Annotated in this window: 98 protein-coding genes, 2 pseudogenes and 1 riboswitch (2 of these 101 cut by a window edge); of the genes and pseudogenes, 39 read left to right on the forward strand and 61 right to left on the reverse strand. The window is 66.8% G+C overall.

Going from position 1 to position 113,899, the window contains the following annotated elements; translation table 11 throughout:
• The 3 genes from ACFOWB_RS08575 to ACFOWB_RS08585 form a co-directional block, all read left to right on the forward strand.
• On the forward strand, nucleotides 1-1,402 hold the 3' portion of the coding sequence (locus ACFOWB_RS08575; RefSeq protein ID WP_128778805.1) for a DUF6504 family protein. 119 nt of this gene lie to the left of the window's left edge; the window shows 1,402 of its 1,521 coding nt (coding positions 120-1,521); the start codon falls outside the window, past its left edge; it ends in the stop codon at nucleotides 1,400-1,402.
• Entirely contained in the window at nucleotides 1,399-4,668 is a 3,270-nt protein-coding gene (locus ACFOWB_RS08580) for an error-prone DNA polymerase (RefSeq protein WP_128778806.1), read from the forward strand. The genes ACFOWB_RS08575 and ACFOWB_RS08580 overlap by 4 nt, the downstream gene beginning before the upstream one ends.
• 344 nt (nucleotides 4,669-5,012) lie before the next feature.
• Entirely contained in the window at nucleotides 5,013-8,693 is a 3,681-nt protein-coding gene (locus tag ACFOWB_RS08585; RefSeq protein ID WP_128778807.1) for a hypothetical protein, read from the forward strand.
• 308 nt (nucleotides 8,694-9,001) lie between these two features.
• Here ACFOWB_RS08585 and ACFOWB_RS08590 read toward each other — a convergent pair whose 3' ends face one another.
• Complete coding sequence (locus ACFOWB_RS08590; protein WP_128778808.1) at nucleotides 9,002-9,409, reverse strand: hypothetical protein; 408 nt, start codon at nucleotides 9,407-9,409, stop codon at nucleotides 9,002-9,004.
• 652 nt (nucleotides 9,410-10,061) lie between these two features.
• Here ACFOWB_RS08590 and ACFOWB_RS08595 point away from each other — a divergent pair.
• A complete protein-coding gene (locus tag ACFOWB_RS08595; protein ID WP_128778809.1) occupies nucleotides 10,062-11,069 on the forward strand; it encodes a hypothetical protein in 1,008 nt (335 codons plus the stop codon).
• A gap of 126 nt (nucleotides 11,070-11,195) precedes the next feature.
• On the opposite strand, the gene ACFOWB_RS08600 is transcribed toward ACFOWB_RS08595, so the two are convergent.
• From ACFOWB_RS08600 to ACFOWB_RS08620, 5 genes are all read right to left on the reverse strand, one after another.
• Nucleotides 11,196-11,384, reverse strand: coding sequence for a hypothetical protein (locus ACFOWB_RS08600; protein ID WP_128778810.1), 189 nt, complete (start codon nucleotides 11,382-11,384; stop codon nucleotides 11,196-11,198).
• A 46-nt stretch (nucleotides 11,385-11,430) separates the two neighbouring features.
• Nucleotides 11,431-11,661, reverse strand: a complete 231-nt coding sequence (locus tag ACFOWB_RS08605) for a hypothetical protein (RefSeq protein WP_128778811.1) — start codon at nucleotides 11,659-11,661, stop codon at nucleotides 11,431-11,433.
• Between the two features lie 52 nt (nucleotides 11,662-11,713).
• Nucleotides 11,714-11,944, reverse strand: a complete 231-nt coding sequence (locus ACFOWB_RS08610; protein ID WP_128778812.1) for a hypothetical protein — start codon at nucleotides 11,942-11,944, stop codon at nucleotides 11,714-11,716.
• 95 nt (nucleotides 11,945-12,039) lie between these two features.
• Entirely contained in the window at nucleotides 12,040-12,225 is a 186-nt protein-coding gene (locus ACFOWB_RS08615) for a hypothetical protein (protein ID WP_378146738.1), read from the reverse strand.
• A gap of 92 nt (nucleotides 12,226-12,317) precedes the next feature.
• Nucleotides 12,318-12,728, reverse strand: coding sequence for a hypothetical protein (locus tag ACFOWB_RS08620; RefSeq protein WP_128778814.1), 411 nt, complete (start codon nucleotides 12,726-12,728; stop codon nucleotides 12,318-12,320).
• Nucleotides 12,729-12,828: 100 nt separating this feature from the next.
• Between ACFOWB_RS08620 and ACFOWB_RS08625 the strand changes: the two genes are divergently transcribed.
• Nucleotides 12,829-13,062 carry a hypothetical protein gene (locus ACFOWB_RS08625; RefSeq protein ID WP_128778815.1) on the forward strand — a complete coding sequence of 78 codons (234 nt, stop codon included), beginning with the start codon at nucleotides 12,829-12,831 and terminating at the stop codon, nucleotides 13,060-13,062.
• On the opposite strand, the gene ACFOWB_RS08630 is transcribed toward ACFOWB_RS08625, so the two are convergent.
• From ACFOWB_RS08630 to istA (ACFOWB_RS08640), 3 genes are all read right to left on the reverse strand, one after another.
• Nucleotides 13,059-13,253 (reverse strand): hypothetical protein, encoded by a 195-nt coding sequence (locus ACFOWB_RS08630; protein ID WP_128778816.1) that lies wholly within the window; start codon nucleotides 13,251-13,253, stop codon nucleotides 13,059-13,061. The genes ACFOWB_RS08625 and ACFOWB_RS08630 overlap by 4 nt on opposite strands.
• 784 nt (nucleotides 13,254-14,037) lie before the next feature.
• Entirely contained in the window at nucleotides 14,038-14,766 is a 729-nt protein-coding gene (gene istB, locus ACFOWB_RS08635; RefSeq protein WP_128779582.1) for an IS21-like element helper ATPase IstB, read from the reverse strand.
• On the reverse strand, nucleotides 14,766-16,262 hold the full coding sequence (gene istA, locus ACFOWB_RS08640) for an IS21 family transposase (protein ID WP_128779583.1): 1,497 nt from the start codon (nucleotides 16,260-16,262) through the stop codon (nucleotides 14,766-14,768). The genes istB (ACFOWB_RS08635) and istA (ACFOWB_RS08640) overlap by 1 nt, the downstream gene beginning before the upstream one ends.
• A 328-nt stretch (nucleotides 16,263-16,590) precedes the next feature.
• Between istA (ACFOWB_RS08640) and ACFOWB_RS08645 the strand changes: the two genes are divergently transcribed.
• Nucleotides 16,591-16,890, forward strand: coding sequence for a hypothetical protein (locus ACFOWB_RS08645; RefSeq protein WP_128778820.1), 300 nt, complete (start codon nucleotides 16,591-16,593; stop codon nucleotides 16,888-16,890).
• Between the two features lie 446 nt (nucleotides 16,891-17,336).
• On the opposite strand, the gene ACFOWB_RS08650 is transcribed toward ACFOWB_RS08645, so the two are convergent.
• Entirely contained in the window at nucleotides 17,337-17,516 is a 180-nt protein-coding gene (locus tag ACFOWB_RS08650; RefSeq protein WP_128778821.1) for a hypothetical protein, read from the reverse strand.
• 541 nt (nucleotides 17,517-18,057) lie between these two features.
• Here ACFOWB_RS08650 and ACFOWB_RS08655 point away from each other — a divergent pair.
• From ACFOWB_RS08655 to ACFOWB_RS08680, 6 genes are all read left to right on the forward strand, one after another.
• On the forward strand, nucleotides 18,058-19,287 hold the full coding sequence (locus ACFOWB_RS08655; RefSeq protein ID WP_245479773.1) for a tyrosine-type recombinase/integrase: 1,230 nt from the start codon (nucleotides 18,058-18,060) through the stop codon (nucleotides 19,285-19,287).
• 508 nt (nucleotides 19,288-19,795) lie between these two features.
• The gene (locus ACFOWB_RS08660) at nucleotides 19,796-21,679 is read left to right on the forward strand and encodes a KAP family P-loop NTPase fold protein (RefSeq protein WP_378146744.1); all 1,884 of its coding nucleotides are present in this window, start codon (nucleotides 19,796-19,798) and stop codon (nucleotides 21,677-21,679) included.
• Nucleotides 21,679-22,467: a Qat anti-phage system associated protein QatB gene (qatB, locus tag ACFOWB_RS08665; RefSeq protein ID WP_315855125.1), complete on the forward strand. Its 789-nt coding sequence runs from the start codon at nucleotides 21,679-21,681 to the stop codon at nucleotides 22,465-22,467. Before ACFOWB_RS08660 ends, qatB begins: the two co-directional genes overlap by 1 nt.
• Entirely contained in the window at nucleotides 22,464-23,735 is a 1,272-nt protein-coding gene (qatC, locus tag ACFOWB_RS08670) for a Qat anti-phage system QueC-like protein QatC (protein WP_378146746.1), read from the forward strand. Before qatB ends, qatC begins: the two co-directional genes overlap by 4 nt.
• Nucleotides 23,732-24,460 carry a Qat anti-phage system TatD family nuclease QatD gene (gene qatD, locus ACFOWB_RS08675; protein ID WP_261403738.1) on the forward strand — a complete coding sequence of 243 codons (729 nt, stop codon included), beginning with the start codon at nucleotides 23,732-23,734 and terminating at the stop codon, nucleotides 24,458-24,460. Before qatC ends, qatD begins: the two co-directional genes overlap by 4 nt.
• A gap of 832 nt (nucleotides 24,461-25,292) precedes the next feature.
• Nucleotides 25,293-28,493 (forward strand): hypothetical protein, encoded by a 3,201-nt coding sequence (locus tag ACFOWB_RS08680; RefSeq protein WP_378146749.1) that lies wholly within the window; start codon nucleotides 25,293-25,295, stop codon nucleotides 28,491-28,493.
• A 16-nt stretch (nucleotides 28,494-28,509) separates the two neighbouring features.
• Here ACFOWB_RS08680 and ACFOWB_RS08685 read toward each other — a convergent pair whose 3' ends face one another.
• Nucleotides 28,510-29,034, reverse strand: coding sequence for a hypothetical protein (locus ACFOWB_RS08685; protein WP_261403736.1), 525 nt, complete (start codon nucleotides 29,032-29,034; stop codon nucleotides 28,510-28,512).
• 1,013 nt (nucleotides 29,035-30,047) lie between these two features.
• Here ACFOWB_RS08685 and serA point away from each other — a divergent pair.
• On the forward strand, nucleotides 30,048-31,310 hold the full coding sequence (serA, locus tag ACFOWB_RS08690) for a phosphoglycerate dehydrogenase (protein WP_261405618.1): 1,263 nt from the start codon (nucleotides 30,048-30,050) through the stop codon (nucleotides 31,308-31,310).
• A 240-nt stretch (nucleotides 31,311-31,550) separates the two neighbouring features.
• Here the strand turns inward: serA and ACFOWB_RS08695 are convergent, their stop codons facing one another.
• From ACFOWB_RS08695 to ACFOWB_RS08720, 6 genes are all read right to left on the reverse strand, one after another.
• On the reverse strand, nucleotides 31,551-31,709 hold the full coding sequence (locus ACFOWB_RS08695) for a hypothetical protein (protein WP_261403735.1): 159 nt from the start codon (nucleotides 31,707-31,709) through the stop codon (nucleotides 31,551-31,553).
• 258 nt (nucleotides 31,710-31,967) lie between these two features.
• Nucleotides 31,968-32,237 (reverse strand): hypothetical protein, encoded by a 270-nt coding sequence (locus tag ACFOWB_RS08700; RefSeq protein ID WP_378146752.1) that lies wholly within the window; start codon nucleotides 32,235-32,237, stop codon nucleotides 31,968-31,970.
• A 118-nt stretch (nucleotides 32,238-32,355) separates the two neighbouring features.
• Nucleotides 32,356-32,547, reverse strand: a complete 192-nt coding sequence (locus ACFOWB_RS08705; RefSeq protein ID WP_261403733.1) for a hypothetical protein — start codon at nucleotides 32,545-32,547, stop codon at nucleotides 32,356-32,358.
• Nucleotides 32,548-32,838: 291 nt separating this feature from the next.
• Nucleotides 32,839-34,914, reverse strand: a complete 2,076-nt coding sequence (locus ACFOWB_RS08710) for an AAA family ATPase (RefSeq protein ID WP_378146755.1) — start codon at nucleotides 34,912-34,914, stop codon at nucleotides 32,839-32,841.
• Between the two features lie 41 nt (nucleotides 34,915-34,955).
• Complete coding sequence (locus ACFOWB_RS08715; protein ID WP_378146757.1) at nucleotides 34,956-36,140, reverse strand: GIY-YIG nuclease family protein; 1,185 nt, start codon at nucleotides 36,138-36,140, stop codon at nucleotides 34,956-34,958.
• Between the two features lie 148 nt (nucleotides 36,141-36,288).
• Complete coding sequence (locus tag ACFOWB_RS08720) at nucleotides 36,289-36,609, reverse strand: hypothetical protein (protein ID WP_261403729.1); 321 nt, start codon at nucleotides 36,607-36,609, stop codon at nucleotides 36,289-36,291.
• A gap of 208 nt (nucleotides 36,610-36,817) precedes the next feature.
• On the opposite strand from ACFOWB_RS08720, the gene ACFOWB_RS08725 reads away from it, so the two are divergent.
• Nucleotides 36,818-37,333, forward strand: a complete 516-nt coding sequence (locus tag ACFOWB_RS08725) for a hypothetical protein (RefSeq protein WP_261403728.1) — start codon at nucleotides 36,818-36,820, stop codon at nucleotides 37,331-37,333.
• A 15-nt stretch (nucleotides 37,334-37,348) separates the two neighbouring features.
• Complete coding sequence (locus ACFOWB_RS08730) at nucleotides 37,349-37,777, forward strand: hypothetical protein (protein WP_261403727.1); 429 nt, start codon at nucleotides 37,349-37,351, stop codon at nucleotides 37,775-37,777.
• A gap of 597 nt (nucleotides 37,778-38,374) precedes the next feature.
• On the opposite strand, the pseudogene ACFOWB_RS08735 reads toward ACFOWB_RS08730, so the two are convergent.
• Both ACFOWB_RS08735 and ACFOWB_RS08740 read right to left on the reverse strand, forming a co-directional pair.
• Nucleotides 38,375-38,689, reverse strand: a pseudogene (locus tag ACFOWB_RS08735) (transposase); the annotation flags it as partial.
• A gap of 180 nt (nucleotides 38,690-38,869) precedes the next feature.
• The gene (locus ACFOWB_RS08740) at nucleotides 38,870-39,769 is read right to left on the reverse strand and encodes a LysR family transcriptional regulator (RefSeq protein WP_261403726.1); all 900 of its coding nucleotides are present in this window, start codon (nucleotides 39,767-39,769) and stop codon (nucleotides 38,870-38,872) included.
• 193 nt (nucleotides 39,770-39,962) lie between these two features.
• Here ACFOWB_RS08740 and ACFOWB_RS08745 point away from each other — a divergent pair, with 193 nt between their 5' ends.
• The 3 genes from ACFOWB_RS08745 (at nucleotide 39,963) to ACFOWB_RS08755 (ending at nucleotide 43,524) form a co-directional block, all read left to right on the forward strand.
• The gene (locus ACFOWB_RS08745) at nucleotides 39,963-41,483 is read left to right on the forward strand and encodes an amidohydrolase family protein (protein WP_378146761.1); all 1,521 of its coding nucleotides are present in this window, start codon (nucleotides 39,963-39,965) and stop codon (nucleotides 41,481-41,483) included.
• Between the two features lie 227 nt (nucleotides 41,484-41,710).
• Nucleotides 41,711-43,084, forward strand: coding sequence for an alginate export family protein (locus tag ACFOWB_RS08750; protein ID WP_378146908.1), 1,374 nt, complete (start codon nucleotides 41,711-41,713; stop codon nucleotides 43,082-43,084).
• Nucleotides 43,085-43,257: 173 nt separating this feature from the next.
• Entirely contained in the window at nucleotides 43,258-43,524 is a 267-nt protein-coding gene (locus ACFOWB_RS08755; protein ID WP_378146763.1) for an MFS transporter, read from the forward strand.
• A gap of 281 nt (nucleotides 43,525-43,805) precedes the next feature.
• On the opposite strand, the gene ACFOWB_RS08760 is transcribed toward ACFOWB_RS08755, so the two are convergent.
• Nucleotides 43,806-44,270 (reverse strand): DUF411 domain-containing protein, encoded by a 465-nt coding sequence (locus ACFOWB_RS08760; protein ID WP_378146765.1) that lies wholly within the window; start codon nucleotides 44,268-44,270, stop codon nucleotides 43,806-43,808.
• A gap of 153 nt (nucleotides 44,271-44,423) precedes the next feature.
• Between ACFOWB_RS08760 and ACFOWB_RS08765 the strand changes: the two genes are divergently transcribed.
• Nucleotides 44,424-44,642, forward strand: a complete 219-nt coding sequence (locus ACFOWB_RS08765) for a hypothetical protein (protein WP_261403723.1) — start codon at nucleotides 44,424-44,426, stop codon at nucleotides 44,640-44,642.
• A gap of 79 nt (nucleotides 44,643-44,721) precedes the next feature.
• Here ACFOWB_RS08765 and ACFOWB_RS08770 read toward each other — a convergent pair whose 3' ends face one another.
• The 9 genes from ACFOWB_RS08770 to ACFOWB_RS08810 form a co-directional block, all read right to left on the reverse strand.
• On the reverse strand, nucleotides 44,722-45,387 hold the full coding sequence (locus ACFOWB_RS08770) for a Crp/Fnr family transcriptional regulator (protein WP_378146767.1): 666 nt from the start codon (nucleotides 45,385-45,387) through the stop codon (nucleotides 44,722-44,724).
• Nucleotides 45,388-45,507: 120 nt separating this feature from the next.
• Nucleotides 45,508-45,879 carry a hypothetical protein gene (locus ACFOWB_RS08775; protein WP_261403721.1) on the reverse strand — a complete coding sequence of 124 codons (372 nt, stop codon included), beginning with the start codon at nucleotides 45,877-45,879 and terminating at the stop codon, nucleotides 45,508-45,510.
• Nucleotides 45,869-46,837, reverse strand: a complete 969-nt coding sequence (locus tag ACFOWB_RS08780; protein WP_261403720.1) for a cation diffusion facilitator family transporter — start codon at nucleotides 46,835-46,837, stop codon at nucleotides 45,869-45,871. Before ACFOWB_RS08780 ends, ACFOWB_RS08775 begins: the two co-directional genes overlap by 11 nt.
• A gap of 10 nt (nucleotides 46,838-46,847) precedes the next feature.
• Entirely contained in the window at nucleotides 46,848-47,318 is a 471-nt protein-coding gene (locus ACFOWB_RS08785; protein WP_261403719.1) for a hypothetical protein, read from the reverse strand.
• Complete coding sequence (locus ACFOWB_RS08790) at nucleotides 47,315-50,533, reverse strand: efflux RND transporter permease subunit (RefSeq protein WP_378146910.1); 3,219 nt, start codon at nucleotides 50,531-50,533, stop codon at nucleotides 47,315-47,317. The genes ACFOWB_RS08785 and ACFOWB_RS08790 overlap by 4 nt, the downstream gene beginning before the upstream one ends.
• Before the next feature lie 25 nt (nucleotides 50,534-50,558).
• Entirely contained in the window at nucleotides 50,559-52,097 is a 1,539-nt protein-coding gene (gene ihpB, locus ACFOWB_RS08795; RefSeq protein WP_378146771.1) for a divalent metal ion exporter adaptor subunit IhpB, read from the reverse strand.
• On the reverse strand, nucleotides 52,094-52,471 hold the full coding sequence (locus ACFOWB_RS08800) for a hypothetical protein (RefSeq protein WP_378146773.1): 378 nt from the start codon (nucleotides 52,469-52,471) through the stop codon (nucleotides 52,094-52,096). The genes ihpB and ACFOWB_RS08800 overlap by 4 nt, the downstream gene beginning before the upstream one ends.
• The gene (locus ACFOWB_RS08805; RefSeq protein ID WP_378146775.1) at nucleotides 52,468-53,739 is read right to left on the reverse strand and encodes a TolC family protein; all 1,272 of its coding nucleotides are present in this window, start codon (nucleotides 53,737-53,739) and stop codon (nucleotides 52,468-52,470) included. The genes ACFOWB_RS08800 and ACFOWB_RS08805 overlap by 4 nt, the downstream gene beginning before the upstream one ends.
• A gap of 71 nt (nucleotides 53,740-53,810) precedes the next feature.
• The gene (locus tag ACFOWB_RS08810; RefSeq protein WP_261403718.1) at nucleotides 53,811-54,089 is read right to left on the reverse strand and encodes a hypothetical protein; all 279 of its coding nucleotides are present in this window, start codon (nucleotides 54,087-54,089) and stop codon (nucleotides 53,811-53,813) included.
• Between the two features lie 343 nt (nucleotides 54,090-54,432).
• On the opposite strand from ACFOWB_RS08810, the gene istA (ACFOWB_RS08815) reads away from it, so the two are divergent.
• The 3 genes from istA (ACFOWB_RS08815) to ACFOWB_RS08825 all read left to right on the forward strand — a co-directional run bounded on the left by istA (ACFOWB_RS08815) (nucleotide 54,433) and on the right by ACFOWB_RS08825 (nucleotide 58,122).
• The gene (gene istA / locus ACFOWB_RS08815) at nucleotides 54,433-55,929 is read left to right on the forward strand and encodes an IS21 family transposase (protein WP_378146778.1); all 1,497 of its coding nucleotides are present in this window, start codon (nucleotides 54,433-54,435) and stop codon (nucleotides 55,927-55,929) included.
• Nucleotides 55,929-56,657: an IS21-like element helper ATPase IstB gene (gene istB, locus ACFOWB_RS08820; protein ID WP_378146780.1), complete on the forward strand. Its 729-nt coding sequence runs from the start codon at nucleotides 55,929-55,931 to the stop codon at nucleotides 56,655-56,657. Before istA (ACFOWB_RS08815) ends, istB (ACFOWB_RS08820) begins: the two co-directional genes overlap by 1 nt.
• Nucleotides 56,658-56,961: 304 nt before the next feature.
• Nucleotides 56,962-58,122 carry a hypothetical protein gene (locus tag ACFOWB_RS08825; protein WP_378146782.1) on the forward strand — a complete coding sequence of 387 codons (1,161 nt, stop codon included), beginning with the start codon at nucleotides 56,962-56,964 and terminating at the stop codon, nucleotides 58,120-58,122.
• Nucleotides 58,123-58,458: 336 nt separating this feature from the next.
• On the opposite strand, the gene ACFOWB_RS08830 is transcribed toward ACFOWB_RS08825, so the two are convergent.
• Nucleotides 58,459-59,988, reverse strand: coding sequence for an ATP-dependent helicase (locus ACFOWB_RS08830; RefSeq protein ID WP_261403714.1), 1,530 nt, complete (start codon nucleotides 59,986-59,988; stop codon nucleotides 58,459-58,461).
• Entirely contained in the window at nucleotides 59,981-61,660 is a 1,680-nt protein-coding gene (locus ACFOWB_RS08835; protein ID WP_378146783.1) for an ATP-dependent nuclease, read from the reverse strand. The genes ACFOWB_RS08830 and ACFOWB_RS08835 overlap by 8 nt, the downstream gene beginning before the upstream one ends.
• A 473-nt stretch (nucleotides 61,661-62,133) precedes the next feature.
• Nucleotides 62,134-62,237, forward strand: a riboswitch (glycine riboswitch).
• A 158-nt stretch (nucleotides 62,238-62,395) separates the two neighbouring features.
• Here ACFOWB_RS08835 and gcvT point away from each other — a divergent pair.
• From gcvT to gcvP, 3 genes are read left to right on the forward strand one after another with little or no spacing between them, the layout of a single operon-like run.
• A complete protein-coding gene (gene gcvT, locus ACFOWB_RS08840; RefSeq protein WP_261403711.1) occupies nucleotides 62,396-63,565 on the forward strand; it encodes a glycine cleavage system aminomethyltransferase GcvT in 1,170 nt (389 codons plus the stop codon).
• A gap of 26 nt (nucleotides 63,566-63,591) precedes the next feature.
• On the forward strand, nucleotides 63,592-63,954 hold the full coding sequence (gcvH, locus tag ACFOWB_RS08845; protein WP_378146786.1) for a glycine cleavage system protein GcvH: 363 nt from the start codon (nucleotides 63,592-63,594) through the stop codon (nucleotides 63,952-63,954).
• Nucleotides 63,951-66,806 (forward strand): aminomethyl-transferring glycine dehydrogenase, encoded by a 2,856-nt coding sequence (gene gcvP, locus ACFOWB_RS08850; RefSeq protein ID WP_378146788.1) that lies wholly within the window; start codon nucleotides 63,951-63,953, stop codon nucleotides 66,804-66,806. Before gcvH ends, gcvP begins: the two co-directional genes overlap by 4 nt.
• A 405-nt stretch (nucleotides 66,807-67,211) precedes the next feature.
• Here gcvP and ACFOWB_RS08855 read toward each other — a convergent pair whose 3' ends face one another.
• Together ACFOWB_RS08855 and ACFOWB_RS08860 are read right to left on the reverse strand one after the other, a co-directional pair.
• The gene (locus ACFOWB_RS08855) at nucleotides 67,212-68,804 is read right to left on the reverse strand and encodes a hypothetical protein (RefSeq protein WP_378146790.1); all 1,593 of its coding nucleotides are present in this window, start codon (nucleotides 68,802-68,804) and stop codon (nucleotides 67,212-67,214) included.
• 1,215 nt (nucleotides 68,805-70,019) lie between these two features.
• The gene (locus ACFOWB_RS08860; protein WP_261403709.1) at nucleotides 70,020-70,469 is read right to left on the reverse strand and encodes an RrF2 family transcriptional regulator; all 450 of its coding nucleotides are present in this window, start codon (nucleotides 70,467-70,469) and stop codon (nucleotides 70,020-70,022) included.
• 593 nt (nucleotides 70,470-71,062) lie between these two features.
• Here ACFOWB_RS08860 and ACFOWB_RS08865 point away from each other — a divergent pair.
• Complete coding sequence (locus ACFOWB_RS08865) at nucleotides 71,063-72,553, forward strand: APC family permease (protein WP_378146792.1); 1,491 nt, start codon at nucleotides 71,063-71,065, stop codon at nucleotides 72,551-72,553.
• A gap of 70 nt (nucleotides 72,554-72,623) precedes the next feature.
• The gene (locus ACFOWB_RS08870; RefSeq protein ID WP_378146794.1) at nucleotides 72,624-73,022 is read left to right on the forward strand and encodes a hypothetical protein; all 399 of its coding nucleotides are present in this window, start codon (nucleotides 72,624-72,626) and stop codon (nucleotides 73,020-73,022) included.
• A gap of 198 nt (nucleotides 73,023-73,220) precedes the next feature.
• On the opposite strand, the gene ACFOWB_RS08875 is transcribed toward ACFOWB_RS08870, so the two are convergent.
• From ACFOWB_RS08875 to ACFOWB_RS08885, 3 genes are all read right to left on the reverse strand, one after another.
• On the reverse strand, nucleotides 73,221-75,677 hold the full coding sequence (locus ACFOWB_RS08875) for a heavy metal translocating P-type ATPase (RefSeq protein ID WP_378146796.1): 2,457 nt from the start codon (nucleotides 75,675-75,677) through the stop codon (nucleotides 73,221-73,223).
• A 153-nt stretch (nucleotides 75,678-75,830) separates the two neighbouring features.
• Nucleotides 75,831-76,163 (reverse strand): hypothetical protein, encoded by a 333-nt coding sequence (locus ACFOWB_RS08880; RefSeq protein WP_261403704.1) that lies wholly within the window; start codon nucleotides 76,161-76,163, stop codon nucleotides 75,831-75,833.
• A 62-nt stretch (nucleotides 76,164-76,225) separates the two neighbouring features.
• Nucleotides 76,226-76,648 carry a hypothetical protein gene (locus ACFOWB_RS08885; RefSeq protein ID WP_378146798.1) on the reverse strand — a complete coding sequence of 141 codons (423 nt, stop codon included), beginning with the start codon at nucleotides 76,646-76,648 and terminating at the stop codon, nucleotides 76,226-76,228.
• A gap of 415 nt (nucleotides 76,649-77,063) precedes the next feature.
• On the opposite strand from ACFOWB_RS08885, the gene ACFOWB_RS08890 reads away from it, so the two are divergent.
• Both ACFOWB_RS08890 and ACFOWB_RS08895 read left to right on the forward strand, forming a co-directional pair.
• Entirely contained in the window at nucleotides 77,064-77,966 is a 903-nt protein-coding gene (locus ACFOWB_RS08890; RefSeq protein WP_378146800.1) for an exopolysaccharide biosynthesis protein, read from the forward strand.
• Between the two features lies 1 nt (nucleotide 77,967).
• A complete protein-coding gene (locus ACFOWB_RS08895) occupies nucleotides 77,968-78,288 on the forward strand; it encodes a hypothetical protein (protein ID WP_378146802.1) in 321 nt (106 codons plus the stop codon).
• Nucleotides 78,289-78,321: 33 nt separating this feature from the next.
• On the opposite strand, the gene ACFOWB_RS08900 is transcribed toward ACFOWB_RS08895, so the two are convergent.
• From ACFOWB_RS08900 to ssuD, 9 genes are all read right to left on the reverse strand, one after another.
• The gene (locus tag ACFOWB_RS08900; protein ID WP_378146804.1) at nucleotides 78,322-80,805 is read right to left on the reverse strand and encodes a P-type ATPase; all 2,484 of its coding nucleotides are present in this window, start codon (nucleotides 80,803-80,805) and stop codon (nucleotides 78,322-78,324) included.
• A 25-nt stretch (nucleotides 80,806-80,830) separates the two neighbouring features.
• Nucleotides 80,831-81,739 (reverse strand): sulfite exporter TauE/SafE family protein, encoded by a 909-nt coding sequence (locus ACFOWB_RS08905; RefSeq protein WP_378146806.1) that lies wholly within the window; start codon nucleotides 81,737-81,739, stop codon nucleotides 80,831-80,833.
• Nucleotides 81,740-81,935: 196 nt separating this feature from the next.
• Nucleotides 81,936-82,577, reverse strand: coding sequence for a GNAT family N-acetyltransferase (locus ACFOWB_RS08910; protein ID WP_378146808.1), 642 nt, complete (start codon nucleotides 82,575-82,577; stop codon nucleotides 81,936-81,938).
• 1 nt (nucleotide 82,578) lies between these two features.
• A complete protein-coding gene (locus ACFOWB_RS08915) occupies nucleotides 82,579-83,397 on the reverse strand; it encodes an ABC transporter permease (RefSeq protein ID WP_261403694.1) in 819 nt (272 codons plus the stop codon).
• On the reverse strand, nucleotides 83,394-84,587 hold the full coding sequence (locus tag ACFOWB_RS08920; RefSeq protein ID WP_378146811.1) for an ABC transporter substrate-binding protein: 1,194 nt from the start codon (nucleotides 84,585-84,587) through the stop codon (nucleotides 83,394-83,396). The genes ACFOWB_RS08915 and ACFOWB_RS08920 overlap by 4 nt, the downstream gene beginning before the upstream one ends.
• Before the next feature lie 13 nt (nucleotides 84,588-84,600).
• Entirely contained in the window at nucleotides 84,601-85,365 is a 765-nt protein-coding gene (locus tag ACFOWB_RS08925; RefSeq protein WP_378146813.1) for an ABC transporter ATP-binding protein, read from the reverse strand.
• Complete coding sequence (locus ACFOWB_RS08930; RefSeq protein WP_378146815.1) at nucleotides 85,362-86,435, reverse strand: acyl-CoA dehydrogenase family protein; 1,074 nt, start codon at nucleotides 86,433-86,435, stop codon at nucleotides 85,362-85,364. The genes ACFOWB_RS08925 and ACFOWB_RS08930 overlap by 4 nt, the downstream gene beginning before the upstream one ends.
• Entirely contained in the window at nucleotides 86,432-86,998 is a 567-nt protein-coding gene (locus ACFOWB_RS08935; protein ID WP_378146818.1) for a carboxymuconolactone decarboxylase family protein, read from the reverse strand. Before ACFOWB_RS08935 ends, ACFOWB_RS08930 begins: the two co-directional genes overlap by 4 nt.
• A 72-nt stretch (nucleotides 86,999-87,070) precedes the next feature.
• Entirely contained in the window at nucleotides 87,071-88,201 is a 1,131-nt protein-coding gene (ssuD, locus tag ACFOWB_RS08940; RefSeq protein ID WP_261403689.1) for an FMNH2-dependent alkanesulfonate monooxygenase, read from the reverse strand.
• Nucleotides 88,202-88,364: 163 nt separating this feature from the next.
• Here ssuD and ACFOWB_RS08945 point away from each other — a divergent pair, with 163 nt between their 5' ends.
• The 8 genes from ACFOWB_RS08945 to ACFOWB_RS08980 all read left to right on the forward strand — a co-directional run bounded on the left by ACFOWB_RS08945 (nucleotide 88,365) and on the right by ACFOWB_RS08980 (nucleotide 97,243).
• Nucleotides 88,365-88,724: a hypothetical protein gene (locus ACFOWB_RS08945; protein WP_261403688.1), complete on the forward strand. Its 360-nt coding sequence runs from the start codon at nucleotides 88,365-88,367 to the stop codon at nucleotides 88,722-88,724.
• Nucleotides 88,721-89,935, forward strand: a complete 1,215-nt coding sequence (locus tag ACFOWB_RS08950) for an acyl-CoA dehydrogenase (RefSeq protein ID WP_261403687.1) — start codon at nucleotides 88,721-88,723, stop codon at nucleotides 89,933-89,935. The genes ACFOWB_RS08945 and ACFOWB_RS08950 overlap by 4 nt, the downstream gene beginning before the upstream one ends.
• Before the next feature lie 62 nt (nucleotides 89,936-89,997).
• On the forward strand, nucleotides 89,998-91,623 hold the full coding sequence (locus tag ACFOWB_RS08955; RefSeq protein ID WP_261403686.1) for an ABC transporter substrate-binding protein: 1,626 nt from the start codon (nucleotides 89,998-90,000) through the stop codon (nucleotides 91,621-91,623).
• On the forward strand, nucleotides 91,620-92,552 hold the full coding sequence (locus ACFOWB_RS08960; protein ID WP_261403685.1) for an ABC transporter permease: 933 nt from the start codon (nucleotides 91,620-91,622) through the stop codon (nucleotides 92,550-92,552). The genes ACFOWB_RS08955 and ACFOWB_RS08960 overlap by 4 nt, the downstream gene beginning before the upstream one ends.
• The gene (locus ACFOWB_RS08965) at nucleotides 92,549-93,430 is read left to right on the forward strand and encodes an ABC transporter permease (protein WP_261403684.1); all 882 of its coding nucleotides are present in this window, start codon (nucleotides 92,549-92,551) and stop codon (nucleotides 93,428-93,430) included. Before ACFOWB_RS08960 ends, ACFOWB_RS08965 begins: the two co-directional genes overlap by 4 nt.
• Nucleotides 93,427-95,112, forward strand: coding sequence for a nickel ABC transporter ATP-binding protein NikE (gene nikE / locus ACFOWB_RS08970; protein ID WP_261403683.1), 1,686 nt, complete (start codon nucleotides 93,427-93,429; stop codon nucleotides 95,110-95,112). Before ACFOWB_RS08965 ends, nikE begins: the two co-directional genes overlap by 4 nt.
• An 11-nt stretch (nucleotides 95,113-95,123) precedes the next feature.
• On the forward strand, nucleotides 95,124-96,455 hold the full coding sequence (locus tag ACFOWB_RS08975) for an LLM class flavin-dependent oxidoreductase (RefSeq protein WP_261403682.1): 1,332 nt from the start codon (nucleotides 95,124-95,126) through the stop codon (nucleotides 96,453-96,455).
• A 281-nt stretch (nucleotides 96,456-96,736) separates the two neighbouring features.
• Nucleotides 96,737-97,243: a PPC domain-containing DNA-binding protein gene (locus tag ACFOWB_RS08980; RefSeq protein ID WP_261403681.1), complete on the forward strand. Its 507-nt coding sequence runs from the start codon at nucleotides 96,737-96,739 to the stop codon at nucleotides 97,241-97,243.
• A gap of 17 nt (nucleotides 97,244-97,260) precedes the next feature.
• Here the strand turns inward: ACFOWB_RS08980 and ACFOWB_RS08985 are convergent, their stop codons facing one another.
• The 13 genes and pseudogenes from ACFOWB_RS08985 to ACFOWB_RS09045 all read right to left on the reverse strand — a co-directional run bounded on the left by ACFOWB_RS08985 (nucleotide 97,261) and on the right by ACFOWB_RS09045 (nucleotide 109,292).
• Entirely contained in the window at nucleotides 97,261-98,190 is a 930-nt protein-coding gene (locus ACFOWB_RS08985; RefSeq protein WP_261403680.1) for a DUF6882 domain-containing protein, read from the reverse strand.
• A gap of 926 nt (nucleotides 98,191-99,116) precedes the next feature.
• Nucleotides 99,117-99,425, reverse strand: coding sequence for a c-type cytochrome (locus ACFOWB_RS08990; protein ID WP_261405890.1), 309 nt, complete (start codon nucleotides 99,423-99,425; stop codon nucleotides 99,117-99,119).
• Nucleotides 99,426-99,581: 156 nt separating this feature from the next.
• Nucleotides 99,582-100,493, reverse strand: a pseudogene (gene pufM / locus ACFOWB_RS08995) (photosynthetic reaction center subunit M); the annotation flags it as partial.
• Nucleotides 100,494-100,503: 10 nt separating this feature from the next.
• Nucleotides 100,504-101,343 carry a photosynthetic reaction center subunit L gene (pufL, locus tag ACFOWB_RS09000; RefSeq protein WP_261403679.1) on the reverse strand — a complete coding sequence of 280 codons (840 nt, stop codon included), beginning with the start codon at nucleotides 101,341-101,343 and terminating at the stop codon, nucleotides 100,504-100,506.
• Nucleotides 101,344-101,464: 121 nt separating this feature from the next.
• Complete coding sequence (gene pufA / locus ACFOWB_RS09005) at nucleotides 101,465-101,653, reverse strand: light-harvesting antenna LH1, alpha subunit (RefSeq protein ID WP_261403678.1); 189 nt, start codon at nucleotides 101,651-101,653, stop codon at nucleotides 101,465-101,467.
• Between the two features lie 10 nt (nucleotides 101,654-101,663).
• Nucleotides 101,664-101,897 (reverse strand): light-harvesting antenna LH1, beta subunit, encoded by a 234-nt coding sequence (gene pufB / locus ACFOWB_RS09010; RefSeq protein WP_261403677.1) that lies wholly within the window; start codon nucleotides 101,895-101,897, stop codon nucleotides 101,664-101,666.
• 152 nt (nucleotides 101,898-102,049) lie between these two features.
• Nucleotides 102,050-102,268 (reverse strand): hypothetical protein, encoded by a 219-nt coding sequence (locus ACFOWB_RS09015; RefSeq protein WP_261403676.1) that lies wholly within the window; start codon nucleotides 102,266-102,268, stop codon nucleotides 102,050-102,052.
• A complete protein-coding gene (gene bchZ / locus ACFOWB_RS09020) occupies nucleotides 102,265-103,713 on the reverse strand; it encodes a chlorophyllide a reductase subunit Z (protein WP_261403675.1) in 1,449 nt (482 codons plus the stop codon). The genes ACFOWB_RS09015 and bchZ overlap by 4 nt, the downstream gene beginning before the upstream one ends.
• On the reverse strand, nucleotides 103,713-105,248 hold the full coding sequence (bchY, locus tag ACFOWB_RS09025) for a chlorophyllide a reductase subunit Y (RefSeq protein ID WP_261403674.1): 1,536 nt from the start codon (nucleotides 105,246-105,248) through the stop codon (nucleotides 103,713-103,715). Before bchY ends, bchZ begins: the two co-directional genes overlap by 1 nt.
• A gap of 14 nt (nucleotides 105,249-105,262) precedes the next feature.
• Entirely contained in the window at nucleotides 105,263-106,234 is a 972-nt protein-coding gene (locus ACFOWB_RS09030; RefSeq protein WP_261403673.1) for a chlorophyllide a reductase iron protein subunit X, read from the reverse strand.
• On the reverse strand, nucleotides 106,231-107,172 hold the full coding sequence (bchC, locus tag ACFOWB_RS09035; RefSeq protein WP_261403672.1) for a chlorophyll synthesis pathway protein BchC: 942 nt from the start codon (nucleotides 107,170-107,172) through the stop codon (nucleotides 106,231-106,233). Before bchC ends, ACFOWB_RS09030 begins: the two co-directional genes overlap by 4 nt.
• A gap of 78 nt (nucleotides 107,173-107,250) precedes the next feature.
• Complete coding sequence (locus tag ACFOWB_RS09040; protein WP_261403671.1) at nucleotides 107,251-108,426, reverse strand: methyltransferase; 1,176 nt, start codon at nucleotides 108,424-108,426, stop codon at nucleotides 107,251-107,253.
• Nucleotides 108,423-109,292 carry a polyprenyl synthetase family protein gene (locus tag ACFOWB_RS09045; RefSeq protein ID WP_261403670.1) on the reverse strand — a complete coding sequence of 290 codons (870 nt, stop codon included), beginning with the start codon at nucleotides 109,290-109,292 and terminating at the stop codon, nucleotides 108,423-108,425. Before ACFOWB_RS09045 ends, ACFOWB_RS09040 begins: the two co-directional genes overlap by 4 nt.
• Before the next feature lie 142 nt (nucleotides 109,293-109,434).
• On the opposite strand from ACFOWB_RS09045, the gene ACFOWB_RS09050 reads away from it, so the two are divergent.
• Nucleotides 109,435-111,153, forward strand: coding sequence for a phytoene desaturase family protein (locus ACFOWB_RS09050; protein ID WP_378146830.1), 1,719 nt, complete (start codon nucleotides 109,435-109,437; stop codon nucleotides 111,151-111,153).
• Nucleotides 111,039-111,989 carry a carotenoid 1,2-hydratase gene (locus ACFOWB_RS09055; RefSeq protein WP_261403668.1) on the forward strand — a complete coding sequence of 317 codons (951 nt, stop codon included), beginning with the start codon at nucleotides 111,039-111,041 and terminating at the stop codon, nucleotides 111,987-111,989. Before ACFOWB_RS09050 ends, ACFOWB_RS09055 begins: the two co-directional genes overlap by 115 nt.
• Before the next feature lie 152 nt (nucleotides 111,990-112,141).
• Here the strand turns inward: ACFOWB_RS09055 and ACFOWB_RS09060 are convergent, their stop codons facing one another.
• The 3 genes in view from ACFOWB_RS09060 to ACFOWB_RS09070 are tightly spaced (each overlapping or abutting the next) and all read right to left on the reverse strand, a layout consistent with a single transcriptional unit that may run on beyond the window.
• Nucleotides 112,142-112,306, reverse strand: a complete 165-nt coding sequence (locus ACFOWB_RS09060) for a hypothetical protein (protein WP_261403667.1) — start codon at nucleotides 112,304-112,306, stop codon at nucleotides 112,142-112,144.
• Nucleotides 112,303-113,337: a phytoene/squalene synthase family protein gene (locus tag ACFOWB_RS09065; RefSeq protein ID WP_378146833.1), complete on the reverse strand. Its 1,035-nt coding sequence runs from the start codon at nucleotides 113,335-113,337 to the stop codon at nucleotides 112,303-112,305. The genes ACFOWB_RS09060 and ACFOWB_RS09065 overlap by 4 nt, the downstream gene beginning before the upstream one ends.
• Nucleotides 113,315-113,899 carry the end of a phytoene desaturase gene (locus tag ACFOWB_RS09070; protein ID WP_378146835.1) on the reverse strand. Its footprint extends 930 nt past the window's final position, so 585 of the gene's 1,515 nt are visible here — the last part of the coding sequence; its start codon lies off the right edge, out of view; it ends in the stop codon at nucleotides 113,315-113,317. Before ACFOWB_RS09070 ends, ACFOWB_RS09065 begins: the two co-directional genes overlap by 23 nt.

Consider the following 113,899-nt stretch of genomic DNA (forward strand, 5'->3'; position numbering starts at 1 on the left):
CCGGCGCGTCGTCACAGCAGCGGACCTCGCGGCGCAGAGCATGGGCGTGCGGGTCGGCATGCCCGCCACGAAGGCCCAGGTGCTGGTCCAGGGCCTGCTCGTTAAGGACGCCGATCCACGAGCCGACGCCGAGGCTCTCGAACGACTGGCGGTCTGGGCGCTGCGCTTCTCGCCGATCGTGACAGTCGATCCGCCAGACGGGATCGTCATCGATACGACCGGCGCCGATCATCTCCATGGCGGCGAGACCGCGATGCTCGAAGGCCTCATCGGGCGGCTCGCCATGTCGGGCGTCACGGCGCAGGCCGCGGTCGCTGACAGCTGGGGCGCGGCGCATGCGCTGGCCCGCCACGTCGCGCGACCAGCAGCCGTGGCACCTTCGGATCACGGCGCGGCGGTCCTGCGCGACCTGCCGCTCGAAGCCCTTCGGATCGCGCCTCAGGTCACAGCCGCGCTGCGGACGCTCGGCTTCGATCGCATCGGCGAGCTCCTTGCGCAGCCCCGGGCGCCGCTGACTTTACGGTTTGGCCCGGAGCTTGGCCGCCGTATCGACCAGGCGGTTGGCGACGCGGCCGAGCTGATCGAGTCGGTGCGGCCGGCCGACCTGATCGAGGTCCGTCGCGCCTTCGCCGAGCCGATTGGCGCGCCGGAGACCATCGCCCGCTACATCAGCAAGCTAGTGGCGGAGCTTTGCGAGAGACTCGAGGCAGGTGGCCTTGGCGCCCGGCGGCTCGACCTCATCTGCCGCCGGGTCGACAACGACGTCCAAGCTGTGCGCGTCGGCATGGCGACGCCGGTCCGCGACGTGAAGCGCATGACGCGGCTGCTCTGCGACAAGATCGAGACCATCGCGCCGGGCTTCGGCATCGAGATGATGACGCTTGCCGCCACCCTCGCGGAGCCCTTCGGGCGCAGGCAGATGGCGAGCTTGCTGATCGAGGAGACGGCAGCCGACGTCTCCGATCTCGTCGACACGCTGATGAACCGGGTCGGCGAGCGCGCGATCTACCGGATGGCGCCTGTCGCGAGCGACGTTCCCGAGCGGTCAGTCTGCCGGGTGCCCGCCATGGCGGCAGACAGCGGTACAGGCTGGCCCGGTCACTGGCCTCGGCCGTCCCGATTGCTCGCTCATCCCGAGCCCGTCGAGACTGTCGCGCTACTGCCCGATCATCCGCCCGTCAGCTTCACCTGGCGCGGCGTCCGCCGGCGCGTACAGCGCGCCGACGGACCGGAACGCGTGTTCGGCGAGTGGTGGAAGCGTGACGCCGAGCTCGTGGCCGTCCGCGACTATTTTCGGGTCGAGGACGATGCCGGCGAGCGCTACTGGCTCTACCGGGCCGGCGACGGCGAGGACGCGACAACCGGATCGCACCGCTGGTTCGTCCACGGCGTGTTCGGATGAGCGGCCCGCGCTACGCCGAGCTCCAGGTCACCTCGCACTTCTCGTTTCTGCGCGGCGCCTCGTCCTGCGAAGAACTCTTCTCGCAGGCGGCGGTCTGCGGGATCGAGGCGCTCGCGGTCGTCGACCGAAACTCGCTCGCCGGGATCGTCCGCGCCCATGAGGCGGCGAAGGTCACGGGCGTGCGGCTCGTCGTCGGCTGCCGCCTCGATCTCGTCGACGGCGTGTCGGTGCTGGTCTATCCGACCGACCGGGCGGCCTACTCGCAGCTGTGCCGCCTGCTCTCGCTTGGCAAGAAGCGCGGCGGGAAGGCGAGGTGCCGGCTCCAGTGGCAGGATCTCGTCACCTATGGCGAGGGGCTACTCGCCGTTCTCGTGCCGGATCTTGCTGATGAAGACTGCGCCTTTCGTCTTCGCCGGCTACGCGACGCCTTTGGTGACCGCTCCTATCTCGCGCTGACCCTTCGACGCCGACCGAATGACCAGCTTCGGCTGCACGAGCTGTCGAATCTGGCGACCCAAATGCGCGTCGCGACCGTCGTGACCAACGACGTGCTGTTCCACGAACCCTCGCGCCGCATGCTGCAGGACGTCGTCACCTGCATCCGGCACACCGTCACGATTGATGCCTTGGGCGATCGGCGGGAGCGCCACGCCGATCGCTACGTAAAACAGCCCGAGGAGATGCATAGGCTGTTCGGCCGCTATCCGGAAGCGCTCGCCCGCACGCTGCAGATCGTCGATCGCTGCCGCTTCAGCCTGGACGAGCTCGCCTACCAGTATCCGGAGGAACGCGACGACCCGACGCTGACCCCGCAGGAGACACTAGCGAAGCTAACCTGGGAGGGCGCCGCGGAGCGCTATCCGGAAGGTCTGCCCAAAAGCGTCCGCGCGGCGCTCCAGCACGAGCTGACCCTGATCGAGAAGCTCAGCTACGCGCCGTACTTCCTGACCGTGAACGCGATCGTCCGCTTCGCCCGGTCGAGGGACATCCTCTGCCAGGGCCGCGGCTCGGCCGCAAATTCCGCCGTCTGCTTCGTGCTCGGGATCACTTCGATCGACCCGGGCCGGAACGACTTGTTGTTCGAGCGCTTCGTCTCGGAGGAGCGCCGCGAGCCGCCTGACATCGACGTCGACTTCGAGCACGAGCGGCGTGAGATCGTCATGCAGTGGGTGTTTGAAACCTACGGCCGCGACCATGCGGCCCTGTGTTCGACAGTCATCCGCTATCGCGCCAAGGGCGCGCTCCGCGACGTCGGCAAGGCGCTGGGCCTGCCCGACGACCTGATCGGCGCGCTGTCGGGGCAGCTCTGGTCCTGGTCGGAGCAAGGGGTCGAACAGCGCCATGTCGAGGAGCTGAACCTCAACCTCACCGACCGCCGGCTACGGCTGACGCTTGACCTCGCACGCCAGCTCATGGGCGCGCCGCGGCACCTGAGCCAGCATCCGGGCGGTTTCGTGTTGACCCATGATCGTCTCGACGACCTCGTGCCGATCGAGCCGGCCGCCATGGCCGATCGCCAGGTGATCGAGTGGGACAAGGACGACATCGATGCGCTGAAGTTCATGAAGGTCGACGTGCTCGCGCTCGGCATGCTGACCTGCATGAAGAAGGGGCTCGATCTTCTCGCCGAGCACAAGGGCGCGACTTACGACCTCGCGACCATCCCAGCGGAGGACCCGCGCACCTACGCGATGATCCGCAAGGCTGACACGCTCGGCACCTTCCAGATCGAGAGCCGCGCGCAGATGTCGATGCTGCCGCGGCTGAAACCGAGGACCTATTACGACCTCGTCGTGCAGGTCGCGATCGTCCGCCCCGGTCCGATCCAAGGCGACATGGTCCATCCCTATCTTCGAAGGCGGGAAGGGCTCGAGCCGGTTCACTTCCCAAAGCCTGAGCTCGAGAAGGTGCTGGGCAAGACGCTTGGCGTGCCGCTCTTCCAGGAGCAGGCGATGCGGGTCGCGATCGAATGCGCGGGGTTCACCCCAGGCGAAGCCGACATGCTCCGGAAAAGCATGGCGACGTTCAAATTCACGGGCGGCGTCTCGAAGTTCAAGGAGAAGCTGGTCGCTGGCATGGTGGCGAACGGCTACGAGGCCGAGTTCGCCGAACGCACCTTCAAGCAGCTCGAAGGCTTCGGTTCGTACGGCTTCCCGGAGAGCCACGCGGCGTCCTTCGCGCTGATCGCCTACGCCTCGGCCTGGCTGAAGTGCTGGCATCCGGATGTGTTCTGCGCCGCGCTGCTGAACTCTCAGCCGATGGGGTTCTACGCGCCTGCCCAGATCGTCCGGGACGCCAGAGATCATGGCGTCAAAATCCTGCCGGTGTGCGCCAACGCTTCAAGATGGGACTGCACGCTTGAGCCGATGGACGACGAGGCCCGGTTCGCGGTCAGGCTCGGCCTGCGAATGACCAAGGGACTCTCCAACGCTTATGCGGCTGCAATCGTCGCGGCGCGTGGCGACCGGCCGTTCGTGTCAATGGACGATCTGTGGCGTCGCTCCGGCGTGCCCGTCATGGCGCTGACTCAGATTGCCGAGGCCGACGGCTTCCGTCCGGCGTTCGGACTGGCTCGCCGAGAAGCGCTCTGGGCGATCCGGGGGCTGCGCGACGAACCGCTTCCGCTATTCGCAGCGGCCTCGGCGCGAGAGAACGAAATCGTGCCGGAGGTTGAGGAACCGGCCGTCACGCTGCGACCTATGACGGCCGGCGGCGAGGTCGTTGAGGACTACCGCCATGTCAGCCTGTCGCTGCGCGCCCATCCCGTTGCGTTCCTGCGCCAGGAACTGACGCGGCGCCGGATGGTGACGTGTCTCGAAGCCATGGAGGCGCGCGACCGGCGATGGCTGGAGATCGCGGGCGTCGTGCTGGTCCGCCAGCGTCCCGGCAGCGCCAAAGGCGTCATGTTCATCACGCTCGAGGACGAGAGCGGAGTGGCGAACCTCGTCGTCTGGCCGAGCGTGTTCGAAAAGAACCGCAGGACGATCCTGTCCGCGGGCATGATCGCGGTCTACGGGCGGGTGCAGCGCGAGGGCGAGGTGGTTCATCTCGTTGCCCAGCGCCTGACGAACCTGTCGGCGGAGCTTGCAAGCGTCGGCGAGCGGGACGGTGAGTTCCCGCTGCCGCACGGACGCGGCGACGAGGTGCATCGCGGCTCGACCCCGGATCCGAGGGGCCAACGTTCGACGGGGCTTCGGCCGCGCGACATCTACGTCCCGGACCTGCACCTCGACACGATCAAGGTGAAGACGCGGGACTTTCGCTAGAACATCACCGGGTCGCGATACGCCGACTTGTGTTGGCGGTCTCCAGTCTCTTTGACGACGGCCTGATCGGAGTCGCGGGCAGGCGCGGCGAAGCGCGATCGTTTTCGGCGGCGATCGTCAGAAGGGTGTTGTGGTTCTCCACGATTACACCGAACATCTAAAGAATAGGACGAACCCGCGCCTGGCAGCCCGGTCTAGTCCGCCCTGACCATGACGAGCGTTCCCAGATGATTTTGGACGATCGCAGAGGCGCATCCGCGCCCGCGCAAGCAGACGTGCGCTTTGACCCGAGAGGCTGGGACGCCACTCCGGAGGCTGTCGCGGCGCGTGAGCAGGCTCAGCACATGATCCGCGTCCTCACGGACGTGCAGCGCGACGTCTACGTCAGCAACCGCTGGTTCTACAAAGACGTCGGCGTCCAGATGCACAATCTCGGCTGGCCGGTGTTCCCGCAGACGCGTGACAGAGACAGCCGTCGGCCGTTCCGCGCGCAGCCGTCCGAATATCGGGACGCACTTCCGTCGCGATGGAAGGTGGAGGAGTGGACCGCCAAGGCCGGGTACGAGCACAACCTTGCGCTGGCGCTTGGCGGCTCCTCGTCGCTCAGTGCGATCGCGATCGATGTCGATATCTCGGACGCGACCTTGTCGGCCGAAGTCATGCGGATCGTGTTCAAAACGCTCGGATTCACGCCGTTCGCGCGTATTGGTTCCTCGCCCAAGGTCGCTTTGGTCTACCGCTTGGACGAGCCAACCCGCCAGGGCGACGAGGCCTTCGCGACGATCGAGCTCCCCAAGGGAGAAGAGGGCAAGCGCGAGGTCGAGTTCCTTGGATTTGGTAAGGTCTTGACGCTCTACGGCTGGCATCATCGGTGGGGTTCGAAGATCGTCTGGTGGCGTGATCTCTCTGACGCACGTCCCGAGGATCTGCCGGTCATCACCCGCTCGCAGCTCCAGCGGCTTAGGTATGAGATCCAGCGCCGCTTCACCGACCTCTCGGTCGCGAAGATCGCTGCGGCGCCTGTGGAGCTTTCCGACGTCCGGATCGACAATGTCCGCCTGCCGTCGATGCCGAAGGCGGGCGAGAAGGCGAGGGAAGGCCGCGAGAGCCTCCTCCATGGCATCGTCTGGAACCTGGTTCGCGCCAATCCCTCGTCGAACTACGAGGAGGGCGACAAGGCGAGCCTGCTCAAGGCCGCGATCGCGACGTTCGGCGAGCATGCCGAGATGAGCGGGCGCTTCGGCGGGCAAGGGCTCGTGACCGAGATCACCGAGCGCCTCAACCGTTTCTGCCCGATGATGGAGCGAGGCGAGATCAGTCCGCTGCGCGGCTCAATGCCGACGCCGACATCGCCTGCTCCCAAGGCTCCTGCGGCGCCGGTTGTGGACCGTTTCCGCGACGAGAGCGGCGCGTTCTCGCGCCTCAACTCAAAGCCGTTCGTTTCCCCGGCGTGGAAAGGCATCCAGAAGGTCTTGGCCGTCGAAAAGTCTCCCGAGCAGGTCGCGAAGGACCGCGAGGAGCGCAAGCTCCTCACCCAGGATCAGCGCGAGGCCGGATACAAGCGGATCGGCCGCGCGATCGACAAGGTCAATGGCGACTTCTGGGAGGCCGTTCGCGACGCTTCCGAGAGCAAGCAGGGGTCAGAGCACGCAGTAATTCTGCGGGTGCCGCCGGGGTCGGGGAAGACCAGCCAGTCGGCGCGCTACGCCGCCCAGGCGGTCGACGTCATGAACACGCTGTTCGCCAAGCCGCTCGAGTACGGCTTCGTCGCCTTCATGCTCCCCGACTACAATGTGCTCGAGGAGGTCGTGGAGAAGGTCGCTGCGGTGTGCCGCGAGGACGGGTCTCCGCTCGCCGCCATCATTCGTCACAACCAGCCAATGCCGGATCTCACCGACCGCGTCGCCGTCATGGTGCCCGTCGGAAAGGGCCGTACAGCCTGCATGCGCAAGGCCGAGATGGAGGCGCTCGAGGCGGCGGACATCTCAGGCTCCGGCTTGTGCGAAGCCAATGTCGAGATTCCGTCTTACCGGCGCGCCGACAATGGACCGAAGACCGAGAGGATCCAGTGCACGTTCATGCTCGATGGCTGCGAGTTCTTCGAGCAGCACCGTCGCATCAAGCATGCGCAGATCGTCTTCATGGTCAGCCAGATGGAGACCGTCGCTGGCAAGTGGCTCTGGGAACGCTGCGTCGGTCGCATCGTGGACGAGGATACGACGACGAGCCTCGCCAAGAGCTACGTCAGCTTCGATGTGGACCGGGCGAACGCCGTCCGTCACGGACGCCCGACCAAGGCGCAGGCCGATGCCGGCTACGACGACGACTTCCCGACGATGGCGCGCGAGGCGCTGCTCCCGAAGATCGTCGCGGAGATCAAGGCCGGCCGCTGCCCGTCCTATTTCGTGAAGCACTGGCATGATGGCCTGAACACCGACGGACCGACGATGCTCGGGCTGGCGTTGTCGGCAGTGCGCCGCGACGACCCAAGCCAGCTCAAGATCCACCCGAAGATCTCGGCTGCAGACCTCCAGAAGATCATCGATGCCCCGAGAAAGTCGCCCGGCGCTTCGGCCGAGCGCGAGCTCCTGAAGATCGTTGAGGATCGTCTCGAGAGCTATGACCTGAACACCCCGCGCCGCCCACTGGACGCTCGCCTACAATACGTGCTCTCCGAGTATGCCGGCTCCGAATTCCGCGGACAAAAGCTGTGGGGCGTTCGCGTCTCCAAGCGCTTGAAGTCGAAGTTCACAGGCCACCCGCTGCTCGTCCTCGACGCCAGCGCGAGCAAGCGCCGGGTGGACAAGGTGTACAACGTGAACGCGAAGGTCGTGTCCGAGACCGTCGCGCCGCACTTGCGTGTTCTGATGGACCCGACCCGCACCTATTCTGTCGCCTCGTTCAAGCCCGGTCCGGACGCGCCGCCGGAGCAGATCAGGTCCGCGCGTCTCTTGATCGACAAGGTCCGCCGCATCATCGCCCTCGAGGCCGCTGAGCGCCCTTGGAGCCGCATCCTTGTCGTCCTCCCGAAGGCAATCGAAGAGGTGATCAACAGCCCGTTCTGGAGAGCTCCGGAGAACGTTTGCTGGCTGCATTACGGCGCTGTGCGCGGCCGCGATTTCGCGAAGGGTTACGCCTCGGTGATCACCGTCGGCCGCCAACAGATGGGCATCGGCTCGAACGACGCGAGCGCATGCGCTTTCGGCTGTGACGACATCAAGCCGATCACACCCTTCGACCTGCGCGGCGATGGTCTCACCGCCGATGAGAAGCCGCTTATGCGGCCGACGGTGGTGAAGACCTGGGCCATGCGGTCCGGCGAAGACGTCCAGGCCAGCGTTCCTTCGTTTGAGCTCGGGACGTTCCACCACGAGATCGACGACGCCGCACGCGAGCAGGAGGTCTACCAGGCCGCCTTCCGCCCCCGTCCGATCTACTCCGACGCCGCGAGCGCTCCGGCCCGCTGGATCTGCCTCGGACCGTGGGTGCCCTGCGATATCGTCGTGGACGCCATCCAGTCGCTCGACGTCATGATCGCCAATGCCGACCAGGCTGAGTCCGCCCGCGGCGCGGGCCTGCTCACCTACGGCGGCCTGTTCGAGCACCGGGACTCCAGCCTCAAGGGTCGCGAGCCTCTCCCGGCGCCGGACGTCCGCGGCGAGAACGAGGCGCTGCTCAAGGCAGCGCGGGAGGCTTTTCCGGATCGCACGGACGCCAAGGCCTTGGTCCTGCTCCGTCGCCGCAGGAAGCGGGTCGAGGACTGGGGCCCGTATCTTGCCCCCTGCGAGATCGAGATCGTCGCCACGGCCGACGAGGAGCGCGATCGCGCGGCGCTCAAGGCGATCTACGCGAGCATCGTGGCCGTCTTTGGGGACGAAAACGTTGCGCCGCTCGAAGAAAACCTAGGGCCGATCGCTGAGCCCGCTCGCCCTATGAACGAGGTTGTGGCACCCGCGACACCACCGTCGCCGCTGGTCCTAACCTGCAAGGTCAGGCGCGTGATGCCGATGTCGATCACGGCTTAGTCCTTGGGGCTGCGGAGAGCTCGGCTGAGATCCTGAGGTCGGTTGTGTCGGTCGCCATGCATTTAGGACGACGGCCAGCGCGGCGAACGTCCAGAACGAAAGAGCCCCGCGCGATCCAATGGACCGGCGGGGCGATGGCGCATGGTGGCGGAGCAGCGCGCGGGGCTCCTTGCCGAATCGAGGCTCCGGCCTGCCTGCTTCGCCCTGACAGACTGAGCGCTCTCGATTCTATCTGAACCGACGCATCGCACAAGAGTCCGCCCCGCATTTCCGGCGGAATTCATGCGAATTTTGGACCGTCGCCCCCGTTACTCCCTCACTCCGGCGCACGTGTCCCGAGACGTGACGCGGTCCGCAGTCCGAACGTTTCGGCGAGACGGCACCGGGCGCATGCGGGCCAGCACCGCAAGCCGCGCCTGCTCGGGATCGGCGCGGTCGAGGCGAGCCAGATGCGCGGCCGCGCGGGCGCCGATCTCGACGGCGGAGATGGGCTTGCCCATGGCGGCCGCGCGCGCCTGGGGATCAGCCCCGGCCTGGTCGATCGAGGCCGCCCAGATTTCGCGCAACGCCATCACGATCGCCCGGTCGGCCTGGCCCGACGACGGCCGGCGCGCCGCGGAGATGCGATCGCGATAGGCCTGAGAGCGCCTGCGATCGCTTTCCAGCCGCGCGGCGAAACGGTCCTCGAAATTGGTGGTCTGTCTGATCCGGCCCATCTGCGGTCTCCCTAGGATCTCACGACCCTATCGAGAGGCCCGGAAAGTCACAAAACGTGACGCGCGCACGTGGCGCGAACCGCAGTCCGATCGAGAGACAGCGCCGGCATCGCGCGAGAAACAGCGCCGGCATCGACAGCGTCCGCAGCCGGCATCGGGGATGAAATGCGCAGGGCCTCTGTCAGCCGCTTAAGGCCTTCAGACCTCCGCTCATGCATTCATGGCGAAGCCGCCCTCTCAGCGCGCCCAGGCTGGCCCTCATGACCATCCCGCTCGCCTCCGCTCCCCTTCACCTTCTCTTCCCGACATTCTTCCTCTTAAATCTTGGCCGAAGGCCCAGTCAGGCATCGGCTTCCAAAGAGGCAAGCATCGGCTTCCATGAGGAGGGGCGAAGCCCCGACCCAGCCATCTGGATTCTGACAGCTCCATGGGGGAGGCCGCAGGCCCGGAGCGGCAGCGTAGGGCCGTAGGCCGTCAGCCGGACGCAGCCGGAATCTCGCTGTTTGGAAGCCGCTTTCAGGCCATTTATCTGCTTTCTTATAACCCCACGGCTTTCGCTTGCAGCGTTCTCCAAGACGCCTGCATAATGAGGAATTAGCAAGAACGGTATACAGTGAGACGACAAAAAGTGCACGGATTTCGTTTAAGTCGTTTGAACCCGCAGCCGAGGTCGTACGAGCCCAAGCTGGAGCCCGATGAACAGCTCGAGCGGGCGATCCGATACGCCTATGGGGATGAGGCCGTCGAGCAGGCGTTGGAGCCAACCGCGCCTACGCAGGTTCGCAGGGGACGGCGCCGGCCGATCGCGCAGGGCAAGCTGGCTTCGACCATGGACGCCGGGCGTGCGTTCAAGGTCTCGGCGGTGGTGGCGGCGAACGTTGATTTTCCAGCGCTCGAGGGGGCGGACGCGCATCGCCTCTGGACGATCCTCTCCCTCTGCACGGACGCCGTCACGCGGATCCAGCTGCTCGACCTCGAGGCGGTCTGCGGGCGGCCGTTTCGTGACCTGGACGCGTTCAGGCGGTTGATCGAGGGCTCGATCGCCTATTGCCCGTTCCTTCCGGATCTCCAGGGCGTCCAGCTGGTCGAAAACATCGTGCTGGAGGAGGGCGAGCGGAACCGGGCCTTCGTGCGCGGCAAGAGCTCCGAGATCGAGGTCACGCTCAACCAGCGGGCGATGTGGGCGCTGAAGTCCAAGCCGACCGCCGAGATCAACGCGACCGCATGGAGGCATGTCACTGGCCGGCTGGCGGTGCGGCTCCTGGTCATGGCGGCGGGCGGAACGCGGCTGCAGAGCACGGACGCTCTGAGCCTGACGCTGGACGAGGCTGACATCGACCTCTACGCGCCGAACCTGGGTCGCCGGACCATGGCGCAGTTCGTCGGCGTCTACGTCAGGACCGCGATCGACACGCTTAAGACCCTGGAGCCGCAGGAGTTCGAATGGGGCTATTGGCCGATCCGCAAGGGCGCGGCGACGACCGGCGTGACAATCTACGCCTCTTCGAGCCGGTGGAAGGGCAGGAAGCGCCCGGCGACGGTGGCGGCCGCCCAAAACAAGGCCCAGAGATCCGCGGACGCAGCGTGGCGGAAACAGCGCCAAGAGCGTCTGGCGAAGGAGCGGGCCGAGCGGATAGCGGCGCGAAAGACGGCCTCTTGACTTTTCGAATCCAGGAGGTTACTGCTAAGCGGTAGCGCAGGCAGTAAACGGTCGTTTACTTCGCCGCCAGGACAGCAAAAAGCCCGCCCCGAAATCCGGTGGCGGGCTTTGTCGTGTCTGTGGCTCTCAGGGGAGCCGGTGAGGCAGGAACGTGACCCCGGCGCGCCGGGCGTAAACCTCCCGTATTATAAGCGCGAACTCGGAATCGAACTTGCGCGAGTGCCGCCTGCGCTGCAGCTCCTGGTACCAGGCCAGGACCAGGGCCTCGGCCGGCGAGGCGTCGGGGACGTAGCGAAGGTCTTTCTTCTTCTTCATCGGTCTCATCACCAGCCCCTGGATGACGGCGGGGCGCCCGTGTCGGTCAGGCTTTCTTGCGAGCGAGCGACTTCGCGACCTTGGCGAGGGCGTGGTCGATGGCCGCGCGATCGGACGTCAGGTCGTGGGCGGCGCGGATCGCGGCGATCGCCTCGACGGAGGCGGCCGAGAGCTGCAGGGCAACGGTCTTGCCGCCATTCTCCTGGGCTTTCGAGCGAACGCGGGCCTGCTTCTCAGCGAGGGTGAGTGGGGCGTCGCCAAGGGCGGTGCGGGGCATCTGATTGGGTCCTATTCATCCCCGCACACGCAGGGAACAGAGTTCTGCTCGATCAGAGCTGGGGGCCGTCCACGATGACGGCCTCGACGATGCGATCCACTTGGGAGGCGAACCCCAGGTCGTGGTCGCCCGGCAGGCCGGCGAGCCCGCTCTCGCGGGGGCGGGACACAACCTCGACGTCGTGCTCGGCGAGCGGGGAGACGAGCGCCTTCGCGAGGCTCTCGCAGGTCCAGCCCTCGAGGTCGTTGGCGTCGGCGTTGACGATGTAGGTAGGCTTGCTCATTTTCGGTCTCGGCCCCTGGGTTTCGGCGGGGCGCCCGTCATCGCGACTGCGATATAGTTACTAGTAGCTGAACAAGTGGACCGGGTCAAGCGAGATCAGAGGCCCGGACCGCTCATGACGAGCTCTGGATCGGCCGGCTCGCCTAGGCTCTCGTCGGGCTCCAGCCCCATCGCGGCGCGAGCGGCCGCCGGCCGGTCGGTCTCGATCCAGGCGCCCTGATCACGGAGCGCGCGGAAGGATTCGGCGGTCAGCTGCTCGGAGGCGTGCTTGAACAGAAGCACCCCGGAGCGCGGAGCCCCGGGGCGTGAGTTCGTCCAGCGGAGCGAGCGCGAAGGCTCGCCCGGCGTGTGCAATCGATATCCCATGAAGCCCCTTATGCCGCGACCAGATCGTCGGCGGTTGTGTACGGCTCGTGACCCCAGATGCACTCCTCGACGAGGTAGGCCCACTTGAGATCCTTCGCGAGCTGGTTCGCGAGGCCGCGCGCGATGAACTCCGCGTCGTCCCAGCACGTGTTGTAGTCGTATTCCGCGTTGTCCGAGCAGTGCTGGCGGACCTGGCGGGCTGCGTCCGTCATGCCGAGCTCGTCGAGGGTGCGGGCAGCGGACTGGAGCTCGAGGATACGGCCGGACAGGCGATCCATCTCATTGGCGATGTCGGCGTGACCGTTGAGACGGAAGGCGTCGGCGAGGCCGATGTCGGAGAAGAGGGACTGGACGAAGCCGTCGCTGGAGATGACGAGCTTGGCGAGTTCGATCTGGTTGCGGGTGAGCTTGGTGTGCATCGTGGTGGTCTCCTGGCCCCCTTTGATCCGGCGAGGCGTCCGGTAACGATCTATTAATTAGTGACTAGTAACCTTATGTCAAGCGACCTTTGGAGGTCTCATGCTCGGCTACGAAGAAACCGGTCTCATCCTCGGCATGGGCGACCGCATGAAGCGGGATGCGGCGGCCGCCCAGGCGGTGGTCGATCAGGTGGTCTCCCAGAGGAATGATGCGATCCGGCTGGCGAACCACAACTACTTAGAGTGGGAGAAGTCGCAGGCGGTGGTCGCCGAGCAGGCCGCCTACATCGCCCGCCTTGAGGCCATCGTCAGGCGCCAGGCCGGCTGCGCCTAACGCCGAAGAATGTTGGCGACGATCTCGTCGTCGGTGAGCGCGGCCGCGCGCGGGGCAGGGGCCGGGTTGACCGCCTGACGCCGGCGCGCCGGGTCGCCCTCCGCGATCGTCCGATCCAGATCGAGCTCCGAGATCCAGATCTTCGCCCAGGCCTCGGCGTCGATCCGCCGGAGGTCGCGCTCGGACCGCATCCGGACCAGCTCTGCCGCGACATGCGGTCGCAGGCCTTCGGGCAGTCTCTGGCCCCGTCCAGCGCGCCGCTCCTGGGCCCAAAAAGCGACCTTTTGAGCCTCCGTCTGAAGGATTGGCCTTCGAGCTTCCACGCCTCCAGGGGCTGGATAAGACGTTTTGAAGGGGGTCGAGCGCCTCAACCTGAATCTGTCGATCAAACCCATTTTAGCCTCCGTACGTGGCTCCTGGTGAACCACAGGCCCCAAAGATATGCCTCTGCACTATGAAAGTAACAAGCGAAGGTCGTTTGCGCATCGTAAGTCGAGGCCGCCGGATGCGTCCTCAGGGTGGCGAAATCCGATAGATCCGGACCCAGCGTTGCGGTCGTTTTGAGGGTTTGACGGTCCGTGGAGCGCGGCGAGGGTCAAATCAAGGTTGCGGATACTTCGGACTGCGGCATTCTCTAAGCGTTGAATTTAACGCTTCTCGGATTCGTCCATGCTTCGCCGTCCGCCTGCCTATGTGCCGCCATCAGAGCCCCAGTCTATAGAGACGCCCGCGCCCGCCGCGCCGGCGGTCCAGAAGGTCTCCGAGACCCCGTGGGAACCGGCTCCGGCGTTGGAGCCCGGCCCGGTTCCGGCCCTCCCGACTGTCAATCGGCGCTGAACTTTGACCCCTTATCGGCGTCCAATGTTGACCCCCTGAAGCTGGGTGAGCGGTGTCGATCCCGCCGGCGCGGAGCTGGTCGGGGTTGCGCAGCGTCGGCGGGATCGACGTCCAGAGGGCTAGGGTCTGGGGCGGAGCTCAGGCGCGGTTCTTGAAGCGCCAGCTCTCGTTGCCGGTCTCGACGATGTCGCAATGGTGGGTGAGCCGGTCGAGCAGCGCGGTGGTCATCTTGGCGTCGCCGAACACGCTCGGCCATTCGCCGAAGGCGAGGTTGGTGGTGACGATGATCGAAGTCTGCTCGTAGAGGCGGCTGATCAGGTGGAACAGGAGCTGTCCGCCGGACTGCGCGAACGGCAGGTAGCCGAGCTCGTCGAGGACCACGAAGTCGAGGCGGCCGAGGTAGTCGGCCATCCGGCCCTGGCGGCCTGAACGGCCTTCGGCCTCGAGCTTGTTGACGAGGTCGACCACGTTGAAGAACCGGCCTCGGGCGCCGTCGCGGATGCAGGACCGGGCGATCGCGATGGCGAGGTGGGTCTTGCCGGTCCCGGTGCCGCCGACCAGCACGACGTTGCGCTGATGGGCCAGGAACTCGCCGCCGGCGAGGTCGCGGATCAGGGTCTCGTTGATTGGCGTGTCGTCGAAGGCGAAGTCCTCGACGTCGCGGGCGAGCGGCAGCTTGGCGATGGTGATCTGGTACTTGATCGAGCGCGCCTGCTTCTCGCTGATCTCGGCGGTGAGCAGGTCGCCGACGATGCGTTGAGGCTCGTGCTGGCGCTTCACCGCGGTCGCGATGATCTCGTCGAAGGCGGCCTTCATGCCGTAGAGCTTCAGCTCGCCCATGGTGGTCAGTATCGCGGAACGCTCCATCACACGGCCCTCCTGAGGCTGTCGTATCGGGCGCAGTCGGCGGTCGGCTCGACGGCGAGCCGCAACGCTTCGGGCGTCATGATCGTGACCGGCGGCGCGGGGTCCCGGCGCCGGGCGAGGATGTTCAGGACGACGTCGGCTGAGCAGACGCCCTCACGCAGAGTCTCGGCGCAGGCGGCCTCGACTGCGGACAAGCCGTCGCTCAGCACCGCGGCGAGGATCGCCACCATCTGACGGTCGCCGTCATCGACGCTCGCAAGCTTGCGCCGGACCTTCTCGAGGCTCGCCGGCAGCACCCAGTCCTTGAACGGCGCTCCGTTCCTGAGCGCGCCGGGCTTACGAGCCAGCACCGGAACGTAGTGCCAGGGATCGAACACGGTCTGGCCGCGGCCGAAGCAGCGCGGGTGGTCGCCGACGATCCGTCCGTCCTGGCGAAGCTCGATCCGGTCGGCGTACGCGCGGATCTCGACCGGGCGGCCGATCGCGCTCGCGGCGACCGAGTACTTGTTGTTGTCGAACCGCACGAGGCAGGTCTTGGACACCGACGCCGGCACGGCGTGGAAGCCGTCGAAGCGGCCGGCATAGGGAACGAGGCTCGGGCGCTCGGCCTCGAACGCCTCCCACACGGTCCGCTCGGCGAACTCGGGATGACGATGCGCCTTGGCGTAGGCGATCGCCTGGTCGAGCAGCCAGGCGTTCAGCTCGTCATAGCTCTTCGCCCGGACGCGCGGCGTGAAGAAGCGCTCGCGCACCAGCCCGACTTGGTTCTCGACCTGCCCCTTCTCCCAGCCCGAGGCCGGCGTGCAGGCCACGGGGTCGATCAGGTAGTGGCTGCACATCTGCAGGAAGCGCCGATTGTAGGCGCGCTCGCGGCCGACGAGGATCGTCTCCACCGCGGTCTTCATGTTGTCGTAGATCCCGCGCGTGCAGGTTCCCTTGAAGAAGGCGAACGCCCGGTCGTGGGCGTCGAACACCATCTCCTGGCTCTCGCGCGGGTAAGCCCGAACGAACAGCATCCGCGAGTGACAGAGCCGGACGTGTGCGACCTTCACGGTCGTGGTGACGCCGTTGATCAGGACGATCTCGTGGCTCCAGTCGAACTGGTAGGCCTCGCCCGGATCGAAGCTCAGCGGCACGAACGCCGCCGATGACGACGACCGCTCACGCTGCCGACCGCGGGCGTAGCGCCGGACCGCGTCGTAGCCGCCTTCGTAGCCCAGCGCCCGCAGCGCCTCGAAGATCCGGATCAGCGTCAGCCGCTCGCGCGCCGCCCGTCCCTCGTTCTCCGTTAGCAGCCGGTCAAGGTCGCTACGCCAGGGCCCGAGCTTCGGGAGCGGCTGGACTTCGCGCTCGTACTCGAACGCCGTCGCCCCCGACCGCAACACCTTGCGCACCGTGTTCCGCGACACGTGCAGCTCGCGGACGATCTCCTTGATCGTCTTGCCGCGCACAAAATGCTCGCGGCGGATCCGCGCGATCGTGTCCACGCCCTTCATCCCCCGGCAGCCCGTCCTCGACAAAGACAGGCAGCATGCGCAACGCGCCAATCAGGGGGTCAAAATTGGACGCCGATCCCCCGACCTACGGGGTCAAAATTCCACGCCGGATCACAGTGGAGGGCCCGGTTTTCGACTGGGTGACTGCGTCGCACGAGCTCAATCAGGCTTGGCGGGCGGCTGCGAAGGAGAAGCGCACATGACTATCACCGAACCCCGCATTCCAGTGTCTTCGACACTTACCTACCGACCCGCTCGCTCGACCAACTCCAGCGCCTGCGGATGATATTTGAGGCCGTGAGCGTCGCTTCGAGAAGCGTGCCGCCAAATGCCGAAGGGCTTCAAGATCTCGTCCCCGACGCATCGCAGGATCGTCGCTCTAAGGCGGGCAGGGCGGTCGCGCGTTCACATCGCGAAGGAGCTCGGCGTCAGCTACTCCATGGTCGTCAAGACGCTGATCGAGGCTGGCCTGGGCTCGCAGAACCGCCTGCCGGACGAGCCGGTCCTGCAGGAGTACCTCGAGGCCGGCATGAGCCAGGCCGAGATCGCGCGGACCTACGAGGTCTCCCCGGCGCTGGTCTCCAAGACCCTGAAGCGGGCGCGCGAGGCGCTTGAGCCGGCCTCCTGAGCCGCAGATCAATCTGATCCGCCCATAGGTCAGCGGCAGGTCAACGTGATCTGCGCGCGACCTATGGGTGACCTGCGCGTAACCTTCCCATAGGTTATGGGACCGAAAACTCCATGAGTAACAATCCCTTATGACGCTGATCCGGAAGCTGAGCGTGAGCGGCTCAGAGAGCTATGGCTGGCCGGCATTCGCACGGCGGCGATCGCCGAAAAAGACGGGACCAACATCCATGTCGTCCTCAGCCGGGCCGCGGCGCTGGGCCTTTCGACCCGGCGAAATCGCGGTCGAAAGGTCGTGCCAGGGTCAGCGGAGGACCGCCGTCTGCGAACGCTCGACGCCACGGTCGAACGCCTGACCCGGCTCCGAACGCCGATGGACGAGATCGCGATCAGGGCCGGCGTCAGCCAGCGGACCGTCTATAATCGGCAGCGACGCCTGGGCCTGCGTCAGCCCGGCCGGCGCCTGCCCTGATCGATCCCATCCAGGACGGCGATGTCGGCCTTGGTGTAGCCGTCGGTCGGCTCCGGAGCGGGCTCTTTGAGCAGACCGTGCTCCCTCAATTCGGCCTCTAACCGTTCAATCTCTTGGCCTGCGCCCTCTGTGGGGGAAATCGTTTTCGGGTCCATGATCGGCCTCCGAGCCCGAATTTTTGTGCACTTTAAGCCACAATTTCCGCGGTCACCCACCGATTGTATCCTAAATTGCGGGGTCGATCATCGGTTGGCGTGGTTAACCGGTAAGGATTGGCCGTTCGGAGCCCCGAACTTCCCCACGATTTTGACGAACTTCCCCAAGGTTTTCGACATAGGCATGGGGAAGTTCGTGGTGAAGTTTTCGATTTCACCCATAGCCGCAAGACTCTGCGAAACCTAGGATTTTGCCGCTTGATGCGGATGCAAAATCCGGCATGCTGAATCGCATGTACGCCGCATCTTCGATTCCTTTGCAGCAGCTCGCCGACGCGTTCGGCCCGGACCCGATCATCCCCCTCGATCGGGCGGCCGGGCTCCTGCGCATGTCGTCAAAGCAGTTGCGTGGACACTGTGCGGCGGGGAACATTCACTGGGTCAACACAGGGCTCGGGACCCAGCGGCAGAAGCGGTTCTTTCGCCTCGCCGACATCGCGGAGTTTCTCGAGCGCCAGTCACAGCAGGCGACGCACGCTCAATGTCGGTCTTCAAGCGTCCGGACAGCACGGGCTGGCACTACGAATTCGTCGTCCGTGGTGTCAGGCTTCGTGGAAAGGCGCCGTATGATGACAAGCGCCAAGCGGACGCCTGGCTGAAGGCCGAGAAGGCTCGCGTAAAGGCCGCCGCCGCCGACAAGGTCGCCGCGCCCTCCATGACGTTCGACGCCGCAGCGGACCGGTATTGGACCGAGGTCGGCCAGCACTCGAAGGAACGCGATCTCGCCGCCAACCTAGAGCGCCTCGTGCTCTGGGTCGGCCAGCGCACGCCGATCTCCGACATCAATAACGACCTCGTGGCGCGCCTCGTCGCCCGGCGCCGCGCCGACATCAAGACCAACGCGGCCGCCGGGATCGTGAAGGACGAAGAGGGCAGGCCGGTCCTCGTCTCTCCCTCGACCGTCAATCGCTCTGTCACCGCGCTCCTGCGCCGGATCATGACCCGCGCCCGCAAGGCCTGGGAGATCCCGCTCCGCGAGCCGGACTGGTCCCAGCACATGCTGAAGGAGCCCGAGGAGCGGGTGCGGGAGCTCGATTTCGCGGAAGAGGAGCGCCTGTTCGAGAGCCTGCGGCCGGACTACCGGCCGATCACGGCCTTCGTCCTGGTCGTGGGGCTCCGGCGTGAGACCGCCGTCACGCTGACCTGGAACCAGATCAAGTGGGCCGAGGGCCAGCTGCGGGTGAAGGGCAAGGGTGACAAGTGGCAGACCCTGCCGATCACGCCCGCGATCACTGAGATCCTGTGGCCGCTGTGGCAGAACCGCGACCCGTCGATCGAGCAGGTCTTCACCTACACCGCCGAGCGGACCCGCACCTGCGCGACCTCGAAGAAGCAGTTCGTGCGCGGCAAACGGTACGCCATCACTTACAGCGGCTGGGGGAACGAGCTCGCCCGCGCCTGCAAGGCGGCCGGCGTCGTCGACTTCAAGCTCCATGACACCCGGCACACGGCCGCGACCAGAACGCTCAGGGGCTCCAAAAACCTCGCCGCGGTCCAGAAGCTGCTCAACCATTCCGATGTCAAAACGACGATGAAATACGCTCACGTGCTGGTTGACGACGTCGCTGAAGCCCTGTCCACGAGCGCCCTTGACGTCGCCGCGCGCCGCGCGCGTTACGAGGAAGCGGCCGCAAAAATCCCCCACGGCACTCCCCACGGGACGAAGCGGATGCGGACTAACGGCCGAAAAAAAAAGCGTATTCGGCCGTAGAGTGACAATCTTCCAAGCTGAATACGAGGGTTCGATTCCCTTCACCCGCTCCAGCCCCAACGCCTCTTTTTTGAACGATTATATTGGACCAAGCGCTTTTAGAGCTGGATCTGCGTTCAGGCTGGCACCACATCGGCACCACCTTTCGGTAGAACTCAAGGATTTCTCCGTGGATCTCGGAAGCCTGCGGAACTCCATAGAAGCAATCCTTCGTCGGCGGGTTTCTCGAGCGAATTTCGCCGGGCTCTGAAGGAAGTTTTTCTGCTGACGACGCTGGAATCCGTGTGAGCCATTCCTTCAGCTGGTTTTAATCCATACGCGCGCGTTTGATTCGGCGATGCCTCAACGGCCATGCCGCGAAGGCTTTCGCGCCAGCGCGACGCGCACGAATCCAACATTTTGGCTTGAGGTGTGGACACACCGTGACCTTGAGGCGTGGCGTCTGGCGATTGAAGCCAAGATGCAGGTAGCATGTCCGCGAATAATTCAACTGCTGGGCGATATTGGCATGTGGTCCGACAATGAGACCGACCGCGACTTTCTGAACTTCAAGTATGTCGCCGGCGTCGCAGCCGAGATGATTGCTCAGGCGAATGGGCAGCCGCTGTCCATCGGCGTTTCGGGAAGCTGGGGCGTCGGCAAATCGTCGATGATGCGGCTGCTTGAGGCCGATCTCAAAGCGCGAGAGCGCGAAGATTTCCTGTTCGTGCCGTTCAACCCCTGGCTTTACCAGGGATATGACGACACCCGCGCCGCCTTGATGGAGGTGCTCGCCCGAGCGCTCGTGAGGCACGCCGAAGAATCGAAGACCGTCGTCGAGGGCGGCTTGGAGCGGGCGCGCGGCCTGCTCGGGCGCGTGAACTGGTTCCGTGTGGCCGCAGCTGGAGCAAAGACCGCCGCTTCACTCGCTGTGGGCTTGCCGCCGATAGGGCTGGCCGGAGACGTCTACGACGCCTGGAATGCGTTGACGGACGGCGACATCAGCCAAGCGGACATCGACAAGGCCGATAAGGTGGCTGCCGCCGGCGCCGAAGCCGGAAAGGGCGCGCTCAAAGACGCCAAGCCAAAAGCGCTTCCGACGCCGCCGAAGGCGATTCAAGACTTCAGAGACGACCTGGAACAGACGCTCGAAAAACTACAGGTCACCCTGGTCGTGCTGATCGACGACCTGGACCGCTGCCTGCCGCCGATCACCATCGCGACGCTCGAGGCGATGCGCCTGTTCCTGTTCCTCAAGCGAACGGCGTTCGTGATCGCGGCCGACGACAACATGATCCGCTCGGCAGTGAAAATCCACTTTCAAGACGTCAGCCTCGACGAGGATCTGGTCACCAACTATTTCGACAAGCTGATCCAGGTTCCACTTCGCGTGCCTCCGCTCGGCACGCAGGACGTCAGGGCCTACCTCTTCCTGTTATTTATCGAAAACAGCGCGATTGAGGTGAAAAAAAAGGAAGAATTACGGGCCACCATAAGCAAACGTCTTGGCGAAAGTTGGCAAGGCAAGCGCGTCGATCGCGCGTTTCTCAAAGAAGTTCTAAAATCATGTCCTTCTGAGCTTGAGTCGCAGCTCGATCTCGCGGATCGCATCGCCCCGCTGATGACGAGCGCGAGCAACATCGCCGGCAACCCGCGCCTCATCAAACGCTTCCTGAACACGCTTTCGATCCGGCGCTCGATCGCAAAGGCGCAGGGCATCAGTTTCGACGACGCCGCCATGGCGAAGATGCTGCTGTTCGAGCGCGCGGGGCCCCCCAAGGTCTATGCGCAGCTGCTCGCCGAGATCAACAACAGCGAACATGGCAAGCCGGCGTCGCTTGCGACGCTGGAGAAGGCGGCGCTCAAGGGCTCCGAGGAACTCAAGCTCGAGAAGGAATGGGACGTGCCGTTCGTGCGCGAGTGGCTGACGCTTGCGCCTGAGCTCGCCGATCAGGACCTGCGCGGGCTCGTCTATGTCAGCCGCGAACAGATCCCGATCGTGACGGCCGCAGACCGCCTGTCGAGCGAAGCCGTCGGACTGCTGGAAGGGCTGTCCAAACTCACGACGTCCGCCAGCGCCCAGCTCGCCGAAAGGCTGCGCGCTCTGCCCCCGCACGAACTCTCCGCCATCGTCGAGCGCCTGATCGCGCGCGCCCGCAGCGTGACGACCTGGGGCGCGCCGCCGATCCTTCATGCCTTCCTCACCATCGCCAAGGTCGACGGCGCGCACCGGGCCACGATCGCGCGCTTCCTGAAAGACGTGCCCGCGGCCCAACGCTCGACCCCGATCGTTCCGTTGCTGGGCGGCGAGGCCTGGGCGGCGGACGTGCTCAGCGCCTGGGCGGCCGACAAGGACACGAAGGAACCGGTGAAGAAGGCGATCGCCACGGCGTCGCGAAAGGCCGGCGGCTGATGGGAACATCGAGTTCGAGCAAGGGACCCGGCGCGGGAGTGGCTCTCGTGCCGGGCTGGGTCGATCCGGCGCCTGCGCCCGCGAACGCGCCCCCGCCGGCGCCACCCGCAGTCGCCCCGCCGCGCAGATTCCAGTCGGCGCGGCGCAACCTCGGCGGGTTCGCAGCAAGCGGCGACGCAGGCCGACTGAGACAGGGGCTCGGACATTACGTCCGCACAGGACTTGGCGGCTCGGCGTCCGCCACGTCGCGAATGGCGGGGACGTCACGGACTGCGGGACGGCTCTACGACACGCTCAGCTCCTTAAGCGGCGGCGGCGCGCCGCCTGCGGACGTATCGCTCGATCCCGCGTCGCTTGCGGGTCTGTCGCAGGGTGAGATCGCGGATCGGCTGGCGGACGCGATCAGGCCTGTCGACGGCGCCCAGGACAGCGAAGCGGCCCGCGACGCGCTCTCACGGGCATTGTCGGAACTGCTGAGCGAACAGCCAGACGTCGACCTCACCAATCTCGACGCCGCGCAGATGGAAAGCGTGGTCGAAGGCTATGTCGGTCACGACCTCGCCCACCGGATTGAGCTGGACGTCGGAGCGGCGGTCTACTCCAGAGCGCCGAGCATTCCCGAAGGCGTGGAACGCATGCAGGAAATGCAGGACTACGTCCGCCAGGCGGTCGCGGCGGCGTTTCGCGCCCGTCGGGAGCTCGGCGAGCGAATGACGGCCGGGACGGCGGGGCGACTGACCGCCACCGTGCTGCGCGACACCTTCGAAGTCTTCGAGTCCTATCTATGAAACGGGTTGTCTGCGCCCCAAACGGTACGCCCGGCGTCCCCATCGGCGACGTTCGTTACGTGCTCTACAACTATGGCTCGCGCCCCGGCGAAGGCGGCGTCGGCGCTCGGTTGATCGATGAGATCCGGACCATGGGTCTGTCGGCGGGCCAGAAAGCCTGGGATTTCCTGTCGATCGCTCTGGCGGTCCTGGCCGCGGACGAGGGAATCACCCGCTCCGACAGCCCGGACGGCTGGACGCGCGAGATCACGCTGACCGTCGCGGTCGCCGACGCCGGTTTCTGGGCGACGCAGGCAGCCTCGCTCGCGCAGGCCCTTCGCTTCCTGACGACTGACATCTGGGCGCTCGACTTCATTGAAGGCGGCGTCCAGCCGGCGCCGCTTCGCAACCGGGCGGCTCGGCCAGAAACGGTCGTGTCGCTCCTGTCCGGCGGCATGGACAGCCTGATTGGCGCGATCGATCTCGTCGCCCAGGGCGAGACCCCGCTGTTCGTCAGCCAGGTCGCCAAGGGCGACAAAGCCAACCAGATCGAGTTCGCAAGCCGAATTTCGCCGCGTTCGCTTCACGCCCAGCTCAACCACAAGGCGGTTCACCCCGTGATCTCCGAGCGCTCACAACGGGCTCGGTCGATCATCTTCTTTGCCTTCGGCGCGTTGGCGGCCGAAAGCCTGACTGGCCGCGCCGGCCGCGTCGACCTGATCGTGCCTGAGAATGGCTACATCAGCATCAATCCTCCGCTGACGCCGCTCAGGCTCGGGTCTCTCAGCACGCGCACGACGCATCCGTATTACCTGCAGGCGCTCCAGCGCGTCCTGGACGCGGCGGATCTGCGGGCGGTGCTGCGCAACCCGTATCAGCTCAAGACCAAGGGCGAGATGCTTACGGAGTGCCTGACTCCTGCTCTGCTGGCGGATCTGGTCGGCCGTTCGACGAGCTGCGGGCGATACGCGCGCTCCGGCTTCCGCCAATGCGGCAGATGCGTTCCCTGCCTCGTGCGACGCGCGTCGTTTCATGCGGCGGGGCAAGTTGATCCGACAGGGCGTTATCGCTACGACGACCTGTCCCTTCCGGGGCGCGCCCATCGGGATTTCGACGATGTCCGCGCTGTCGCCTACGCCTGGCGGGTGATACAGACCGACGGCTTCGACGCGTGGCTCGGCGGCGCGCTGAACTCTGCAGTCAATCCCGACGCCGATGGCTTGCGTAAGACCGTCAGACGGGGCGTAACCGAACTGGGGGAATTCATCTCCAACCGTCTCGACCCGTGATCGATTTTCATTGCCACATAGACCTCTACAGTGATCCAGCGGCCGTCCTGAACGAGGCGGAGACGCGAGGCGTCTACGTGCTCGCGGTGACGACCACACCGAAGGCTTGGGCGGGCAACCTGAAGCTGGTGGCGGGCCGTCGGCGCGTCAGGTTGGGGCTCGGCTTCCATCCCGAACTGGTTGAAACTCGTTATTCCGAGATCGCGCTGTTCGAACATCTGGTGCCGGAAGCCAGATACATCGGCGAAGTCGGTCTCGACGGAAGTCCTGAGCACTCCGCTGGATTCGATCGCCAGCGCAAGATTTTCGAACGGATACTCCGGGCCAGTTCGATGGCCGGTGGCCGGGTGCTGAGCCTCCATTCGCGGCGAGCCGCGGGCGCCGTAATGGACTGCCTGGATCGGTTTCCAGACGCCGGGACGGCGATCCTGCACTGGTTCTCCGGGGACCGCTCCGAACTCGACCGTGCGATCCGCCGCGGGTGCTGGTTCAGCGTGGGCCCGTCGATGTTAACGAGCGCGAAGGGCATGGCGTTGGCGAAAGCCATGCCGAGGGACCGTGTGCTGACCGAAACCGACGCGCCATTCGCGCGGATCAAGGGCCGTCCGCTCAATCCATGGGATGTGGACGGGGCATACGTGCTTCTGGCTGAGGCTTGGGGCTGTGACGTCGAAACGGCGAGGGGCACGATACGGGAGAACCTTCGAACACTCGGCCGGGGATGAGAGACGATCGCGGGGTAAGGTCGTCGGACGCCTGGGAAGATCGCCCGCGCGCTCGTAACGGGTAATCCTTCCAAGCCCTTCATTTTCTTGGCGTGATGGTGCCCCATCGTCTTATCAAACCTTTCGCAAATAAAGGATTCGTTCCGCCAACGACGTGTCGTGACAAGGATTATAAGTCACTGAATTAATTGAGTTTTTTTAAAAATTTGCTTGACCGGTGCCCCGGCTTGCGCTGCGATCATCAGGCTTGGCGGGAGGCCAAGCCTGATGGAGGGCGACGTGAGCATCGAGCACCCAAGATCGAGAAACCGAGGATCAAGCGTTGATAATCCGCTGTCCCCGAGGGTCGGCCATTCGCAGAATGCGCTGTCGGAGGTCTGCGCAGACGCGGAGGGGCATGGATCCCGTAAAAATGCCGTTGGCTTTAGCGTGCCTCAAGAACCAGCTCGCATCGCGACGGCTTCTGGTCACCTCGGATTCCACGAAACAATTTTTGATTGTGGTAACGACGCGAGTTATGATCGAGGCTGGGTCGTCCTTCAAGCCCGTCCGGAATGGCGATGGAATGCTGTCCCAACATTCAGGGATTTACTGTATCTTCCATTCTTGAATGAGGGATTCGGTTTCGTTTCGAAGGCTCCTACACCGACACAGTGGTCAGGTGTTGAGGCGCCGCTTCCGGAGCCCAGAAACGACTCGTCGGGCAACGGGTCCAAGACCCCCAGCGGTTCCGACCGAAACGTTAACCTCAATTTGAGGTTGTGCTTGACGGGCGTGGCCGAAGACGCCTGCAAGCCCCATTTTCTCGGTCTGACAGCCGGGGTTCACCATCATGCATGAGGCCGCCGCCGCCGGTCGCGCCGCGACCGGAAACGCCATCCTTTCGTCCACGCGTGGCGCGTCCCCGGCCGGACCGCAAGACCTCAAGCAGGTGAGGGCGGACATGTCCGCCTGGCGACGCCTGAAGCCCGGCTTGATCAAAAGCACCGGAACGGCGGCACGTCTTCGCGCGACGCTGACGGCCTGGGCGGCGACCGCGGTCATGCCTGAGCTCGCCACCGACGCCAGGACCGCCTGCGCCTATCTCGCCGCCCAGCGACTGGTGATCCACCTGCCGGAAGCCGAAGTCGCCGCGACATGCGCGGCGCTTGCAGCGCTTGCAGGCGACGCGGTCGCGCAGACGACCGTCAGGGCGCGCCTTTCGCACGCCGCGGTCCATGATCCCGTCGCGCGCGACGTGCTCGGCGCCTGGATCAGGCGCGACCGCCATGTCGCGCGCTCGAGCCGATGCGCACGCGAGGCGGCAGAGGCGGGCCAATCGCCTGACGGCGGCGCGGTCGCGCCGCCGGAGGCAAGTCGAGCAGGGCCGAACTGGACCACCGCACACCCGTCGCAAAGCCACAACCGGATCGTTCATGCGCAAAGCGCCAGCCGCGCCGAAACCTACCGGCAGGCGCTGGAACGCGGGGGGCTGACCCTTCCGCAGCGAAGCTGGGCGGCTGGAGGTCTTCGCGACGCGACGATCGACTGGCAGCAGGTTTCAGCAGAAAGCGGCATCAAGATCGGCTCTCTGCGTCCGAGGATGAAGTGGCGCGTCGTGATCGAAAGCTGGATCCCGGCGCTTGGTCTGGCCGAGCGCGAGCTGCGCCGCTACGACGGTCCAGGCGGAAACCCTGAGTGGTCAGGCGCCAATCGCACGCTGGACCGCGGCGAACGCGAAGCCAAGCTGACGGCCTATCTCCAGCGCCTGCGCGAGCAGGGTCTGCCGCTGCCGGAGCAGGTGACGCTTGGCGGCGGCATCCTGTGGAGGAAGGTGGCCGAGGAAAGCGGCCTGAGCCTAAATTGCTTCCACGCCGCCGGCGGCCGGATGCGGCGTATCGTCGAGCGGTGGGCGCCGGAGCTCGGGACTGGCCCGCGCCGGTCGGCCAGCCTTGGAGACCCGCTGTCGATCGAAGAGCTGGAAATGGTCCTCGACATCGAGCAGCCCCGGCTGCTGCGGCGACGGGGCCTGGACGACAAGGCGGTGCGCAAGGCGATGTCCAATCTGCACTGGGCGTTCCGGATCGCAAGAATTGTCGCAGGCGACTTGGTCGGCGCGCCGGCGAGGCCTGCGTTCGAAACTCTGGCGGCCGACGCCGGAACCAAGGCGACTGTCCGTACCGAAGCCCGGCGTTGTCTCAATGCGCTCGACGAGATCGAGCACGGCGACGGTCTGCCGGCGAGCTATTCGGCGGCGTTCGCTCTCGTCTGCGCTCGCTCGGGCAAGTCGACCCCCGCGATCGCTGCGATGGTTGGCCTGACCGAACGCGCGTTGAGGAACCGGATCGAAAGCGAGATCGGCAGCAATACCCTGATCGCCGAAGCGCAGAAGTTCGAGCGTCTCTTCGGCCTGCCGCCTGCCTGTCTGAGCTCGCGCCTGACGGAACGACGCCGCCGGACGCTGTATGTCGACAGGTCGATGTTCGACGCAGACATCGTCGACGAGGCGACATATCTGAAGATCCGAAAATACGTCCCGCCCGAGTTCACGATCCAGCCGGCTGAAGCCCGCCGGGCGATGCTGATCGAACTGCTGGCCGAGCTCGACCAGCAGACCTCGGCCTATTCGCGCGCGATGCGGATCTACAGACAGACGCCTTACAGGATGACGGCGTTTTCCGAGGCGCTCGCCAGCGAGTGGAACGATTTCATCGAATTCCAGAATACGCTCGCCCGTCGCCTGGACATCCATCGGCGCGGCGGAAAATGGTCCGACGCCACAGTCCTCATCAGAAAGGAGAGGCTGCATGGCTATTTCGGATCGCTCTGCATCCTGGCATCGCCCGACGACCCTGCGGCGCTCGTCCCTCACATGGCGCTCGCCCTGGCGTTGTTTCCGAAGTGCGCCCGCGCGCATCTGGAGCACATGGCGCGCCGCAAGGCGCTGGCCTGGGATGGCGACATGGAGCGGCTGACGGGCGCCGAATTCCATATTCTCGGCGATCTCCAGCGCCTGGTGGAGACCGAGACCGGCTGGCTTCGGCAAAGGCCTGATCTCGGCGATCGCCTGAGACCCGTCTACGGTCTGGTGAGCCAGGAGGAGATCGACACCGCGCTGGCCGACTGGGACGGGGCATGCGATCGCGCCGAACGAGGCTACAAGCGGGAAAAGCGTTCGCTGCGCAGCTTCGTCGAAGAACTGTGCGATCGACATGAAGCCGTGCTGCCCTTTCTCAAACAAGCCAATCCCGCCGTCGCCTTCGCGACATTGATGGAGGGCCTCGCGCAGGACATCGAAAAATGCCTGCCGGGCACGCGCGAGCGCGCGATCGCGCTGCGCAGCGGCGTGCTGGTCGGTATCCTGTCGCAGCTGGGATTGCGGCTCGGGACGCTCTGCGCACTCAATGCGCAAGGGGCCCACACGCATATCATGAAGGTCGACGGCGTCTGGACGCTGCGGATCAGCCGGCACCTATTCAAGAACAAGAACGGTCCGTATTTCGGCGACAAGGACAAGGGGTTCCACGACTATGAGGAAGAGCTCGACGACAGCGACGGCCTGGGGCTCTACGCCATGCTCGACGAGTATTTGCTGGAAGGCGGCCGGGAGGCGTTGAACCCGAAGGGTGTCGCAGACGCGCTGTTCCCGGGCATCATCGAGGGCAAACGCATGCGCAAAACGGCGATCCGCAATCTGATCATCGAGATCACGAGACGCTTTCTTGCGTACAACCCGTTGACGAAGTCCGGCGTCAAGGGCGTTCGACCGTTCGGGCCGCATCCGTTCCGGCACATCCTGGCGACGGCAGTGCTCAAGGCCACCGGCGACAAGCAGACCGCCGCCGACGCGATCCACGACGCAGTCGATACGATCGAACGCTATGTCCGCTATCTGCCAAGCGATAGACGCGACACGCTGAAGGCGGCGCGCCGGTCGATCTTCTCCAGCAGCCCCGAGCGGAAGACGTCGGCCAATGAGCGATCGGGCAAACCGGCCGCTAGCCCTTCAATTTCGCGCCTGGGCGCGCGAGGGCGCGCTCAGACCTCGCGCTGACGGCGGGGGGCGCGGCCTAGCCCCCCGCCGGCTTGGTTGTCTTCGCGCCAGCCTTGACGCCGGGGGCCGCCAACGCGCCCGGCGCCGACGTCGCCGTGGCTCCGAGCTCTCCCAGCGCCTGCTTCACGACCCGCATATGGTCTTCGGCGGTCGTGGCCTGCGCGAGGTGGGCTTTGAGCGCCTTGATCTCGGACTTCAGGCTTGCGTTGGAGGTCGCGAGGCTCAGTCTTACTGCGGAGAGCGCCTTGACCTCGGCGTCCTTCGTCTCGATCACCGCCGACAGTCGCTGGTTGGCCTCGGTCAGATCCGTGTTGGCGGCTTTCTGGCTCTGAAGCTGCGCTTCAAGAGCGCGCTCACGTTCGAGCGAATCCGCTTTGAGCAGCCGATAGCGCCGTTCGGCGGCGGTCCTGACGGTCGCGAAGAACCCCGCGATTTCCGCCCGGTGCCTCATCCACAGCCGCTGCTCCAGGAGCGCGTCGAGCTCCGACAGGTTCTCGCATTCCTCATTCAGCTTCGGCAGATTCTTGTGCGCGGTGCTCATCGAGCCGCCGATGCGCCCCCACGCGTGTATTCATCGTCGCTGACGCCGCACAGTACAGACGAATCAAGAATAGGACTTGAGTATGTTTCCGCAGGGACGTAGGTGACGTCGCCTGATGGCGACCCCACTACCATATGACGGTCGATCTAGGGCACAGAAGCTTCGACAAGCAGAACCGTGGTCTCGAAGAGCGCGGTTATGCAGGGAAACAAAAACTATCTGGACCTTGTAAGTTTCGCCGCGATCAAATCCGCTTCTTCTTTACGCAGCTTTATCATCAAAGTCCCTTCAGGATCTATCGCTATCGAGCCGCTGGGCACTCCAATTACCGCCCACCCAGACAACGACGCAGGATTCAGATTGTGAGCGATAAACCGGTCGTCCGCGGCGCGTGTCTGCTGTTCTTCAGGTGAAATACTTAGTTCGCGCAATGTAGCCACCATCGTTGCGGAAAGCTTGCCGAACCGTAATTTTTGCCGTTGTGCACTGCAAATAGACGAAAGTATAACAAGATCTGGTTGTGGAACATTCAGCTGGGAGGGGGACAATAAGGAGATACGGCCTTCCACTTGACCGCATGTCAAAGCGGCAGCTTCGTAGCTTCAGCCGCCATACTTGCATGAAATCAAATACGATCTTGGCGTTTTCACCGCTGACAGATCAAACACGTGTTCGACCTGGGCCGGCAAACAGTTCAGACAGTGTAAGCGCTAGGTGCCCCGTCCATGCTTTAGATAGACACATCAACGGCTGGCAGTGATTCCGATTGCAATCGGCGTACCTACCCACATCTGCAAACACCACCAAAGTACAAATCGCAGGGCTATCACACAGTAAATCAAATGAATTGTGTAGCATCGGACGCCTGACCAACAAATCTGCTCTATAATAATATTTGTTATATCTGCTATCTCAAGTCCACGCGCGTTTTGCATCGTGATCTATGAGCTGGTATGGACGCGATGCTGCGCTGCAATATGGCGGCTGCGATCCTTTGGCGAGCGCGACCAGACATGAGAGAGACAGGTAGTCGACACGCGTCATCCGACGTAAGCGTCGTTTTGACAGAAAATATTGCGCCTTCAGCGGCCAAAGCATTTTTGCTGGCCGGGTTCGGCGACGTCGTGCGGCTAACGGGCGCAGTCACGCCTGCAAACCAGACAGAGGCGCGCTCGGCGAACGTCCTCGGCATTCGATCTCGGACACGGATCGACATAGGCCTTCTCGACATTGCGTCAGGTCTTTTGGCGGTCGGGTGCTTCAGCGTCGGAACGAACCAGGTCGATCTGGCCGCTGCGCGGGCCCGCGGCATACCCGTCTTCAACGCGCCGTTCTCCAACACGCGCAGCGTCGCCGAACTGACAATCGGCGAGATCGTGATGCTGCTGCGCCGCATCCCGCAACGGTCGATTTCCGCTCATGGCGGAGGCTGGGACAAGTCCGCCGACGGTTCGTTCGAAGTTCGCGGGAAGACGCTGGGGATCGTGGGATACGGCAATATCGGAGCTCAGCTCTCCAACCTCGCCGAGGCCATGGGGATGCGTGTGATCTTCTTCGATCTCACCGACAAGCTCCGCCACGGCAACACCGAGCCGGCTGACAGCCTCGACGCGCTTCTTGCCGCCAGCGATGTCGTCAGCCTGCATGTGCCCGAGACCCCCGCTACGGCCGGACTGATGGACGCCGGAAGGATCGGCGCGATGAAGCCCGGCTCTTGCCTCATCAACAACAGTCGAGGCACGGTCGTAGACCTCGACGCTCTGGCGGACGCCCTACGACGGGGCCACCTGCATGGCGCCGCTGTCGACGTCTTTCCGGTCGAGCCGAAATCGAACAACGAACGCTTCAGGTCTCCGCTTCAAGGACTGGAGAACGTCATTCTCACGCCGCACATCGGCGGCTCGACCGAAGAAGCCCAGGATCGCATCGGCGCCGAAGTCGCGCGCAAGCTGATCGACTACGTGGAGACTGGATCAACACTTGGCGCGGTTAATTTTCCGCAAGTGCAAATTCCGCCGGGAAACGGCGGCGCTCGATTCGTCCATGTTCATCACAACGTTCCGGGCGTGTTGGGACGCATAAACGCCGCCTTCGCAAAGCGGAGCGTGAACGTATCATCTCAGTTTCTTCAGACAGACGGCGATCTGGGCTACGTAGTCATCGAGGCCGATGCAGAACCGGCCGACCAGACTGCGATCCTTCACGATCTTCGCACGATCGAGGGGACGGTTCGCGGGCGGCTGATACGGGATGGCGCGATCGCCAGGTCACGCTGATGTCGGTGCGCGGCGCGATCCATGGGCGTTTTGGGCAGGCTCTAATTCGACAAGGGCGTCGTTCGGCAGATTAGAGCTCAGCGACGTGGACGGAAAGTCCATGCGAACCGCGATCGGGAAAGTGTGGGCGCATCCATCACGGGCGCACCCGAACGGAAAGGGTTGTAATCGAAGAAGTCGCCTTGAGATCTGCGTCCTGATGATGAAGGGCGGCGCCAAGGCGCCGCCCTCCAGATTGCCTCATAGGGGAAGCAGGTAGATCACGCAGTTGCCGGGGGCGAGGAAGGCGCCCGGCGGAAGAAGACGCCAGTACTGGGCGTCTGACGCCAGCCAGTCACGCAGTTCCTGCTTGCCTCCGCGCTCGGCGAGAAGCGACCTCAGGTTGAACGAGAGCTTCACGCCAGGCCGTCCGAGTTCGCCTCGGCGACGAGGGTTGATCCCGGTCTCGATGCACCACAGGACGGCTTCGATGAACGCCTTGCGTGTGGCGAACGACGAGTTGGTTGCGCGACGCAGGGCGGCCGAACGACCGAGCAGTTGGAGAACTGCTCCTCGCTGAGGTTCCAGCGCCTGCCTCGAGCTGGCTGCGGGCCATCTCGAGATAGGCGTCGGAGACTCCGCCCTGGAGCCGCCAGACTTCGCGACAACGCGTGATGATCAACGGGTCGGGCGCGTCGCTTCCCCGTTCGGGCACAGCTCGACCGTCACGTCAAACATGTTGTGCCCCTGGTCGAAGCGCACCAGCACGCGGCGCCAGTTCTGCGTAAGCAGATCCTCGTGCTCCGGGGCGCCGACGAGCGATTTCACGCCATCGATCTCGGCCGCACGCAGTTCAGAGGTGTGAATGCCCGAGTGCTTGCGGACATAGACCTCGTTCTCGCAAACGAAGACCCGGTGGACCTGGTGCGTCTCGTGCCTCTGCTGCACTATGGGCAGGTCGCACGCGCAGCACCGCACCTTACGGCTCAAGTAGTCGACCGAGGCATAAGTGCGCCTGGCCGCGACCTTCCTGGTGCGAACCTCCTCGCTTTGACGCGCAATCGCGTCACGACGCGCTTGCGAGGTGGCGGACCCGAGCGATCGCAGTGTCGAAGAGCGGTTCGCTCTCGTCCCCGTCCTCCTTGCGACCGAAGACGTAGAGGCCGTTGTAGGTCGTGGTCTTGAGGATCTGCTCGATCCCGTAGCCGAGCGTCGCCACCACGATGCCGGCGTTGACGTCGTCGGTGATGCGCGCCACGCCCTTGAACGCCCCGCGGTCGTCGCTGGACCTTGACCCGGTCGCCCTCGATGATTCCGCTGGCGTCGGGCGTCGCGCTGGTTGATCAGCACGAACTGCTCGCCTTGCACGTGATGCTTGTCCGCCATGTTGGCGTAGCAGGTGTTCAGAATGTCCTGCCAGCCGTCGCTGACCCAGGGGTGGGCCGTGACGACGCGCTTGTCACCCACGATCTCGCTGAACAGATCAGGGTGCGTAGCGACCATGTCCTTGCGCCAGTCGCTCATCGCGAGGTTCGTCCCGGGCGCGCCGTCACTGAAGCGGCCCCATGTGAGGTTCGTGCTCCTCGGGCCAGTCGAAGACAGGCGTCTTGACCAGATCGCGCGTCAGCTCCTCGATGCGCTGGCGCGCCAGATAGGTCTCGCGTGCGAGAGCCTCTGCGACCCTTTCAAAGGTGCAGCTGTTCGCCGCCAAGGCGCGCGCGGCCGTCTCCTCCGCCATGCGAAGGCGAGCGCGCACTGCGGACGAGACAAGCGCGAACGCGTTACCGCCGACTACTCGGTCTGGCTCACCGAGATAAAGGGGGCCTTGCTCGCCCAGGCCAAAACTCGCCTCGATCGCGGTCGCCACGTGCGTCGCGAGCGCGATGTCGCTGTCGCGCGATCCGCCCGAACCGCTGCGGATCTCGCCATAGACGAGCCGTTCGGCGATGCGGCCGGCGAGCGCCTGTGCGATCATCGCGGTCAGCCCCTCGACCGTGTGATCGGTCAGGTCCTGTAGAATTTCGGTGTGACCGCCGTCCGAGGTGATCGCCGCGCTGCCGACACGGCACACCCCGAGCGCCAGAGTCACCACGACGTGCCCGGCTTCGTGGAACGCGACGCGACGGCGTACGCCCGGGGCGAAGTCCGGCTTGCCGTCACGGATCGCATCCAGGACGTCGTCCAACGTCACCTTTCGACGACCGACGCGACGCCCGTTGGCGTAAGCCCGCCGAATCCAGGCCGCCAAATCGGCGGGGGTGGCGCCAAGCGCCGCAACGCCCGCTTCGCGCAGACCGGCGTCGTCGAGCTCGCCCTGCAGATGATGACGGGCGACGCCCATGAGCTCGTCCAGCTCCGGCAGTCGAAGCGTCACGATTCGGTCGAGACGTCCCGAACGACGCAGAGCCGGGTCGATCCGGTCCGGATGGTTGGTGGCGCCGAGTACAAAAACGCCATCGCGGTTTTCGGCCCCGTCAAGACATTCCAGCAATGCGTTCACCACTTGGGACGAGTAGTCCCGATGATCGGCGGTGAACGTCGTCCGGTCGCCGAAACTGTCAATCTCGTCGATGAACCACACGGCGGGCGCTCTCCGCCGTGCGTCGGCGAAGCTGCGGCGCATCGCAGCGAGCGTGTGGCCCAGGTGACCTTCGCGGCTGCTTTGCCAGACCGCCAGCGATCCGGAGATCAGCGGAACATCCGCCGTCGCGGCGAATGCCTTGGCGAAAAACGTCTTTCCCGTTCCTGGCGCGCCGACGAGCAACAGACCTCGGTCGACGACGCTCCACGAGAGTTCGCCTGCGGCGAACGCCTTGAGATCTGCTGCGATCGCCATGCCGATGTCCCGCGCAGCGCCGAATCCCGACAGGCGATCCAGCGTCTCGGCGGAAGCCGGAGGCGTCGCGCGGCGACGCACCAGTTCCTCGACCCGCGCGACCATCAGATCCGCCACGCGCGACCCTCGCGCCGCGATCTGAAGGTCAATGGCGCGCACGTCTTGAACAAGGTCGCAAGCCACGTCTCGCGACGGCCCGGCGCCGCAGATCGCTTCGACGGTCGCCGCCAGGCGCGGGCCATCCATCCCGCCGAGCTCGATGCGCCAATCGGCTGCACGGACGAGATCGGGATTGAGCTGCCGTTCGGGATCGGCGGCCAGCGCGACGATCACGGCGCGGTTCTCCAACGCGTTCGTCAGCGCCTCGTCATTGGCGTCGCGGCGGACGCTGTCGCCTCCGCTACGGAAGATTACATAGGCGCGTTCGCTTGACGGCTCGATAGAGCCCGAACGCAGCCGAGCCTGACTGAGCTTGACGCAGCCGTTCAGCAGACAAGTGGAGACCGCGCGTTCGAGCGGCTCGACCAGTTCGTCGACGCCTGTCGTGATGCAGACGATCGGCGAGCCACCGCGAAACTGCCGAAGCAGCTCGGGGAAAGGCGAGATCGCGAATGCAAGATGGACGGCCGCAACGACGGTGTCGACGCGTGGCTGCGCGACCGGCTCTTTCTTCGGAACATCGACGCCGTCGACGTCGCTGGTCCCGCTCGCCTTTTCAAAAAGAAGCGCCACGAACTCGCGAGCCAGTCGACGAGGATCGACCGGCCGCTTGCGGGAGCCTGCCGTCATGATCTTACCGCCGTCTGTCGTTTTCGAAGACCGTCCAGCCGTCACGTTGCGTCACCCGTCTCGCCAGGCGAGGCGCTGCCCAGACGCGCAGCCCGGCTCGAGATCAGTCCGACGTCGCGGAGCGATCGGCAGAAATGATCGAACACGTCGGCCGCGGCGGCGTTGCCCGCCAGCGCGCAGGCCAGCAACGCGGACATCACGAGATCGAGCTTGATCGACAGCTGGCGCGCGCGCGGCGCTACGGACCATGCCATCGCGATGGCCGCCGGCGCATAGCCGCGCGCCGCGCGCGGCCAGTCGGGCTCCTTCATGATGCTGACGCTGGCGAAAGCGCGTCGGATGTCTATCGGACGAGCGCGCCGCAGGACGTGCACGTCATGGCTGCGCCAGAAGTCCAGGGGCAGGGCTAACTGCGATCGAGCCCCCCGCAGCGGCGGGCGATCCCAAAGCTGGAGCTGACCGCGCGTCGAGCCCAGCACGAAAGCGGTCATCATCGAAGCTGACCGAAAGACGAGGTCGCTGGTCAGTCTGCCCGTGTCGGGCGAGAGCTCTTCTATCAGCCCGGCGAAGCGCGCCTCGAACCGAGCCATCAGCGCGCCGGATGGCATCGACTGCGTCGCCTTGAGCAAAATCTCGCTCCCGGCCTTGAGGATCGCCGGCTGCGGAACGACGCCAAGTTCTTCGTCCATGACGCTCGCAAACTGCACTGACCGTGCCCGAACCGGCCGATCGAGCCGTTTTTCCACCCCGCCAGAGGTCGGCACGAGCGCGGCGTAGACGCCATGCTCGACCGGCATCGATGGCCCGGCCGCAAGCGCCTGAAGAGACAGCAGTCGCAACGCCGGCTCGGACCGCGCGATCAGCATCGCCGCGGCGCCGGCGAAGGCGCGCCAGCCGACATAGCGTTCGAACGACGCGCATCGACCGCTGGGCAGTTGACGGTTGAGCTGGGGCAGGGCGCTGAACTGCGCGATCAGCAAGCGCTCGACGAGCCGCGCCTCGTCGGGACTGACATCGCCCCCTCCAGTCACGGCGTAGGCCCTGACGTTCGATGCGAACTCGTGAAGCCGAGGGTGCGCCTTGAGTCGCCGTCGCAAATCGCTGGCGCTGCCGACGTAAAGCTCGGAATTGGTCCCAAGAGCGTCGCAGATCAGCACATAGACGCCGATCGCGGATCCCTCAAGGCTCGAGAGCTTGAAGGGGCGGCTGCATAGCGCTTCGACCACCGGCTGACCGACCTGAAGCGTGAGCGTTTGGGCGGTCGTGCCGCCAGGAGTAGCTTTCATCGTCGCGTCCGTTCGATCCCGGTCATGCAGATGCGTCGCCGCGCGGCCGCGGCCGCGTCGAACGATCAGCGCTCTTGGTCAAGAGTCGTCAGGGTTCGAACGAGCGAAGAACGACGTGCGCGTCCGGGCTGAAGTCCTGACCGGACACGAAGGAGGCAAGGCCCTCGTCGATCAGGGCGACGACGGCCGACAGCGGGCGGGGATGGACGGGAATCGCGGCGATGAGCGCCTCAAGGGTGGCGAAGCCGTCGTGCTGGAGAATTTCGAGCAGCAGTCGGCGCGTGACGGGCGTGAGCCATGCGCTGCCGTTGGGCGCAACTCCATCGCTGCCATGGACGGAGTGGTGCAGGAAAGTCAGAGATTCGGGATTGCAAGCGAGCGCGGGCTCGCCGAAAAGGCCAGCAGCCATGACGGTCGGATCCTGTCCAAGCAGGTTTCGCCATCATGGTCAGGGCGTCGGCGGCTGCTTCCAACAGCTGCCGGCGTCCGCTTGTTATGCGGACGGCCCGTTCCCAAAAGCGAAAACCGTAGTCGCGGCATGATCGCCGCCGTCGAAAACTGTAATTAGGCCCCCAACCCGTCAAGCACGCAGCCGCCCGTAAATGCGATCACGGTTAATGCCGTGCCTGCCGGTCGTTCAGGATCGCGGGAGGCATTTGGGATCGTATAATGGCGAAAAGGGCGTCGTCGAAAAGGCTCTTGCCGGATCGAGCGTGAAGGCGGGCGATCGGGTCGTCGGCCTGAAATTCGAAGGGGCGTGGGCGGAGCGTGTCGCGGTTCCCGAAAGCTTCATTGCGTCGATGCCGGATCAGGTCAGTTTCGAGCATGCATCGACGCTGCCGGTCGCCGGACTGACGGCTGCGATCGCTCTCGCCACGAAGCCGTTGAAGCCGGGCGACGGGGCGCTCATCACCGCCGCGACAGGCGGTGTCGGCACGTTCGCAATTCAGCTCGCCGCCAAAGCTCAAGCTCACGTCGTTGCGTTCGCGCGTTGCGAAAGCGACGCTCCACGTCTCGTTGCTCTCGGCGCGCATGAGGTGGCAGCCAGCATCAACGACGCCAAGCGGCTGGGTCCCTATGACCTGATCCTTGAAGGCGTCGGAGGCGCGCTGCTCGGACATGCGCTGTCATAGCTTGCGGCGCGCGGCATGTGCGTTCAGTCCGGCGCCGCTGACGGCGATGACCTGACAGCGTTCGACGCCAAACAGTTTCGCTTGGGCTCCGGCGGGCTATTGGGTGGCGCGTCGCTCTACGGCTTCTTTCTTGCCGAAGAGCTCACGAGGCCAGGCGCGTCACGCGCCGGTCCTCATCTCGGTGAGCTTGCCAGGCAGCTGGTTGGCGGGGGCTTGGATCCAGGCGTCGAACGGATGGCATTGTGGCAAGACATCGACGAGGCGGCGCGATCGCTGCTTTTGCGCCGGTTTACGAAAAAGGGCGTCCTGATTGTCGATTTAAACGATCAGGATGCTTGCGCCGTCGAGGCGTCATTCGCGGGCATTCGAGGATACGTGGACAACGGGCGTTTGGCGCGGTCAAATCTACTTCGCTTCCATTCCATTGCACTCTCCCCGGCCTGATCGGACAAATTTTTCATTAACCGACCTTGCGGACTGAATTGCGCAGGCAGGACCGAAGACGCTGCCGTCCGCCTTTGGGCGAATAGCTGACGGAAGCGTAAAGCGAGTTGGGCCGAACCGCTTTCTGGCGCAGCGCGATGATGGCGACCCCCGCCTCGCAGACCGCCGCCGGCGTCGTCGGGTGCGCCACAGCCATGCCTAACGCCTCGCTCCGACGGACGACCGGAAGCGCGCGCCGTTACAGACTGCATCCGAGCCGCGCGAGCGCCCGCGCGGCTCGGCACCGCGGTCGACATGCACGATGCGGACTTGGCCCATCGCGGCGAGATTTTCGACCAAGACGACCGATGTTCCAGATCCGGCCTGGCGTCCGCGACATGCACTCGTCACGCTGGCGGCTCGGCCACGGCGCTGAAACCGCTCTTAGACCGCGAAACGCCGGCCGTCTTTATAGAAAGCGGCAGAGCAACGTCGGCTTTCGTCAGATCTTTTCGCGGGCGGCATAGGCGGGCTCGGCCGCGCGGATCAGGCTTTTGGCCTCGGCAGCGCGGCCGATGATCTCGGCGAGACAGCGCGCAGTCGCGTTGAGGCGGTCGGGCGCTCGGAGGCGTCGAGCTTGCCCATCACTCGATCGACGCAGGCGCTACGGCGGGCGAGGCTGGTCGGTTTCCCGCCCAGCCTCGGCCTGGATCATCTAATCCAGAGTCCAGTCCGACGCTGCGCGTCGAAGATGTGCGTTCTCAGCCTCGAGCTTTGTCAGCCGTTTCACCTGGTCGCCCTGCAGCCCGCCATGCTCGGTCAGCCAGCGAGAGAACTGACTTCAGTCACCCCGATCGACCTGGTCGCCTCCGTGACCGTCCGACCCTGCAGGGTCACAACCTGCACCTGCCGCAACTTCGCGACGATCTCCAGGCACGTGCCTTCTTCTCCGCATCAGACAGTCCTCCTAATGGCCAGAAGCCATACACAATGGAGGACAACTTCTCAGGGGGCAGACCAGCGCCAACGCGCAAACAAAGCGTTCGAGCAAGGAAGCCACCTTCATATAGCAAAACGAGAATTTGGCTAAGTTCTTATCGCAAGTGTCTTGGGTTAACAGGCAAGACGTTTCGGCAGATGATAAGCGAGATGCTCCAGGACCGCCGAAACGCGCGCCGGACGCGGTCCGGACGAAGGCGTGACGAGATAGAGCGCTGAAGTCGCCATCGTCCAATCGGGCAGAAGCTTCACCAGACGGCCCGTTCGGAGATCGTCCTGCACCATGAATTCTGGCATGTGAGCGATCGCCTGGCCTGCATGAAGCATCGGCAGCATGGCGTCGCCGCTGTTGGTGGTCAGGATCGCAGGCGCGTCGACGCGGACCTCGACTCCGGACGGGCCGACCAGTCTCCACCGTTCTGCAGCTGAAAGGGGCGTGTAGGACAGGCAGGCATGACCGGCGATATCTTGCGGAGCCGCAGGCGCGCCTCGGCGGGCGAGATAGTCGGGCGCGGCAACCAGAAAGCTCCGCATGTCGACCAGTTTTCGCGCGCGAAGCGTGGAATCGCGTGGCCAGCCGATGCGCACCCCTATGTCGACGCCCGAAGCGACGAGATCCGTCGGACCGTCGTCGAGCTGAAGCTCGACGGTCACATCGGGGAGCAGTCCAAATAGGCTCGGCAGAAGCGGCGCGATATGGAGCACGCCGAACGACACCGGTCCTGAAACCCGGACCAGTCCGCGCGGTTGCGTCGATCCGCTGCGCGCGACGTCGTCCAGAGCTTCCGCCGCGTTGAGCAGCGAAGCCGCCTGCTCTACGAGCTCCAGCCCGACCGGCGTGAGCGAGAGCGTCCTCGTGCTGCGGTGGATCAGCGCTGCGCCAAGGCTGTTTTCCAGCCGGCTGAGCGCTTTCGAGACCGTGGCCGGAGACATGTTGAGCTCGGCGGCTGCCGCTGAGAACGACCGCAGATGGGCGACGCGGGAAAAAACCGCCCAGCCTTCGAAGTCAGGCATTCTGCTCATTTTTGAAATTCAGTTTTCCTCTTCTTTCGATTGTTGAAGAGATTGGGGTCCTTATCCTCTCGCGCAAGACCAGACCCCGACAGTTCAGATCGTTCCGGGGGTGCTGCAAACGCGCTTGACCGGAACGGCCGCGACACGTCTCGCACGGCTTCCAATCGAGGGTTCGGCCATTGGAGATGATGCAGTGACCCGATTTTGCTTATGCGGCCGGCCTCTTTCGCTGTCGGTCGCGCATAGGCCGTCGCGCCGCGGTTTTCTATGCCGCGCTCTGGCTTCGGTCGCCGCAGCCAGCCTGCTTCCGAGCTTTCTGACCCTGCCCACGGTTGCGCAGGAGGCGGCGCCGCCTCTTGGCATCGGGGACGCCGGGCGAAGAACGCTGATTAGGGGCGGGCATATCCTCAGCCTGGATAGGGGCATCGGCGATCTGACCGGCGACGTGCTAATCGAAGGGAAAAAGATCCTGGAGGTCGCCGCGTCGATTGATGCGCCGGAGGCCGTCGTAATCGACGCGGCCGGCCGGGTGGTGATGCCAGGCTTCATCGACACACACCACCACCAGTTCGAGACGGCGCTGCGTTCATTTCTGCCGAACGGCATCCTGTTCCACGATCCGACCCGCGAGGGCGAGCCGACCTATGAGAGCGACATTCTCGGCAAGTTCTCGAAGGTCTACCGTCCCGAAGACGTCCACATTGCACAGCTGTTCGGCGGCCTTAGCCAGCTCGACGCAGGCGTCACGACGGTCCTTGACGTCTCGCAAGTCCACCATTCGCCAAGACATTCCGAGGCGCTGATCGACGGTCTGAGGGAAGCCGGCCGCCGCGCCGTCTTCGGCTACTTCGAGGCCTATGGCGACAAGGTGGACTATCCGAAGGACGCGCGCCGTCTGCGCGAGACGTTCTTCGCGTCCGACGATCAGTTGCTGACCATGTTGATGGGCGGCGAGGTCTACGTGCCGGGCGTCGACCCGCTGCTGCTTTGGAACATGGCCAAGGAGCTCGATCTCCCCATCGGCCTGCACGTCGTGGGCGGCCCCATCATACGGGAGATAATGGAGAAGCTGATCCCGCATTACACCGACAAGCACCTGTTCATCCACATGACGGAGATGTCGGACGCCGTCTGGGATCGCGCGAGTGAGACCGGCGCTCATGTCTCCCTGTCGGTACCGATCGAGATGCAGATGCGTCACGGAATGCCGCCGATCCAGAAGGCGATCGACATGGGCATGAACCCCTCGCTGTCATCGGACGTCGAAGTGACAATGACGGCCGACTTCTTCACCCAGATGCGCTCTACCATCACGCTGCAGCGCGCATTGGCAAACCAGAGAGCGCTGGACGCCGGCATGGAGAAGGCGCCGGCTCTGCTCGATGCAAGGAAGGTGCTTGAGTTCGCCACGATCAACGGCGCCAAGGGCCTGAAGCTCGATCACAAAACTGGCTCGCTGACCCCCGGCAAGGAAGCCGACATCATCATTCTTGATGCGACTGCCCTGAACGTCGCCCCGCTAAACAACGCCGCCGGCGCGGTCGTTACGCTGATGGAGCGCTCGAACGTCGAGACCGTATTGGTCGCAGGCCATATCAGGAAATGGAAGGGAACGCTGATTGGCCACGACATCGCCGCGCTGCGCGACAGGATCACAGCATCGCGGGACTATCTGTTCGAGGCGACCAAAACGGCGATCCCCCTTTACCGCTAGTCTATAGCCGGGAACCCGGAGATCGCTCCGGCGTGACGATCATGCTTCATCACCGGCGACGAAGACGACGAGCCGCGCCTGCCATGCAGGCGACGCTTGATGTCGGCCAAAAGAGTTGCATCGGCCGCGGCGGCGGGCGCCCGTTCCGTGCCGGTCAAGACCAACTGTCGCCGCGTCCGACACGATTAGGGCAGATTCGGCTCTTCTCGGTCGCGGCGGTGGTCCTGATGCTTTATCTCGACGCCCGGCCTGCCGTGGCGGACGACGGCGCTTCCCCGGCCGCAGAAAGACCCGCGATCCTTGCAGACCGATGGCGGGAGGACTGGTCGCGCCTCGCCGACCCGCGCTTGCGGACTCAGCCGTTCGACGAGCTTAAATTCATCCCGCTCGGCGCGCATGCCCCCGACAGCTACCTGTCGTTGGGGCTGACGTTGCGCGAGAGTTTTGAAAGGAGCGACGCGCCTGCGTTCGGAACTTCTGAGGACCAGCCCAGCGATACCTACGGGCTTCAGCGCCTTCAATTTCATGTTGACCTGCGCCTCAACAAAAACTTGCAGATCTTTACCCAGTTTGAAGACGTCCGAACGTTCGACAAGAAGACGATAAGCTCCACCGAGGCCAACAGGCTCGATCTCAGGCTCGCCTTCCTGGGCTACACGGTGCCGCTGGACGCCGGAACGTTCAGGGCGAGAATCGGCCGGCAGGATTTCGAGTTCGACCTTGAGCGCTTTCTGTCGTCACGGGACGGACCCAACGTCCGTCAGTCCTTCGATGCGGTTTGGGCCGGTTGGGAGTCGGACGAATGGCGTTTTTATGGGCTCGTCAGCCAGCCGGTCGAATACCTGGACGGCCACCCGTTCGACGACAGGTCGACGCGCGACATCCGGTTTTCCGGCGTGCGCGCGGAACGGCAGCTGTCGGACTGGATGCAACTCACTGGTTACTACGCGCTCTATCAGCGCAGAAACGCGCTCTACCTTCATGCGTCCGGCGAAGAAGACCGGCACATCCTCGACATGCGCCTGGCCGGCGCCCATTCGGGTTTCGATTGGGACGTCGAAGCAATGGGGCAACTTGGACATGTCGGCCGGGCGGACGTTCGGGCCTGGGCGTTCGGCGCGAGAACCGGCTACACGATCCGTGACGTGGTCTGGTCGCCGCGGATTGGCCTGCAGTTCGATGCGGCCTCCGGCGATCGTCGTGCCGACGATGGCAATCTCGGCACGTTCAATCCGCTGTTTCCAAACGGTTATTATTTTTCCCTGGGCGGTCACACTGGTTACACCAATCTTGTGCACCTCAAGCCTTCGCTGACAGTCGCCCCAATCAAGAATTTGACCCTGTTGGCCGGAATTGGGCTGCTTTGGCGCCAGACGACCAAGGATGCGGTCTATGTTCTGCCAAGCGTTCCCGTCCTTGGAACGGCCGGCCGGGGAACGTCGTGGACCGGCGCGTATGCACAATTAAGGGCCGATTATAGGTTTGCATCCAACCTCACCGGATCCGTAGAGGCCGTACGATATGATGTTGGCTCAGACCTCCAATTCGCCGGCGGAAAGGACAGTATATTTTTTCGTTCGGAACTGAAATTCAGTTGGTAAGAACCGGTGATAATTCCCAATTCGGTTTGCGCATTCTATATTTCGTTGGTCTGGCAACCCGAAACAATTTTGCTAAAAGCGCGGTTGAAAACTAGGCGACAACAGTACCGATAGCTCAGTTCAGTATCAGCCAAAAAATCAGTCTCGTTGGCGTCCGGGACGGAGATGAAGTTTTGGGAAGCCTCGCCGTCAGGTCGCTCGTCGCGCTCACCTTCATGGGCGGGGTCGGCGCGGCGTTGATGTGCCCGACCTGGCAGTCAATCGTTCTCGAGCTTGTGCCGCGTAGAGAGTTTCGCAATGCCGTCGCGATCAACCCGCTCGGCATCAACATCGCGCGTTCGATCGGCTCCGCAGCCTGCGACATCCTGCTCGGCGCAGTCGGAGCCGCCGCCTCCTATGGGGTCGACGTCGCTCCTGCCTGCTCGTCATTGCGGCGTTGATCTGATGGCCGGGCCGAAGGCGGCCGACGATGTCTGGGCCGAGCGCTCCACCGGCGCGTTCCGCGTGGGGTTGGGTAGGGCCATACATGCTTGTACGCCTACGCCGCGAGGTCACTCAGCGATGAACTCATCCGCCGTTCCATGGATGACACCGCAAGTGCGGACCTTCTTAACCGCGGCTCCGGGTCAGGCCAGGCTAAGCGTTTCCATCGCGGACGCGCCAACAGCAACATGGCTTGGTCGCCGATAAACGGACTTGATGTCTCCCTCCCGACGAAGAACTAGGTCGCGACGCTTCCCCGGAACCTCATAATCACCCGAGGCTCGCCCTCGCCAAATGCCATCACGTCATATGCCTCCGGATCGCGTCCTTCGACCTCCATGCCGGGCGATCCGATCGGCATCCCGGGCACGGCGAGACCCCGCGCCTTTGGGCGCTCAGCGAGCAGCCTGCCGATCGCCGCCGCGGGCACGTGGCCCTCGAGCACGTAGCCGTCGATCTCGGCCGTGTGGCAGGATCGCAGGTCCGGGGGCACGCCGAGCTTCGCCTTGACGGCGTTGATGGCCGCGACTTCGACGACCCGCGCCTCGTAGCCGGCCGCGCGGACGTGATCGACCCAGGCATCGCAGCAGCCGCAGGTCGGATCCTTGTGAACGATCATCGCCGGAGCGGCGCGGACCCCGCCCGGGAGAAGCAGCGCCGCCCCTGCGATCACCAGCGTGAATGTCCTGCGGTCCATCGTCATGGGCGTCGCCCTCCTTCCTTTCCGGCCACCTTCGCACACGCCCGGCTCACGTCCAGTTGTCCGCTGATGTGGGACTTTCCACCCGGCGAATCCGGGCCTCCCGGCATCGTGGTCCCAAGCTCAAGACGAGCTTCCACAAGGGAGTGACTTACGATGAAGACCATGATCGCCGCCGCCCTCGTCCTGATGTCCTCGGTCGCGGCCGCGACCGCCGGGACCGGGCCCGCCAACTCGACGAACCAGCACCTGCGCGACAGCGCCGACTTCTACGACAGTGTGCCGGACTTCAGCGTCCTGTCCGGCGAGCGGACGGGCAGCGTTAACCGTGAGGCGAGCAACCGCAATGACCCCAGCCGCGTGATCGCGCGCTGATCCGAACCGGCGCCGTCATTGGTCTCCAACCCTGACGGCGGCGCAGGGCCAGCCCTTCCCGGGGCTGGCCCGCCCAAACTCAGGGGTTCCAGCTAGGTCCGACGAGCCTCAGGCCATGGCGTTCCTTGCGGATGGCGCCCTGCCGCTCGAGACGGCTCAGCTCCTTGGTCACCGCCTCCCGCTGCGTCGCGATGCGCGAGGCGATCTGCCGATGCGTCGGCAGCCGCCCGATCGTCCGGCCCGACGGGTCGCAGGCCGCCAGCCGCAGCAGCTCGGCCTCCAGCCTGCCCGCCATTGGCAGCGTCATGACTTCCGACATCCTCTGAAGCGTCCGGCACTGCCGACGGCACATCGCCCGCACCACCGCCTTGGCGAAGGCGGGGTGGCGCTCGAACGCGGCCGCGAAGTCGCGCGCCTCGAAACACCAGGCCTCGGAGGCCTCGTCGGCCACCACCTCGAACGGCGTGTCGCAGCGCTCGAACGCGAAGGCCTCGCCGATCACGTCGCCCGGCTCGACGTCGGCCGCGAAGGCCTCGTGCCCGTCGGACGTGATCGTCTCGGCCGAGAGCCTTCCCGAGGCCAAGACCAGCGTGGAGCCGTGCCGACCCGGCAGGTCGAGCTTCGTCCCGCGGGGAAGCCGGCTCCGACGGGCGAGCAGCTCGATCTGGTGGCCCTCGATGGTCGCGAGCAGTTCGACGTCGTCCGCATTGTGCGCGGGGTGCGCGCAGGATGAGTGGGTGATCATGTCTTCGTTCCCGGAGTCGGTCCTTGCGTCCCCGAGGACGGCGTCGGCCGTCGCGTCAGGGACGCGTCGCTGAAAGCAAGGTCGGCGGAACGGCGTCGCCGCATCCGCCGGACGGCGCGATCAGGCGATCCGGGGCGGCGGGGTGGCGAAGCCGACGTGGACGCCGTCGAGGCCGAGGCACGGGGACCGGACCGACGGGGACCACTGGGCGATCGCCCCCCATGAACCGAGGGCGGCCGGAAGCGGCGCGGCGCACGGCGCGGAGCACTCGGCGGCGCCCGATCCAGCATGCCCGAGCGCGGCGGACGAACAGGGCGCGGAGGTCACGAGCACGGCCTGCTGGCCGGAGGCCACCGCAAGGCGGGAGGCATGATCGATCTCGACATGGGACACGGCGAGCAGCAGCACGGCGACGAGCGTCGCAAGCGCCGCCGCCTTGCCCGCGAGCGCGTGGAGCAAACCTGCCGCGCGTGTCCCGGCCTCAGACCGCATGGGCGGACGCCAGCGGACAGGAGCCCGTCGCGAGCTCGATCTGGATCGTCGGGTGGGCGATGCCGAAGCGCTCCTCGAGCTCCTGGGCGATCGAGCGCATGGCCGCGTCGCCCGGATGGCCCGAGGGCATGACCAGATGCGCGGTGAGCGCCGTCTCGGTCGTGCTCATCGGCCAAACGTGGAGGTCGTGGACCTCCACGACCCCGGGACGCTCTTCAAGGAAGGCGGCGACGGCCGCGGGGTCGATGCCCGGCGGGGTCGCGTCGAGCGACATGGTCACGCTGTCGCGCAGCAGTCCCCACGTCCCGATCGTGATCACCGCGGCGATCATCAGGCTCACGACGGGGTCGAGCCATTCCCATCCGGTCACGATCACCAGCAGCCCGGCGACGATCACGGCGACCGAGACCCCGGCGTCGGCGACCATGTGGAGGTAGGCGCCCTTGATGTTGATGTCGCCCTTGCGCCCGGACATGAACAGGAACGCGGTGAAACCGTTGATCAGCACGCCGATGGCGGCGACGACCATGACGGTCACGCCGGCGACGGGCTGGGGGTCGAAGAAGCGCTGGATCGCTTCCCAGGTGATCATCCCGACCGCGATCAGCAGGAAGATCGCGTTGAACAGCGCCGCCATGATCGAGGACGAGCGCAAGCCGTAGGAGAAGCGCGGCGACGGCGGTCGGCTCGCCAAGGTCGCGGCGATCCAGGCGACCACGAGGCCGAGCACGTCGGACAGGTTGTGGCCCGCGTCCGCCACGAGGGCGAGCGAGTTGCTGGCGTAGCCGTAGCCCGCCTCGATGACGACGAAGACGGTGTTGAGCCCGATGCCGATCGCGAACGCCTTGCCGAAGCTCGCGGGCGCATGGGCGTGCCCGCCCGGTCCGTGGGAGTGGCCGGACTCGACCTTCCCGCCATGGTCGTGGTCGTGCCCGGCGTGGTCGTCACCTGCCGTCATCGTCCCGTCCTCAGCCGCGGCCCTGGCGTGCGTCCTTGAGCATCTGCTCGAAGAACTCGTGCCGCTCGTCGTGGTTCTCGACGACGCCTTTCACCAGCGGCTTCGCCGTCCCCTCGCAGAGCGCCCTGACCCTGTCGGTCTGCTCCTCGACCGATCCGCCGGAGAGCGAGCGGATCATGCCGAGGCCGACGGCGCGGGCCGCGCCTGCGGCGCTGACGACGATCTGCGCGGCCTCGTCGCGCGTCATCGTCGCGATGATCTCGTCCTTCATGTGGGCGATGACCTTTGAGGCGTCGCCATCCTTGCCGCCCGTCTCGCGAGCGAAGTCGGGGTCGACCTTCACGCAGACGGCCGTGAAGTTCTGGGCGAGGAACACCGAGGACAGGACGTTGCGCATCACGTCCTCGTTGAGCCCCCGCGCTGGGGACGAAATCTCCAGCGCGAGAGCGAGCGCAGCCGCGCCGACGGCCGCGGCCCTCATGACGCTGCCGCCACGACTGCGTCCGGCCCCGGTTCCGGAACCGGGTCAGGCTTACGCCGCCTCGTGAACAGAACGTAGAGCGCCGGGAGCACGAGCAGGGTCAGGATCGTCGACGACACGATCCCGCCGATCACTACGGTCGCGAGCGGCCGCTGCACCTCGGCGCCCGGCCCGGTCGCGATCGCCATCGGCACGAAGCCGAGCGACGCCACCATCGCGGTCATGAGCACCGGGCGAAGCCTCGTCAGCGCGCCCTCCTTCACGGCCTCCATCAGGTCCTTGCCCTGCGCGCGGAGCTTCTGGATGAACGCAATGATGACGAGGCCGTTCAGCACCGCCACGCCCGAAAGTGCGATGAACCCGATGCCCGCGCTGATCGAGAGCGGGATGTCGCGGATCAACAGCGCCGCAACGCCACCCGTGAGCGCGAGCGGCACGCCCGAGAACACGAGCGCCGCGTCCTTGAACGAGCCGAGGCTCATGAACAGCAGCACGAAGATCAGCCCGAGCGCGATCGGAACGACAATGGTCAGGCGCTGTGTGGCGGAGACGAGCTGCTCGAACTGACCGCCCCAGCCGATCCAGTAGCCCGACGGCAGCTTGACCTGTTCTCCGATCGCCCGCTGCGCGTCGCCGACGAAGGAGCCGAGGTCGCGGTCGCGGACGTTCGCCGAGACCACGATGCGCCGCTTGCCGTTCTCGCGGCTGATCTGGTTCGGTCCGGGAGCCACCTCCAGCGAGGCGAGCGAGGAGAGCGGCACGTAACGCGTGCGGGAAGACGGCGGACCTCCCAGAACCGCAGGACTGGCCTGCGCCTCGTTACCGTCCGGGGTCGGCAGCGGGACCGGGATGTTCTTCAGCGCCTCGATGTCGGTGCGCAGCCGCTCGGGTAGCCGCACCACGATGTCGAAGCGACGGTCGCCCTCGAAGATCTGGCCGGCTTTCTTTCCGCCGACCGCGATCTCGACGATCTCCTGTACGTCACCGACGCTGACCCCGTAGCGGGAGAGAGCGGTGCGGTTGAGTTTCACCGTGAGGATCGGCAGGCCGGTGACCTGCTCTGTTTTCACGTCCGCGGCTCCGGGCACCTTCTGAAGGACCGTCTGGACCTCGCCCGCGACCTTGAGCAGCGTGTCGAGATCGTCGCCGAAGATCTTCACGCCGACATCCGAACGCACGCCCGAGATCAGCTCGTTGAAGCGGAGCTGGATCGGCTGCGAGAGCTCGTAGTTCGAGCCGGGAATCTCCTCCGCGGCCTTCTCCACGTCCTCCATTAGCTCGGCCTTGGTCTTCTTGGGGTTTGGCCACTCCGACCTAGGCTTCAGCATGATGTAGCCGTCCGAGATCGAGGGCGGCATGGCGTCGGTCGCGACCTCTGCGACGCCCGTGCGGGCGAACACCTCCTTCACCTCGGGAAGCTGCATGAGGCGTTTTTCGAGCGCTCCCTGCATCTCCAGCGACTGGGTGAGGCTGGTGCCCGGCACGCGCAGCGCCTGAATCGCTGCGTCGCCCTCGTCGAGGCTCGGGATGAACTCGCCGCCCATGCGCGACGCCGCAATCCCCGTCACGACGACGAGCGCGACCGCGGCCGGGGCCACGACCCAGCGGAGCTTGATCATGAGGCCAAGCAGGGGTTCGTAGGTCACGCGGGCGCCCCGCATGAACCAGTTCTCCTTCTCCGACACCTTGCCGGAGACGAAGATCGCGATCGCCGCGGGGACGAAGGTCATCGAGAAGATCGACGCGCCGAGCAACGCCATCAGCACGGTGAGCGCCATCGGCGTGAACATCTTGCCCTCGACCCCCGTGAGGGTGAGCACTGGCAGGTAGACCACCGCGATGATCATGGTGCCGAAGAGGCTCGGCCGGATGACCTCGCTCGATCCCGCCAGGATCGTCGAGAACCGCTCCTGCATGGTCAGCAGGCGGCCGCGACGTTCCTGCTCATGCGCGAGCAGCCTCAGGCAGTTCTCGACGATGATCACGGCGCCGTCGATGATGATGCCGAAGTCGATCGCCCCGAGGCTCATCAGGTTCGCCGAGACTTTGTTCTCGACCATGCCCGTGATGGTGAAGAGCATGGAGAGCGGGATCACGAAGGCCGTGACGATGGCGGCGCGGATGTTGCCGAGCAGCAGGAACAGCACCGCGATGACGAACAGCGCGCCCTCGACGAGGTTCTTCTCCACCGTCGTGATCGTGGCCTCGACCAGCGTCGAGCGGTCGTAGACGGAGCGAGCCTCGATCCCCTCGGGCAGCGACTTCTGGATTTCATCGAGCTTTTTCGCGACGCGCTCGGCGACGGTGCGGCTGTTCTCGCCGATCAGCAGCATGGTGGTGCCGAGCACGACCTCGTGGCCGTTGAGCGTCGCGGCGCCGTTGCGCAGCTCCCGCCCGTCCTTGACCTCGGCGACGTCCGAGACACGGACCGGAGTTCCGGCGTGGGAGTTCACGACGATGCCGCCGACGTCTTCCGCCGTCAGCGCCTGGCCGGGCGTGCGGACGAGATACTGCTCGCCGTTCCGCTCGATGTAGCCGGCCCCGACATTGGCGTTGTTGGTGGCGAGCGCCGTCATCACGTCGCGGAACGTCAGCCCATAGGCCATTAGCCGCGCCGGGTTCGGCAGGACGTGGAGCTGGCGCTCGTAGCCCCCGATGGTGTTGACCTCGACCACCCCCGGCACCGTGCGGAGCTGCGGGGTGATGATCCAGTCTTGGATCGTCCTGAGGTCCGCCGGGCTGTAGTCCGAGCCGTCCGGCTTCTTCGCGCCGGGCTTGGCGTCGACGACGTAGTTGTAGATCTCGCCGAGGCCCGTGGAGATCGGCCCCATGGCGGTCTCGATCCTGGCGGGCAACTGGTCCTTGGCCTGCTGCAGCCGCTCGTTCACGAGCTGGCGGGCGAAATAGATGTCGGTCCCGTCCTTGAACACGACCGTGACCTGGGAGAGGCCGTAGCGCGACAGCGAGCGGGTGTAGTCGAGGTCCGGCAGGCCGCCGAGGCTGGTCTCGAGCGGGAAGGTGATGCGCTGCTCGACCTCGAGCGGGGAGAAACCGGGGGCGGTGGTGTTGATCTGGACCTGGACGTTGGTGATGTCCGGCACCGCGTCGATCGGCAGGCGCAGGAAGTTGAAGACGCCGAAGCCCGCGACGGCCAGGCACGCGAACACCACCATCCACCGCTGCGCGATGGAGAACGCCAGGATCCGTTCGATCAGGCCGTTGGGCTTGTAGTCGCCCGCGTCAGTGCTCATGGCTCGCGCTTCCCTTTGCGAGCTCTGCCTTCACGACGAAGCTGTTCCTCGAGGCGTAGGCCTCGCCTCCCTTGAGACCCGTCACGACCTCGACGGACCGTCCGTCCCGGCGGCCGAGCGTCACGTCGCGGGCGGCGAAGCGGTCGCCCTCGCGGACGAACACGACGTCGCGGCCCTCGAGCGACTGCACGGCGTCGATCGACACGGCGAGCGGCACGGACTGCTCGGCGGTCGCGACCGCACCCGTCGCGAACAGGCCCGGCCTGAAGCGGCCGTCGTTCGGGATCACGGCGCGCGCCACCGCGCTTTGGGTGTCCGCGGCCCCGATCGGCGACAGGTAGGAGATCTGCGCCTCAATCGGCTCTCCGCCGTCCTCGGGGTCGATCCGCACCGTCTCGCCGACCGCGACCTTCGCGAGATCGCGGCGGTAGACCGAGAAGTCGACCCAGAGCGTCGAGAGGTCGGTGATGACGAAGGCGGGCTTCTGCTCGGAGACGTACTCGCCGAGCGAGGCCTGCCGCTCGGTGACCACGCCCGCCATCGGGGCCTTCAGCTCGTAGGTGGTGAGGCTCTGGTTGCTCTCGACGACCGCGAGCAGCTCGCCTTTCTTCACCTGGTCGCCGAGGCGCTTCGACAGCGTGCGGACCACGCCGGGGAAGCGCGGCGTGACCTGCACGACCGCTTCCTGGTTCGCCTGCACGATGCCGTTGAGCTGGAGTTCCTCGCGCAGCGTCGAGGCGCCCGCCTTGCCAAGAGCGATGCCCGCGGCCTTCACCTTGGCCTCGCCCAGCTCGACGACGCCCTCGGGGAGCTCGGCCCCATGGCCGTGGCCGTCGTCCTCCTTCTCGGCGCCGTGGCCGTGCCCGTCGTCCTTGGCGTCGACGGCCGCGACCTTCAGGGGCGCTTCGCCCCCGGCGTCGGCCTTCGGCTTCGGCTTCGGCTTGTCGTGGCCGTGGCCGTCATCCGCGCCATGCCCGTGCCCGTCGTCCTTGCCCGACCCGTGTCCGTGGCCGTCGTCCTTGGAATGGGCGTCGTCCTTCCCATGGCCGTGCCCGTCATCCTTGGAGTGAGCGTCCTCCTTGCCGTGACCGTGGCCGTCGCCCTCCTTGTGGTCGTCGGCGGCCGCGACCTGGATCGGCGCGCCTGCGTCGGCCTTGGGCTTCGGCTTGTCGTGGCCGTGACCGTCGTCCTTGCCATGGCCATGCCCATCGTCCTTGCCGGAACCATGGCCGTGGCCATCGTCCTTGGAGTGGTCGTCCTCCTTGCCGTGACCGTGGCCATCGTCCTTCGAATGGGCGCCGTCCTTGCCGTGGGCATGGCCGTCGCCTTCCTTGTGACCGTCCGCGGCGGCAAGCGCCTTCGGGGCCTCGGCGTGCGCATGGCCGTCCCCGCCCATAAGGCCGGAGTAGAGCGAGAGCGCCTGGGTTGCGACCGCGGACGGTCCAACTTGAGCGGCGTAGAGGCCGCCGGCCCCGATGAGACCCCCGACCACGAGGACGGCGGCGTCGCGTGCGAAGGAGCGGCTCATGACAGGTCTCCGGACAGGGCGTTGCGGGTCGCGGCGGTCGCGAGGTCGGCAGGGGTTTCTGGTTGGGTGGAAGCGCGGCGCGCGTAGCAGGGCGGCTTCGTGGGGTAGCCCTTGAAGTTCCGCTTCGACCACTTGTGGCCGTGGCCGAGGTGCGCGTGTTCGGCGGCGTCGCTGGAGTGGCCGTCGCCCGCGAAGTGGCGGACGCGGACGTCGCGGGCGTTGCAGGTCGGCGGCGTGCGGCCGTCATAGACCCAGGCGCCGTCGTAGCCGGGCAGCGGGACGACGCGGGGCGTCGATGCGGGCGCCGCCAGCGACACGGTGGCGGAGGCGAGCAGGAGCGCGGCCGCCGCGGAGGCGGTCTTAAGGAAGGTCATTTGTCTCTCCGGGACAGAACGAGGGCGGATCCCGTCAGGCCTTCGAGACTGGCGAGCGATGAGTGGAAGGAGACGAGGGCGTCGATCTCCTTGAGCGAGGCTTCCGAGAGCGCGGCGCGCGCATCGAGCAGCTCGAGCAGCGAGTAACGGCCCTCGCCGTAGCCGGAGCGGATGCTGTCCCAGGCCTCGCGGGCGACGGGCAGCACGTTGGCTCGGGTGAGCCGGGCCTCGTCATAGGAGCCCCTCAACGCCTCGTAGGCGTTGCCGACGAGCACCGTCAGGGCCCGCTGGGCCGCGGCCTTCTCGGCCTCGGTCTTGGCGAGCGTCTCGTTCGCCTCGATCACGCCGCCCTGGTTCCGGTCGAACACCGGGAGCGGCACGCTGAGCGAAGCCATCGCGGCGTTCGAGCGGTCCTCACGGTAGTGCCGCCAGCCCACGCCCGCCGTGATGTCCGGCACGGCCTTGGCTTGAGCTGCGGCGAGCAGCGCCCGGCGCTGGGCCCTCACGGTAGAGAAGCGCGTGAGCTGAGGGGTCTGCAGCGCCCGAGACATCAAGCTGTCGAACGAGGGCGGCGCGCCGATGCGCGAGAGGTCGCCGCCGACCGAGGCGAAGGACGGCGCCTTCTCCCCGATCAGCACCGACAGCTCGCGCCGCGCCGCCTGGAACGAGGCCTTCGCTTTGGCGAGCTCGACGCGCGTCGTCTCGGTGGCGAGACGGCCGCGCGAGATCTCCGCGCTCGAGGACGCGCCCGCCTCGACCCGCCGCTGAAGCAACGGGGTCAGACGGTCGAGGTCGTCGACCTGTTCCTCGAGCTCCGCCACGCGGGCTTGCGCGCCGAGCGTCCTTGCGAACGCCTCGGCCGTCTCGGCGAGAACCTGGAGCCGGGTCGCTGCCCGGTCCCAGCGCGCGGCGTCGATGTCGGCGGCCGCGATCGCCATCCGGGCCTCGCGCTTGCCGCCGAGCTCGAAGAGCTGGCTGATCTGCAGCGTCGTCTCGGCGGTCTCGAGATTGCGCTTGAGCTTGGAGCCGAAGGCGTTGTCGAGCTCTGCGGAGAGCTCGGGGTTGGGGAAGACGCCGGACTGGAGGCTCCGTCCGCCCGCCGCCCCGATCTCCCGTTCCGCCGCGGCAAGACCAGGGGAGGAGGCGACGGCGCGCGACAGCGCCTGAGACAGCGTGAGCGATCGCGACGACGGCGCGGCGTGCGTCGCCGGCGCGGGAAGCAGCGCGATCGCCACCCCCAGCGCAAGCGCGCGGGTTCTGAAAAGCATGACCTGACCTGATGAACTGACGAGCGGGGGCGAGCGCGTCTCAGGCGCGCGCCGACACGGATTCCGTCAGATCAGGCTCGAGGCGGAGGAAGGTCGACGAGGGGTTCGCGCCCGGCGGTCGAGGGCACGGAGGCCCATGCCGGGGACGAGCTGAGCGCGCTCGGCGCGGCGGCGACCTGCAGCATCGGCTCGGGGATGGCCGCGCAGCCATGGCAGCCGTGCCCGACGATCTTTCCGCTCATGTCCAAGTCGCCGGACTGGCCGTCGACGTGGATGCCGGAATGGTCCGTCGTGACGCTGGCCATGGTGTCGGCCGAGACCGCGTGGGTGAGCGCAGAATCAAGGCCCACGTGGCCCGCGAAGCTGCGCTCGACGGCGTCACCGACGCCGAAGACGACCAGGCAAAGGGCGAACGCAACCCGGACGCAGAAGCGCCAGGCACGCGTTGATCTCGCCTTCGACAGAACGTCCATACTGCAACGCATCCGGGGAAACGGGGGGCGGTGTCAAGTTCCGTGGCCGCCACGACTCCGCGATCCAATGGTGGCCGGAAGCCATCAACAAGTCCCTAATTAGGTGTGATCCGGCGTGGAATTTTGACCCCGTTATGAGGGGGATCGGCGTCCAATTTTGACCCCCTGAGGCGCGCGTTGCGCATGCTGCCTGTCTTTGTCGAGGACGGGCGGTCGGGGGATGAAGTGCGTGGACACGATCGCGCGGATCCGCCGCGAGCATTTTGTGCGCGGCAAGACGATCAAGGAGATCGTCCGCGAACTGCACGTGTCTCGGAACACGGTGCGGAAGGTGCTGCGGTCGGGGGCGACAGCGTTCGAGTACGAGCGCGAAGTTCAGCCGCTTCCCAAGCTCGGGCCATGGCGTAACGACCTTGATCGGCTGCTGACGGAGAACGAGGGACGGGCGGCGCGCGAGCGGCTGACGTTGATCCGGATCTTCGAGGCGCTGCGGGCGCTGGGCTACGAGGGCGGCTACGACGCGGTCCGGCGCTACGCCCGCGGTCGGCAGCGTGAGCGGTCGTCGTCATCGGCGGCGTTCGTGCCGCTGAGCTTCGATCCGGGCGAGGCCTACCAGTTCGACTGGAGCCACGAGATCGTCCTGATCAACGGCGTCACCACGACCGTGAAGGTCGCGCACGTCCGGCTCTGCCACTCGCGGATGCTGTTCGTGCGGGCTTACCCGCGGGAGAGCCAGGAGATGGTGTTCGACGCCCATGACCGGGCGTTCGCCTTCTTCAAGGGGACCTGCACGCGCGGGATCTACGACAACATGAAGACCGCGGTGGAGACGATCCTCGTCGGCCGCGAGCGCGCCTACAATCGGCGCTTCCTGCAGATGTGCAGCCACTACCTGATCGACCCTGTGGCCTGCACGCCGGCCTCGGGCTGGGAGAAGGGGCAGGTCGAGAACCAGGTCGGGCTGGTGCGCGAGCGCTTCTTCACGCCGCGCGTCCGGGCGAAGAGCTATGACGAGCTGAACGCCTGGCTGCTCGACCAGGCGATCGCCTACGCCAAGGCGCATCGTCATCCCGAGCTCGCGGATCGGACCGTGTGGGAGGCGTTCGAGGCGGAGCGCCCGAGCTTCGTTCCCTATGCCGGGCGGTTCGACGGCTTCCACGCCGTCCCGGCCTCGGTGTCCAAGACCTGCCTCGTGCGGTTCGACAACAACAAGTACTCGGTCGCCGCGAGCGCGATCGGCCGCCCGGTCGAGATCCGCGCCTACGCCGACCGGATCGAGCTGCGCCAGGACGGACGGATCGTCGGCGATCACCCGCGCTGCTTCGGCCGCGGCCAGACCGTGTTCGATCCCTGGCACTACGTTCCGGTACTGGCTCGCAAGCCCGGCGCTCTCAGGAACGGAGCGCCGTTCAAGGACTGGGTGTTGCCGGCGAGCCTCGAGAAGGTCCGGCGCAAGCTTGCGAGCGTCGATGACGGCGACCGTCAGATGGTGGCGATCCTGGCCGCAGTGCTGAGCGACGGCTTGTCCGCAGTCGAGGCCGCCTGCGCCGAGACGCTGCGTGAGGGCGTCTGCTCGGCCGACGTCGTGCTGAACATCCTCGCCCGGCGCCGGGACCCCGCGCCGCTGGTCACGATCATGACGCCCGAAGCGTTGCGGCTCGCCGTCGAGCCGACCGCCGACTGCGCCCGATACGACACCCTCAGGAGAGCCGTGTGATGGAGCGTTCCGCGATACTGACCACCATGGGCGAGCTCAAGCTCTACGGCATGAAGGCCGCCTTCGACGAGATCATCGCGACCGCGGTCAAGCGCCAGCATGAGCCTCAACGCATCGTCGGCGACCTTCTCACCGCAGAGATCAGCGAGAAGCAGGCACGCTCGATCAAATACCAGATCACGATCGCCAAGCTGCCGCTCGCCCGCGACGTCGAGGACTTCGCCTTCGACGACACGCCAATCAACGAGACCCTGATCCGCGACCTCGCCGGAGGCGAGTTCCTAGCCCATCAGCGCAACGTCGTGCTGGTCGGAGGCACCGGGACCGGCAAGACCCACCTCGCCATCGCGATCGCCCGGGCCTGCATCCGCGACGGCGCGCGCGGCCGGTTCTTCAACGTGGTCGACCTCGTCAACAAGCTCGAGGCCGAAGGCCGTTCAGGCCGTCAGGGCCGCATGGCCGACTACCTCGGCCGCCTCGACTTCGTGGTCCTCGACGAGCTCGGCTACCTGCCGTTCGCGCAGTCCGGCGGCCAGCTCTTGTTCCATCTGATCAGCCGCCTCTACGAGCAGACCTCGATCATCGTCACCACCAACCTCGCCTTCGGCGAATGGCCAAGCGTGTTCGGCGACGCAAAGATGACCACCGCGCTGCTCGACCGGCTTACCCACCACTGCGACATCGTCGAGACCGGCAACGAGAGCTGGCGCTTCAAAAACCGCGCCTGAGCGCCGCCCGAGGCCGCGCCTTCTGGACGTTGATCCCGCCGACGCTGCGCAACCCCGACCAGCTCCGCGCCGGCGGGATCAACACCGCTCACCCAGCTTCAGGGGGTCAACATTGGACGCCGATAGAGGGTCAAAGTTCAGCGCCGATTGACACTATAATCACCTCTACTTCAGCGACCTGCCGGACGCCTATCGAGACGAACTTCTCCGGAAGGACTTCTACCTTCGCATCGTCAAGCATGAGAAGTTCAACCCGCGCTTGATTGAGTGGCTCTCTTCCTATCGTCGCCTGAGGCATGTCCCGGTGGAGAGCTATCGCCGCTTCATCGAAGATCTGCTGCGTGATCCGTCGGAGATCTGGCGACATGCCTATGAGCAGGAGATCACCGAGGCTGGCCGGTCGGTTCTGCTCGCCGTTCGTGCGCTCGGCGGGGAATGCGGCGGCCCGGTCTTGGAGCGGGCGTTCGGGGCGCTGCACGCCTATCGGGCCACACGCTACAATTTTTCGACGCGACCGGACGATCTACGCACGGGCGTCCGAGAAGTCGTCAACAGCTTCGTCAAACCGTGGGGCGCGCAGGGTTTTCAAGTCATCGACCCTTCGGTTCTCGATCTGCTGAACGCCGTGGCGCGAAACGCGCCCGACAATGCGGTGGACCTGATCGCTGGCGCGGCAAGCTTTCATCAGATTGACCAGGTATGGACGCTCGCGAAAGCGGACCAAGGCGGGGCCATCATTAGCGCGCTCAGGCGCGAGGCGGGGCGAATTGCCCCAACGATCGGCCGGTTAGCGAAAGCGAGACGGCGTGTGGCGTCGGACAGTGGGGGAGTGGGCTATTACGGACCGACCTACGAGCGGCGGCTTGCGACGATCATTGAGATGGTTCAGCGGCTCGAAGCGCCTGCCATCGCAGAGCTGATCGCGCCGGCCTTTGAGCGCCTACTCGAGGAATGGCGGACAGAACGTCCACAGATCAACGACGCGGTCGAATGGATCCGAGCGATCGATGGCGCACCGCCGTTGATGATGACTAACGTGGACGGCATACGCGGGGCTGTGCTTGACGCAGTCTTAGAAGAGGCACGGACAGGATGTCGCGCGGACGAGCTGCGCGAGCTTCTGGGCGTCGTCGACACCGAACAAGCCAGGCGCGAGGTTGCCGTCGCCCGGGAGAGCTTCGCGAGGTACCAGCAGGACCACTTCTTGCAAGATCTAAGTGAATGTCGGTCGCGCGAGCAGTTTTCTGGCCTTATCGAAGATCTTGAATTGTTCCGAGACCAGCTCGACGTCGACGTTCGTGCCATGATCGAACGGGTGGAGGAGGCCAACGCCGAGTTCGCGGAACAAGAGGACACGTACGCCGATCACATGCATGACGAGTGGCAGGAGCGCTATCGGGACGAACGGGCAGGCGATCGCAGCATCGCAGACATGTTCGGATCGTTGAGAGGCAACCGCTCATAGCGAGAGGCAAGCGTTGATGCAGGTTGTTTATTGAGGCCGCCCAGCCGCCGCCACGCCTTTTGACCATTGGGTCAGGGGATCGGTTAGATGCAGGCTAGAAGCGCGTGCCGCAGGTCGATCTCGCTGCCGCTTGAGCGTCGGTGACGCGTCTCGAACCGCATGCGGCCCAAGCGGCGGGCGCGAGGTCGGGCCGCGCGTCACACCGAGCGGCGCATGCGCGCGACGATGGCCCTGTGGCGATAGATGCGCAAGTTGCTGCAAATCCCGCCGCGCAAAGCGTTGTGCCGCCCAGGTGGGAGAGTTTGCCGGATGCGATCTGGAGCAAGTTCGCTTTCCTTAGGCCAAGCGAAATAGCGGGCTAGGTTTGTCGCGCGACACCACTAGGGTCAGCCGACGCTTCGCCCGGCTGAGGGCAACGTAGAGCTTGCATCGCGCGTAGTCTGTGTCGCCGAACTGGTCGTGATCGCCGGCGATCAGGATGGCGTTGTCGCATTCCAAGCCCTTGGCTTTGTGGATCGTGCTGAGTGAGCGGCTGGGCGGAGCCGGCGAGGCCTGCGAGCGCCGACGCGCGATCTCGGCATAGCCCTCGTCCGGGCAGGCAAAGGCCTTCAGCCGTATGGCGTCCCGCAGCTCTGTGCGATGGACGATCTTAACGACATCGAAGCCCTCGGCCTTGGCCTCGATCAGGTCGTGAAGCTCACCCAGGGCGTTTGCAACACCATGGTGGTTGGGCGCCTCAAGAATATACCGAGCGAGGCGTTGAATATTCCCTGGCTTGCCGCGGGCCGGACGCGCGCAGCCCTCGTGAACCTCCTTCACCAACCGATCGCCGTAGCCGCTCGGCGAGAAGCCCACCGCGATGGCCCCGGCGAAGCTTAGCACTCCTTGTGCGATCCCCACAGGATGCCCGGACTGCTCGCGGACGGTGCGCACCAGATCGGCAAGCGCGGACCGAGTATGGCCTTCCCAGATCGAAATTCGGCGGTCCCAAAAAGCGCTCAATCCGCGGACCCGGTCGTTACTGGCGGCCAGGATCATCACGTCTTTCGCCGCCGCAGCATCAATGGGGCGGCGCTCGTCTCGACTGACCTGATAGCCGGTGCGCACCTGGGCGCGATTGCTGGCGCGAAGCACGCTAAGGCCGGCGACAGGCGGTCCGAGCAGAGAGATCGGGCGCCGCGCCCTCAGTTCTGAGCGCGCAGCCAAGACCCAGCGACCTAGCTCCGGAGAGCCGTCGTCCCAGCGATGGGGATGATCGAGATCGTCGAAGGCACTGGCGGCTTTCAGCGCCTCCCAGCGAACGAGCGCGGCGGCCATGGCCTTGTTGGACTTCGAGCCGCTCGCGAAGATCGCCTGGAGTGGGTCGCCGAAGATTCGTAGCCGGGCACCGCCAACGCGCAGCGCCATTATGACACGATGCTGAGCTTCGCTGGCGTCCTGATGCTCGTCGCAGATCACCAGCGGATAGCGGCGCGCCAGAGCCTCACGAACAATCGGATGACGCTCCATGTAGCCGGCGACCTTGGTTGCCATGATGTCGAAACCTTCGCCGTCGTTCCGATAAGCCCAGGTCGACAGGTCGTCCGGCAAGCCTAGCGCCCGGCGATAAACAGTGGCGACCTGACTGATCAGGGAGTCGATGGTTCGGATGTCGACGCGGGACGACAAGCCCCGCGTGCGGTTGGCGAAGACCCCGCAGGCTCCATGGGTGTGGGTGAGGATCAACACCCGGCCTTGCGGCAGCGCCTGCGAGGCCTCGCGCGCGTATGCCGCGCCCTGGAAGGTCTTCCCGCAGCCGGCCGGCGCCTCGATCACCACCAGCGGCTCGGCGGATCGCAGCAGGGCGGCGACGGAGGCGTCAGACACGATCAAGGCGCTCAATAGCGGCGCGGTCGACCGACGCCAGAATCGCGTTGAGCAGCGGCAGGATGCTGCCCGAAAGCTTCGGCCAGACGTCGTTCGCCAGCGCGTAGCCGGCAAGTTCGTCGCCGCCGACGATTGACTTGAACCACGCTCGTCCGTGCGCCTTCCACTCGTTCCGCTTTCCCTCGGGCGCGCCATCTGGTTTGCCGGTGGCGGCCTCGATGATCACGGCCCGGAGGGAGCGCTTCTGAGCGACGAGCGCCGCCTTGATGGCCGCTAGGGATTTGTCCGCAAGGCCCAGCCGATCCGCCAGGGTGCGCAACCGCTCGCCGTTCCAGCCTCCCTCTTCCTCCTTCAAGAGCTGCGGCAACCGTGCCTCCGGCAGATGTCCGAGCACCGCCTCCTCGGTGCAGCCGCCCTCCCACCGTAGCAGGCGCGCGCCCATGGCGGCCTTCACCTCGCTCCAACGGCCGTCGTGCGTGCCTTCGTCATCGGCAAGGGCCGCGAACTTTAGTCCGGTGACGCCGATCGCCTCGAGAAGGGCGAGGGTCTGAGCGTTGCCTTGGCCGTTGCAGACGCGGACGCCCGAGTCGAGCGGATTGCCCTTGAACGCCAACCGTAGAAGCCGTCTCAGGAAGCCGATCTCCGTGGGGCCCTCGGCTATGACCGCGAGTTTGGCCAAGAAAGTCTCCGGATCGCGCTGCTGCTGAGGGGCGATCTTCTCGTGATCAAGCGCGCCGATGGCACCAGCTGCGTCGAGATACCAGAGGTTGGCGTGAGTCGAACATTGAATGGCGACGGGGCTGTGTGTGGTGACGAACGACTGACCGAACGTCGACTTGAGAATGCCGATCAGCTGCCGCAGCCGGTACGGTTCGAGGCCGCGCTCCACCTCGTCGATGACGGTGACGGAGCTGCCCGCCTGGGTGGCCGCGGCGATCTCCAGCGCCGCCATCCGCTTGGTCCCGGCACCCCAACTGGTCAGAGGCAGTGCCACGCCGTCGCGATTTGCCAGCAGCCCAATCAGGGCACCGATCGATAGGCCCTGGCTGGAGGTCAGCCCTAGCTTTACGCCGGATGGCAGCGACGCCGCCTTCAGGCGCAAATCCAGCTCGCCAAGTACCTTTACGCCAGCGTCGCCCACGGCGCCGGAGAAGTCCTGTTCCGCCACCTTCTTGGCGATGCGCGCTTTGATCGCCGGATCGGCCAGCAGTCGGTCGAGTGCCGAGCCGAACACCAAGCGTAGGTCACGGTCGTTGCGGTCGTCGGCGCTCAGACGGATCAGGCCGATTTTCTTTCGGAAAGCCGCCGAGAACGCAATAATGCTCTCATCCGGCTGGATGATCTCCCACACCAACTCCAAGTCGGCCGTGCCGCGCACCCGCAGGCGATATACCGGGTGCTTGGCTTCCGGGACGTCGCCATTCTGCGGATCGTCGGGCAGGACCGCATCGGCGCCGTTCCAATCCCAGGGCATAAGCTGAACGGAGAAGCTGTTGGGATCGACGCTAACGGGAAGCGAGACGACGCCTTCAATGGAGAATTCGTCGGTGTTGTCGCGGCGCCAGTAGTCAGCCTCCGAGATAGATGCCGCGTTCGAGGCGCTCAGGAGTAGCCCCACCGCATCGAGGATGGTGGTCTTGCCGACATCCCCGCCACCGAGGATGAGATTCATGGTCGAGCCGGGCCGCCAATCCAGACTTTTGATGCCGTGATATTTTCGGATCGACAGTTTCCGGATGATCGCGTGGCTGAGCGCTGTCAGTTTTCAGGCCTCCCTTGCTTCGGGACACTATCACAACCACTACGCGCCTTGCATCTGGGCCCCGAATTGGCTGTTCACTCCAAAGGTCGTTCGGTGGTCCCTCGAGTCAAAACAATAGGCCATAGCGGTTCGGAGCCTCCGCTCGTGGATGCCCCGAGCCGACCTTCCCAACGTCGCCTATGGATCAGGCCGGGACCTGAACTCACCGCCGGTCCGCGCAATTCGTGAACTACGGTTAGCAGCAGAAGCCTCAGTCGCTCTTTCGCTCGAGAAACAGAAACGGTTCCGCATATTGTCGATCGTAAAAAACGATTTATCGATCAAAATTATCAATCACACCTTGATCTATGTGCCCGCCTTAAGCCATTGTGCAGGCGTCCGCTACAGACGATGCGGGAGAGCCCAGCCCTCTTTTCGCAGGATCGGTATGGCGCCGACGGAGCAACCGCCCCCGGAAACTCTCAGGCACAATCACCGCATCGTTGGACAATCTGGAGAGAGGCGCTAACCGGCGTCCACCGAAGGAGAAACCTCCGGCCGAAAGGCCTGCGAGGGAAGCTCTCAGGTAACCGCGACAGATGGGGGTTCGCAGTCGGATTGCGCCATTCCAGGCGCGGTCCGCAACGAGCCGTCGCGGAGAGGCCTATGAACGCGAACGTCCAGACACAAGCCGGCCATTCTGTGCCGGCCAACGAGCGTAAGCGTACGCCGCTTCACGCCATGCACGCCCGTCTTGGGGCGAAGTTCTGTCCGTTCGCCGGCTACGAGATGCCGCTGCATTATCCCAATGGCGTTTTGAAAGAACATCTTCTGACGCGCAGCGCGGCTGGGCTGTTTGACGTCTCGCATATGGGCCAGATCGCACTCGTGCCGCGCTCGGGCGACGTCGACGACGCGGCGCGGGCGCTCGAGACGCTCGTCCCCGTTGATATTCTGGGGCTGAAGCCCGGCCGCCAGCGCTACGCGCTGTTCACAAGCGAGACCGGCGGCGTGCTGGACGACCTGATGGTCGCGAGGCTCCCGGATCGCCTCGCGCTTGTGGTCAACGCCGCCACCAAGGACGCCGACGAGGCGCATCTGAGGGCGCGCCTGCCCGACGCGATCGAAGTGCGGCCGGTCGACCGCGCTCTGATCGCCGTCCAGGGGCCGGGCGCGGAGGCCGCGCTCGCCGGCCTCGCGCCTGACGCCGCTGCCATGCGCTTCATGGACGCCCACGAGATCAACGTCGCGGGCGAGCGCTGTCTGGTTTCGCGCTCCGGCTACACCGGCGAGGACGGTTTCGAGATTTCACTCCCGAATGTGCGCGCGGAAAGCGTCGCCGAGGCGCTGATCGCTGCGGACGTCGAGCCCGTCGGCCTTGGCGCGCGGGACTCGCTGAGGCTCGAAGCCGGGCTCTGCCTCTACGGCTCCGACATGGACGAGGACGTGACGCCGATCGAGGCGAGCCTCGGTTGGGCGATCTCGCCGAGCCGCCGACCCGGCGGAGCGCGCGAGGGCGGCTTTCCAGGCGCGGACCGTATCCTGCTCGAATTGGCTGAAGGCGCGCCGCGTCGTCGCGTCGGCCTGCTCGCAGAAGGCCGGGTGCCGGTCCGCGCCAGCGCCGAGCTGTTCTCGGCGAACGTCGGCAGCGAGCTGGTCGGCCGCGTGACCTCGGGCGGGTTCGGACCGAGCCTGAACGCGCCGGTTGCTATGGGCTACGTCTCCACCGCCCTGAGCGAAGCTGGCCAACAGCTCTTCGCCGACGTCCGAGGCAGACGCCTGCCGGTCACTGTCGCGAAGCTCCCCTTCGTCCCCGCCGGCTTCAAGCGAAGCTGACCCCACTGCCTCTCGAGGAACATTCAATGCTGCGCTTCACCGAAGACCATGAGTGGCTGCGGCTCGACGGCGACGTCGCGACGGTCGGCATCACCGGCTTCGCGGCCGAACAACTGGGGGACCTCGTCTATGTCGAGCTTCCCAAAGTCGGAGCCAAGCTCACCAAGGGCGCCGGCGCGGCCGTGGTGGAGTCGGTCAAGGCGGCGTCCGACGTCTACGCCCCATTGTCCGGCGAGGTCGTCGAGGTGAACGAGGGTGTCGTCGCCGACCCGGCTTCGATCGGAAGCGATCCTCAGGGCGCCGGCTGGCTCTACCGGATGAGGCTCGACGACGCCTCGGCCATGGACGCCCTGATGGACGAAGCCGCCTATGCGGAGATTTCCAGATGAGCGCTCGTCGATACGATCCCTACGACTTCGCCAACCGTCGCCACATCGGACCGACGGAATCCGAGATCGCCGAAATGCTCTCGGAAGTCGGAGCGGCCGACCTCCACGCCTTGATCGACGAAACGCTACCGCCTGACATCCGCCAGGAGAGCCGCATCGACTTCGGCAAACCGCTCTCCGAACGCCGCGCGATCGAGCGGATGCGAGCGGTGGCCAACCGCAACCGGCCGCTCGTCTCGCTAATTGGGCAGGGCTATCACGGCACGACGATGCCGCCGGCGATCCAGCGCAACATCTTCGAGAACCCGGCCTGGTACACCGCCTATTCGCCCTACCAGCCCGAGATCAGCCAGGGCCGGCTCGAGGCGTTGATCAACTTCCAGACCATGGTCTGCGATCTCTCCGGCCTCGACGTCGCCAACGCCTCTCTGCTCGACGAGGCGACTGCGGCGGCCGAGGCCATGGCGATGGCGCGCCGCGTCTCGACGTCGGAGGCCAACGCCTTCTTCGTGGACAAGGACTGCCTGCCGCAGACCATCGCGGTGGTGAAGACCCGCGCCGAGCCGCTCGGCTGGGAGGTCGTGGTCGGCGATCCGTTCAGCGATCTCGAGCCGGTAGAAGTGTTCGGCGCGCTGTTCCAGTACCCGGGCGTCGAGGGGGCGATCCACGACTTCACCGGCCCGATCGATGCGCTGCACAAGGCCGGCGCGATCGCGGCTGTCGCGGCGGATCCGCTGGCGCTGACGCTCTTGAAGCCGCCGGGCGAAATGGGCGCTGACATCGCGGTCGGCTCCACCCAGCGCTTCGGCGTGCCGATAGGCTTCGGCGGCCCGCATGCGGCCTATATGGCGGTGCGCGACGCCTACAAGCGCACCATGCCAGGGCGCATCGTCGGCGTCTCGGTCGACAGCCGCGGCAACCGCGCCTATCGGCTTGCTCTGCAGACCCGTGAACAGCACATCCGTCGCGAGAAGGCGACATCTAACATCTGCACCGCCCAGGTGCTGCTCGCCGTCATCGCCTCGATGTACGCCGTGTTCCATGGGCCGGAAGGGCTGAAGGGCATCGCGGCGCGGGTGCATCGCGACGCGACGAGGCTTGCCGAGGGACTGGAGGCGGCGGGCTTCACGGTCGCGCCGGGTGCCTTCTTCGACACTATCACGGTCGATGTCGGCGCCTTCCAGAGCTTGATCCTCGCCCGCGCGGTCGAGAACGGCGTCAACCTGCGCAAGGTCGGCGCAAGCCGCATCGGGATCACGGTCGACGAGCGCACTCGCGAGCATGTCATCGAGGCGGTCTGGCGCGCCTTCGGTAGCGACCGCAAAGTCGACCTCGACGAGTGGCCGGATAGCCGGCTGCCCGGCGCGCTCGCCCGGACGTCGGACTTCCTGACCCATCCCGTGTTCCACATGAACCGGGCTGAGAGCGAGATGACGCGCTACATGCGCCGCCTCGCGGACCGCGACCTCGCGCTCGACCGGGCCATGATTCCGCTCGGCTCCTGCACGATGAAGCTGAACGCCACCGCCGAGATGCTGCCGATTTCCTGGCCGGAGTTTTCGGAAATTCACCCCTTTGCGCCGACTGACCAGACGGCGGGTTATGCCGAGCTGATCGGCGACCTCAGCCAAAAGCTCTGCGACATTACCGGCTATGACGCGATCTCGATGCAGCCGAACTCCGGCGCGCAAGGCGAATATGCCGGACTGTTGACGATCCGCCGCTATCACCTCTCCCGCGGCGAGCCGCACAGGACGGTTTGCCTGATCCCGTCATCGGCGCACGGCACCAACCCAGCCTCGGCGCAGATGTGCGGCATGACTGTGGTGGTGGTGGGCGCGCGGCCCGACGGCGACATCGACCTCGACGACTTCCGAGCCAAAGCCGAGACGCATTCAGCCAATATAGCCGCCTGCATGATCACCTATCCGTCGACCCACGGCGTGTTCGAGGGCCATGTCCGCGAGATCTGCGACATCATCCACGCCCATGGCGGGCAGGTCTATCTCGACGGCGCCAACCTTAACGCGCTGGTCGGCCTCGCCCGGCCCGGCGACATCGGGGCCGACGTCAGCCACCTGAACCTGCACAAGACCTTCTGCATCCCGCACGGCGGCGGCGGGCCGGGCATGGGACCGATCGGTGTCAAGTCACACCTGATCCCATTCTTGCCCGGCCATCCGGAGACCGGCGGGGAGGGTGCGGTCTCGGCGGCGCCGTTCGGCTCGGCATCCATTCTACCGATCTCGTGGAGTTACTGCCTGATGATGGGCGGGCGCGGCCTCACACAGGCGACGCGGGTCGCAATTCTGAACGCCAATTACATCGCGGCACGGCTGAAGCGCGCGTACCCTATTCTCTACGCGGGGCGGAACGGGCGGGTGGCGCATGAATGCATCGTGGACGTGCGGCCCTTCGCCAAGAGCGTTGGGGTCAATGTAGACGACATCGCCAAGCGACTGATCGATTGCGGCTTCCATCCGCCAACCATGAGTTGGCCAGTCGCCGGCACGCTGATGATCGAGCCGACCGAGTCCGAGACGAAGGCGGAGATCGACCGCTTCTGCGACGCGATGCTGGCGATCCGCGAGGAGATACGGGAGATCGAGGAAGGTAGGATCGACAAGCTCAACAACCCGGTCAAGCGCGCGCCGCACACGGTGAGCGACCTGATCGGCGCGTGGGAGCGACCCTACAGCCGCGAGGCCGCCTGCTTTCCAGCAGGTTCGCTCGGGATCGATAAGTATTGGCCGCCGGTAAACCGGGTCGACAATGCCTATGGCGACCGCAACCTAATGTGCTCATGCCCCCCGTCCGAGGCTTACGCTTCGACACCGGTCGCAGCCGAATAGCGAGCGCCGGCCGTCGCGCGGGCATCGCTTATTTGATAAACAGGTTCAGGGCCGTCGCGGCGCGCCAGAGCGGCGCGCGGTTTGGCACTGGTCCTACGGCGAAACGATGGAGATACAGGCGGGCGTCAGCGAGCAGTATGGCGCCGGGAGCGATCGCGAGTCTGGACTATCGCGGTCGCGCGGCTGGCCTCCCTATTTCCGCACGCTTTGATCCAAAACGCCGTCGAAGTCCGGAAAAGGGAGAACGCAATCAATCGTACTTTGTCGGCCACGCTTGCCTAGGCGAACTTGGTTGAAGCGGATCGCCCAATGCCCGCGCAGCGCCTGATGAGGGCTTTCAAATCAGTCAACTAGGCTGGCGATGGCCCCGGCCAGTACGCCCTTAAGACTCCGGGATCCGCCGGCTCAATGATCGCGTTTCGGACTGACTCGCTCGCGCTGGAGCGCTGCGGTTAGAGTCTCCGACCAGAGCTTCATACCCTCGGTCTTCAGGTGGATCTGCTGGGCAGTAAAGTAATGTTTTGAAGTGGTTCGCGCCATCGTCTCGTGCAGTGTCTCCTCGCTTAGGGGAAGGCGGATTTCAGTCGTGTGCGCAAGTATGGCGGACGCAGCCCGGCCTAAGCCGGCATTGACGAGCTCATTGGTTATGCTTCGCCGACCGTCATGCATCGTCCAGTCGTCGATGCCGCTCAAACGAAATAGGTTAGGGCGTGCGCGACCTCTGCTTGGCGACGGCTTGGGTCCGGGTTTTCCCTCGCGTTCCCGAGCAGCCTTGTAGCTCGTCCGCGCCGGCTTGCCTCTCAGCCGGTCGAACAGTTGACTGATGGCGTTGGGCGCGACGTGCCCGTCGCCCCTATGACTTGGAAAAGCCCATTTCGAGCGCGCCAGTCCCCGTAGCGCGCGCCGACGATCGATCTCATCCCATGCTTCTCGCATGACGGCATAAGCAGTCGGCGGGATCGGGATCGCGTGATCAAGGGGCGTCTTCATCTGGTCCGCGGTCCAGTGCGCGATCCACCAGCCTTCCTCGTCGGGATGAGTTTTGATGTTTGCGCGTTCAAGTTGGATGAGGGCGCCAACCCGCTGGCCGGTCGCTATGCCGACCCGTAGCGCCGCCAATACGCCGGGCATCACCACTAACGGATCATCGTTGCGCCGTCGCTCATGCTCGACGATCGCAAGGGTCCGCGCCAATTCGTCCGGCCCCGGAGCGCGAAGACGCTTCTTCGCGCTGTAGTCGACCTTGATCTGGCGCCACCAGGGCTCCGCGACATAGGCGAGGCCGCTCTCGACAGGCTTCGTCGTTTTCGCCCAATCAAGCATGGCGACGGCCTCCGACATGCAGCGGAAGGTGGTGGAGTTTGGCCGGCCGTCCTCGTCTGGGCCGCCTCCAGGCGTTAGCGCCTGCTGGATCCGGAACAGGTCGAGAAAGCGAAGCTCCGCGACGCGCCTGCCGGCGATCGGCGTAAAGGCGGCGTGGCGGAGATAGCGGGCATACTGCTGCTGGTTGCGACCTTCTTTGAGCTTTTGAAGCTTGCGCTTGAGGAAAGCGTCGACGCACTCTCGCCAAGTCCAAGACATTTCTCCGACCGACGCGCTGTTGCCCTGAGCGGAAGCATGCGTCGCGAAGACGTGGGCGTCGGAAGCGGAGGTGCCGCCTAAAATCAACTGCTCGCGGTAGGTCCTGACATAGATCTTCGCGTCGCGGCCTGCCTTCAGCGCGGCCCGAACCTCTCGGGCCAGGTGCTTAGCAATGGTCAGCGTGATCAGCGTCGGATCCTGCGGGTCGTCTTCGACCAACCGAAGGGCCCCAAGCTTGATGGTGCGGGCGCGATCCCGAAACATGTAGCTCGCAGACGTCGCGTTAAAGGCAAGCGAGAGGCCGGAGCCCTTCTCGCGCCACTCATCGTCGGGGACGTGTCGACCGGACTTGATCGCGCGTGCAGCTTTCTCGACATGAGTCTGAGTCAGGCTATCGACACTTCTGGTTGAGGACATGTGCGACCTCCCATTGATGGCGCAAGGTTGGCACCACATCGGCACCACATCTCAGACCTACAAATTGAGGGAATTGGGGTCGGGTCAATCCCTAGATCGAGCAAAAACCCCTCGAAAGGCTTGAAAATAGAGATTGGTTCAGGGTTTTGCGATCCTAGAGACGTCGCCTTCCAAGCTGAATACGAGGGTTCGATTCCCTTCACCCGCTCCAGCCGCCTTCCTTCTCTAATTCAACGAACACGGCGGGTAGCGACCGCGTCTGACCGGCCCCAGACATGGGAGCCGACCGGCGACAAACAGGCTCCCAAACACCTCATCGGCGCAGCCAGTCCCCACGGATCACCCATGCGGGTTCCGACGCCGTTCTCGAGGGGCTAGGAAGCCGGGCAGGGCGCGGGGGCGCACATCGAGCGTCGAGGCGTGGAATCGCCGCCAGCGGCCTTCCCACGGGCGGGGCAGGGCGACTCGATCCATGTCGGCGATCGGCGACATTCAGCGGGACGATCTCGACCACGCCCGAAATCTCGCCGCTCGGCGACCCGGATTATCCCGCAGGACGGTGATCGTCGATGATTGCGGAATTAAACGAAGGGGCGCGCCCCGTGAGACGCGCCCTTCAGTCTTGAGCGAGCTCGCCAGGGCTACCTGCGCGCCTTCTCTGCCCGGATGTTCTGGAGGTCCCTCTCCGCGGTACCGGGCGATGGGTTCGTCCATCGCGATCAGCAGCGCGATCACGTTCGCCACGGGTCTAACTGCTTGTGTCGGTGGCCCTTCCTCAGGGAAGAAGGCCGCCACGATCAATGGCGAGGAGCGCCGGGCGACGTCCGCGGCCGCGCCCGTCACGTTTCCGATGAGGTCTGCAAATTCTGCGCAGGCCTGGGCGTTCCGACGCAAAGCCGCAGCATCCCAAGTCGAACGATCATTCAGGACTTCGGATTCGGCAGCGTCGATTGAGGACCCTGCCGCTAGTCGCCTCGCCCACCGCATCCATTCAGGGGGGCGTCTGCCGTTTCATCGCACCCAGGCGTGAGGGTCACTGTTTCGCGCAGCGCCGCCTGCCGGCTGATCCGGGCTCCAGGCAGGATAAGGTGGGTCGACGAAGAGCCGTCGAAGGCTTCGAAGAGGCGTGTTCAGCTAGTTGACCCGGAGATTCTGTAGCCTCCAGAGATCGCACTCGTCGCCACAATCACTCAATGGCTTGGGTGAGGCCCCTCCCTAGATCTCGTAGACGAAGCTCGCCATGGGATCGGCGCGCGCGTCGCGCAGTTCGGCGAGCGTCCGGTGGTCGAGGACGCCCGCGATGGCTTCGCGCACCTCGAGCATCATGATCCGGATCTCGCAGAGCTCGATCGTGCCGCAATCGCTGCAGGGCGCATAGCTCGTGCGGCTCGCGCAGGCGATCGGCGCGAGCGGGCCGTCGAGCGTGCGGATGATCGAGCCGACCGAGATGGCCTCCGGGCGCCGCGCCAGCATATAGCCGCCGTTGCGGCCGGTCTTGCTCGTCAGGAAGCCGGCATTGCGAAGCTCGGTCAGGATGGCGTCGAGAAACTTCTTCGGAAGCGCGTTGTCCTTGGCGATCGACGCCACGAAGGCTGACGCGCCGTAATCGAGCCGCGCGAGATGCAGCATGGCCTTCAGGCCGTATTTCGCCTTCTTGGTCAGCATGCCGGCGCGGCGCGATCAAGCGCCCGAAGAGGGCTCCTCGTGACGAGGCGGCCGCGAACGCCGCGGGCCTGGACCCTGCGCAAGGACAGAGCGCGCAGGGCGGAAAAACTGCTGGACATGCTGGATCCGACGAACGGTGGAGCGCCATGGAACGCCGGGTCGGATCATTTTACAATAAAAATGATAGATTTAGTCTTTTGTCTGGACGCGACGGCGGTTGGATGACATGTTTTTGACGGCCTCGGGCAAAAGGCCTTCGCGCGGAACGGTTATTTCCGAAATCTCCCTATCCCTAGTAGGGAATAGGTATTTCCTTGCAATATGAATAACTTAGCCAGAATTATTTTTGCACTGTGCATTGCAATCTCCCGTTTTGCAGTGCATTAAATGACGCGTTGATGACGTCGTTGTAAGCGCGTCGCCGGCCTGGTCCGGAAGGCGTGCTCCACGTCGGTTTTCGGTGCGGAACGTGACCACGCGAGCATGACGCTTCGCCGCCTCCAGGCGACGAAAACGGATTGTCGCGTCCAGCGCTCCGCTGGTGCGGCGAGGTTCGCCGCGTTCGGCCTTATCGGAGCGAGGTGACCCCGATCATGCAGACCCAGCCCGTCGCCCTGGACACCACCGACGAGGTCGCGGCGCCCGCGGCCGGAGGTTTGCGCCGAGCGTGTCTGTCCTATCCGGAGGTTCTGGCGCAGTCGGTTTCGGTCATCGCTCCGTCGACCGTGCCTGCGGCCATCATCGGCCTGATCTTCGCGTCGGCCGGCAACGGCACATGGCTCAGCTTCCTGCTTGGCATGCTGGGGCTCGTCCTGGTCAGCCTCAACGTCAACCAGTTCGCCACCCGTTCGGCCTCGCCCGGCTCGCTCTACACCTACATCACGCGCGGCCTCGGCCCGACGTCCGGCATCCTCGGCGGCTGGGCGCTGGTGTTCGCCTACACGCTGACAGGCATGTCGACGCTCTGCGGCTTCGCGATCGTGGGCGACGTCCTCCTCGGCCAGGCGACCGGCATGCAGCTTCCGACGCTCGTCTGGTTCGCCGTCGGCGCCGGCGTCGCGGGCTGGGTCGCGATGCGCAACATCCAGCTTTCGGCCAAGACCATGCTCGTGTTCGAAGGCGTGTCGCTGGTCTCGATCGTCGCGCTCGGCGTCATCATCTGGAACGCCCACGGCTTCTCGGTCGACGCCGCCCAGTTCAAGCTCGAGGGCGCGACCGCGAGCGGCGTCCTCGTCGGCGTCGTGCTGGTCGTCTTCGGCTTTTCCGGCTTCGAGAGCTCGACCTCGCTCGGCGCGGAGGCCAAGGATCCGCTGAAGTCGATCCCGCGCTCGGTCACCCACTCGGTGGTGTTCTCCGGCATCGTCTTCATCTTCATGGCCTATGTCGTGGTCATGGGCTTTGAAGGTTCGCCCATGTCGCTCGCGAACTCGGAAGCTCCGCTAGACCATCTGTCGGAGAAGTTCGGCGTCGGCCCGCTCGGGACCGTCATCACCGTCGGCGTGTTCTTGAGCTTCTTCGCCTGCACGCTTGCGGCCATCAACTCGACCGCCCGCATCATCTTCTCGATGGCCCGGCACGGCCTGTTCTTCGAGGCGCTCGGCGAAGCCCACGAGACCAACCGCACCCCCCATGTCGCGGTCGCGGTCGCGGCGCTCATCACCTTCGCGGCCCCCACCGCCGGCCTCGCCTTCGGGATCAGCGCCTTCGACGCGCAGGGGCATTTCGGCACGCTCTGCAGCTTCGGCTTCATCTCCGTCTATCTGCTCATCACGCTGGCCGCCCCTCTCTACCTGCGCTCGATCGGGCAGCTCAGCTGGCGCGCCGTGGCCTATTCGGCCGGCGGGCTCGCCTTCATGGCGCTGCCTCTGCTTGGCACCTTCGGCCTTCCCGGCAGCGAGCTGTTCCCGCCGATCGACTGGCCCAACACGCTGCTGGCCGGTGCCTTCTTCGCCTACATGCTGGTCGGCGTCGCCTGGCTGCTCGTCGAGCGCATCCGGCGTCCGCAGATGATCGAGACCGTGCAGGACGCGGTCGAGGGCGGCCAGATGCAGTTCGCGGTCGCGCCGGCCAAGCGCGCCGGCTGAAGCCGCCGAAAAGATCCGGCGGTCCCGAGCGGGGCCGCCCTTCCTCCAGCTCTGTTCAGGAGAGACAAACATGAGCGCGACTGAAACCATCGACGCCCCGCAGCACAGCGCCCTCGAGGGCGTCTCCACCGCGGTCGAGAACGCGATCGACTACATCGGCAATGCGGGCGCGAGCGCCGGGGCCTCGGTCAAGTCGGCGGCGGGCAAGGCCGGCGACGTCATCGGCGCGGGAGCCTACAAGGGCGCCTATGGCGCGTCCTACGGCGTCGTGTTCGCCGCGGTGTTCCTGAAGGAGCTGCTGCCGACCGGAAGCGCGGTGCGCCGCGGCTTCGAGGACGGCGCGCACGCGGCCTTCGACGCGATCGACGAGCGCAAGGCGGCGTCGACGGTCGAGGCCGTCGAGGAGGTCGACGAAGAGGCTCCCGTGGCCAAGCGCTCGCGCCGCAAGGCGGCGACCGCCGAAGCCTGATTTCTCGGAAGCTCCCGACGCGACCAAACGGTTATGGCCCGCAGCGCTTCAGGCGCTGCGGGCCATTTTCTTTCGGAGTGAACTGACCCGAACCGCCATGCCCCGGCGGAGCCGGGTATCCCCGACTGGCTGGGATTGAGAAGCTCTAAGACCAAGTCGTGGATGCCCGCGCGAAGGCGCGGGCATGAGGGCTGCGCTCTACTCCGCGACCGCGGGCGCCGGGAGCTGCCTCGCAGCCTGCTGGCGTTCCTTCTCCAGCCGGACCGCAGAGGCCTTGCGCAGCGGCAGCAGGCCGTTGCCGACCGCGAGCAGGCCGCCGATCTGATTGAAGATCATCGAGTGCATCACCGTGAAGCCGCCAAACAGCGCGCCCGCGATGCAGATGATGTTCGGGATCAGGATCACGCCCCAGCTGCGGTTGATGTTGCGGGAGAGCTCCTGGGAGACGTCGCGCAGCTGCAGCAGCTTTACGAGGCTGTCCTCCATCAGCACGACCTGAGCGGTGTCGGTCGCGATCGACGAGGCCCCGCGCAGCGAGATCGAGACGTTCGCGGTCTTGAGCGCGATCGAGTCGTTCACGCCGTCGCCGATGAAACAGACCGTGCGGCCCTCCTTCTGCAGCAGCTCGACATACGCCGCCTTGTCCTGCGGCAGCACCTCGGCGAAGTACCGATCCATGCCGAGCTTCTCGGCGAGCTTCTTGGTCGGCTGCTCGTGGTCGCCCGAGATGATGACGAGCTGCTTGGCGCCGCGGGCCCGAAGTCCCTCGATCACGGCCTTGGCCTCGGGCCGCTCGGCCGCATGAAGCTCCAGCGCGCCGCCGAGCCTGTCGTCGACGCCGACCATCACGAGCGAGTGGCCCTCCTCATGCGCGGCCTCGATCTCGGCCTTGAGGGCCTCGGGAAGCGCGATGCCCTCATGCTCCATGAAGCGCGCGCTGCCGACCCGGACCGTGTGGCCGTCGACCGAGACCGTGATGCCGTAGCCGACATGGTACTTCGAGTCGTCGATCGCGGGCGGGTCGAGCTTGAGCTCGCGCGCCTTCTCGACGATGGCCTTGGCGATCGGATGGCTGAACCGTTTCTCGGCCGCCGCCGCCCAGGAGAGGATCTGGTTCTCGGTATAGGTCTCGTAGGTGAGGATGCGCCCGACCTCGGGCCGTTCGCGCGTCAGCGTGCCGGTCTTGTCGAACAGGAAGGTGTCGACGTTCTTCAGCTGCTCGAGCGCCCGGCCGTCCTTCACCAGGATGCCGAGCTCGGCCGACAGCGTCAGCGAGGTCAGCATCGCGATCGGAGCCGCCATCCGGATGCCGGTGCCGAGGTCGCAGTTCACCACAGCGGTCGCGGCGTTGACGCCCGTCATGGCGTAGCCGAGCCCGCCGAGCGCGAGCGTCGGGACCACCGCCTTGTCGGCGAGCTCCTCGCCGCGCGACTGGGACTTCAGCTTGTAGCCCGCGGTGTCGTTCAGGATGCGGGTGAGCTTCGCCGAGGTCGTCTGGTCGCCCGCGCTCGTGACCGAGACCCGCACCTTTCCCGCGATGAGCGTGGTGGAGGCCAGCACCGGATCGCCCTTCACCTTCTCGACCGGCGCGGATTCGCCGGTGAGCGTGTGCTGGTCGACCATCGCCATGCCGTCGACCACTTCGCCGTCGACAGGCACGGTCTCGCCGGTGTGGATGACGATGACGTCGCCGAGCTTCAGCTTCTCCAGCGGCGTCTCGACCTCGGCGCCGTCGACCTCGAGCCAGACGAAGCGCGGCTGCTTGCCGAAGACGTTGAGCAGCATCTTCTTCGAGTCGTCCTCGGTCTTCTGCACGAGGCGGCGCGAGACCGAGAGCGTGAAGCCGAGCACCGTGCCGGCGAGCACCTGGTTGGTGGCCAGGCACGCCGCCACCACGATCGCGTCGAGCACGTCGACGCCGACGCGCTTTTCCTTGAACACCACCTCGTAGGCGCTCTTGAAGCTCGGGATCACCGAATAGAGGAACAGAGCGGCGCTCACCGGCGCGAGCGCCGGCACGAAGAAGCGGCTCGCGACCGCAAGCGCCACAGAGGCCGTGTTGACGGGGAGGTCGAGATCGACCGGCGAGGGCTCGGCGTCAGGCGCGGACGCGGTCACGGCGTCGAGCAGCGTCACGATCTGGGAAAGCGTCAGCTGCTTCGGATTGAAATGCACCAGCACCGTGCCGGTGAGTTCGTTGGTGACGTAGCGGTCCACGCCAAAAGTGTTCATGAACTCGCGTTCGACGAGCTGGCAGACGTCGCGGCGGCGCACCAGGCCTGGATTGTAGAGCCGCACGCGCCCCGGCAGCGCGTGCCGGATCGTCCAGCTCGACAGCCGCCTGTCATAGCGCTGCAGCCGGATCGCGCTCGCCGAGCCGCGTCCGAAGTCTTCCGGGAAGATCAGCGCTTGCGACGCATCCGTCCGCCCGATCGGCCGCGTGAGCAGCGCCGCAAGCGCGCTGACCCCTTCGCCTTTCGCCAAGGGCGCGGCGAGGAACAGCTCGGCGCTGCGGCTCCGGCCGTCGATCTCGACCTGGGAGACGTTCTGCGCCTGGAACGCGCGCTCGAAGAAGTCGCGCGCGGTGTCGCTGCGCGGGTCGCCGAACAGCCGGGCGCTCGTAAAGCGCACGCGCGTGGGGGAGGGGAACGACACCTTCAGGTCCGACGCCCCGGCCGCGGCCGCGCCGCGTTTCCTCGGCGCGCGAGAGACGGCGTGGGCGCCCGCGGAGCTGGCTCGATGCGTCACGGGGCCCGTCGCCCGCGTCCTGGTCTGCGTCTTCGGCGAGGGCTGGACGGTCGGCATGGATCAGCTTCCGGGTTCGAGGTCTGCGGAACGGCTCTGCGTCGACGTCGCCGCGGCTGGCTTGTGGCGGCGTTCGGCGTTCAGGTCCTCGAGCGCCTCCTTGCGGTCGAGCACGACGCGCGCGCCTGACGCATAGGCGTCGCCGACCGCGTCTCCGCCGCGCGACCAGGCGTCCCGAAAGACGCCGAACAAGGCCGAGATCGCCGAGGCGCCCTTGGGCCGCTTCGGGAAATCGATTTCGAAAGCCTGCGAAGCGGCGCGTCCCTGAGGCAGCGCGCGCCGCTTGGCGGCTCCTGCCGCAGGCGGCCGCTTCGAAGGGTCTTGGGCAGACGACATTGGACCGCTCCCGAGGTGTGCGGCGCACGGGCGGTCCGCAGCCGGCCCGCGCGTCTGGAAGGTCAGCCTTCGGCCTTGCGCGACTTGATCACGACCTTTCGGACCCGGGGCTTGGGAGCCGCCTGCGGCTTCGGCTCGGGCTCGTGCGCTTCAGGTTCGGGTTCGAACTGGTCCTTCGCGGCGCGTCGGCTCGCGACGGCGTCGATCGCCGCCTCCGCTCCATCCTCGAAGCCGCGGCGAAGCGCATTGTCCTCGGGCAGAAGCTCCTTGAGGAACACGGCGCCAAACACGACGCCGAACGAAAGCCCGTAGGCGGCGTTGTAGGCGCCGGCCGATACGCCGGACTTCACCTTCTGGGCCGCAGCCTTGGCCGACTCGCTCGCGTCAGCGCGCGCGTCGCCGATCGACTGCGCCGCCGCTTCAAGGGCGTCGCCGAGAACGGACAGGGGGTTGCTTTCCGGTGCTTCGGCGGTGGCGGCGGCCATGGACAGTTCCTTTTGCGACGTCTTGGAGAAACGCGGGCGGTCGTCTGGAGAGCTCTCGGGAGCGATGGAGTTCGCCCCCGCGACGCCGTTTGCGTCCGCCGCCTGTTCGACCAGCGGGAGCGGCGCAAAAGCCATCTTGCCTCTTTAGACCATCAAGTCTATAGATTGTATGTGACGGGTAGCGGTCGGGGCCGTTCTTGTCAAACAGATGACAGCGCTTCCGGGCGCTCACGTCGATCTGTCGCAGCGGGAGCCGCGTCTGGTCTGGCGGCTTGATTTCGGAACGGCGTCAGGCCGTCAGAAAACTGTGACGCTGCGGACGTAAAAGCAAAGTCGAGCGAGTCGATATGCAAGGCTTCGAGAGATGGTCAGACCAGCGGCTCACCGGCTTGATGAGCCGAACGACGGCTTCGGAATGACGGATATTGCGATCCGCCCGAACGCCATGGCCCGAACGTCGGACCTGCTGCGCAATATTCTGCTGGCCAACCCGAATGTCGAAGTCTTCACCGTAGGCCAGATCCTCGATAGCCTTGGAGCCGACAGAACCGAGGCGTCGCTCGTTTTCTTCTCCATGCCTTCGATCGTGCCCGCCCCGGATCTGCCTTCCATGAGCGGGCTCTCGACCGGGATGCTGGCCGGCCAGATGATCGCCGGCCGCAAGACCACGAGCCTGCCCAAAGCCGTTTTGAACAAGAAGGTGCCGCGCCGCTCGCTCGCGGTCGCGATCCATGCGCTGGCCCCCGTCATCGAGGCGGCCGAGAAGATCTCCAAGCCGCGCCTGCGCTGGGCCACGTGCCCGCTGGCGCGCCGGGTCCTTGGCCTGCTGCTCTTCATCCTCGCGGTCGCGATCGCGTTCCCTGTGATCGGCTTCGATCCGCTCCACGCCGCGTCGATCTCGGTGATCTCGCTCGGTCTCGCCGAACAGGACGGCCTCGCCATCCTCCTCGGCGTCATGGCGGGGGTGATCTCGCTCGTGCTGATCGCGACCTCGGGCCTCACCGCGAAGATCCTCAAGTCGAAGATCGCCAAATGGCTCCGCAAGCTCGCCCGGAAGGCCGGGGCCGGCGCGCTCGCCCGCATGTGCGAGAGGCGCGGCTGGACGCGTCTGGCTTCGATGCTCCGCTTCGAGTGGCAGGAGATGCTGCTCTGGTGGGATCCGGAGCGCCGCGCCGCCGAGCGTCACGCGCGCGAGCAGGCCGCGCCGAGGCCCGCGCCTTCGGGCGAACGCCAGCGCGCCGCCGCGCGTCGTCCCGTTCGCCCCGCCAAATCCGCCCAGTCCGGGGCGCTCCGATCCAAATCCTTGCTGACGGCGTGAAATGAAGCGACAGAAGATCTACGAGTTCGACATCGACGCGCCGCTCACCGACGAACGCCGCGAGGCGCTCGAAGCCAACATCGAGAAGAACGCGGGACTGTCCCCGAAGCCGTTCGAATATGGCTGGGAGGAGGACGCCGACGTCCTCCACATCCTGATCGATCCCGTGGACATCGAGGTCGAGTTCCTGGCCGAGAAGGTCGAGCTCTACGCCACCGCGCCCGCCTGGGCGAAGATCGGTTTCACGGCCAAGAAGAAGGCGGAGCTGCAGACGCTCGTCGAGACGGTGCTGCGGGAATCGGACTTCATAGCCGCGTCGTGACGGGCGCCCCGGCGGCCCGCAGCCGCGGCGGCGTCATCCGGTCAGCCGCGCCTGCTGCGCCTCGATCGCCGCGATCAGCCCGTTCAACCGGCGGACATGGCGGGCGTAGACGACGCCGGAGCCGAGGTTCGACAAAAGCCCGGACTGCAGGCTGCCGAAATTCGCCAGGAACGCGCCCGCCACGCCAAGAAGGTTCGCGGCGTAGACGGCGCGATAGTCCCCCCGAAGGCGCGCCCGATGCGTCGCCGCAAGCTCGCCCAGCGCGACGAGGCCGTCGAGTTCGCCGCGCAGCAGCAGAACGTCGGCGGCGTCGTTCGGCGCGCGTCCAAACCCCGCGACCGAAACGCTGACGTCGCTCGCCGCCATGACGTCGGCGGCCTCCGCGGAAGCGCCGTCGCCGACCCAGACGGTGCGTCGCCCGAGGCCCCGCAGCAACGAGACCTTCCCGCGCGCGTCGAGCCCGCCGAATGCGAGCTCGATCCCGACCGCGTCGGCGACGGAGCGCGCGGCGGCGGTCGACCGGCTCGAGACGTGCACGAAGCGCATCTTTGGATTCTGGCGCGTCAGCGCCGCGATCACGGCGCGCGCCTCCGGCTCGCCGCGTCGGCCGAACGTCACGAGCGCCAGCGGGGCGCCGTCGCGGAAGAGGATGGCCGGCCACGTGTCGGGCCCGCTCTGCGCGTCGGCCAGGGAGGCGAGCTTCGGGGGCAGCGTGACGCCGTTTCGTTGCAGATAGGCCGGCGTCACGACGAGGATCTCCCGATCGGCCTCGTCCCTGAAGCGGATCGCGCCCGGGCTCCTGCGCACGCCGCGAACGTCGCGTGGTTGGGCGCCGGGCCGCTTCGCCGCGAGGCGCTCAAGCGCGCGCCCGCGCGCCGACCTCTTCGCAGGAAAAGCCGCCGCGGCGTAGCTGAGCGCGTCGTCCGCCGATCCGGCCAGGACCGCGATCTGGTCGACCTCGACGCCTCGCCGGCCGAGGCCCGCACCGTCGTCGAAGACCATGACGTCTACGCCCCAGAGCGCGTCGAGCGCCGAGATCTTGCGGAACAGAACGCCCCTGGCGAGGCCGCCTGCGAGATCATGGAGCGCCGAGAGCTGGGCGCTGAGTCGGGGCGCCGTGACGTAGTCCGGTCGGATGACCGCCTGGGAGAACCGGGGCGCGCGGACCGTCAGCAGGTTGAGGGCCGCGAGCGCGAGCGCGGGCTTGGCGTTGCGGTTGGCGACGCGCTCGGCCTCGTGGAACGAGGGCAGGTTCCGGAAGGCGGCGTAGGGCAGAATTCGGCCGACATGCGCGACCGCGGTCGCCTCGCCCGCGCGATCGACGCGCAACGTCACCTCGCCGTCCCGCAGGATCGCGCCGGCGTAGACGACATCGCCTGCCTCGACGTCTCGGGCCGGATCGGTCCATGGGCCGAGATGGTCGATCACCGAAGCCGCCCCCGCGACCGCGACGCCGTCGACCGGAACCGTCTCGCCGGCCCGCACGACCACCTCGTCGCCGGGCTGCAGATCGTCGACATGGACCTCGATCTCGGCCGCCTGTCCCGGAACGCGCGCCCAGACCGGGCGCTTGCGATGGGCGGCGAACAGCCGGCGCTGCCGGTTCGCGATGGTGCGATGGGCGAGGTACGGCCACAGCTGCATCAGCGAGGCCATGATCGTGCCGGTCAGCGGCAGGCCGCTGAGCAGCATGAAGCCGAGACCCATCGAATAAAGCGCCGGCAGCCCGACCTGTCCATGGCGCGCCTGCCTGACGGCCGTCGCGACGTTCGGCGCGGCGTAGACGACGACCGCCCCGACCGCCACGGGGCGCAGCGCCGGAACCGCGAACTGCGCGACGGCGGCGAGCGTCAGCAGCGTTCCGGCGGTGGCCAGCCGCTTGGTCGACGGCGGCTCGTCCTCGCCATCGAACAGTGCGGGCCATGACCGTTCGAGCTCGCGCGCGAGCCGTTCGAGCGTGAGCGTCTTCGGGTCGAAGCGCAGCAGGAAGTCGGACGACAGCGACCGCTCCCGCGCGTCCTCGACGCCGAGGATCGAGGCGAGCTGCTGCTCCAGCCGGTGGCTGCGATCGCGGCGTCTCTGTAGCGCGGGGTGGGAGAGGCGTATCCGGTCGCTTCCGACGCGTCGAAGCCGCCAGGTCGAAAGCGTCCCGCCGATCCGGCTGACGCGGATCGGCCAGCGGGCCGGATGATCAAGATAGAGATTGGCAGCCCCGAGCGGATCCGGCGTCCCCACATCCTGCCGGGAATGATGGGCGGCTGCGGCGGGATCGGCGGATCGCCGAAGCGCCGCCGCGAGCCTGCGCCAGACGCTTTCGGGCGCGCTCGCAGGCGCGTAGCCGATGCGTCCGAAAGCGTCTGCGGCGCGAATGTCGACCGTCGCGACGTCGGCGACGGAGAATGCGCTGGCGATGAAGTCGCGCAGCCGGGGCGATCCCGGCTGCGAGAACAGGTCTTCACTCCAGATCGAGACGCCGGCGGCTCCGGGAGCGATGCGCAGTTTCGGCCTCTGGCTCATGCGCGGTTCGAGACGCCCGGAGAGATCACGCCAGCGCCTTGTAGAGATTGAAGAGGCTGAGCGAGGTGATCAGCACGCCGACGGTGATCATGAGCACGCGGGTCGGAAGCTTCTTCACGAGCAGCGCCGCGAGCGGAGCCGCGAAGATCCCGCCGAACACCAGGCCCGCAATCGTGGTCCAATGCGTGAAGCCGCCGAGCAAGGCGAACGAGAACCCGCTCGTGATGGCGAGGAAGAATTCCGCGGCGTTGACCGAGCCGATCGTGGTGCGCGGATCCTGGCCGCCGCCGACGAGCGAGGTCGTCACCACCGGCCCCCAGCCGCCGCCGCCGACCGCGTCCACGAATCCGCCCGCGAGGCCAAGCGGGGCGATGAATGTCGGCGGCTCGGTCCGGATACGGATCGTGCGGAACGCCTTGATGATGATGTAGACGCCGATGAGCAGCAGGTAGCCGGCGATGAAAGGTTTCAGGATGTCGCCGTCGATCGAGGTGACCACGAAGGCGCCTGTGACCGCGCCGACGATCCCCGGGATCAGCAGGCGGCGGAACAACCGCCCGTCCACGTTGCCGAGCTTCCAGTGCGACAGGCCCGAGAAGCCCGTCGTGAAAATCTCCGCGATGTGAACCGAGGCCGAGGCCGCCGCCGGCGGCACGCCGGTCGACAGCAGAAAGGTGGTGGAGGTGACGCCGTAGGCCATGCCGAGCGCGCCGTCGACCATCTGTGCGAATAGGCCGACCGCGACCGCGGTCCAGAAACCGCGCGAGGCGAGGCCCGTCGCGATCTCGTCGGGCGCGGCGGCCCAGTCGATCGGCGACAGATAAAGCCCGACCGCGATCGCCGCGACGACGAGTGCGGCGCCGACAAGGATCGCGACGCGGATCGGGCGGGAGAAACCTGCGGGTTCGGCTGTTGAAGCGTCGTGAACGGTCATGGCCAGGTCGCCTGATGTGAGGGGCGCGACTGGCCGAGACGCGGGCGTCGCCCGATGCCGGTCGCGTGAACTGGCCCTCATCCTGACGATCGATCAAACGTCGTCAACATATTTCTATTAAAATGATCAAGATTATAGGTTTTGAGCCGCCGGACATGATCCTGCGGCGATCCTTGGGAGGATCCGCGCGCGGCCGTCAGGCGGTGTCGGACACGCCGTCTCGGCCCTCGACGGTGAGTGAGGGCTCGAACGGATAGCCGAGACGCGCCACGAGGGCTTCCTTGGCCGTCGGCCAGAGATCGTCGGTGATCGCGAAGTACACGCTGTCCCGGTTCCGGCCGTCCGGATAGATCATGTGCTTGCGAAAGCAGCCTTCCTCGCGCGCCCCGAGCCGAGCGATCGCCGCACGGGACTTGAGGTTCTCGGCGTCGGTCTTCCACTCGACCCGCCGGCATTTCGGAATTTCAAACGCGTACCAGAGCTGGAGCAGCTTGGCTTCCGAGTTCACATGCGACCGCTGGAACGCGGTCGCGATCCAGGTCACGCCGATCTCGAGCCGCCGATGCTCGGGCTCGACATAGTGGAACCGCGTGGACCCGACGACCTTCCGCGTCCGCCTGTCGATCGTCGTGAACGGCACGATGCGGCGAGCTTTCTGAAGCTCAAGCGCCGCGGTCACGAAGTCGGTCATGGTTCCCGGCAGATGATGCCAGCTCGGCATCCACCGCCAGATGGCCTCGTCCGCGCCCGCCGCGGCGAGATCCGCGACATGGTCCATCGAAAGCGGAACCAGCGACACGCCAGCGCCGCGAAGCGTCACGCTCGAAAAATAGTCCACCTCAGCCGCGCCCCTGGGCGCGATGGGCCTTGCGGGCGAGCGCGTCGAGCAAGAAGCCAAGCACGCCGATCACGATCACGACCGCCGCCAGCTCCGAGTAAGCGAGCCGGTCGCGAGTATCGAGGATGAAGTAGCCGAGCCCGGCCGAGACGCCGAGCATCTCGCAGGGCACCAGCATGATCCACTGAATGCCGATCGCGAGCCTCACCCCGGTCAGCACATGCGCCACGATCCCGGGAAGGATCACGCGCGTCAGCAACTCCCACCGGGTCGCGGAGAGGCTTTCGGCGAGCAGCAGCCAGCGACGGTCGAGCGCGCGCACGCCGGCCGCGGTGTTGAGCAGGATCGGCCAGACGGCCGCGAAGGTGAGCAGGAAATAGATCGGCTTGTCGCCGACGCCGAGAACCATCACGGCGATCGGCATCCAGGACAGCGGCGAGATCATGCGAAGCAGCTGGAACGCCGGCGTGGTGGCGGCCTCGAACGTCGTCGAGGCCCCGACCGCAAGCCCGATCGGCACGCCGATCAGCACCGCAAGACCGAGCCCGACCGCGATCCGCTTCAAGCTCAGCCCCACATGGGTCCAGAGGTCCGGTCCCGAGGCGAGGTCGAGGAGGCTCGAAAAGGCGGCCGCTGGCGCAAACAGCCGCGCGAAGGAGCCGGGCGCCGAGAACAGCTCGATCGAGCCCCACCAGAGCGCGACCAACGCGACGAGGCCAAACACGCCGAGCAGGGCGCCTGGAACCGCCGTCGATCGCGGGGCCCGGGGCTCGGACTTTTCCTCGATGGTCCGCGGCGCCTGCGCGGCGGCGTCGCTCACGCCGACACGATTTCGGAGCGCGTCCAGCTGTCGGCGAGACCGAAGGCCTTGAGCCCGCCTGCCGCCTCGACCGCCTTGCGCACGAAGCGGTCGTCGACGAGCTCGCGCGCCGCCGTCGCCGGATCGAGCTCGGCGAGGAAGCGGTTGTCGCCCTCGATCGCGGTCTCCTTCAGGCGCTTCACCAGCTCTTCGGTGTAGCTCGGGAACGGATAGGGCTGGAAGTCGATGCGCCGCTCGCGCCAATCCGCGTTCTTGATCGCGCCGGACTTCACATAGGCCTCGACGTCGGTCTCGGCTGGCGCCAGCACCTTTTCAAGCACGGCTTTGGCGTGCGGCGTGTATTTGTTTTCGCCGTCCTTGGAGAGGAGAGCCGCGGTTTCGGCGCGGTTGTCGCGGGTCCAGAGCTGCGCCTTGACCATGGCGTCCACGACCTTCTGGGACCATTCGGGCCGCTCGTTGAGGTCACGCTCCTGCATGAACACGACGCAGCAGGCGTGGTCCTTCCAGACGTCGCCCGTGAACCGCAGCACCTTGCCGACGCCGAGCGCCTCGGCTGCGGCGTTGAACGGTTCGGCCACGATGTAGCCGGCGATCTGCTTGGCCGCGAGCGCCGGGACCATGTCGGACGGCGCCATGATGACGAGCTGCACCTCGTTCGGTTTCAGCTCTCCGCCCTTCTTGGTGACGGGCGTGAGGCCGTTTTCCTTCAGCAGCGCCTGCAGCACCACGTTGTGGATCGAATACCAAAACGGCACCGCGACGGTCTTGCCGCCGAGCTGTTTCACGTCCGTCACGTCGTTTCCGACGGTGAGCCCCGAGCCGCCCGTATGGTTCCACGCCACGACCTTGGCCGGGGCCTTCGAGCCGAAGCGCGCCCAGACGGTGATGGGCGAGAGCAAATGCACGACGTTGACCTGGCCGGAGACGAAGGCCTCGACGATCTGGGCCCAGCTGCGGAATAGCACGGGCTTTTCGGCCTTCAGCCCCTCCTTGTCGAAGAAGCCTTTTCCGTGCGCAACGAGGAGCGGCGTCGCGTCGGTGATCGGCAGGTAGCCGATCTTCACCGGCTTGTCGGGGCTTTGCGCGCGCGCTTCCGCGGCTTTCAGGAGCGGCGCGGCCCCGGCCGCGGTGAAGAGGGCCGCAAGCCGGACGGCGTCGCGGCGAGAGAAAATGAAATCGTCGGTCGGCATGGGTTTTTGTCCGTCAATGTCGGCGCACGGCCGAACGAAGGGCGGTGAGGATTTCGATGCGGAGCGCGCCGGTCTCGGCCACGGCGTCCTCGCGCGGATGGGGCAGATCGACGTCCCAGACCCCGACGGCGCGGGCCGGCGCGCCGCCGAGAAGCACGATGCGGTCCGCGACGTTGAGCGCCTCGTCGACGTCGTGGGTGATGAGTAGAGCCGCGGCGCGATGGCGGGCCACGACTTTCAGCAGAAGCGCCTGCATGGCGGCGCGCGTCACCTCGTCGAGCGCGCCGAACGGCTCGTCGAGCAGCAGCACGTCGGGTTCGCGGGCGAGACAGCGGGCGAGCGCGGTGCGCTGCGCCATGCCGCCCGAAAGCGCCGAGGGGCGGAACTTTCGGGCCGCCTCCAGCCCGACCTCGGCGATCGCGGCGTCGATCAGCGCCTTGCGGGCCGCGGCCTCGCGCCTCGGCTGGCGCTTGAAGTCGAGCCCGAACGCGACGTTTCCCTCGAGCGTCAGCCACGGCAGCAGCGCGGGATCCTGAAACGCGACGGCGACGCGCGGCTGCGGCGCGTCTATCTCGACGCCGCCCGCGAGCACGCGGCCGGAGCTTGCGCGCTGGAGCCCGCCGAGCACCCGAAGAAGGCTCGACTTGCCGACGCCGCTCTGGCCGAGCACCGCCACGATCTCGCCGGGCGCGACCGCCAGATCGAGATCAGCGATCACGGGCGCGGCGCCCGGATAGCGGATCGAAAGCCGCTGGACCTCGAGCGCCGGCGCGTTCATGCGGCGCGTCCCGCATGGACCTGGCCCGCGAGCGCGTTTTTCAGCTGCACGATGCTCGGCGTGATGATCGGCAGGAACGCCGCCTCGCGCCAGCGCCGCGCGAAGCCTTCGCCGGGGGCGACGAGGTAGCACTTGCCGCCGCTCGCCTGCAGCTCGAGCTGGACGGCTTGCGTCGCGGCCTCGCAGAGCGCGATGCGGATGCGGAAGAGATCTGCGGGCCGCGTGCGGAAGACGCCCTCGTGGAGCCCCTCATGAAGCGCCCGCTTGGACGCTGCGAGCCGCTCCGACAAAGCTTCGATCTCTGGCCGCAGCACATGGCGACCGGAACCCGCCGCAGCGGCGGCCTCGGCGATCGAGCGGCGCGCGACGCCGATCGACATGCCGCATTGCAGCCCGAGGAAAGCGGGCCGCACGGCGGGGAGCCAGCCCTTGGCGTCGGCGGCGATCACGTCGCTCGCCGGCAGGGGAACGCCGGTCAGCCTGACGGCCGCGGTCGCGGTCGAGCGCATGGCCATGAGGTCGAGGTCCGGCGAACGTTCGACGCCCGCGCCGTCATGGGCGATCGAGGCCACGAAGGGCGCGCCGTCCGGGCCCTGGACGGCCGCCGCCACCAGATAGTTGCCGGTCTGGAGGTTGGTCACCCAGGGCATCTTGCCGTCGAGGACGAAATCCTCGCCGGACCGCGCCGCGGCGATCTGCAGCTCTTCAAGTCCCGCCAGGAACTTCATGGCGTTGGAGAGGCCGGTCGCGCCCGCGAGCGAACCGTCGAAGAGACGGGTGAGATGACGGTCCCGAAGGGCGGCGTTCGGGCTCTGCAGCAGATATTCGATGTAGGTCCGGTGGCCCCAGAACACGAAGCCGGCCGCCAGCGAGCGTTCGGCGACCTGCGCCAACGCCTCGACCGCGTCGGAAATGTCGCCGCCCGAACCGTCGAGCTCGACCGGCGCGCCGATCCGGAAGAGGCCGGCGTCCGCAAGCCGCTTCAGCAGCGTCGCTGGATCGCCGATCCCGGCGTCGAGCGCCGACGCGTTGTCGTCAAGCCAGTGTTCGAGCGAAGGGTCGAGGCTCATTCCGCCGCCTTCAGGCCGTCCCAGCGGTAGTCCTCGAGCTGGGGATTGAGCGGAGGTTGCCCGAGATTGTTGGCGAAGTTGCAGAGCGTGGCGAGGCTGACGCCCAGCACGACTTCGAGCGCGGCCTGATCGTCGTAGCCGGCAGCCTTCAAGGCGGCGAGATCGGCGTCCTCCACCTTGCCGCGGGTCGCGATCACCGCGGTGGTGAAGGCTTGCACGGCGTCGAGTTTGGCCTCGCCCGTCGTGCGGACGCCGCGGAGCGCCTCGACCTGCGCGCCGGGAAGTCCGGCTTTGGCGGTCGCCACCTTGGTGTGGCCGGCGACGCAGAAGCCGCAGCCATGGGTCGCCGCGGCGGTGATCTGGACGACCTCGCGCTCGGCGAGCGTCAGCGACGCGCGGCCGTTGATGCCGCCGACGGTCAGATAAGCCTCAAGCGCCGTCGGGGCGTTGGCCAGAACCCTTAAAAGATTGGGCAGAAAACCGTTCGCCTTCTCGGCGCTGGCGAGGAAAGGCTTTGCGGCGTCGGGCGCGTCGTCGAGCGTGCGAAGCGGCAGGCGGCTCATGATTGGCCTCGTTTGTTGGTCTTGCGAGCGCGGCGATCGTGCGTCAGGGGACAGCCCCCGCGCAAGACGCCCTCAGGACGTCGCCGCAGCCCTGACGCCGAACTCGCCGCCGATCGTGGCGTGGCGCTGACGGCCCCTCTCGCCCACGCCGAGATGCGGGAACAGCAGCTCCGCGACCTTGAAGGCCTCCTCGAGATGCGGGTAGCCGGAAGCGATGATCGTATCGACGCCGACGGCCTGATACTCCCGAAGTCGCTGCGCCACCGTCTCCGGATCGCCGACGAGCGCCGTGCCCGCGCCCTTGCGCACGAGGCCAAGGCCCGCCCAGAGGTTGGGAGCGATCTCCAAATTGTCCCGCCGTCCGCCATGCAGCGCGGTCATGCGCGCCTGGCCCACGGAGTCGGACTTCGCGGCCATCGCCTGCGTGGCGGCGATCGCGTCGTCCGATACCTTGCTGATGAGGCGGTTGGCGGCGCTCCAGGCCTCGGCTGCGGTCTCTCGGACGATCAGGTGGATCCGCAAGCCGAACTTCAACCTTCGGCCCCGTCTGGCGGCTGCGGCGCGGACGCGCTCGATCTTCTCCGCCACCTGATCGACCGGCTCGCCCCATGAGAGGTAGACCTCGGTCTGGTCGGCCGCGAGCTCGATCGCGGCGTCGGACGATCCGCCGAACCAGAGCGGCGGATGCGGGGTCTGCACCGGCGGGAAAGCGAGCTCCGCCCCGAACGCCTTCAGGTGCTCGCCCTCGAAGTCGACCTTTTCGCCCGACAGCATGCGCCGCCAGACCGTGAGGAATTCGGCGGCCTGTTCGTAGCGGGCGTCGTGATCCAGGAAGACGCCGTCGCCCGCGAGCTCCGCCGCGTCGCCGCCCACGACGACGTTGAGCAGCAGCCGTCCGCGGCTGATGCGGTCGAGCGCCGCCGCCTGCCGGGCCGCAAAGGCCGGGCTGGTGACGCCGGGGCGCAGCGCCACGAGAAACTTCAACCGTTCCGTCGCGGCGGCGAGCGCCGTGGCGACGATCCAAGACTCTTCGCACCCCTTGCCGGTGGGCAGCAGAACGCCCTCGAACCCCAGCCGGTCCACCGCGATCGCGATCTGCTCGAGATAGGGAAAATCCGCCGGCCGATGGCCGATGTCGGAACCGATATAGGTCCCGTCGCCCTGCGTCGGGATGAACCAGAACATCGAGAGCGGCGCGGTCATCGAAAATCTCGTCCTTTGGAATGCCAAGCGGATCTTGCCGATCGCGCGGAGCGTCCGCCGATCGCGATGGCGCGCTGCAGCAAAGCCGCTTGACGCGCTTTTTCCATACATTCTATCACTTTGATAGATCAATAACCGACGCGACGTCTCGCGAGGCTTTTCCATGCCGCCCTCTGAAACTGACATCGGCTTCGACCCGCTGGCCGTGGGCGCGGGCTCGCCGCCGCGATCGGCCGCGGCGACCCGGCTCGCCCAGGCCGGACAGGCGATCTTCGGACCCCGCTTCCATGCGCCGCTCGCCACTGAACTCAAGGTCTCCCGGCCGCTGCTGTTTGCGATGGTGAACGACCAGCGCCGCATCACTCCCGACGTCGAACGGCGGCTCGCCGTCACGATCCGCGCCAGGATCGTCCCGCAGCTCGAGGCCAGGATCGAGACGCTCGCCTTGCTGGCGGAATCGATCGAGCGAAAGCTCGAGGCCTATTCGCAGACGCCGGCCGTCCAGGCGGAGCCGCGGCCGTGAACGCTCCGACGCCCGCCGCCGCGTTCGCGGCCGTCCGTGACGACGACTTCCAGAGCCTGTTCGCCGAGGTGGGCGCGCGCGCCGCCGAGCGCGACCGCGAACGCGTCCACCCGACCGACGTCATCGCGCTGCTGCGCGAGCGCCGCGTCGGCGCGCTGCGTCTGCCCGTGGAGGAGGGCGGCCGCGGCTATTCGCTGCGCCGGCTGTTGTCCTTCGTGATCGGGCTTGCGGCGGCGGACTCGAACGTCGCCCATGCGCTGCGCAACCACTACGCCTTCGTCGATCGTTTCGCGCTGCCTCATGCCGTTCCGGGGCGCGAGCGCTGGTCGGGCCTCGTCGCCACCGGCGCGATCGTGGGCGTCGCAAACACCGAACTCACAAGCGCCAAGATCGGCGCGAGCGACTACGCCACGACGCTGACGCAAGCCGGCGACGGCTATCTGCTGAACGGACGGAAATATTACAGCACCGGCGCGCTTTACGCGGACTTCGTCCTGATCCGCGCGGTGCTGCCGGACGGCCGACCCGCCTCCGCCATCATCCCCGTCGAACGCGACGGCGTCGAACTCGTCGACGACTGGGACGGCGCGGGCCAACGACTGACCGGCTCCGGCACCACGGTGCTGCGAGACGTGCGCGTCGAGGCCGACGAAGTGATCCCGGATACCGAAGAGGTCGGCTACGGCGTGCCCTACGCCAACACGCTGGCGCAGCTCATCGTGACCGGCGTCGTGGCGGGCATTTGCCGCAATGTGCTGGCCGACGCCTCGGCGCTGCTCGGCGGCCGCAAGGAGCGACATTTCTATTACGCCAGCTCCGAACGGGCCGCAGACGACCCGGTTCTGCTCGGGGTGATCGGCGAGATCTCCGCCTCGGCATTCGCGGCCGAATCCGTCGTGCTCGCCGCGGCCGACGCGCTCGACCTCGTATTCGAGGCGCGCCGGCAGGGCCTTCCGGCCGAACAGCTGGCGGTGAATGCGGCGGCCGCCACCGCGCGGGCGAAGCTCGTCGCCGACGAACTCACGCTGCGCGCCGCCACGCGCCTGTTCGACGTCGGCGGCGCCTCGGCGACCAAGCGCACGGCGGGCCTCGACCGGCACTGGCGAAACGCCCGGACGCTGTCCTCTCACAACCCCACCCCCCTCAAGGCGAGCGCGCTCGGCGCATATGCGCTGCATGGGACGCCGCTGCCCTCGCAGGGCTTCTTCTGATCTGCGCTTTCGGCCGCGCGAAAGTGCGGACCACGCCCTTCCTCCCTCAGACGAGCCGATCGATGATCGCCCATAGACACCTGCGCCGCGCCGCCGGCGGTTCCTTCCTCGCGCTTGCGCTCGCTGCGCCCGGCGCGGTCTTCGCCGAACAGCCGAAGCCTGGCGGCTCGCTGACATTCGGCGTGACGACAGAGCCTGCCTGCTTCAACCCGCAGCGGTCCGAGCAGCAGAACTCCTTCATCGTGATCCGCAACTTCGTGGACTCGCTCGTCGCCAAGAACGCCGACGGCCGCTTTCTGCCCTGGCTCGCGACCTCCTGGACGATTTCGCCGGACGGCAAGACCTACGACTTCAAGCTGCGCGACGACGTGACGTTCCACGACGGCGAGAAGTTCGACGCCGAAGCGCTCAAGTTCAATTTCGACTTCATCAAGGAGCCGGCGAACACCAACGCCGCCGGTCAGCTTCTGCTGGCCTACGAGAAATCCGAGGTCCTCTCGCCCACTGAGCTGCGGGTGACGCTGAAGCGGCCGGACTCCGCGTTGCTCGAAGCGTTTTCGAGCATTCGCCTCGGCATCCTGTCACCCAAGGCGCTGAAGTCCGGCGACCGGCTGTGCTCGGGCGGCCCGGCGCTCGCCGGCACCGGTCCGTTCGTGTTCCAGTCCTACACCCGCGGGCAGTCGGTGCAGCTCAAGCGCAACGAGGCCTATCGCTGGGCGCCGGGTTATGCGGCGCATCAGGGGCCGGCCTATCTCGACACCGCGACCATCCGCTTCCTGCCGGAATACTCGGTGCGCGCCGGCGCGCTCTCTTCCGATCAGGTCGACGTCATCGAAGGCGTCCAGCCGATCGACGTCGCTCTGTTCAAGGGTCAACCCGGCTTCCAGTTCCTCGTCGGGCCGTCGGGCGCCCAGACCTCGTTCACCTTCAACATCAACTACACGATCCCGCCGGCCGACGACGTCCGGGTGCGGCGCGCCTTGCGCGACGGCGGCGACATCGCCGGGCTGGTGCAGGGCGTCTATCTCGGCACGGTGCGCCGCGCCTGGTCGAACATCGGCCCGGAAAACCCGTTCTACAACAAGGCTCTCGAAGGCAGCTGGGGCAACGACCCGAAGAAGGCCAACGCCATTCTCGACGAGGCCGGCTGGACGGGGCGAGACGCGGAGGGCTTCCGCATCAAGGACGGCAAGCGCCTCACCATCGAGGTCGGCTACCCGCAGCCCTTCGTGCGCGACAACCGCGACGTGCTGATCCAGGGCCTGCAAGCGCAACTGCGCAAGAACCTCGGCTTCGACCTCAAGCTGCGCATCATCACGGCGGGCGAGTGGGCGCAGCAGCGCGAGAAGGCGACCTGGACGATCTATCCAAACACGTTCCTGCCCGCCGACGCGGCCCAGGAGCTGCAGAGCAACATCGGCGAGCAGGGCTTCATCCGCGCCGCCGCCGCCAAGGGCGACAAGGAGCTCTTTCGCCTCATCAACGCGGCGCTCGCCGCCACCGACGTCGAGGAGAAGAAACAGCTCGTCGACGCCGCGCAGAAACGCGCGGTGGACGAGGCCTTCATCGTCCCGCTGTTCTCGGCGAACTACCAGCTCGCCGCCAAGGACACGGTGCGCGGCCTGTCGTTCGAGGCGCAGCTCGACTCGCCCTCGAGCCTCCACGACGTCTGGCTCGCGAGCCGGTGAGCGCGAGGCCGCTGCTCCGGCGCGTCGCCGCAAGGCTCGCGACCAGCATCCTGGTCGCGTGGGGAAGCGTCACGACGGCGTTCGTCGCCCTCCACGCGCTGCCCGGGAAGATCGAGGACATTCTCGCGGGAGACCTCGAATATCCCGGCCTGCGCGAGGCGATCGCGGCCGAGTGGGGGCTCGATCGGAGCCTGCCCGAGCAATATGTCGACTTCGTCGCCCGCATCGCCTCCTGCGACTTCGGCGTCTCCTACGTGCTGCGCCAGCCGGTCGTCGAGATCGTCGGCTCGCAAGTCTGGCCGACCGTGCAGCTCGCGGCCGCGGCCGGCGCGCTGGCGCTTGTCCTCGCGGTCCTCGCCGCGACGCTGACGGCGGGCCGCGGGCCGCTCGCCCGTGGGGTCGCCTCCACGGTCGAGCTCGTCTGCGCCTCCGCGCCGGTGTTCTGGATCGGCATCCTGCTGCTGATGGCGTTCTCCTTCACGCTGCGCTGGTTCCCGGTGTCGGGCGCGCAGAACTGGAAGTCGCTGGTGCTGCCGGCCGTCGCGCTCGCGCTGCCGACCGCCGGGCTGCTCGCGCAGGTGCTGCGCGAGGCGATGGAGAAGACGCTCGAGCAGCCGTTCATCGTCACCGCGCGCGCCCGCGGCCTCGGCGAGACGCTGATCCGCGTCCGCCATGTGCTGCGCCACGCCGCGCTGCCGGCCGTGACGCTTGGAGGCTGGATGATCGGCGGGCTGCTCGGCGGCGCCGTCATCACCGAAAAGGTCTTCGGCCGGCCGGGCCTTGGCGCGGTGACGCTGAACGCGGTGCTCACGCATGACGTGCCGGTGGTGCTCGCGGTGGTGCTTCTCGCGGCCTTCATCCACGTGGCGGCCTCGACGCTGCTCGACGTCGTCTATCTCGCGATCGATCCCCGGCTGAGGGCGCAATGACCGACACGCTTCTCGACGCAAGGATCGCAGCCGCCGAAGCGCCCGCGAGACGCCGCGCGGGCCTTGGCCACGCGCTTCGTCAGTCGGCCCCGTTGGCGGCCGCGGCCTTCATCGCGGTCCTGGCCGCGGTCGCGATCGCGCCGGAGCTTTTCACGCGCGCCGACCCGCTCGCCGAGGACGTGATGGCGGCGCTGAAGGCCCCCGGGGCCGAGCATCTGTTCGGCACCGACAGGCTCGGCCGCGACGTCTTCGCCCGCGTGGTCCACGGCGCGCAGTACTCGCTCGCGATCGGGCTCGGCAGCGCCGCGATCAGCGTCGTGTTCGGCGTGGCGCTCGGGCTTCTGGCGGGCCTGCGCAGCCGGCTCCTCGACGAGGCGATCTGCCGGCTGTTCGACGTGATCTCGTCGTTTCCCGGCGTGCTGCTCGCAATGCTGGTCGTCACTTTCCTCGGCGCCGGCATGGAAAACATCGCGGTCGCGGTTGGCGTCGCCGGAATCCCCAAGTTCGGCCGCGTCGTCCGCGCCCAGACCCAGCTCGTGCGCGACGCCGACTACGTGACCCACGCCGTGATCTACGGCCGCTCGCGCCTCGCGACCTTCGCGGCCCATCTGCTGCCGAACGTCCTCACCGCAATTCCGGTGGTCGGGACGGTCTATGTCGGGACCACGATCCTCGCGGTCTCGGGGCTGAGCTTCCTTGGGCTCGGGCCCCAGCCGCCGACGCCCGAATGGGGCGTCATGCTCGCCGAAAGCCGCGACGTGCTGCGCGTCGCCTGGTGGCCGAGCGTGTTTCCAGGCGCCGCCATCACGCTGACGGTGATCTCCTTCACCGTGCTCGGCAACGCGCTGCAGCGCCGCTTCGAGGGGCGAACGTCGTGAGCGCGCGGGAGACGCTGGTCGAGATCGAAGACCTGACGGTCGCCTTCGGCGCGGACCCCGGAACGCCGGCCGTGCAGAACGTCGATCTCGTGGTGCGGGCGGGCGAGTGCGTGGCGCTTGTCGGCGAGTCAGGCTCCGGCAAGAGCGTCACGGCGCGCAGTCTCCTGGGGCTCGCGGGCGCCGACGCCCAGATGACCGCGCGGCGCTTCCGGATCGCCGGCGAGGACGCGCTCGGCTTCGACGAGCGGCGTTGGCGGGCGATCCGCGGACGCTTCGCAGGCCTCGTGATGCAGGACGCGCTGACCTCGCTCGATCCGCTGCGCACGATCGGCCGGGAGGTCGTCGAGGCGGCGCGCCATCACCGCTTGCTGGCGCCGCGCGACGCCGGTGACGGGCTCGTGCGGGAGGCGCTGTCCCGCGTCGGCGTCCCGGACCCGGACCGCCGCGCCCGCCAATACGCCCACCAGCTGTCGGGCGGGCTGCGGCAGCGCGCTTTGATCGCGGCCGCGATCGCCGGCGGTCCTAGGCTCGTCATCGCCGACGAACCGACCACGGCGCTCGACGCCGCGATCCAGACCCAGGTGGTCGCCGTGCTTCGCGACCTCGTGGCGGCAGGCGCGGGGCTCCTGCTCATAAGCCACGACCTTTCCGTCGTGGCGGGCGTCGCCGATCGCGTCCACGTCATGCGGCGCGGGCGCGTGGTGGACAGCGGCCCAACCGCCGAGGTGCTGGCGCGCCCGCGCCATGGCTACACGCGCGAGCTGATCGCGGCGTCGCCGTCGAAAGGCTCGCGCGGGGCGCGGCTGTCGTCGGCCCGGATCGCGCCTGACGCTGCGGGCGCGATCCGGATCCTGCGCGACCCGCTGCCCGCCCGCGCGCCGATCGGCGAGGCGCCGGTCCTCGAGGCGAGCGGCCTCACCAAGCGCTATGCGGCCGGCAACGCCGCAAAGGCCTTCACGGCGCTCGACGACGTGTCGCTCACCATCCGCGCCGGCGAGGTGGTGGGACTGGTGGGGGAGTCGGGCTCCGGCAAGTCGACGCTCGCCAAGATCGCACTCGGTCTCCTGGAGCCGGACGCCGGGAACGTCCGGCTGCTCGGCCGCCAATGGTCGGTCGTCGCCGAACGGGAGCGGCGCGCCTTGCGGCCGAAGCTGCAATACATCCCGCAGGATCCGCTGAGCAGCTTCGACCCGCGCTACCGCGTCGCAGACATCATCGGCGAGAACCTTTCAGGACTGTCCAGTCAGGCCAGGCGCGACCGGACCGCGGCGCTGCTCGAACAGGTCGGGCTTGACCACGCTTACAAAAACCGGCGGCCCGCGACCCTTTCGGGCGGCCAGCGGCAGCGCGTCGCGATCGCCCGGGCGCTTGCGGCCGAGCCTGCGCTGATCATTTGCGACGAGCCGGTCTCGGCGCTCGACGTCCGCATCCAGGCGCAGGTGGTCGACCTGATCGCGGAGCTCCAATCCCGGCTCGGCACGGCGCTCTTGTTCATCAGCCACGATCTCGCGCTCGTACGGCACGTCGCGGACCGGATCCTGATCCTGAAGGACGGCCGGATCGTCGAGCAGGGCGAGACCGACGCGGTGTTCGACGCGCCGATCCACGACTACACGCGCGCCCTCATCGGCTCGATTCCGCCGCCGCTCCACGCCGAAGACCGCGCCCCAGCCCACCCGTGAAGGAGACCGGCATGGCCGAGCGCCAGCTGCACCTCAACGTCAACATGTTGAACGCCGGCTTCTACGGCTCGGCCTGGCGCGCCGCGGCCAGCGAGCCCGACGCTTTCCTGACGGCCGCGCACTATGTGAAGACCGCCCGGATCGCCGAGCGCGGGACCTTCGACGCGGTGTTCCTGGCGGACGTGCCCGCCCTCAGCGACCGGCCGGAATACCGGCCGTTCCACGCGCTCGAGCCGACGCTCCTGCTCACCGCGGTCGCGGCCGCGACCGAGAATATCGGGCTCATCGCGACCGCCTCGACGACCTACAACGAGCCCTACAACATCGCCCGGCGCTTCGCGACGCTCGACCTCGTCTCGGGCGGCCGCTCGGGGTGGAACGTCGTCACCACCGCGGACGCCGCGGCCTCGCGCAATTTCGGCTTCGACAACGTCACGGCGCACGCCACGCGCTATGAACGCGCGGCGGAGTTCACCGAGGTGGTCACCGCGCTCTGGGACAGCTGGGAGGACGACGCGCTCGTCGGCGACAAGGCCTCGGGCCAGTTCCTCGACCTTTCGAAGGTCCATTCTATCCAGCATTCGGGCCGGCACTTCTCGGTGAAGGGCCCGCTGAACCTGCCGCGCTCGCCACAGGGCCATCCCGTCGTGGTGCAGGCGGGCGGATCCGAGGACGGCCGCGAGCTTGCCGCCCGGCACGCCGAGGCGATCTTCTCGGTGGCTCTCACGATCGAGGAGGGCGTCAGTTTCTCGGCCGACATCCGCCGGCGCGCTGCCCGCTACGGCCGACGCCCGGAGGCCATCGTGACGCTGCCTGGCCTTGCCACGGTGATCGGCTCGACCGACGAAGAGGCGCGGCGGCGCGAGGACCGGCTCTGGTCGCTCATTCCGGGCGATTACAGCCTCGTGCGGGTCGCGGGCATCTTCAAGGTCGACCCCGCAAACCTCGATCTCGACCGCCCGCTGCCGGACGCGATCGAGCTACCGGTCGACGGCTCGCAGACCTTCTTCCGCGCCATGTACGACACCGCCCGCCGCGACGGGCTGACGGTGCGCCAGCTGTTGCGAAAGCTCGGCGGCGGCACCGGGCACCGGGTCATCGTGGGCTCACCCGTCGAGGTCGCCGACGACATCGAGGCTTGGTTCCACGCGGGAGCCGCCGACGGGTTCAACCTCATGCCCGACGTCCTGCCTGACGGCCTCGAGATCTTCGTGGACGAGGTCGTGCCGATCCTGCGCAAGCGCGGGATCTTCCGCCACGCCTATGAAGGCTCGACCTTGCGCGACCATCTTGGCCTGGCGATGCCCGTAAACCGCAATGGCGCGCGTCGAATCGCAAGCTAGCTCTTTTTCCGCGCGTCCAACCAGAGACCGAAGGCGTCTTAGCTGCGAGGGTCGGGCTCTCGGAGCGCAGCCAAGTTCCGCTTGTGGCGCAGGCCGGCCGGAACCTGTCGCCCTCGGCAAACTCAGTCCCGTTCGACGCCTTGCTGCCGCAGCGGAGCTTCAGACCCGTCTAGCTCAAGAAGTCGTGCGCGGGCCTCGCCGGCGTGCGCAATCGGCATAGGTCTCGGGTTGGAGCGGCAGCCGGCGGGATCGCGGCTCTGACAGCGCGGTGAAGCAGACGAATGAAGCGCCTTTTCGGAGCGGCGGTGCTCCTGGCTACGTGCCTGGGCGCGTTTGGCGCTGCGGTCGCGGCCGACGACGACCGGCGACGCTACGTCAAGACTCCGACCGGCTTCCTGATGGTGCTCCGGCGCGGCGACGACGTCTTCGCCGAAGTGACGAAACTCGCCGAGCGGGAAAAGTTTGGCGGGGCCAGCCTGACGGGCATCGGCTTTCTGGAGACCGCGACCTTCGGGTTCTACGACTTCGAGAAGAAGGCGTTCGATCCGCGGACCTTCTCGAAGGTCGAGATGGCGAGCCTGACCGGCAGCATCGCCTGGCAATCTGGCAAGCCGTCGATCCACGCGCACGCCGCCGTCTCCGACGCGACCTTCGCGACTTATGGCGGGCACGCGCTGGCGCTCACTGTCGGAACCGGCTCGGCCGAGATCACCGTCACGGTCCATTCGGAGCGTCTCGAGCGGGAGGTCGATCCCGAGATCGGCGCGAACGTCCTCCAGCTCCGCTGATCGAGGCCGCAGCCAAGTCAAAACAGGCTGTCGATGATCCTCAGCCCGTCGTCGAACCGGTCGACGTCATAGGCGCGCGGACTTTCGAGCCCGGCACGGGCGTAGGTATAGGTCACGCGGTAGCGCCCTGGCCCGCGGGAAAACGTCCGCCAGTTCGTCGTGGCGGAAAGATCCATCTCCGAGTGCGAGGCGATGGAGCACGGGCGCCAGTAGTCGTCGTCGCGCCGCCAGTAGCGCTCATAGACCGGCTGCTGGGCGTCGATCGCGGCCTTGAAGCGATCAGGCTGCAGCTCCTCCGGAAGCGCGTTGTGGGCGCGCTCGATCGCGTGGATCTCTTCGCAATAGCGATGGACATGCGCGATCACGTCCGGCGCGTCGACGGGCTCGAGGCCGGCCGAAAAATCCTTTTCCTGACGCAGCGGGCGCGGCTGATCGGCTGACAGCGTGACGGTCCCGAAGGTCATGTAGACCAGCGTTGGGCCGGCAGGCCCGCGATAGGCGCCTTCGCCGCCTGACAGATGCATAGCGAGCGCCGCGAAGTCCCAGGCGGTCTGCTCATCGCAGGGAATGACGCGGGTGGTGAACTGGGCGAGCCCGCGCTTCTCGCCGAAATCGCGCGCGAGCCCGGCGTCGATTGCGCAAGGGGCCGGAACCGACGGATGATCCCAGCCCCACATCCAGGTCTGCTTCTCGCGGTCGAGCGTGCCGATCACCTGAACCGGCGCGGTCGCCTTCATGCCGTCGTCGGAGGTGAAGACGATTTCGCCCTTCTCGAGATCGACCGCCCAGGCGCGGTCGCCGAGCTGGAACAACTGGTTGGCGAACCCCGTCTTCAGCGCGAGTTCGTTGCGGGCGCGCTCCAGCGTCGAGGCGTGATCGAGCACAGGCGGCGCATCGATCGGCGCGCCGGGCTCCTTGCCGAACAGTCGCTTCAGGAAGGACGCCATCGCGGTAAGCTCCATGGCAGTTGGAAGAGGGGCGAGAGCGGTCGCCCAGCCGGTCGCATTAGCGTGTGGTTACGCGACTGACGTGGGCCTGCGAGAGCGGGTTTTGCGATCGGCGGAGAAACGGTGCGCCCCGACGGCATAGAAGATCGCCCCGCCAAGCCCCCCCCAGCGCCGTGGCCGGCAGCGCGAGGCCTGTTACGGTCGAAAGATAGCCGGGGCCGCTGAGAGCGGCGGCGATCCACCAGGGTGCGGACGCGATGGCCGCGCCTGCAAGCACGCCATTTGTCAGCGTCGGCCGAATGCGGCCTCGAAGCAGCGACACCATCGGGATGCCCAGCGCCAAGACCACGGGGACAGCGCCGAGGATGCCGGCGAAGAGACCGTCGACGAACCCGGGGCGAGCCTTCCGCGTCGCCTCGCCGATAGAGGGCGAACAGCAGGATGGGCGCGATTGGCGAGACGAAAAGCGCGAGAAACAGCCGGCCCAGGCTCGGCTCGTCCGGGGCGACCGGCGCTGACGGGTCGCGAGCTATTGGCGCGTCGAGGATTTTTCGATCACCGACCAGATCGCCTCGGGCGAGACCGTCGCCATCTTCGGAAAGCTCACCTGTCGCTCGGTGGAGCTCGGCCATGTCTTCACATCGCCCTTCTCCATCCTCGCCAAGATTCGCGATAGAGAATGATCTACTTCCAGTTCATGGAGGACGCCTACGCGTCCGCGAGTTCCTTCCGTCGAAGTGGATCTGGACGGTGACGACGACGAAAGAGACGCCTCCGTTCGAGGTCGGCCCCGTAGGGCCGCACACGTCGCTCGGGAAGGGCGCTCGCGTCGGATGTCGGGGGCGGCTTCTGAAACACTGGACGCATCGCATGCGTCGGAGAGCGTTCCAGGAATTCGTCCCTTCCATCCGACGCGATGTGGGATGCTATTTCTGCGTTTCCAGATAGTCCACGACCGCCTGCCGCTCTTCCGGCTTGGCGAGCTTGAACATCATCTTGACGGTTCCGCCGGCGTACTTTGCGGGATCAGTCAGCCACTGCTGCAGCTTTTCCTTGTCCCAGTTGCCGATCTCGCCGGCCTTCTTTTTGAGCGTCTCGCTGTAGGCGAAGCCCGGAACGCTCGCCACGGGGCGGCCGACGACGCCAGTGAGCGGCGGACCGATCTTCGCCTTCGCGTTCGGGCCGATCTCATGGCAGGTCTTGCACTTGGCGAAGACCTTTTCGCCCGCCGCCATGTCCTGGCCGCCAGCCGCCGCGGGCTGTGCGCCGCCCTGTCCCGGAGCGCCGGGCTGCTGTCCCGCCGCGCCGCTGCCGGAGCCGGGAGCGGTCGATCCGGGTGCGGCCTGCGCGGGTGAGGCGACCGCGGCCTGCGTGATGATCTGGGTGCCGTAGCCGTGGCGCCCCGCCCATTCCTGCCAGTTGTCCACGACCGTGCCGGTGAGCAGGATCCCGATGCCGCCGGTCAGCGTCACCAGCACCGCGAACCACCACGCCCAGCGATGGATCGACTCCATCGTGGCGTTGAAGCCCATGGTCCAGCGCCAGAACAGGGCCGCGCGCTCGGTCGCGGTGCCGCGATCGACGATCTGCTCGATCTCGCGGTCGCCGCCGTAGCGGGAGACGGCGAGGATCGTGCCGGCGTGCATCGCGAACAGCAGCGCCGAGCCGTAGAGGAACGCGATCGAGAGCGCGTGGAACGGGTTGTAGAACAGGTTGCCGTAGCGCAGCGAAAAGTTCTGGGTCCAGTCGAGATGCGGGAAGATGCCGAAGGGCGGCGCCTCCGACCATGACCCCATGGCGAACGGCCGGATGAAGCCGAGCACGAGGTAGAGGAAGATCGCGCTGGCGAAGGCCCAGGCCACATGCGTGCCGAGGCCGAGAGCCCGCGCCCGGCGATACATGCGCGCCCACCAGAGCAGGATCGCCGAGGTGAGGAAGAAGCCCGCCATCACCCACCAGCCGCCTTCTTTCAGCGGCGGGATGATCTTGAAGCCCATCTCGGGCGGCGGCGGCGCGAGGCTCAGCCAGAAGAACTCGCGGATGAAGGCCTGCGGGCTCCAGTTGACCGAGGCCAGCATGTTGAGCCCGATGATCTCGATCGCCAGGAACCCGCACATGAGCGAGGCCAGGCCGAGCCACCCGAGATAGATCGGGCCGATCTGCGCGTCGCCGAACCGGCCGATCCAGTAGTTGAACCGAAGCGGCGTCTGGCGTTCGAACGGGCCGGGCCGGTCCATGGGCACGCCCGCATAGAGCGGCCCGCGGACCTGAACGCGCGTGAAGATGTTTTGGTATTGAGCCATCGTCCCCTCCTCACACGGGCTTGCGCCAGATGTAGATGTCCTTCCACCACAGCCACCAGTCGGCCCAGCTCTTGCCCTCAGGCCAGTAAGGTCCCGAGATGATCATGCAGACGGCGCTGAAGAAGACGGCCGAAAGCGCAAGGAACAGCCCAAGACGATGGATGCCGAGCGGCCCGATCGAATAGCCGATGGTGTCGCGGAAGTAGGTGTTCTCGTGTTCGGCGGTCTTGATCTCCTTGCCGGGACCCGGGTTGGAGCTCGACAGGATCGCGCCGCCGTGCATCGCGAGCGCGAGCGCGGTCGTGAAGAAGAACGTGATGGCGATCATATGCGCCGGATTGTAGTGGAACTGGAGATACGCGTAGCCCGTGTTCGACACCCAATCGAGGTGGGTGAAGATCCCGTACGGGAAGCCGTAGCTCCACGATCCCATCAGGATCGGGCGGAACACCACCAGCGTGACATAGGCCAGGATCGCGAAGCTGAAGGCGAACGGCACGTGGTAGCCGATGCCGAGCTTGCGGCAGATCTCCACCTCGCGCAGCAGCCATGAGCCGAAGGCGCCGATCGCGCAGATCGTCACGACCTGCCAGATGCCGCCCTCCTTCATCGGCGCGAAGCCGAGGCCGTATTTGAGGTCCGGCGGATTGATCGAGATCAGGAACGGGTTCCAGGTCGGCCCGAGCGCCGCGCCGTAGAGGATCATCGAGATTCCGACGCCGGCGAAGATGATCGTCGCGACGCCGAAAAAGCCGACGAAGAACGGCCCGACCCAGAAGTCGAACAGGTCGCCGCCGATCAGGGTGCCGCCGCGGACGCGGTATTTTCTCTCGAAACTGAGCATCGCCATGGGACGCTCCTCCTCGGCGGTCGCCGTCTTGTTGCGCGTTCATGCCTTGAGGGATGGATCGCCGACGGCGGGGAGGCGTGGCTTGAGGCCGGGCCGTCCCGCCGCCGGCGGTTCTTGGACTTCAGCCTATGGGGCCGACATTGGTCCCGATGGAGGCCGCGGGCTTGGCCGCAGGTCCGTGGGGCTCCAGCCAGTTGAACCGGCTCGTCGACAACAGGATGAAGTGGATTACGAGCGCGAGCACGAAGAGGAAGGTGAACAGAGCCACCAGCGCTCTTCGCGGGTCGAACAGGAGCCACAGCTTCCACATGGGCGCCTCCTCAACCGATCAGCTGCGTCAGCGGCGCAAGCGCCGTGTGCACGCCGTCGAGCACGTCGTTCATCGCGTAGCCGTTCGGCCCGGGGATCCATGGCCGCCACATCCAGACGAGGATGTGAGCGATCACGGCCACGATCGTGAAGCCGATGAAGCTCGAGATGAACACGCTGTGGAATTCCTTGGCCTCGTTCTCGGTCAGTCCCGAGAGCGAGCCCCGTCTGTCGATGTCAGCCATCGTCATCTCCACAGGGATTACCGCGGCCACCCGCGCGGCGGGGACGTCCCCGGCCGGGCTTGGACCCCCGGTCGGTCTTCCCGGGCCGCCATGCGGGAAACATGGCGGCCCGGAAACTCTTGAGCCCGGACCCTGGCGGGGTCCGGAAAACGTCAGCCCATGAACGCGCAGGCGAGCGTCGCCGCCGCGGTCGCGTGGGCCTCCGAGAACACCGAGCGGCCGCCCGCGCTTCGCCCGCCCGTCGCGCGGCGCGCGATCTCGGCGGCGAGGAACAGCGGGTAGGTCGCGATGACGAGCGCGCGGAACTCCCAAAGCGCCGCCTTGCGGTCGCGCTCCTTGCCGAGGTCAGGCGCGTGGGCGATGTCGGTCATCGAACAGCCTCCAGCGTCGCGGCGCTTGCGCGCCCGATGTCGTCTGCGCCGACGGAAGCCGAGCCCCGCTGGCGCGCGCTGCGCTCGGCGGCGTCGCGAAGGCGACGCGCGGCCGAGATGCGGATGAGGATCGGTTGGGCCTCGAGAAGCGCGTCGAGCGCGTCCTGCGCTTGCGGCTCCCAGGCGAGCTCGGCGTGGGCCCGGCTCGGCGTCGCCTCGACGCGGTCGAGGTCCTGGGCGAGCGGCAGGATCTGGAACAGCGCGTCGAACAGCGCGTTGCAGACCTCCTGCACGAGGTAGGTCGCGCCCGAATAGCCCATGAAGGGCGTGCCGGTGTGCCGCCGGATGATCGCGCCCGGGAACGAGGCCGCGATGTAGCGGGAGCGCCCGCCGGCTTCGGCCGCGTACATCCGTTCGTTGAACGAGCCGAAGAGGACGAGCGGCGCCTTGTCCCTGACCATCGTGCGGACGAGGTCGTTGTCGGTCTTCTTTCCGGGCACGCGCGGGACCGCAAAGGCGCATGGCAAGCCCATGTCGTCTTCGAGAAATTTCTTTACGCCACGCACGTAGGTCTCGTTCGCCACAATCGCGAAGGAGGCGGTGGCGAAGAAGTCCTGCGTGACCGAGCGCCAAAGGTCCCACAGCGGCTTGATGGTCGTGTGCTTCTCGCGCTCGATGAAGGGCTCCGGATCGAGCCCCGTCAGCCGCCCGAGCTCGCGCAGGAACAGCGTGGTGGATTCGAGCCCGATGGGCGCCTGGAGATACGGCCGCTCCAGCGTCTCGCAGAGCAGGCGCCCGAACTCGCGATACATGCAGACATTGACATCGGCCTGCGCGAGCTTCGTCACGTCGGCGAGGTGACTGCCGAGCGGGAACGTCATCGCGACCTCGGCCCCGATCCCCTCGATCAGCCGCCGCACCTCCGCGAGGTCGGAGGGCATGTTGAAGGTCCCGTAGGCCGGGCCGATGATGTTGACCTTCGGCTTCTCGCCGTCCTTCCGGGGGCGCTGCGCCGGAACCCGCTTCGGGCCGAACTCCGACCAGAGCCACGCCATGGCGCGGTTCGCCGACTGCCACTGGTCCTCGTCGATGGTGCGCGGCAGGAAGCGCTTGATGTTGGAGCCCTGCGGCGTCACCCCGCCGCCGATCATCTCGGCGATCGAGCCGGTGACGACGACCGCGGGCAGCTCCGGGTCGAGCACGGCGCGGGCGCGCTTCATCGCGCCTTCGGTGCCGTGGCGGCCAAGCTCCTCCTCGCCGAGCCCCGTGACCACGATCGGCAGCTCATGCGGGGGGAGCGCGTCGGTGTAGTGCAGCACCGAGGTGACGGGCAGGTTCTCGCAGCCGACGGGGCCGTCGATGATCACCTGCAGGCCCTTGATGGCCGTGAAGACGTAGACCGACCCCCAGTATCCGCCGGCGCGGTCGTGATCGAGCACAAGCATCAGATCATCTCCTCGGCCTTGGCGGCGGCGGACTGCTTGATCAGATGCTTGCGATAGGTCTCCTTGTAGTCGTCGCGCTTCTGGGGCGTGTCTTCCCAGACGCCCGCCGCATGGCCTTCGCCGACGCCCTCGAAGAACGCCTTCATGGCGTCCATGCGCGACTTGCCGGCGATCGCGCCGTTGATCACCTGCGCGAGGGAACCCGCGCCCGCCGGGCCGAACAGCGGCCGGGCGGAGATGAGGTTCGTGAAGTAGAGCGCCGGGGTCCCGGCGGCCTTGGCCTTCTGCACCACTGGCGTGGTGCCGATGACGAGGTCGGGCTCGTATTCCGCCATGGCCGCGAGGTCGTGCTCGAGCGAGGCGCGGAAGCGGACCTTGACGCCATGCGCCTCCAGCCAGTCTCGGTCGGCCTCGGCCTGCGGCGTCTTGGGGCAGGCGGAGCCCACATAGCGAAGGTCCGCGCCGCTCTCGACCAGAAGACGCCCGACCAACAGCTCCGAGCCCTCATAGCCCGAGAGCGAGATGCGGCCCTTAATCGGCTTTGCGGCGAGCGCGCCCTTGATGGCGGGCAGCACGGCCTGCTTTGCGGCTTCGATCTTCTCCGCGGGGACGTTAACGGCCTTGCCGATGGCCTCGAGCCAGGCGGCCGTGCCCTCGTAGCCCACGGGCCCCGAGCCGACGATCGGGCGGCCCGCCGCCTCGAACTCGCGCATCGAGGACTTGTAGAAGGGGTGGATGGCGGCCACGACCGCGCCGTCGAGCGCGGCGTAGAGCTCGCGCCATTCGCGGGTCGGGACCACCGGACCGGCCGCGAGCCCCATGGGCTCCAGCATCCGCCCGATGCCGACGGGGTCGGCGGGGAACATCTCGCCGAGCAGCGTGACGGTCGGTTTTTCGGAGCGCCCGCCCTTGGGGGCCTGCACCGGGCCTTGCTCGACCTCGGTCCGGGCGTAGGCCAGCATCGCGCCGGCCAGAACGTCCTTGGCTTCCGCATGCGTCGGCACGCCGAAGCCCGGCACGTCGATGCCGATGATGCGGACGCCGTCGATCTCCTTCGGCAGCAGTCTGAGCGGCACGCCCGAGGCGGTGGGCACGCAGAGGTTCGTCACCACGATGGCGTCGTAGAGCGCGGGGTCGGCGAGCTTGAACACCGCCTCGCGGATGTCCTCGTAGAGCTTGCCGGTGACGAGCGTCTCCGAGTTGAACGGCACATAGCCGACGGTGCGCTTGGCCCCATAGAAATGCGACGTGAAGGTCAGGCCGTAGACGCAGCAGGCGCTGCCCGAAAGGATCGTGGCGGTGCGGCGCATGCGCAGGCCGACGCGGAGCGACCCGAAGGCGGGGCACATCGACTGCGGCTGGTCGTGGGGGCCGACGGGGTAGTCGGCGGCGTAGCGGTCGAGGATCTCGCTCTGGCCGGCCTTTTTCGCCGCCGACAGCATCTCGTCCTTGCCCGCATGGCAGCCGAGGGCCGGCGCGGAGCCGTCCTCCCTGCGCGGGGCGTCGGATTCGATGGCGTCGGGAGCGATGTCCATGGCGCGGCGCTCCCTCAGACCGCGTCGTAGACGACTTCGAGGGACGGCTTCCGGAAGTCGACCCGGCCGCACATGTCCTCGAAAGTCGCGGGCTGGAGCACGACGTTCCGCCCCACGGCGTCGCCGGCGAACAGGTTCAGCAGGCCGTCCTGGGTGAGCGGGGTCGGGCGCATGGGCGGAGCGTCGGCGACGTTCTGCGCGAGGCCTTCAAACAGCGGCGCCCAGCGCGAGCCCGGCCCTCCGATGATCTCGTAGGAGGCGCTCTTGCGACGGATGTCGTCGTCGGCGGGGATCGAGGCAAGGATCGGGATGCCGGCCGCTTCCGCGAAGGCCGCGGCCTCGCCGGTGCCGTCGTCCTTGTTCACGACGATGCCGGCGACGCCGACATTGCCGCCAAGCCGGCGGAAGTAATCCACCGCCGAGCAGACATTGTTGGCGACGTAGAGCGACTGCAGGTCGTTCGAGCCGACCACGATGACCTTCTGGCACATGTCCCGGGCGATCGGCAGGCCGAAGCCGCCGCACACGACGTCGCCGAGGAAGTCGAGCAGCACGAAGTCGAAGCCCCATTCGTGGAAGCCGAGCTTTTCGAGAAGCTCGAAGCCGTGGATGATGCCGCGCCCGCCGCAGCCGCGGCCGACCTCCGGCCCGCCGAGCTCCATGGCGTAGACGCCGTCGCGCTTGAAGCAGACGTCGCCGATCGCGACCTCTTCGCCCGCGAGCTTCTTCTTCGTCGAGGTCTCGATGATCGTCGGGCAGGCGCGGCCGCCGAAGAGGAGCGATGTGGTGTCGCTCTTCGGGTCGCAGCCGATCAGCAGGACCTTCTTGCCTTGCTGGGCCATGGAGTAGCTGAGATTGGCGAGCGTGAACGACTTGCCGATGCCGCCCTTGCCATAGATCGCGATGATCTGGGTGGCCTTGGCGGCGGGCTTTTCTTCGGTCGCTTGGGCCACAAGTGCGGCGAGGCGCGCTTCGGCGGTGCTCATGCCGTTCCCTTCCAGTCGATGATCATCTTCAGGCAGGACGGATCCTCGAAAGCGGTCCGGTAGGCGTCGGCCGCCTCCCGCGCCGGGGCGCGGTGGGTCACGAGGTTTTCGAGCGACAGGCGGCCCGAGGCCGTAAGCGCCGTGACGGCGGCGAGGTCGGCCGGCTTCCATTCGGCGGCGACGCGCAGGCGCGCCTCGCGCATGAAGGCCGGCGGAAACGCGAAGGAGACGCGGGTCTCGTAGAAACCCGCCAGGACGATCTCGCCGCCGGGCGCAAGCCGCTGGATGAGCGCGTCAGTGAGCAAAGAGTCGCCGGATGCGTCGCAGATCACGCGATAGTCGCGACGGGGATCGTTCTCGGGATCGATAACCAGATAACCGTCAGCGCCGGGCCGGCGGGCGGGAAGCTTCTCCCAGACGATCGGCGGCTCGGCTCCGAGCGCCACCGCGATGCGGGCGACGAGGCGGCCGAGCACGCCGTGCCCGACGATGAGTTCGGGCTGCGCATGGCCGGCGAAGGCGTGGTGCGCGGTGGCGGCGAGCGCAAGCAACGCGGCGCTCTCTCCAAGCGCCGGCTCGACTGGCGCGACGCGCGCGCCCGGCGTCACAAGCGCGCCCGCCGCCGCGCCGAACAAGCCGCGGATCTCGCCGAAACACTTCGCGCCGGGAACGAACACCGTCTCGCCGACGCGGCGGCCCGACTCGGGGCCGGCCTCGACGATCTCGCCCACCGCCTCGTAGCCCGGCACCAGCGGGTAGCCCATTCCAGGGAAGGGCGGCATCGAGCCGTTCCAGAGCAGCCGCTCGGTGCCGGTGGAGACGCCGCTGAACGCGGTCTCGACCACCACGTCGCCCGCGCGCGGCGCGGTCAGCGCGAGACCGCGGACGCTGATGCGCCCGGGCTCGTCCAGTACCACTGCGGTTGCGGCGAGGCTCATTGGGAGAACTCCCGTGGAGCTGCGGATGCGATATGTCAACTTAACGAGACGTCAATCTACGTCAAGTTAGCTTTACGCCTAAATTCGCCACATCGGCCCTTCGGAGCTTCGGCGGGCGGTGATGACGGCGAGCGGCAGCGCCCCGCGGGTGAAGCGGGTGCGCACGCTCCAGAATCCGGCTCGCTCCATCAGCTCCGCGATCTCCGCGGAGGTGCGCGGGCGCCCCGAGCCCATGGCCAGAAGGTAGAATCCGAAATAGGCGTGGCCGACGCGGGCGGCGCCCGGCATGTCGGCGATCGGCTCGGCGACCATGACCTCGCCGCCGGGCGTCAGCGCGTCATGAGCGAGCTTCAGCAGCGCGACGACGCGCTCGTCGTCATGATCGTGCAGCACGCGCACGAAGGAGACGACATCGGCCTCGCCCGGCGGCCGATCGGCGAAGAGATCGAGGCCATGGACGGCGATGCGGTCGCCGAGACCCGCCGCCGCGAGGCGCTGCCGAGCGCGTTCCGCAACCGGCGGGAGGTCGGCCATCGCGATGGCGAGGTGCTCCCAGCGCCGCGCGACCGTCTCGACGAAGGCGCCGTCGCCGCCTGCGAGATCGATCAGCGAGTTGCGGTCCCCGAACGAGAACACGTCGAGCACGTCGTCGGCCACGAAGGTCTGGGAGGCGGCCATCAATTCAGAGTAGGGGGCCGCTCCCTCCTCGCCGACCTCGCCTCCGCCCGCATAGGGCCAGAAGCGTGAGAGCCGCGTCTCGCCAGCCTCTCCGCGCAGGAGTTTTACGGGGTCTGCGAGGTCGGCGTAGAGCATGTCGTGATGCGCGATCATGGCGCGCACGCCGGTCTCGCCCTGGAGCGCGGAGCCGAGCGCTGCGATCTCGTAGGAACCGTTCTCCAGCCGCTCGACGAGATCGAGCGCCGCCGCGGCGTCGAGCAGTTTTTTGACGGCCTCCGGCGACATGCGGAGCGGCCCCGAAAGGTCTTCCGCCTTGCGCGGCCCGTCGGCGAGAAGCGCCAGCAGGTCGAGCTCCACCACGGCTTTCAGGATCTGCGAATAGACGAAGCCCGCGGTGTAATCGAACAGCCGCCTTGCGCTCGCCGTCGCGATCGGCCGCGTCAGCGGGTTCTGGGCCGCGCTCCTTCGAAACTCGCGATCGGCGAGCTTCTCGCGGCGTAGCTTTCGCCACGCCGCGCCGATGCGCTCGCCGGGCATGACCGGTGGTTCATGCCCCTCGTTGTCCACCGCGGTCATGCGGCGACGGTCTTCATGCCCGAAGGCATGAAGCGCCTCGTTTCATGCAGGATCAGCGCCCGAAAGTCCGCTTCGCCGGGGCAGGGCGGCACGAGCGCCGCCGCGCGGGCGACGAGCGACTTGAGCCGCCCCACCGCGGCCTCGAGCCCGAGTTCGAGCACCGCGCTCGGCCGCCCCAGCGCCTTGTCGCGGCCGGCGGGTTTGCCGAGTTGGGCCTCGCTGCCGACATGGTCGGAAATGTCGTCGGCGACCTGGAAGGCCTCGCCGATGGTCTCGCCGAGCGCCCGCCACGGCTCATGGGCCGCGCCCGCCGCCGCTGCGCCCGCGACCGTCGCGGCGGCGAAGAGCGAGCCGGTCTTGGCGAGGTGATAGGCGGCGAGATCCACTGCGCTTTCACATTCCCAGGCTTGACCTGCCGTGATGCCGCCCTGCGCCCCGACCGCGCGTCCGACGACGCCGACCAGCGCTCCGATGCGCTCGGGCCGCCGCATGGGCGCGGCTGCGATCGTCTCGAAGGCGAGCACGATCAGCGCGTCGCCGGCGAGCACCGCGAGCGGCTCGCCGAACGCCCGGTGGGCGGAAGGCTTGCCGCGCCGAAGGTCCGCGTCGTCGAAGCAGGGCAGGTCGTCATGCACGAGGCTTGCGCAGTGCAGGAACTCGATGGCGGCCGCCGCGGCGTCGGCAGCCGCGGGATCGTCGTCCCCGCAGGCTTTCGCCACAGCGAGCGCCAGCCGCGGGCGTATCCGCGCCCCGCCGGGGAACACCGCATAGTGGAGCGCGTCCGCCAGTCGTGGCGGGCAGTCGGCGCCGGCTGCGGCGCGCAGCGCCTGTTCGAGCGTCCGTTCGATGCGCGGCGTCAGGTCCATGGATCCCTCCCGGTGCGCGCGTCTAGTTTTTATGACGTGCATATTTGTCCAAAATATTGGACAACGGAAGAGGCTCGCCGAAATGTTTTCGGCGGCCTATGGGATCGAGGCGAGATGCTCTGGCCAGAGCGAGGCCTTCGCCATGCCGGCTGACCGCGTGGTCGTGATCGGCGCAGGGATCGGCGGGCTCGTGGCCGCCGCCGTCCTCGCGCGCGCCGGGCTCGACGTGACAGTGGTGGAGAAGGCCGCGCGGCCGGGCGGAAAGATCCGGACCGTCGAGGTTGCGGGTCGGCCGATCGACGTCGGCCCCACGGTCTTCACCATGCGCGGCCTGATGCGCGAAATCGCCGGGACGGCGGGCTTCGATCTCGACGCAGCCGTCACGCTGAGACCCGTCGAGACGCTCGCGCGCCACGCCTGGGGGCCGGAAGAGCGGCTCGACCTCTTCGCCGATCCCGCCCGCTCGGCGGACGCGATCGGCGACTTCTCCGGCGCGGCGGAAGCGAAGCGCTTCCTCGCCTTCCACGCCGAGGCCGCGCATGTGTTTCGCACGCTCGACCACAGCTTCATCCGCGCCGAGGCGCCGAGCCGGGCGGGGCTCGTGATGGGAGCGGGGCTTTCGGGGCTCGTCGATCTCGCCCGCATCCGCCCGTTCCAGACGCTGTGGTCCACGCTGACAAGGATGTTCGAGGACCCGCGGCTGCGGCAACTCTTCGGCCGCTACGCCACCTATTGCGGCTCCTCGCCGTTTTCCGCCCCCGCCACGCTGATGCTCGTCGCCCATGTAGAGATGGACGGGGTGTGGCTTGTCGAAGGCGGCATGATCCGCCTTGCGGAGGCCTTCGCCCGGCAGGCCGAGGCCAACGGCGCGACGTTTCGCTATGGCGTCGGCGCGGCGCGCATCGAGGCCGAGGGCGGAAACGTCTCGGGCGTGACGCTGGAGAGCGGCGAGTGGCTCGCCGCCGACGCCATCCTGTTCAACGGCGACGTCGAGGCGCTGGGGGCCGGGCTTCTGGGCGAGGCGCCCGTCCGGGCCGCGCCGCGCACCAGCCCGAACGACCGCTCGCTCTCCGCCGTCACCTTCGCGTCGGTCGCCCGCGCCGACGGCTTCCCGCTCGCGCGCCACACGGTGTTCTTTTCGGGCGGCTACCGCGCCGAGTTCGACCAGATTTTTGGTCGCTCGCAGCTGCCCGAGGCGCCCACCGTCTATCTCTGCGCGCAGGACCGTGACGACGGGGGAGGTTTGCTCTCCGACGGCTTCGCGTCGGAACCACCTCCGTCATGCCCGGCCGCAAGGCCGGGTATCCACGACTTGGGAGACGGCGCCGTCGCGAAGGGAAGTCGTGGATACCCGGCTTCGCCGGGCATGACGGCGGAGGCGCGCGGTCGGCGGAGCGATGCTCCCGACGTCTTTCCGGAACGCCTGATGCTGCTCGTCAACGCGCCGCCGGTCGGCGACGTCTATCAATTCGGCCGCGAGGAGATCGCGAGATGCGAGAGGAACGCGCTGGAGCTATTGGACCGCTGCGGGCTGACGCTGGAGTTTTCGGGCGAGACGATCGCCACCACGCCGAGCCAATTCGCGCAGATGTTTCCGGCGACCGGCGGGGCGCTTTACGGGCCGGCGAGCCACGGGTCGAGCGCCTCGTTCCGGCGGGCCGTGACCACGAGCCGCCTGCCGGGGCTCTATCTCGCGGGGGGCAGCGTCCATCCGGGGCCGGGCGTGCCGATGGCGGCGCTTTCGGGATGGCGAGCCGCCACCTCGCTGATCCGGGACCTCGCTTCGACCGGAAAATCCCGCCGAGCGGCTACGCCTGGTGGTATCTCGACGGCTGGAGCGAGGACGGCCGGCACGGGCTGACGATCATCGCCTTCGTGGGCTCGGTGTTCTCGCCCTATTACGCGCTCGCCCGCCGCCGCGGTCCTGCCGATCCGGAAAATCACTGCGCCCTCAATGTCGCGCTCTACGGGCCGGGCGGGCGCTGGTCGATGACCGAGCGCGGCCGCCGCCGCATTCGGCGTGAGCCGAACCGCTTCGTCATCGGCCCGAGCGAGCTCGTCTGGGACGATTCCGGGCTGACGATCCGCTTCGAGGAGATCTGCGCGCCGATCCCGAAGCGGCTGAAGGGCGAGGTGCGGGTGAGCTTCGGCCCTGTGCTGAGCCGCGCCTTCGCGATCGACGGCGAGGGTCGTCACGAATGGCGGCCGATCGCGCCGATGGCGGAGCTCGAGGTTCGATGCGAGAGCCCGGCGCTGAACTGGCGCGGCGACGGCTATCTCGATTTCAACGAGGGCTCCGAGCCTTTGGAGACCGCGTTCTCGAAGTGGATCTGGGGCAGGGCGCGGACCCGCGACGGGGCGCTGGTGCTCTATGACGTCGCGCGGCGGCGTGGAGCCCCACTGTCGCTCGGGATCGCGATCGATGGGGAGGGGCGGTTCTCCTCCGTCCCCGCGCCGCCCGTCGCGGCGTCGCCAAGACTGCTCTGGGGCATGCCGCGCCTGGTCTGGCGCGACGCGGGGACGGTCCACCGCATCGAGGCGAAGCTGGAAGACGCGCCGTTCTATTCGCGCTCACGCATCGCGACGACGATCGGCGGCGAGGAGGTTTCGCTCATGCACGAAAGCCTGTCGCTCGACCGGTTCGGCATGCCGGTGGTGCAGGCGATGCTGCCGTTCAGGATGCCGCGGCGCGGATGAAGGGTTGATCCTCCCCTGCGCTTCAGCGCGGGGGAGGGGGACCGCGAAGCGGTGGAGGGGGCGGGCGCAGGCGATCGACGCGTTTGCGCCAAGGGCCTCCTCCACCATGGGCTTCGCCCATGGTCCCCCTCCTCCGCTGACGCAGAGGAGGATCAGGAAAAGCGCGTCTCTTGGGGCTGTGCGGCGTCCCGCTCCGCCTTCTCCCGGTCCTCCCGCAATGTCCGGCGGATCGAGACCCACTGCCAGCCGAGCACGCCGAGGATGACGCCGAAGACGCCCAGAAGCTCGATCAGGCCGAAGGCGTGAGAGTCGATCACCGGGCCCAGCCACGCTCGATGCGGCGCGCCTGCTCCAGCCGCGCGAAGGCCTCCGCCACCCCGCCGACGCGCTCTCCGAAGCGGGGAGGCGCGGTGGCCGGCGCCGGTTCGCCCATCGCGGTCGCGGCTTCGATGAGCGCGCGCCCCGATGCGAGCGCCGGCGCTTCGGCGTCGCGTCCCGGCGTCGGAATGACCGAGGTGAGCGAGGCCGCAAGGCGCCATGCCTTGGCCGATCGACCGACGACGGCGCGGCGCGTGACGCTGTCGTGGCCCGCCGCCGCCACCTCGTCGCCGATCGCCGCATAGATCCGCCGCGCGGCTCCTATCGCCGGCCGGCAATCGAGCGGCAGCGCCGCGATGCCGGCGTCAGCCCGCGCATAAAGCTTTTCAGCTTGGCCCAGCAGGCGGCGGACGACGCGCGCAAGCGCCGGCGAGGGTCGGGGCGCCGCCAACAAGGCATCGGCGTCGAGGCCTGCTTCCGCGCACCAGTCGAGCGGGAGATAGAGGCGGCCCATACGGGCGTCCTCGCCGACGTCTCGCGCGATGTTGGTCAGCTGCATCGCGACGCCGAGGTCGAGCGCGCGGGCGAGCGCGGCGGGCGAACGCGCGCCCATCACCAGCGCCATCATCAGCCCGACCGTGCCCGCGACCCGCACCGCATAGGCTTCGAGCGCGTCGAATTTTTCGTAGCGCCGGCCTTCGGCGTCCCAGGAGAATCCTTCGATCAGCGCGTCGGGAATGGCCCGCGGGATTCGTCTCCCCGCCACCGCCGTCGCAAAAGCGCGATCAACTGCGCTGTCCTCGGGGCGCTGGGCGTAGGCGGCGTCGAGCCGGGCCTTTAGGCGCTGAAGGCTCGCCGGATCGGTCGATGTGTCGACCGCGTCGTCGGCCTCGCGGCAGAAGGCGTAGAGCGCGACCGCCGGCTCGCGAACGCGCCGCGGCAGCAGCAGTGAGGCGGCCTGGAACGAGCGCGACCCCTGGGCGAGGATCGCCGAACAGGCGGCGAGGTCAGCGGACGAGGCTTGTCGCATGCGGGACCACCTGATCGAGGATTTTTGCGGAGCACAGCACCCCCGGAAGCCCTGCGCCCGGATGCGTGCCTGCGCCTACGAGAAAAAGGTTCTGGACCTCCTCCGAGACGTTGTGCGGCCGGAACCAGGCGCTCTGGGTCAGCACGGGCTCCAGCCCGAAGGCGGCGCCGTGGGGGCTCAGGAAGTCGTCGCGGAAGGTCAGCGGCGTCGTGACCGTTGAAGTGACGATCTCGCGCTCGAAGCCCCGCATGACGGTCTGGTCGAGGAACCGCGCGACCCTTTGGCGATAGGGCTCGGCCTCCTGCGTCCAGTCGGCGCCGCCGAGCAGGTTCGGGACCGGCGAGAGCACATAGAACCCGTCGCAGCCTTCCGGCGCGAGCGACGGGTCGGTCGCTGTCGGCCGGTGCAGATAGAGCGAAAAGTCCTCGGCGAGGCGCTTCCTGGAAAAGATGTCGTCCAGCAGGCCGCGATAGCGCGGACCCATCAGAATGAGGTGGTGGGGCAGCTCCGCAAAATGCTTTCGCGTTCCGAAGCGCCACACGAAGAGGCTCATCGAGTAGCT

It is taken from the genome of Chenggangzhangella methanolivorans, assembly GCF_042648545.1.
GTDB lineage: Bacteria > Pseudomonadota > Alphaproteobacteria > Rhizobiales > Methylopilaceae > Methylopila > Methylopila methanolivorans.

Bases quoted from the DNA above. Each gene is read 5' to 3' on its own strand.
- ACFOWB_RS08580 (WP_128778806.1), top strand. From the start codon at position 1,399: ATGAGCGGCCCGCGCTACGCCGAGCTCCAGGTCACCTCGCACTTCTCG.
- ACFOWB_RS08585 (WP_128778807.1), top strand. From the start codon at position 5,013: ATGATCCGCGTCCTCACGGACGTGCAGCGCGACGTCTACGTCAGCAAC.
- ACFOWB_RS08590 (WP_128778808.1), bottom strand. From the start codon at position 9,409: ATGGGCCGGATCAGACAGACCACCAATTTCGAGGACCGTTTCGCCGCG.
- ACFOWB_RS08600 (WP_128778810.1), bottom strand. From the start codon at position 11,384: ATGAAGAAGAAGAAAGACCTTCGCTACGTCCCCGACGCCTCGCCGGCC.
- ACFOWB_RS08605 (WP_128778811.1), bottom strand. From the start codon at position 11,661: ATGCCCCGCACCGCCCTTGGCGACGCCCCACTCACCCTCGCTGAGAAG.
- ACFOWB_RS08610 (WP_128778812.1), bottom strand. From the start codon at position 11,944: ATGAGCAAGCCTACCTACATCGTCAACGCCGACGCCAACGACCTCGAG.
- ACFOWB_RS08620 (WP_128778814.1), bottom strand. From the start codon at position 12,728: ATGCACACCAAGCTCACCCGCAACCAGATCGAACTCGCCAAGCTCGTC.
- ACFOWB_RS08625 (WP_128778815.1), top strand. From the start codon at position 12,829: ATGCTCGGCTACGAAGAAACCGGTCTCATCCTCGGCATGGGCGACCGC.
- ACFOWB_RS08630 (WP_128778816.1), bottom strand. From the start codon at position 13,253: ATGCGGTCCGAGCGCGACCTCCGGCGGATCGACGCCGAGGCCTGGGCG.
- istB (WP_128779582.1), bottom strand. From the start codon at position 14,766: ATGGAGCGTTCCGCGATACTGACCACCATGGGCGAGCTGAAGCTCTAC.
- istA (WP_128779583.1), bottom strand. From the start codon at position 16,262: ATGAAGGGCGTGGACACGATCGCGCGGATCCGCCGCGAGCATTTTGTG.
- ACFOWB_RS08645 (WP_128778820.1), top strand. From the start codon at position 16,591: ATGCCGAAGGGCTTCAAGATCTCGTCCCCGACGCATCGCAGGATCGTC.
- ACFOWB_RS08650 (WP_128778821.1), bottom strand. From the start codon at position 17,516: ATGGACCCGAAAACGATTTCCCCCACAGAGGGCGCAGGCCAAGAGATT.
- ACFOWB_RS08655 (WP_245479773.1), top strand. From the start codon at position 18,058: ATGTCGGTCTTCAAGCGTCCGGACAGCACGGGCTGGCACTACGAATTC.
- ACFOWB_RS08660 (WP_378146744.1), top strand. From the start codon at position 19,796: ATGTGGTCCGACAATGAGACCGACCGCGACTTTCTGAACTTCAAGTAT.
- qatB (WP_315855125.1), top strand. From the start codon at position 21,679: ATGGGAACATCGAGTTCGAGCAAGGGACCCGGCGCGGGAGTGGCTCTC.
- qatC (WP_378146746.1), top strand. From the start codon at position 22,464: ATGAAACGGGTTGTCTGCGCCCCAAACGGTACGCCCGGCGTCCCCATC.
- ACFOWB_RS08680 (WP_378146749.1), top strand. From the start codon at position 25,293: ATGCATGAGGCCGCCGCCGCCGGTCGCGCCGCGACCGGAAACGCCATC.
- ACFOWB_RS08685 (WP_261403736.1), bottom strand. From the start codon at position 29,034: ATGAGCACCGCGCACAAGAATCTGCCGAAGCTGAATGAGGAATGCGAG.
- serA (WP_261405618.1), top strand. From the start codon at position 30,048: ATGAGAGAGACAGGTAGTCGACACGCGTCATCCGACGTAAGCGTCGTT.
- ACFOWB_RS08710 (WP_378146755.1), bottom strand. From the start codon at position 34,914: ATGACGGCAGGCTCCCGCAAGCGGCCGGTCGATCCTCGTCGACTGGCT.
- ACFOWB_RS08720 (WP_261403729.1), bottom strand. From the start codon at position 36,609: ATGGCTGCTGGCCTTTTCGGCGAGCCCGCGCTCGCTTGCAATCCCGAA.
- ACFOWB_RS08725 (WP_261403728.1), top strand. From the start codon at position 36,818: ATGCCGTGCCTGCCGGTCGTTCAGGATCGCGGGAGGCATTTGGGATCG.
- ACFOWB_RS08730 (WP_261403727.1), top strand. From the start codon at position 37,349: ATGTGCGTTCAGTCCGGCGCCGCTGACGGCGATGACCTGACAGCGTTC.
- ACFOWB_RS08740 (WP_261403726.1), bottom strand. From the start codon at position 39,769: ATGCCTGACTTCGAAGGCTGGGCGGTTTTTTCCCGCGTCGCCCATCTG.
- ACFOWB_RS08750 (WP_378146908.1), top strand. From the start codon at position 41,711: ATGCTTTATCTCGACGCCCGGCCTGCCGTGGCGGACGACGGCGCTTCC.
- ACFOWB_RS08760 (WP_378146765.1), bottom strand. From the start codon at position 44,270: ATGACGATGGACCGCAGGACATTCACGCTGGTGATCGCAGGGGCGGCG.
- ACFOWB_RS08765 (WP_261403723.1), top strand. From the start codon at position 44,424: ATGAAGACCATGATCGCCGCCGCCCTCGTCCTGATGTCCTCGGTCGCG.
- ACFOWB_RS08770 (WP_378146767.1), bottom strand. From the start codon at position 45,387: ATGATCACCCACTCATCCTGCGCGCACCCCGCGCACAATGCGGACGAC.
- ACFOWB_RS08775 (WP_261403721.1), bottom strand. From the start codon at position 45,879: ATGCGGTCTGAGGCCGGGACACGCGCGGCAGGTTTGCTCCACGCGCTC.
- ACFOWB_RS08780 (WP_261403720.1), bottom strand. From the start codon at position 46,837: ATGACGGCAGGTGACGACCACGCCGGGCACGACCACGACCATGGCGGG.
- ACFOWB_RS08785 (WP_261403719.1), bottom strand. From the start codon at position 47,318: ATGAGGGCCGCGGCCGTCGGCGCGGCTGCGCTCGCTCTCGCGCTGGAG.
- ihpB (WP_378146771.1), bottom strand. From the start codon at position 52,097: ATGAGCCGCTCCTTCGCACGCGACGCCGCCGTCCTCGTGGTCGGGGGT.
- ACFOWB_RS08800 (WP_378146773.1), bottom strand. From the start codon at position 52,471: ATGACCTTCCTTAAGACCGCCTCCGCGGCGGCCGCGCTCCTGCTCGCC.
- ACFOWB_RS08805 (WP_378146775.1), bottom strand. From the start codon at position 53,739: ATGCTTTTCAGAACCCGCGCGCTTGCGCTGGGGGTGGCGATCGCGCTG.
- istA (WP_378146778.1), top strand. From the start codon at position 54,433: ATGAAGTGCGTGGACACGATCGCGCGGATCCGCCGCGAGCATTTTGTG.
- istB (WP_378146780.1), top strand. From the start codon at position 55,929: ATGGAGCGTTCCGCGATACTGACCACCATGGGCGAGCTCAAGCTCTAC.
- ACFOWB_RS08835 (WP_378146783.1), bottom strand. From the start codon at position 61,660: ATGAATCTCATCCTCGGTGGCGGGGATGTCGGCAAGACCACCATCCTC.
- gcvT (WP_261403711.1), top strand. From the start codon at position 62,396: ATGAACGCGAACGTCCAGACACAAGCCGGCCATTCTGTGCCGGCCAAC.
- gcvH (WP_378146786.1), top strand. From the start codon at position 63,592: ATGCTGCGCTTCACCGAAGACCATGAGTGGCTGCGGCTCGACGGCGAC.
- gcvP (WP_378146788.1), top strand. From the start codon at position 63,951: ATGAGCGCTCGTCGATACGATCCCTACGACTTCGCCAACCGTCGCCAC.
- ACFOWB_RS08855 (WP_378146790.1), bottom strand. From the start codon at position 68,804: ATGTCCTCAACCAGAAGTGTCGATAGCCTGACTCAGACTCATGTCGAG.
- ACFOWB_RS08860 (WP_261403709.1), bottom strand. From the start codon at position 70,469: ATGCTGACCAAGAAGGCGAAATACGGCCTGAAGGCCATGCTGCATCTC.
- ACFOWB_RS08865 (WP_378146792.1), top strand. From the start codon at position 71,063: ATGCAGACCCAGCCCGTCGCCCTGGACACCACCGACGAGGTCGCGGCG.
- ACFOWB_RS08870 (WP_378146794.1), top strand. From the start codon at position 72,624: ATGAGCGCGACTGAAACCATCGACGCCCCGCAGCACAGCGCCCTCGAG.
- ACFOWB_RS08880 (WP_261403704.1), bottom strand. From the start codon at position 76,163: ATGTCGTCTGCCCAAGACCCTTCGAAGCGGCCGCCTGCGGCAGGAGCC.
- ACFOWB_RS08885 (WP_378146798.1), bottom strand. From the start codon at position 76,648: ATGGCCGCCGCCACCGCCGAAGCACCGGAAAGCAACCCCCTGTCCGTT.
- ACFOWB_RS08890 (WP_378146800.1), top strand. From the start codon at position 77,064: ATGACGGATATTGCGATCCGCCCGAACGCCATGGCCCGAACGTCGGAC.
- ACFOWB_RS08895 (WP_378146802.1), top strand. From the start codon at position 77,968: ATGAAGCGACAGAAGATCTACGAGTTCGACATCGACGCGCCGCTCACC.
- ACFOWB_RS08900 (WP_378146804.1), bottom strand. From the start codon at position 80,805: ATGAGCCAGAGGCCGAAACTGCGCATCGCTCCCGGAGCCGCCGGCGTC.
- ACFOWB_RS08905 (WP_378146806.1), bottom strand. From the start codon at position 81,739: ATGACCGTTCACGACGCTTCAACAGCCGAACCCGCAGGTTTCTCCCGC.
- ACFOWB_RS08920 (WP_378146811.1), bottom strand. From the start codon at position 84,587: ATGCCGACCGACGATTTCATTTTCTCTCGCCGCGACGCCGTCCGGCTT.
- ACFOWB_RS08925 (WP_378146813.1), bottom strand. From the start codon at position 85,365: ATGAACGCGCCGGCGCTCGAGGTCCAGCGGCTTTCGATCCGCTATCCG.
- ACFOWB_RS08930 (WP_378146815.1), bottom strand. From the start codon at position 86,435: ATGAGCCTCGACCCTTCGCTCGAACACTGGCTTGACGACAACGCGTCG.
- ACFOWB_RS08935 (WP_378146818.1), bottom strand. From the start codon at position 86,998: ATGAGCCGCCTGCCGCTTCGCACGCTCGACGACGCGCCCGACGCCGCA.
- ssuD (WP_261403689.1), bottom strand. From the start codon at position 88,201: ATGACCGCGCCGCTCTCGATGTTCTGGTTCATCCCGACGCAGGGCGAC.
- ACFOWB_RS08945 (WP_261403688.1), top strand. From the start codon at position 88,365: ATGCCGCCCTCTGAAACTGACATCGGCTTCGACCCGCTGGCCGTGGGC.
- ACFOWB_RS08955 (WP_261403686.1), top strand. From the start codon at position 89,998: ATGATCGCCCATAGACACCTGCGCCGCGCCGCCGGCGGTTCCTTCCTC.
- ACFOWB_RS08965 (WP_261403684.1), top strand. From the start codon at position 92,549: ATGACCGACACGCTTCTCGACGCAAGGATCGCAGCCGCCGAAGCGCCC.
- ACFOWB_RS08975 (WP_261403682.1), top strand. From the start codon at position 95,124: ATGGCCGAGCGCCAGCTGCACCTCAACGTCAACATGTTGAACGCCGGC.
- ACFOWB_RS08980 (WP_261403681.1), top strand. From the start codon at position 96,737: ATGAAGCGCCTTTTCGGAGCGGCGGTGCTCCTGGCTACGTGCCTGGGC.
- ACFOWB_RS08985 (WP_261403680.1), bottom strand. From the start codon at position 98,190: ATGGCGTCCTTCCTGAAGCGACTGTTCGGCAAGGAGCCCGGCGCGCCG.
- ACFOWB_RS08990 (WP_261405890.1), bottom strand. From the start codon at position 99,425: ATGGCGGCGGGCGAAAAGGTCTTCGCCAAGTGCAAGACCTGCCATGAG.
- pufL (WP_261403679.1), bottom strand. From the start codon at position 101,343: ATGGCGATGCTCAGTTTCGAGAGAAAATACCGCGTCCGCGGCGGCACC.
- pufA (WP_261403678.1), bottom strand. From the start codon at position 101,653: ATGTGGAAGCTGTGGCTCCTGTTCGACCCGCGAAGAGCGCTGGTGGCT.
- pufB (WP_261403677.1), bottom strand. From the start codon at position 101,897: ATGGCTGACATCGACAGACGGGGCTCGCTCTCGGGACTGACCGAGAAC.
- ACFOWB_RS09015 (WP_261403676.1), bottom strand. From the start codon at position 102,268: ATGACCGACATCGCCCACGCGCCTGACCTCGGCAAGGAGCGCGACCGC.
- bchZ (WP_261403675.1), bottom strand. From the start codon at position 103,713: ATGCTTGTGCTCGATCACGACCGCGCCGGCGGATACTGGGGGTCGGTC.
- bchY (WP_261403674.1), bottom strand. From the start codon at position 105,248: ATGGACATCGCTCCCGACGCCATCGAATCCGACGCCCCGCGCAGGGAG.
- ACFOWB_RS09030 (WP_261403673.1), bottom strand. From the start codon at position 106,234: ATGAGCACCGCCGAAGCGCGCCTCGCCGCACTTGTGGCCCAAGCGACC.
- bchC (WP_261403672.1), bottom strand. From the start codon at position 107,172: ATGAGCCTCGCCGCAACCGCAGTGGTACTGGACGAGCCCGGGCGCATC.
- ACFOWB_RS09040 (WP_261403671.1), bottom strand. From the start codon at position 108,426: ATGACCGCGGTGGACAACGAGGGGCATGAACCACCGGTCATGCCCGGC.
- ACFOWB_RS09045 (WP_261403670.1), bottom strand. From the start codon at position 109,292: ATGGACCTGACGCCGCGCATCGAACGGACGCTCGAACAGGCGCTGCGC.
- ACFOWB_RS09050 (WP_378146830.1), top strand. From the start codon at position 109,435: ATGCCGGCTGACCGCGTGGTCGTGATCGGCGCAGGGATCGGCGGGCTC.
- ACFOWB_RS09055 (WP_261403668.1), top strand. From the start codon at position 111,039: ATGGCGAGCCGCCACCTCGCTGATCCGGGACCTCGCTTCGACCGGAAA.
- ACFOWB_RS09065 (WP_378146833.1), bottom strand. From the start codon at position 113,337: ATGCGACAAGCCTCGTCCGCTGACCTCGCCGCCTGTTCGGCGATCCTC.